114 protein-coding genes, 2 tRNA genes and 5 pseudogenes (2 of these 121 only partly in view) are annotated in these 112864 nt (G+C 72.5%); 69 read left to right on the top strand and 52 right to left on the bottom strand.

The window, feature by feature from the left end:
• Together BUE41_RS16795 and BUE41_RS16790 are read left to right on the top strand one after the other, a co-directional pair.
• Positions 1–220, top strand: the final stretch of a protein-coding gene (locus BUE41_RS16795) for an adenylosuccinate synthase (protein WP_073458043.1). The gene continues 1061 nt to the left of window position 1, outside the view; the window shows 220 of its 1281 coding nt (coding positions 1062–1281); the start codon falls outside the window, past its left edge; the stop codon is at positions 218–220.
• A gap of 91 nt (positions 221–311) precedes the next feature.
• Entirely contained in the window at positions 312–731 is a 420-nt protein-coding gene (locus BUE41_RS16790; RefSeq protein ID WP_073458042.1) for a hypothetical protein, read from the top strand.
• Between the two features lie 323 nt (positions 732–1054).
• Here BUE41_RS16790 and BUE41_RS16785 read toward each other — a convergent pair whose 3' ends face one another.
• Positions 1055–2572, bottom strand: a complete 1518-nt coding sequence (locus tag BUE41_RS16785; RefSeq protein ID WP_073458041.1) for an MFS transporter — start codon at positions 2570–2572, stop codon at positions 1055–1057.
• Between the two features lie 99 nt (positions 2573–2671).
• Between BUE41_RS16785 and BUE41_RS32450 the strand changes: the two genes are divergently transcribed.
• A complete protein-coding gene (locus BUE41_RS32450) occupies positions 2672–3208 on the top strand; it encodes a TetR/AcrR family transcriptional regulator (protein ID WP_073458040.1) in 537 nt (178 codons plus the stop codon).
• A gap of 1 nt (position 3209) precedes the next feature.
• On the opposite strand, the gene BUE41_RS16775 is transcribed toward BUE41_RS32450, so the two are convergent.
• Positions 3210–3503: a hypothetical protein gene (locus tag BUE41_RS16775; RefSeq protein ID WP_073458039.1), complete on the bottom strand. Its 294-nt coding sequence runs from the start codon at positions 3501–3503 to the stop codon at positions 3210–3212.
• 253 nt (positions 3504–3756) lie between these two features.
• Here BUE41_RS16775 and BUE41_RS30825 point away from each other — a divergent pair, with 253 nt between their 5' ends.
• Both BUE41_RS30825 and BUE41_RS16765 read left to right on the top strand, forming a co-directional pair.
• Positions 3757–4185: a hypothetical protein gene (locus tag BUE41_RS30825; protein ID WP_073458038.1), complete on the top strand. Its 429-nt coding sequence runs from the start codon at positions 3757–3759 to the stop codon at positions 4183–4185.
• A 35-nt stretch (positions 4186–4220) separates the two neighbouring features.
• Positions 4221–4730, top strand: a complete 510-nt coding sequence (locus BUE41_RS16765; RefSeq protein WP_159444926.1) for a DUF3558 domain-containing protein — start codon at positions 4221–4223, stop codon at positions 4728–4730.
• Here BUE41_RS16765 and BUE41_RS16760 read toward each other — a convergent pair.
• Genes BUE41_RS16760 through BUE41_RS16740 form a run of 5 tightly spaced genes read right to left on the bottom strand, consistent with a single transcriptional unit; the run spans position 4717 to position 9256 of the window.
• Entirely contained in the window at positions 4717–5265 is a 549-nt protein-coding gene (locus tag BUE41_RS16760; protein WP_234997327.1) for a DinB family protein, read from the bottom strand. The genes BUE41_RS16765 and BUE41_RS16760 overlap by 14 nt on opposite strands.
• Before the next feature lie 2 nt (positions 5266–5267).
• On the bottom strand, positions 5268–6644 hold the full coding sequence (locus BUE41_RS16755; RefSeq protein ID WP_200803963.1) for a metallopeptidase TldD-related protein: 1377 nt from the start codon (positions 6642–6644) through the stop codon (positions 5268–5270).
• Between the two features lie 59 nt (positions 6645–6703).
• Entirely contained in the window at positions 6704–8209 is a 1506-nt protein-coding gene (locus tag BUE41_RS16750; protein WP_073458036.1) for a TldD/PmbA family protein, read from the bottom strand.
• 11 nt (positions 8210–8220) lie between these two features.
• Complete coding sequence (locus BUE41_RS16745) at positions 8221–8493, bottom strand: DUF6802 family protein (protein ID WP_073458035.1); 273 nt, start codon at positions 8491–8493, stop codon at positions 8221–8223.
• Complete coding sequence (locus BUE41_RS16740) at positions 8486–9256, bottom strand: hypothetical protein (protein ID WP_073458034.1); 771 nt, start codon at positions 9254–9256, stop codon at positions 8486–8488. The genes BUE41_RS16745 and BUE41_RS16740 overlap by 8 nt, the downstream gene beginning before the upstream one ends.
• Positions 9257–9348: 92 nt before the next feature.
• Here BUE41_RS16740 and trmB point away from each other — a divergent pair, with 92 nt between their 5' ends.
• Positions 9349–10056, top strand: coding sequence for a tRNA (guanosine(46)-N7)-methyltransferase TrmB (gene trmB, locus BUE41_RS16735; RefSeq protein ID WP_073458033.1), 708 nt, complete (start codon positions 9349–9351; stop codon positions 10054–10056).
• Between the two features lie 377 nt (positions 10057–10433).
• Positions 10434–11612, top strand: a complete 1179-nt coding sequence (locus BUE41_RS16730; protein ID WP_268794491.1) for a nitric oxide synthase oxygenase — start codon at positions 10434–10436, stop codon at positions 11610–11612.
• 4 nt (positions 11613–11616) lie between these two features.
• On the opposite strand, the gene paaI is transcribed toward BUE41_RS16730, so the two are convergent.
• Positions 11617–12048 (bottom strand): hydroxyphenylacetyl-CoA thioesterase PaaI, encoded by a 432-nt coding sequence (gene paaI / locus BUE41_RS16725; protein WP_073458032.1) that lies wholly within the window; start codon positions 12046–12048, stop codon positions 11617–11619.
• Between the two features lie 32 nt (positions 12049–12080).
• Here paaI and BUE41_RS16720 point away from each other — a divergent pair, with 32 nt between their 5' ends.
• On the top strand, positions 12081–12695 hold the full coding sequence (locus tag BUE41_RS16720) for an NYN domain-containing protein (protein WP_073458031.1): 615 nt from the start codon (positions 12081–12083) through the stop codon (positions 12693–12695).
• Positions 12692–13996 carry an amidohydrolase family protein gene (locus tag BUE41_RS16715; RefSeq protein ID WP_234997325.1) on the top strand — a complete coding sequence of 435 codons (1305 nt, stop codon included), beginning with the start codon at positions 12692–12694 and terminating at the stop codon, positions 13994–13996. Before BUE41_RS16720 ends, BUE41_RS16715 begins: the two co-directional genes overlap by 4 nt.
• A gap of 150 nt (positions 13997–14146) precedes the next feature.
• Here the strand turns inward: BUE41_RS16715 and BUE41_RS16710 are convergent, their stop codons facing one another.
• Positions 14147–14503 (bottom strand): hypothetical protein, encoded by a 357-nt coding sequence (locus BUE41_RS16710; protein ID WP_073458030.1) that lies wholly within the window; start codon positions 14501–14503, stop codon positions 14147–14149.
• Positions 14504–15120: 617 nt separating this feature from the next.
• On the opposite strand from BUE41_RS16710, the gene BUE41_RS16705 reads away from it, so the two are divergent.
• The 5 genes from BUE41_RS16705 to BUE41_RS16685 all read left to right on the top strand — a co-directional run bounded on the left by BUE41_RS16705 (position 15121) and on the right by BUE41_RS16685 (position 19335).
• Positions 15121–16383: an AI-2E family transporter gene (locus tag BUE41_RS16705; protein WP_234997323.1), complete on the top strand. Its 1263-nt coding sequence runs from the start codon at positions 15121–15123 to the stop codon at positions 16381–16383.
• A gap of 46 nt (positions 16384–16429) precedes the next feature.
• On the top strand, positions 16430–17239 hold the full coding sequence (locus BUE41_RS16700; RefSeq protein ID WP_073458094.1) for a CoA transferase subunit A: 810 nt from the start codon (positions 16430–16432) through the stop codon (positions 17237–17239).
• A gap of 17 nt (positions 17240–17256) precedes the next feature.
• On the top strand, positions 17257–17994 hold the full coding sequence (locus BUE41_RS16695; RefSeq protein WP_073458093.1) for a CoA-transferase subunit beta: 738 nt from the start codon (positions 17257–17259) through the stop codon (positions 17992–17994).
• A 224-nt stretch (positions 17995–18218) separates the two neighbouring features.
• Positions 18219–18983: a 3-oxoadipate enol-lactonase gene (gene pcaD / locus BUE41_RS16690; RefSeq protein ID WP_073458029.1), complete on the top strand. Its 765-nt coding sequence runs from the start codon at positions 18219–18221 to the stop codon at positions 18981–18983.
• 91 nt (positions 18984–19074) lie between these two features.
• On the top strand, positions 19075–19335 hold the full coding sequence (locus tag BUE41_RS16685) for a DUF3040 domain-containing protein (RefSeq protein WP_073458028.1): 261 nt from the start codon (positions 19075–19077) through the stop codon (positions 19333–19335).
• 13 nt (positions 19336–19348) lie between these two features.
• Here BUE41_RS16685 and dnaB read toward each other — a convergent pair whose 3' ends face one another.
• The 5 genes from dnaB to rpsF all read right to left on the bottom strand — a co-directional run bounded on the left by dnaB (position 19349) and on the right by rpsF (position 22861).
• Positions 19349–20758 (bottom strand): replicative DNA helicase, encoded by a 1410-nt coding sequence (dnaB, locus tag BUE41_RS16680; RefSeq protein WP_073458092.1) that lies wholly within the window; start codon positions 20756–20758, stop codon positions 19349–19351.
• Between the two features lie 538 nt (positions 20759–21296).
• Positions 21297–21746: a 50S ribosomal protein L9 gene (gene rplI / locus BUE41_RS16675; protein WP_073458027.1), complete on the bottom strand. Its 450-nt coding sequence runs from the start codon at positions 21744–21746 to the stop codon at positions 21297–21299.
• A gap of 24 nt (positions 21747–21770) precedes the next feature.
• Entirely contained in the window at positions 21771–22010 is a 240-nt protein-coding gene (rpsR, locus tag BUE41_RS16670) for a 30S ribosomal protein S18 (protein ID WP_073458026.1), read from the bottom strand.
• 13 nt (positions 22011–22023) lie between these two features.
• Positions 22024–22533 (bottom strand): single-stranded DNA-binding protein, encoded by a 510-nt coding sequence (locus BUE41_RS16665; RefSeq protein WP_073458025.1) that lies wholly within the window; start codon positions 22531–22533, stop codon positions 22024–22026.
• Between the two features lie 7 nt (positions 22534–22540).
• Positions 22541–22861 carry a 30S ribosomal protein S6 gene (gene rpsF / locus BUE41_RS16660; protein WP_073458024.1) on the bottom strand — a complete coding sequence of 107 codons (321 nt, stop codon included), beginning with the start codon at positions 22859–22861 and terminating at the stop codon, positions 22541–22543.
• Between the two features lie 218 nt (positions 22862–23079).
• Between rpsF and BUE41_RS16655 the strand changes: the two genes are divergently transcribed.
• Both BUE41_RS16655 and BUE41_RS16650 read left to right on the top strand, forming a co-directional pair.
• On the top strand, positions 23080–23850 hold the full coding sequence (locus tag BUE41_RS16655) for a deoxyribonuclease IV (RefSeq protein WP_073458023.1): 771 nt from the start codon (positions 23080–23082) through the stop codon (positions 23848–23850).
• Between the two features lie 104 nt (positions 23851–23954).
• The gene (locus BUE41_RS16650) at positions 23955–25298 is read left to right on the top strand and encodes a hypothetical protein (RefSeq protein ID WP_327194772.1); all 1344 of its coding nucleotides are present in this window, start codon (positions 23955–23957) and stop codon (positions 25296–25298) included.
• On the opposite strand, the gene BUE41_RS16645 is transcribed toward BUE41_RS16650, so the two are convergent.
• From BUE41_RS16645 to BUE41_RS16625, 4 genes are all read right to left on the bottom strand, one after another.
• A complete protein-coding gene (locus BUE41_RS16645; RefSeq protein ID WP_073458022.1) occupies positions 25268–25861 on the bottom strand; it encodes an NUDIX hydrolase in 594 nt (197 codons plus the stop codon). The two genes, BUE41_RS16650 and BUE41_RS16645, sit on opposite strands and share 31 nt — an antisense overlap.
• 14 nt (positions 25862–25875) lie before the next feature.
• Positions 25876–27402 carry a glycosyltransferase family 87 protein gene (locus BUE41_RS16640; RefSeq protein WP_073458021.1) on the bottom strand — a complete coding sequence of 509 codons (1527 nt, stop codon included), beginning with the start codon at positions 27400–27402 and terminating at the stop codon, positions 25876–25878.
• A complete protein-coding gene (locus tag BUE41_RS16635) occupies positions 27399–29777 on the bottom strand; it encodes a transglycosylase domain-containing protein (protein ID WP_234997319.1) in 2379 nt (792 codons plus the stop codon). Before BUE41_RS16635 ends, BUE41_RS16640 begins: the two co-directional genes overlap by 4 nt.
• A gap of 206 nt (positions 29778–29983) precedes the next feature.
• Positions 29984–30397, bottom strand: a complete 414-nt coding sequence (locus BUE41_RS16625) for a DUF5318 domain-containing protein (RefSeq protein ID WP_073458018.1) — start codon at positions 30395–30397, stop codon at positions 29984–29986.
• Positions 30398–30583: 186 nt separating this feature from the next.
• Here BUE41_RS16625 and BUE41_RS16620 point away from each other — a divergent pair, with 186 nt between their 5' ends.
• From BUE41_RS16620 to BUE41_RS16610, 3 genes are all read left to right on the top strand, one after another.
• Entirely contained in the window at positions 30584–31681 is a 1098-nt protein-coding gene (locus BUE41_RS16620; RefSeq protein WP_073458017.1) for an inositol-3-phosphate synthase, read from the top strand.
• A gap of 443 nt (positions 31682–32124) precedes the next feature.
• Positions 32125–32679, top strand: a complete 555-nt coding sequence (locus BUE41_RS32695) for a C40 family peptidase (RefSeq protein ID WP_073458016.1) — start codon at positions 32125–32127, stop codon at positions 32677–32679.
• A gap of 79 nt (positions 32680–32758) precedes the next feature.
• Positions 32759–33436, top strand: coding sequence for an SDR family oxidoreductase (locus BUE41_RS16610; RefSeq protein ID WP_073458090.1), 678 nt, complete (start codon positions 32759–32761; stop codon positions 33434–33436).
• Here BUE41_RS16610 and BUE41_RS16605 read toward each other — a convergent pair.
• Together BUE41_RS16605 and BUE41_RS16600 are read right to left on the bottom strand one after the other, a co-directional pair.
• The gene (locus BUE41_RS16605) at positions 33417–35369 is read right to left on the bottom strand and encodes an RNA polymerase sigma factor (RefSeq protein WP_073458015.1); all 1953 of its coding nucleotides are present in this window, start codon (positions 35367–35369) and stop codon (positions 33417–33419) included. The two genes, BUE41_RS16610 and BUE41_RS16605, sit on opposite strands and share 20 nt — an antisense overlap.
• A complete protein-coding gene (locus BUE41_RS16600) occupies positions 35366–35701 on the bottom strand; it encodes a YciI family protein (protein ID WP_073458014.1) in 336 nt (111 codons plus the stop codon). Before BUE41_RS16600 ends, BUE41_RS16605 begins: the two co-directional genes overlap by 4 nt.
• On the opposite strand from BUE41_RS16600, the pseudogene BUE41_RS32945 reads away from it, so the two are divergent.
• The 4 genes and pseudogenes from BUE41_RS32945 (at position 35682) to BUE41_RS32940 (ending at position 38192) form a co-directional block, all read left to right on the top strand.
• Positions 35682–36532: pseudogene (locus tag BUE41_RS32945) on the top strand (DUF998 domain-containing protein). The gene BUE41_RS16600 and the pseudogene BUE41_RS32945 overlap by 20 nt on opposite strands.
• A 28-nt stretch (positions 36533–36560) precedes the next feature.
• Complete coding sequence (locus BUE41_RS16590; protein WP_073458013.1) at positions 36561–37328, top strand: UPF0158 family protein; 768 nt, start codon at positions 36561–36563, stop codon at positions 37326–37328.
• Entirely contained in the window at positions 37328–37735 is a 408-nt protein-coding gene (locus tag BUE41_RS31975; protein WP_073458012.1) for a hypothetical protein, read from the top strand. Before BUE41_RS16590 ends, BUE41_RS31975 begins: the two co-directional genes overlap by 1 nt.
• On the top strand, positions 37665–38192 hold the full coding sequence (locus BUE41_RS32940) for a putative quinol monooxygenase (RefSeq protein WP_407691672.1): 528 nt from the start codon (positions 37665–37667) through the stop codon (positions 38190–38192). The genes BUE41_RS31975 and BUE41_RS32940 overlap by 71 nt, the downstream gene beginning before the upstream one ends.
• Positions 38193–38259: 67 nt before the next feature.
• On the opposite strand, the gene leuS is transcribed toward BUE41_RS32940, so the two are convergent.
• Positions 38260–41127 (bottom strand): leucine--tRNA ligase, encoded by a 2868-nt coding sequence (leuS, locus tag BUE41_RS16575; RefSeq protein ID WP_084755213.1) that lies wholly within the window; start codon positions 41125–41127, stop codon positions 38260–38262.
• A 200-nt stretch (positions 41128–41327) separates the two neighbouring features.
• On the opposite strand from leuS, the gene BUE41_RS16570 reads away from it, so the two are divergent.
• Entirely contained in the window at positions 41328–41789 is a 462-nt protein-coding gene (locus BUE41_RS16570) for an SdpI family protein (protein ID WP_073458011.1), read from the top strand.
• A 15-nt stretch (positions 41790–41804) separates the two neighbouring features.
• On the opposite strand, the gene BUE41_RS16565 is transcribed toward BUE41_RS16570, so the two are convergent.
• From BUE41_RS16565 to BUE41_RS16555, 4 genes and pseudogenes are all read right to left on the bottom strand, one after another.
• On the bottom strand, positions 41805–42053 hold the full coding sequence (locus tag BUE41_RS16565) for a hypothetical protein (protein WP_073458010.1): 249 nt from the start codon (positions 42051–42053) through the stop codon (positions 41805–41807).
• A gap of 234 nt (positions 42054–42287) precedes the next feature.
• On the bottom strand, positions 42288–42425 hold the full coding sequence (locus BUE41_RS31965) for a hypothetical protein (protein ID WP_234997314.1): 138 nt from the start codon (positions 42423–42425) through the stop codon (positions 42288–42290).
• Positions 42426–42607: 182 nt separating this feature from the next.
• Positions 42608–42907, bottom strand: a pseudogene (locus tag BUE41_RS32935) (DUF998 domain-containing protein); the annotation flags it as partial.
• Between the two features lie 108 nt (positions 42908–43015).
• Positions 43016–43570, bottom strand: coding sequence for a YqgE/AlgH family protein (locus tag BUE41_RS16555; RefSeq protein WP_234997312.1), 555 nt, complete (start codon positions 43568–43570; stop codon positions 43016–43018).
• A 76-nt stretch (positions 43571–43646) separates the two neighbouring features.
• On the opposite strand from BUE41_RS16555, the gene BUE41_RS16550 reads away from it, so the two are divergent.
• On the top strand, positions 43647–44984 hold the full coding sequence (locus BUE41_RS16550; RefSeq protein WP_234997310.1) for an MFS transporter: 1338 nt from the start codon (positions 43647–43649) through the stop codon (positions 44982–44984).
• Between the two features lie 120 nt (positions 44985–45104).
• Here the strand turns inward: BUE41_RS16550 and BUE41_RS16545 are convergent, their stop codons facing one another.
• The gene (locus tag BUE41_RS16545) at positions 45105–46565 is read right to left on the bottom strand and encodes a CCA tRNA nucleotidyltransferase (protein ID WP_073458087.1); all 1461 of its coding nucleotides are present in this window, start codon (positions 46563–46565) and stop codon (positions 45105–45107) included.
• A gap of 370 nt (positions 46566–46935) precedes the next feature.
• Between BUE41_RS16545 and BUE41_RS16540 the strand changes: the two genes are divergently transcribed.
• The 15 genes from BUE41_RS16540 to BUE41_RS31960 all read left to right on the top strand — a co-directional run bounded on the left by BUE41_RS16540 (position 46936) and on the right by BUE41_RS31960 (position 63855).
• Positions 46936–47739 (top strand): IclR family transcriptional regulator, encoded by an 804-nt coding sequence (locus BUE41_RS16540; protein ID WP_200803946.1) that lies wholly within the window; start codon positions 46936–46938, stop codon positions 47737–47739.
• A 41-nt stretch (positions 47740–47780) separates the two neighbouring features.
• Positions 47781–48866, top strand: coding sequence for a substrate-binding domain-containing protein (locus tag BUE41_RS16535; protein WP_073458007.1), 1086 nt, complete (start codon positions 47781–47783; stop codon positions 48864–48866).
• A gap of 32 nt (positions 48867–48898) precedes the next feature.
• Complete coding sequence (locus BUE41_RS16530; RefSeq protein ID WP_073458006.1) at positions 48899–49915, top strand: ABC transporter permease; 1017 nt, start codon at positions 48899–48901, stop codon at positions 49913–49915.
• A complete protein-coding gene (locus BUE41_RS16525; protein WP_084755203.1) occupies positions 49912–51429 on the top strand; it encodes a sugar ABC transporter ATP-binding protein in 1518 nt (505 codons plus the stop codon). The genes BUE41_RS16530 and BUE41_RS16525 overlap by 4 nt, the downstream gene beginning before the upstream one ends.
• A 2-nt stretch (positions 51430–51431) precedes the next feature.
• Positions 51432–52217 (top strand): SDR family NAD(P)-dependent oxidoreductase, encoded by a 786-nt coding sequence (locus BUE41_RS16520; RefSeq protein ID WP_143172195.1) that lies wholly within the window; start codon positions 51432–51434, stop codon positions 52215–52217.
• Entirely contained in the window at positions 52214–53776 is a 1563-nt protein-coding gene (locus tag BUE41_RS16515; protein ID WP_073458004.1) for an acyl CoA:acetate/3-ketoacid CoA transferase, read from the top strand. Before BUE41_RS16520 ends, BUE41_RS16515 begins: the two co-directional genes overlap by 4 nt.
• Positions 53773–54957, top strand: a complete 1185-nt coding sequence (locus BUE41_RS16510) for an acyl-CoA dehydrogenase family protein (protein ID WP_234997308.1) — start codon at positions 53773–53775, stop codon at positions 54955–54957. Before BUE41_RS16515 ends, BUE41_RS16510 begins: the two co-directional genes overlap by 4 nt.
• Complete coding sequence (locus BUE41_RS16505) at positions 54954–56309, top strand: aldehyde dehydrogenase family protein (protein WP_073458003.1); 1356 nt, start codon at positions 54954–54956, stop codon at positions 56307–56309. The genes BUE41_RS16510 and BUE41_RS16505 overlap by 4 nt, the downstream gene beginning before the upstream one ends.
• The gene (locus BUE41_RS16500) at positions 56309–57421 is read left to right on the top strand and encodes an NDMA-dependent alcohol dehydrogenase (RefSeq protein WP_143172194.1); all 1113 of its coding nucleotides are present in this window, start codon (positions 56309–56311) and stop codon (positions 57419–57421) included. Before BUE41_RS16505 ends, BUE41_RS16500 begins: the two co-directional genes overlap by 1 nt.
• A gap of 2 nt (positions 57422–57423) precedes the next feature.
• The gene (locus tag BUE41_RS16495) at positions 57424–58596 is read left to right on the top strand and encodes a DUF993 family protein (protein WP_073458001.1); all 1173 of its coding nucleotides are present in this window, start codon (positions 57424–57426) and stop codon (positions 58594–58596) included.
• On the top strand, positions 58593–59330 hold the full coding sequence (locus BUE41_RS16490) for an enoyl-CoA hydratase/isomerase family protein (RefSeq protein WP_073458000.1): 738 nt from the start codon (positions 58593–58595) through the stop codon (positions 59328–59330). Before BUE41_RS16495 ends, BUE41_RS16490 begins: the two co-directional genes overlap by 4 nt.
• Complete coding sequence (locus BUE41_RS16485; protein ID WP_073457999.1) at positions 59327–59746, top strand: MaoC family dehydratase; 420 nt, start codon at positions 59327–59329, stop codon at positions 59744–59746. Before BUE41_RS16490 ends, BUE41_RS16485 begins: the two co-directional genes overlap by 4 nt.
• Positions 59747–59775: 29 nt before the next feature.
• Complete coding sequence (locus BUE41_RS16480) at positions 59776–60525, top strand: SDR family NAD(P)-dependent oxidoreductase (protein WP_073457998.1); 750 nt, start codon at positions 59776–59778, stop codon at positions 60523–60525.
• Positions 60526–60919: 394 nt separating this feature from the next.
• A complete protein-coding gene (locus tag BUE41_RS16475) occupies positions 60920–61414 on the top strand; it encodes an NUDIX domain-containing protein (RefSeq protein WP_073457997.1) in 495 nt (164 codons plus the stop codon).
• Positions 61411–63855 (top strand): DUF6049 family protein, encoded by a 2445-nt coding sequence (locus BUE41_RS31960; RefSeq protein WP_234997307.1) that lies wholly within the window; start codon positions 61411–61413, stop codon positions 63853–63855. The genes BUE41_RS16475 and BUE41_RS31960 overlap by 4 nt, the downstream gene beginning before the upstream one ends.
• Positions 63856–63874: 19 nt before the next feature.
• Here the strand turns inward: BUE41_RS31960 and BUE41_RS32445 are convergent, their stop codons facing one another.
• Complete coding sequence (locus BUE41_RS32445; protein WP_268794490.1) at positions 63875–64003, bottom strand: hypothetical protein; 129 nt, start codon at positions 64001–64003, stop codon at positions 63875–63877.
• On the opposite strand from BUE41_RS32445, the gene murJ reads away from it, so the two are divergent.
• The 7 genes from murJ (at position 63993) to BUE41_RS16440 (ending at position 71460) form a co-directional block, all read left to right on the top strand.
• Positions 63993–65564: a murein biosynthesis integral membrane protein MurJ gene (gene murJ, locus BUE41_RS16470; RefSeq protein ID WP_234997305.1), complete on the top strand. Its 1572-nt coding sequence runs from the start codon at positions 63993–63995 to the stop codon at positions 65562–65564. The genes BUE41_RS32445 and murJ overlap by 11 nt on opposite strands.
• 41 nt (positions 65565–65605) lie before the next feature.
• On the top strand, positions 65606–67327 hold the full coding sequence (locus BUE41_RS16465) for a protein kinase family protein (protein WP_084755198.1): 1722 nt from the start codon (positions 65606–65608) through the stop codon (positions 67325–67327).
• A gap of 60 nt (positions 67328–67387) precedes the next feature.
• Positions 67388–67942: an RNA polymerase sigma factor SigM gene (gene sigM / locus BUE41_RS16460; protein WP_073457996.1), complete on the top strand. Its 555-nt coding sequence runs from the start codon at positions 67388–67390 to the stop codon at positions 67940–67942.
• Positions 67939–68601 (top strand): hypothetical protein, encoded by a 663-nt coding sequence (locus tag BUE41_RS16455; protein WP_073457995.1) that lies wholly within the window; start codon positions 67939–67941, stop codon positions 68599–68601. The genes sigM and BUE41_RS16455 overlap by 4 nt, the downstream gene beginning before the upstream one ends.
• Before the next feature lie 100 nt (positions 68602–68701).
• Positions 68702–69700, top strand: a complete 999-nt coding sequence (gene trxB / locus BUE41_RS16450; protein ID WP_073457994.1) for a thioredoxin-disulfide reductase — start codon at positions 68702–68704, stop codon at positions 69698–69700.
• Between the two features lie 29 nt (positions 69701–69729).
• Positions 69730–70059 (top strand): thioredoxin, encoded by a 330-nt coding sequence (trxA, locus tag BUE41_RS16445; RefSeq protein WP_073457993.1) that lies wholly within the window; start codon positions 69730–69732, stop codon positions 70057–70059.
• Between the two features lie 249 nt (positions 70060–70308).
• The gene (locus BUE41_RS16440; protein WP_073457992.1) at positions 70309–71460 is read left to right on the top strand and encodes an N-acetylmuramoyl-L-alanine amidase; all 1152 of its coding nucleotides are present in this window, start codon (positions 70309–70311) and stop codon (positions 71458–71460) included.
• A gap of 98 nt (positions 71461–71558) precedes the next feature.
• Here the strand turns inward: BUE41_RS16440 and BUE41_RS16435 are convergent.
• Positions 71559–72152 (bottom strand): annotated as a pseudogene (locus tag BUE41_RS16435) (GNAT family N-acetyltransferase); the annotation flags it as partial.
• A gap of 207 nt (positions 72153–72359) precedes the next feature.
• Between BUE41_RS16435 and BUE41_RS16430 the strand changes: the two are divergent.
• Together BUE41_RS16430 and BUE41_RS16425 are read left to right on the top strand one after the other, a co-directional pair.
• Positions 72360–73679 (top strand): aminotransferase-like domain-containing protein, encoded by a 1320-nt coding sequence (locus BUE41_RS16430; protein WP_073457991.1) that lies wholly within the window; start codon positions 72360–72362, stop codon positions 73677–73679.
• A 151-nt stretch (positions 73680–73830) separates the two neighbouring features.
• Positions 73831–74793: a D-alanine--D-alanine ligase family protein gene (locus BUE41_RS16425; protein ID WP_073457990.1), complete on the top strand. Its 963-nt coding sequence runs from the start codon at positions 73831–73833 to the stop codon at positions 74791–74793.
• Positions 74794–74887: 94 nt separating this feature from the next.
• On the opposite strand, the gene BUE41_RS16420 is transcribed toward BUE41_RS16425, so the two are convergent.
• From BUE41_RS16420 to rpmH, 8 genes are all read right to left on the bottom strand, one after another.
• Positions 74888–75901: a ParB/RepB/Spo0J family partition protein gene (locus tag BUE41_RS16420; RefSeq protein WP_073457989.1), complete on the bottom strand. Its 1014-nt coding sequence runs from the start codon at positions 75899–75901 to the stop codon at positions 74888–74890.
• A complete protein-coding gene (locus BUE41_RS16415; protein WP_407691670.1) occupies positions 75898–76830 on the bottom strand; it encodes a ParA family protein in 933 nt (310 codons plus the stop codon). Before BUE41_RS16415 ends, BUE41_RS16420 begins: the two co-directional genes overlap by 4 nt.
• Entirely contained in the window at positions 76827–77474 is a 648-nt protein-coding gene (rsmG, locus tag BUE41_RS16410; RefSeq protein ID WP_143172192.1) for a 16S rRNA (guanine(527)-N(7))-methyltransferase RsmG, read from the bottom strand. The genes BUE41_RS16415 and rsmG overlap by 4 nt, the downstream gene beginning before the upstream one ends.
• Positions 77467–77979, bottom strand: a complete 513-nt coding sequence (locus tag BUE41_RS16405; protein WP_073457987.1) for a Jag family protein — start codon at positions 77977–77979, stop codon at positions 77467–77469. Before BUE41_RS16405 ends, rsmG begins: the two co-directional genes overlap by 8 nt.
• A 91-nt stretch (positions 77980–78070) precedes the next feature.
• The gene (gene yidC, locus BUE41_RS16400; protein ID WP_073457986.1) at positions 78071–79189 is read right to left on the bottom strand and encodes a membrane protein insertase YidC; all 1119 of its coding nucleotides are present in this window, start codon (positions 79187–79189) and stop codon (positions 78071–78073) included.
• The gene (gene yidD, locus BUE41_RS16395; RefSeq protein WP_073457985.1) at positions 79183–79509 is read right to left on the bottom strand and encodes a membrane protein insertion efficiency factor YidD; all 327 of its coding nucleotides are present in this window, start codon (positions 79507–79509) and stop codon (positions 79183–79185) included. The genes yidC and yidD overlap by 7 nt, the downstream gene beginning before the upstream one ends.
• Positions 79506–79859 carry a ribonuclease P protein component gene (gene rnpA, locus BUE41_RS16390; RefSeq protein WP_073457984.1) on the bottom strand — a complete coding sequence of 118 codons (354 nt, stop codon included), beginning with the start codon at positions 79857–79859 and terminating at the stop codon, positions 79506–79508. The genes yidD and rnpA overlap by 4 nt, the downstream gene beginning before the upstream one ends.
• 11 nt (positions 79860–79870) lie before the next feature.
• On the bottom strand, positions 79871–80014 hold the full coding sequence (gene rpmH / locus BUE41_RS16385) for a 50S ribosomal protein L34 (RefSeq protein ID WP_073458082.1): 144 nt from the start codon (positions 80012–80014) through the stop codon (positions 79871–79873).
• Between the two features lie 443 nt (positions 80015–80457).
• Here rpmH and dnaA point away from each other — a divergent pair, with 443 nt between their 5' ends.
• The 11 genes from dnaA to BUE41_RS16335 all read left to right on the top strand — a co-directional run bounded on the left by dnaA (position 80458) and on the right by BUE41_RS16335 (position 94141).
• Positions 80458–82053, top strand: coding sequence for a chromosomal replication initiator protein DnaA (dnaA, locus tag BUE41_RS16380; RefSeq protein WP_073457983.1), 1596 nt, complete (start codon positions 80458–80460; stop codon positions 82051–82053).
• Positions 82054–83398: 1345 nt separating this feature from the next.
• Positions 83399–84559 (top strand): DNA polymerase III subunit beta, encoded by a 1161-nt coding sequence (gene dnaN, locus BUE41_RS16375; RefSeq protein ID WP_073457982.1) that lies wholly within the window; start codon positions 83399–83401, stop codon positions 84557–84559.
• A 66-nt stretch (positions 84560–84625) separates the two neighbouring features.
• On the top strand, positions 84626–85561 hold the full coding sequence (gene gnd / locus BUE41_RS16370) for a phosphogluconate dehydrogenase (NAD(+)-dependent, decarboxylating) (RefSeq protein ID WP_073457981.1): 936 nt from the start codon (positions 84626–84628) through the stop codon (positions 85559–85561).
• 3 nt (positions 85562–85564) lie between these two features.
• A complete protein-coding gene (recF, locus tag BUE41_RS16365) occupies positions 85565–86674 on the top strand; it encodes a DNA replication/repair protein RecF (protein ID WP_073457980.1) in 1110 nt (369 codons plus the stop codon).
• Positions 86675–86943: 269 nt separating this feature from the next.
• Positions 86944–87351: a DciA family protein gene (locus tag BUE41_RS16360; protein WP_234997303.1), complete on the top strand. Its 408-nt coding sequence runs from the start codon at positions 86944–86946 to the stop codon at positions 87349–87351.
• 358 nt (positions 87352–87709) lie between these two features.
• Positions 87710–89689, top strand: a complete 1980-nt coding sequence (gyrB, locus tag BUE41_RS16355; RefSeq protein ID WP_073457979.1) for a DNA topoisomerase (ATP-hydrolyzing) subunit B — start codon at positions 87710–87712, stop codon at positions 89687–89689.
• Positions 89690–89736: 47 nt separating this feature from the next.
• Complete coding sequence (gyrA, locus tag BUE41_RS16350; RefSeq protein WP_073457978.1) at positions 89737–92280, top strand: DNA gyrase subunit A; 2544 nt, start codon at positions 89737–89739, stop codon at positions 92278–92280.
• 72 nt (positions 92281–92352) lie between these two features.
• The gene (locus BUE41_RS32685; RefSeq protein WP_327194771.1) at positions 92353–93723 is read left to right on the top strand and encodes a DUF3566 domain-containing protein; all 1371 of its coding nucleotides are present in this window, start codon (positions 92353–92355) and stop codon (positions 93721–93723) included.
• Between the two features lie 73 nt (positions 93724–93796).
• Positions 93797–93870 (top strand) — tRNA-Ile (locus BUE41_RS16340).
• A gap of 34 nt (positions 93871–93904) precedes the next feature.
• Complete coding sequence (locus BUE41_RS31955) at positions 93905–94018, top strand: DLW-39 family protein (RefSeq protein ID WP_234997302.1); 114 nt, start codon at positions 93905–93907, stop codon at positions 94016–94018.
• A 47-nt stretch (positions 94019–94065) separates the two neighbouring features.
• Positions 94066–94141 (top strand) — tRNA-Ala (locus tag BUE41_RS16335).
• 135 nt (positions 94142–94276) lie between these two features.
• Here the strand turns inward: BUE41_RS16335 and BUE41_RS16330 are convergent.
• The 4 genes from BUE41_RS16330 to BUE41_RS16315 are packed head-to-tail and all read right to left on the bottom strand — an operon-like array spanning position 94277 to position 98077.
• Positions 94277–94825, bottom strand: coding sequence for a DUF7676 family protein (locus BUE41_RS16330; RefSeq protein ID WP_073457977.1), 549 nt, complete (start codon positions 94823–94825; stop codon positions 94277–94279).
• Positions 94822–95865, bottom strand: coding sequence for an ABC transporter ATP-binding protein (locus BUE41_RS16325; protein WP_073457976.1), 1044 nt, complete (start codon positions 95863–95865; stop codon positions 94822–94824). The genes BUE41_RS16330 and BUE41_RS16325 overlap by 4 nt, the downstream gene beginning before the upstream one ends.
• Entirely contained in the window at positions 95862–96905 is a 1044-nt protein-coding gene (locus BUE41_RS16320; protein WP_084755196.1) for a FecCD family ABC transporter permease, read from the bottom strand. The genes BUE41_RS16325 and BUE41_RS16320 overlap by 4 nt, the downstream gene beginning before the upstream one ends.
• A complete protein-coding gene (locus tag BUE41_RS16315) occupies positions 96902–98077 on the bottom strand; it encodes an ABC transporter substrate-binding protein (RefSeq protein WP_159444924.1) in 1176 nt (391 codons plus the stop codon). Before BUE41_RS16315 ends, BUE41_RS16320 begins: the two co-directional genes overlap by 4 nt.
• A gap of 20 nt (positions 98078–98097) precedes the next feature.
• Here BUE41_RS16315 and BUE41_RS32930 point away from each other — a divergent pair.
• Both BUE41_RS32930 and BUE41_RS32925 read left to right on the top strand, forming a co-directional pair.
• A pseudogene (locus BUE41_RS32930) lies at positions 98098–98469 on the top strand (hypothetical protein); the annotation flags it as partial.
• Positions 98470–98557: 88 nt separating this feature from the next.
• A pseudogene (locus BUE41_RS32925) lies at positions 98558–98704 on the top strand (serine/threonine-protein kinase); the annotation flags it as partial.
• Between the two features lie 44 nt (positions 98705–98748).
• Here the strand turns inward: BUE41_RS32925 and BUE41_RS31950 are convergent.
• A complete protein-coding gene (locus BUE41_RS31950; protein WP_234997300.1) occupies positions 98749–98889 on the bottom strand; it encodes a hypothetical protein in 141 nt (46 codons plus the stop codon).
• On the opposite strand from BUE41_RS31950, the gene BUE41_RS31945 reads away from it, so the two are divergent.
• Positions 98878–99480: a serine/threonine-protein kinase gene (locus BUE41_RS31945; protein ID WP_234997298.1), complete on the top strand. Its 603-nt coding sequence runs from the start codon at positions 98878–98880 to the stop codon at positions 99478–99480. The two genes, BUE41_RS31950 and BUE41_RS31945, sit on opposite strands and share 12 nt — an antisense overlap.
• A gap of 35 nt (positions 99481–99515) precedes the next feature.
• Here the strand turns inward: BUE41_RS31945 and BUE41_RS16305 are convergent, their stop codons facing one another.
• The 3 genes from BUE41_RS16305 to BUE41_RS32680 all read right to left on the bottom strand — a co-directional run bounded on the left by BUE41_RS16305 (position 99516) and on the right by BUE41_RS32680 (position 101258).
• A complete protein-coding gene (locus tag BUE41_RS16305) occupies positions 99516–100223 on the bottom strand; it encodes a GAF and ANTAR domain-containing protein (RefSeq protein WP_234997297.1) in 708 nt (235 codons plus the stop codon).
• Positions 100224–100296: 73 nt separating this feature from the next.
• Complete coding sequence (locus BUE41_RS16300) at positions 100297–100812, bottom strand: DUF488 domain-containing protein (RefSeq protein WP_073457973.1); 516 nt, start codon at positions 100810–100812, stop codon at positions 100297–100299.
• Between the two features lie 260 nt (positions 100813–101072).
• Positions 101073–101258: a hypothetical protein gene (locus BUE41_RS32680; RefSeq protein ID WP_073457972.1), complete on the bottom strand. Its 186-nt coding sequence runs from the start codon at positions 101256–101258 to the stop codon at positions 101073–101075.
• Positions 101259–101439: 181 nt separating this feature from the next.
• On the opposite strand from BUE41_RS32680, the gene BUE41_RS16290 reads away from it, so the two are divergent.
• The 3 genes from BUE41_RS16290 to BUE41_RS31355 all read left to right on the top strand — a co-directional run bounded on the left by BUE41_RS16290 (position 101440) and on the right by BUE41_RS31355 (position 103685).
• Complete coding sequence (locus tag BUE41_RS16290; protein ID WP_073457971.1) at positions 101440–102387, top strand: AraC family transcriptional regulator; 948 nt, start codon at positions 101440–101442, stop codon at positions 102385–102387.
• Positions 102388–102456: 69 nt separating this feature from the next.
• A complete protein-coding gene (locus BUE41_RS31360; protein ID WP_200803944.1) occupies positions 102457–102942 on the top strand; it encodes an acyl-CoA dehydrogenase family protein in 486 nt (161 codons plus the stop codon).
• On the top strand, positions 102918–103685 hold the full coding sequence (locus BUE41_RS31355) for an acyl-CoA dehydrogenase family protein (protein ID WP_200803942.1): 768 nt from the start codon (positions 102918–102920) through the stop codon (positions 103683–103685). The genes BUE41_RS31360 and BUE41_RS31355 overlap by 25 nt, the downstream gene beginning before the upstream one ends.
• Position 103686: 1 nt before the next feature.
• Here the strand turns inward: BUE41_RS31355 and BUE41_RS16280 are convergent, their stop codons facing one another.
• From BUE41_RS16280 to BUE41_RS16265, 4 genes are all read right to left on the bottom strand, one after another.
• Positions 103687–104835 (bottom strand): cysteine--tRNA ligase, encoded by a 1149-nt coding sequence (locus BUE41_RS16280; protein ID WP_073457970.1) that lies wholly within the window; start codon positions 104833–104835, stop codon positions 103687–103689.
• 64 nt (positions 104836–104899) lie between these two features.
• Complete coding sequence (locus tag BUE41_RS16275) at positions 104900–106069, bottom strand: GNAT family N-acetyltransferase (protein WP_159444923.1); 1170 nt, start codon at positions 106067–106069, stop codon at positions 104900–104902.
• A gap of 215 nt (positions 106070–106284) precedes the next feature.
• Positions 106285–106704: a hypothetical protein gene (locus BUE41_RS16270; protein WP_073457968.1), complete on the bottom strand. Its 420-nt coding sequence runs from the start codon at positions 106702–106704 to the stop codon at positions 106285–106287.
• 224 nt (positions 106705–106928) lie between these two features.
• Positions 106929–107402, bottom strand: coding sequence for a hypothetical protein (locus BUE41_RS16265; RefSeq protein ID WP_073457967.1), 474 nt, complete (start codon positions 107400–107402; stop codon positions 106929–106931).
• A gap of 195 nt (positions 107403–107597) precedes the next feature.
• Here BUE41_RS16265 and BUE41_RS16260 point away from each other — a divergent pair, with 195 nt between their 5' ends.
• From BUE41_RS16260 to BUE41_RS16250, 3 genes are read left to right on the top strand one after another with little or no spacing between them, the layout of a single operon-like run.
• Positions 107598–108782 carry an alpha/beta hydrolase family protein gene (locus BUE41_RS16260; RefSeq protein WP_234997296.1) on the top strand — a complete coding sequence of 395 codons (1185 nt, stop codon included), beginning with the start codon at positions 107598–107600 and terminating at the stop codon, positions 108780–108782.
• Positions 108779–109303 carry a peptidylprolyl isomerase gene (locus tag BUE41_RS16255; protein ID WP_073457965.1) on the top strand — a complete coding sequence of 175 codons (525 nt, stop codon included), beginning with the start codon at positions 108779–108781 and terminating at the stop codon, positions 109301–109303. The genes BUE41_RS16260 and BUE41_RS16255 overlap by 4 nt, the downstream gene beginning before the upstream one ends.
• A gap of 49 nt (positions 109304–109352) precedes the next feature.
• On the top strand, positions 109353–110210 hold the full coding sequence (locus BUE41_RS16250) for a rhomboid family intramembrane serine protease (protein WP_073457964.1): 858 nt from the start codon (positions 109353–109355) through the stop codon (positions 110208–110210).
• A gap of 13 nt (positions 110211–110223) precedes the next feature.
• Here the strand turns inward: BUE41_RS16250 and BUE41_RS16245 are convergent, their stop codons facing one another.
• The 4 genes from BUE41_RS16245 to pknB form a co-directional block, all read right to left on the bottom strand.
• Positions 110224–110592: a PH domain-containing protein gene (locus tag BUE41_RS16245; protein WP_159444922.1), complete on the bottom strand. Its 369-nt coding sequence runs from the start codon at positions 110590–110592 to the stop codon at positions 110224–110226.
• A 144-nt stretch (positions 110593–110736) separates the two neighbouring features.
• On the bottom strand, positions 110737–111003 hold the full coding sequence (crgA, locus tag BUE41_RS16240; RefSeq protein ID WP_073458078.1) for a cell division protein CrgA: 267 nt from the start codon (positions 111001–111003) through the stop codon (positions 110737–110739).
• 132 nt (positions 111004–111135) lie between these two features.
• Positions 111136–111771, bottom strand: coding sequence for an aminodeoxychorismate/anthranilate synthase component II (locus BUE41_RS16235; RefSeq protein ID WP_073457962.1), 636 nt, complete (start codon positions 111769–111771; stop codon positions 111136–111138).
• A gap of 57 nt (positions 111772–111828) precedes the next feature.
• Positions 111829–112864, bottom strand: the 3' portion of a protein-coding gene (gene pknB, locus BUE41_RS16230) for a Stk1 family PASTA domain-containing Ser/Thr kinase (protein ID WP_456107113.1). It continues 908 nt past the right edge of the window; 1036 of the gene's 1944 nt are visible here — the last part of the coding sequence; the start codon falls outside the window, past its right edge — the gene reads right to left on this strand; its stop codon occupies positions 111829–111831.

The following is a 112864-nucleotide window of genomic DNA, read 5'->3' as shown; positions in this document are numbered from 1 at the left end:
CGACGACATGCCGATGACGCAGACCGACGTGCACCACGCAGTGCCGGTGTACGAGGAGATGCCGGGCTGGTTCGAGGACATCTCCCGCTGCCGCGACTTCGCCGAGCTGCCGCCGGCCGCGCGGGCGTACGTCGAGCGGATCGAGGAGCTGACGGGTGCCCCGGTGAGTGCGATCGGGGTCGGCCCCGGCCGGGACGAGACGATCACCCGGGACATCTGAGGCTCGGAATCTCCACGCCCACGGCTCACGGTTCGCTCGAACGGGTCACGCCACGTACGCTCGGTGCACCGGTCCGGCGGCGGGAGACTCGATGACCGACACCGCGCAGTACCTCACGCTCGTGTTCATCTCCGTCGTGCTGACGGTGGCCGTCGGCATCGTGCTGATGCGGGCCGGTGAGCCGTTCCTGCTGGAGGTGTTCCACGACCGGAAGGTCACCCGGTCGCTGAACCTCCTGCTGTTCGTGCTCTTCCTACTGATCACGCTGGGCGTGCTGGCGATCATCTCGGCGATGCGCGTCGACACCGGCAACAGCGTGCAGACGTTCATCGTCAAGCTCGGGGTGGTGCTGCTGACCCTCGGCGTCGCGTACGGCATCTCGATGCTCGTGCTGCTGCGGGTCCGCGCTGCCCGGCGCGCCGCCGAGATCCACGAGAACGTCACCGAGCGGCTGGCCGAGCGCGAGTACGACCGCATCCACCGGGACAAGGGCCGCTCGAGCGGGGTCTAGTCGAGGCCCGCGACGATCTTCGCGATCCGCCGCTCACGGTGGCGGCCGTCTTGGCGTCCTCGATCGCCATGACGAGCCGGCGCTCGTTCGAGTACGCCAGGAGCTCGAACTCCGCACCGCTACCGGCGCGGCCCCCATCCGCGCGATCGAGCTGCGCCACCGGTAGCCGTTCGCGGTGGCCGTCACCGGCGGCCTGCGGCTCCCGCCGAGCGGACCTCGTCGGTACCTCGATGCCCGCGGTGTTGCGGCCCGTGGCCCGCAGCGTCAGTCGGATCAGGCGGGCCGGTGAAGTCGTCCCGCGTGAGCCGGGATCCTGGCACGGATCAGTGCTCGCGCAGCCCCACCGCGACGAGCGCCGCGACCGCGACCAGCACGGCGGCGCCCACCGCCGCCGCGGCCGACGTGCCGGCGAGGAACGCGGCGCGAGCCGAGTCGAGCAGGGCCGAACCCGCCTGCGCGGACATCCGCGCGGCCTCCGCGACGGCGCCGCCGAGGGTCTCGTGGGCGGGTCCGTCCGACGCGGCGACCGACGAGGTGTAGACGGCTGAGAGCACGCTGCCCAGCACCGCCGTCCCCAGCACCGCGCCGATCTCGTACGCGGTCTCGGACACGGCCGACGCCGAACCGGCCCGAGCAGGCGGGGCGGCGGCGAGGATGGCGTCGTTGGTGATCGTCTCCGACAGCCCGATACCCGCGCCGAGCAGCACCGACGAGATGACCATCAGGCCGATCGAATCGCCGCTCAGCAGCGTGGCGACGGCCAGCCCGGTGGCCGCGGTGAGGATCCCGGCCGGCACGAGCACGCCGATGCGGTAGCGGCGGCCGAGCGCGCTCGCCACGATCCCGGCGACCATCGTCACGACGAACCCGGGCAGCAGCACCACACCCGTCTCCACCGGCGAGAGCCCGACGACCAGCGTGAGGTACTGCGCGGAGAAGAACAGCAGCCCGGTGTAGCCGAACATCGTGGTCGCGTTCGCGAGGGCGGACAGCCGCAGCACCGGGGAGCGGAACAGCGTCACGTCGAGCAGCGGCTCCTCCCCCGCGGCGAGCCGGGTCCGCGCCCGGTGCACGAAGGCGACCGCCGCGGTCGAACCGACGGCGAGCGCAGCACCCGCTGCGGGCGTCGGACCGTCGTGCGCCACCATCTTGATCGCGAGCACGATCGGGGTCATCGCCAGCAGCGACAGCGCCACGCCGGGCAGGTCCAGCCGGCCGGCGGCGGGATTGCGGGACTCAGGCACCACCAGCGGCAGCGCCACCAGCAGGCCGACCATCACCGGCGCGTTCACCAGGAACACCGAGCCCCACCAGAAGTGCTCCAGCAGCGCACCGCCCAGCAGCGGCCCGGCCGCCGCGCCCGCCGCGAACCCGGACGCCCAGATCGCCACGGCGAGGCGGCGCTTGACCGGGTCGACGAACAGACCGCGCAGGAGCGCGAGGGTCGCCGGCATGAGCATCGAGCCGAAGAAGCCGAGGAGTACCCGCGCGGCCAGCAACTGCCAGCCGGACGCGGCGAACGCGGCCAGCGCCGAGACGGCGCCGAACCCGGCCGAGCCGATCATGAGCAGCCGGCGGCGACCGATCCGGTCGCCGAGCGTGCCCATCGTCACCAGCAACCCGGCCAGCACCAGAGGGTAGACGTCGACGATCCACAGCAGCTCGGTCGCCGACGGCGCCAGCGCCGCGCCGATCGCGGGCAGCGCGATCGACAGCACCGTGGAGTCGATGGCGACCAGCAGCGTGGGCAGCACCAGGACCGCGAGCCCGGTCCACGCGCGCAGCCCGGCGGTGACGGCCGGGCCGGTGACGGGGCGGACTGCGGGCAGCGTGGCGGACATCGTGGACGTTCCTCGGTCGGTAGCGCGTTCCTGATCGACTGTACCGTCCAGACGGTATAGACCACTGGGTTATTCCCATCACCGACCTAGACTGCGCGGGTGACCGGTGCCCGGGACCGTGTGCTCGACGCGTACGAGACGCTGCTGATCGAGAAGGGCGTCGGGGCCGTCACGCTCGACGCGGTGGCGGCCGCCGCGAACGTGTCGAAGGGCGGACTGCTCTACCACTTCGCGTCGAAGGACGCGCTGACCGAGGGGGTGCTGCAGCGCCTGCGGGAGCGCAGCAAGGCCGACGCCGACGCGATCCGCTCGGCGCCTGAGGGATCGGTTCAGTACTACGTGCGCACGTCGGCGCCCGGTTTCGCCTCGCGCAGCCTCGCCCGCAGCTACCTGGCGGCGCTGCGGCTGGCCGACGACTCACCCACGGGCCGAGCGGCCCGGGCCGCGCTCGCGGAGGTGGACGCCGACGGCTACGCGGCGCTGTGCGACGACCTCGGAGACCCCGTGCTGGCCCTGCTCGCCCAGCTCATCGGCGACGGGCTCTACCTGCGCACGCTGGCGGGCACCCCGCTACCGCCCGGCATCACGGTCGAGCAGCTGCTTCAGCGGATGCGCGAGATCGCCGACCAGGATTGAGTCAGGACGCCTTGTTGTACGGGACGCGGGCGATCTCCGGCAGCGGGATCGGCAGCCGGTGCGCGGTGACGTTCCAGTAACGGGTCTCGGGATCGCCTGCCCGCCACGCGTTGGCCAGCCGCGTGACGGCCTCGGGATCGGTGCGCCGGCGCGGCCGCGGCCGCATCCAGCAGCGCGCGCGGACCTCGCGGTCGAGGGTCCGCCAGGCGTCCTCCGCCGTCTGGTGGACCGACACGACCGGCCCGTCGGCGTCGCCGATGAGCAGGGTGTAGGCCGTGACCACCTCGTAGGACACGCGATGCCCCTCTCTTCCCGCCCGACCTCCCGGGCTTCTGAACAGTGAACGGCATCCTGCGGGCGAAGGGGCGGATCGCCACGCCGCGCTGCGCCGGGTGGCCGATCCGATCACGGCGAGTGGCCGTCCCCGTGCGCAGTGCACGTGCCCACTCGATCGGGGACCGCTCACCGATCCGCCGGTGACCCACGGCGTCCGATCCGTTCCCCCGATCTGCCCACCCTGGACCGTTCCGCCCCCTACGCTGCCCCGCATGGGCCTGTACGAGGGGGACGACCGGGGCATCGTCGACGCCAGCGCGGCCCGGGCGCACGCCGATGCGGCCGGGATCACAGTGGACCGGAACAACGTTCTCTACGTACGCAGGGCCGTGCTGGAGGAGTACCAAGAGCTGACGACGGTGCTCGAACGTGAACGCATGGACTGGAGGCAGCAGTCAGAGCCCTACGGGCGGGACCCGGTGTCGTTCGACGCCGCCGTGGCCTTCCCGCAGCGCGCCGCTCTGCTCCTCGAGGCCTGCCAGAAGTACGCGGACGAGCTGCTCGTGATCGCCGACAACCTGGCGAAGGCGGCGGAGGCCTACGGCTACACGGAGGACTCGATCGTCGAGATGACGCCGACGGCGACCCGGGCCGCGGTCGCGCGCATGAGCGCGACCCTGCGCGACCTGCTGCCGTGGTGAGGTGGCTCGCTGTCCTGTTCGCGACGCTGACCTGCGTGACCGGGGTCGCGGCGTGCGCAGAAGCCGGACGAGCCGCAGAGCCCACAGGCGCAACGCCCGTCGAGCCGCAACCGGTCCTCGCTGCGGAACTCGACATGGATGAGTTCGATCCGTGCAGTGCCCTGACGCAGGCCCAGGCAGGACAGCTCGGCGTCGGGAGCCCTCGTCCAGGCACGTCGTCCGAAGGAACGCGCTCCTGCATCTGGGCTCACTACGAATTCGAGCCGCGGGAGACCTTCTACGTTGACGCGACCGATCTCATCGGCATCGAGTCGATCGACACCGTAGGCGAGCCGTTCAGGGTGGGACCGTTCACCGCGGTGAACGCCCGCGGACGCCTGCAGAACTTCGAGCGGAGCTGCTCCATCGTCCTGAGCGTGAGGCCCGGCCAGATCCTGCAGGTCAACTACGGCTACCACGGCGCCCGCCCCATGACCCACGACCAGGCCTGCCGGCGCGCCCTGGAAGCCGCCCAGATGGTGGTCGAGAACCTCACTCGCCGGTGAGCCCGTCCACGCTCTCCCGGATCAGGTCCGCGTGCCCGTTGTGCCGCGCGTACTCCTCGATCATGTGGACGAGGATCCAGCGCAGGCTCGGCGGCTGCGCCTCGTCGGGCCACGGCCGCTTCGCCAGCACGTCGAGCCCGCCCTCGGCCATGGCCCCGACGACCGCGGCGCGAGACCGCTCGACCGCCCGTTCCCACAGCGCCCACAGCCGCTCGGGTGGATCGTCGGCGGCGGAGTTCCACTCCCAGTCCGGATCGTCCTCCCAGTCGACCTGAGGCCATGGGTCCGGCCAGGGGCGGTCGAGCAGGTCCCGGGTGAACCAGTCGTCCTCGACCAGGGCCATGTGCTTGAGCAGCCCGCCGAGGGTGATCGTCGACGTGCCGACCGTGGCCTGCAGCCCGGCCCGGTCGAGGCCACGGCACTTCCAGGCGAGGGTGGCGCGCTGGTAGTCGAGGAACCCGAGCAGCGTGGTGGCCTCGTCCGCGGCGGGATGCGGCACGGGCCTGCCGCGCTCGTCGAGCTCCTCGGCCACCACGGCTACCTCCCCAGCGAGACGGACGACATGTTGAACTCCGGCACCCGCACCGGCGGCATCGCAGCCCGGGTGAACCAGTCCTTCCACTCACGCGGGAGGGTGCGCTGGGTCGCACCGACCTCGGTGGTGCGGCGCAGCACGTCCAGCGGCGAGTAGTTGAACCGGAAGTTGTGCTCGACCTCCGCAGTGACCTCGCCGTTCTCGACGAGGTAGACGCCGTCGCGGGTGAGGCCGGTCAGCAGCAGCGTGGTCGGGTCGACGGGGCGGATGTACCACAGGCAGGTCAGCAGCAGGCCGCGTTCGGTGCGCGCGACCATGTCCTCGATCGACGCCGACGAGCCGCCGACGAACAGCAGGTTCTCCCCGCCCGGGGTGAACTCGGTGCCGAACTTCGCCGCCTCGGCCCGCGAGTACTGCAGCGCCGCGATCGTGCCCCCGGAGATCCAGTCGACGCGGCGGGTGGGGCAGCCGTTGTCGAACACCGACACACCCTCGCCGGAGCGGCCGACCGTCAGGAACGGCTCGTACTCCATGCCCGGTGCGGCGGGATCGCTGTAGAGGGTCAGCGGGAGCTCGGTGAGCCGCTCCCCGACCCGCGGCCCGTTCGGCCCGGCCAGCGCGCTGTGCCCCTCCTGCGCCGACCGGCCGCCCATGGACCAGGCCAGGTAGACCATCAGGTCGGCCACCGACGACGGCGGCAGCAGCGTCTCGTAGCGCCCAGCGGGCAGCTGCACCTTCCGCGCACCCCACTCGAGCCGCCGCGCGGCGTCAGCGGCGAGCGCGGTGACGTCGACATCGCTGAAGTCGGCCGTCGACGCGCCCGTCCACGCCGACGACGACAGGTCGGCCTTCTTCACGTTCAGCTCGATCGAGCCGGTCGGCTGCACCCAGCGCCGCCGCACACCCGCCGACGTGCCCAGCCACACCGTCATCAGCTCGTGCGTGGCGAACCCGTAGTGGCGGTGCGGCCCGGCGAACGCGTCGGGCAGCCCGGCCGCGAGCTTCTCGAACACCCCGATCGTCGTGGCCGCACCCGGCTCGTCCCACGTCGGGTCGTCGCACTCCGGCTCGACCAGCGGCATCGCGTCCTCAGCGGGCCCGGCGCCGCGGGCGGCCTGCTCGGCGGCCGCGACGAGCTCCTGCAGCTGCGCTGGATCGGTGATCGCCGCGCTGGTGCTGACGGTGCCGGCCGCCGTGCCGCCCTCGACGTCCACCAGCGCCACGACCGTGACGCTCGCGGAGGTGGCCAGCCCGTTGGTGGTCATCGTGGAGTTGGCCCAGCGCAGGTTCGCCTCGCTGGACTCGCGCACCAGCACGACGCACCCGGCCAGCTTCGCTGCCGCGGCGAGGGTGCGCTCGACGATCTCCTGCGGGCGCATCACGCTCACTGTGTCTTCTCCTCGCTCCGCTCGGAACGCTCGCGGGCCCCCCACGCCGATCACTGCCCCTCCTCCTGGGTGTTCAGCACGTTGATCCCGCGGAACCGCGCGGACGGGCACCCGTGGCTCACCGCGGCGATCTGCCCCGGCTGCGCCTTCCCGCAGTTCATCGCGCCCCCGAGCCGCCAGGTGGACGGACCACCGACGGCGTCCATCGCGCCCCAGAAGTCGGTGGTGGTGGCCTGGTAGGCGACGTCGCGCAGCTGCCCGGCCAGCTTCCCGTTCTCGATCTTGTAGAAGCGCTGCCCGGTGAACTGGAAGTTGTACCGCTGCATGTCGATCGACCACGACTTGTCGCCGACGATGTAGATGCCGTCCTCGACACCGGCGATCAGCTCCTCGGTGCTCGTGTCGCGGTCGGGATCCGGTTGCAGCGACACGTTCGCCATCCGCTGGATCGGTACGTGGTGCGGGGAGTCCGCGAACGCGCAGCCGTTGGAGCGCTCCAGGCCCAGCCGCGGCGCGAACGTGCGGTCGAGCTGGTAGCCGACCAGCACCCCGTCCTTGATCAGGTCCCAGCGGGTGGTCTGCACCCCGTCGTCGTCGTAGCCGATGGTGGCCAACCCGTGCGGTTCCGTGCGGTCGCCGGTGACGTGCATGAACGGCGCCCCGTACTGCAGCGTGCCGAGCTTGTCCGGGGTGGCGAAGCTGGTGCCCGCGTACGCGGCCTCGTACCCGATGGCGCGGTCGTACTCGGTGGCGTGCCCGATCGACTCGTGGATGGTCAGCCACAGGTTGGTGGGGTCGATGACCAGGTCCGTCGGACCCGCGGTGACGCTGGGCGCCTTCAGCTTCTCCCGCAGCAGGTCGGGGATCTCGGCGAGCTCGGCGTCCCAGTCCCAGCCGGTACCGGTCAGGTACTCCCAGCCGCGCCCGGTCGGCGGGGCGAGCGTGCGCATCGTCTCGAAGCCGCCTGCCGCGCGGTCGACGGCCGTCGCGGTCAGCCCGGGCGCGATCCGCACGCGCTGCTGGGTGATGGAGGAGCCGGCCAGGTCGGCGTAGAACTTGTTCTCCTTCACCTGCGCGAGATCGGCGCTGACGTGGTCGACGCCGTCCGCGGCCAAAAGCCGCTGGGACCACTCGGCGAGCAGCGCGACCTTGTCCCCGGCGGGCACGGTGAACGGGTCGACGTCGTAGTCCGACACCCACCGCACGCCGGCGTGCACGGGCTCGTCGGCTCGCTCCACCCGCTCGCCGGCCATCGGCGCGAGCGTGCGGGCCACCGACACCGCCTGCTCCGCCACGGCGGCCGCCCGCTGCGGCGTCAGCTCGACGTGCGAGGCGAACCCCCACACCCCGTCGACGATCACCCGCACCGCCAGGCCCAGCGTGATCGAGTCGGAGACACCCGTGACGGCGCCGTCGCGCAGGTTGATCGACTGCCCGACCAGGCGCTCCACGCGGAGATCGGCGTGCTGGGCGCCGAGCCGGCGCGCCCGGTCCAGTGCCGCGTCGGCCAGCGCGGAGAGGGGGAGTGCCGTGAACTCGGCGTCGATGTCGCGCATGTCCGTCGACCCTAGTCAAGGTCGAGCGCCGGACCAGTCGTTTCCGGCCGGGTGTCGAGCAGTTCGATCATGCGGACCTCACCGGTGCCGGTCAGCCGCAGCACCTGGTCGGCGACGCCGTCCGCGTCGAGATCGGTGATGATCAGCAGATCGGCGCCGTCGTCGCGCACGACCGTGTCGGCCACGCCGTCGCCGTCGGTGTCGAGGCCGGTCTCGGGGATCCGCACGGGCTCGTCGGGCACGTCCCACGGGCGGCGCGGCGGATCCGGGCGCAGCTCAGGCATCGGCCACCACCGGGGCCAGCTCTCGCAGCTCGGCCTCCACCCCGACGCGCCGGCGGGCCACGGCCTCGTCCAGCTCAGCGCCGACGGAGCGCTCCAACTCCAGCAGCCGACGACTGACGTCGGCGTCGAGCAGCGCGCGGGCTGCGGCCACGGCCTCCTCGGCGGCGCGCAGCAGCGCGGCCCGCTCGGCCAGCACTCGCCGGTGCCGCACCGCGAGGACGAGCGCGGTCACCGCGGTCCCGATCGCCAGCGGGGCCAGGGCCGGACCGCCCAGCACCGGCAGCCCCAGCAGCGGCAGCGCGGCGAGCGGCAGGAGCGCGGTGCGCCACGCCGTGAGGCCCTCCAGCGCGCCGACCAGCAGCGGGGTCCGCGCTGGCGCGATCGGGTCGACGACGGGCGGGCGGCCGGGCGGGACGGCGGGCCACTCCGGCGGCAGCGTGAGCCCGCGGCTCCCGGCGACGCGGCACAGGGCGGGAGCGAGCTCCCCGGTCAGGTGGTCGTCGACGGCGGCGGCGATGGCGTGCACCGCCCGCTCGACGTCGGCGGGCAGTCGGGCCCGGCCCGTGCGGTCGGCCGCGGCGACGCGCTCGCGGACCTCCCGGACCAGCTGCCGGGCCGCGACGGCGACCAGCTCGGCGACCGCGAGCCGGGCCAGGGCCAGCTCGGTCCGCAGCTCGGCGCGGTGCGCACCGCCGAGCGCGGCGCGCTCGGCCCGCAGCTCGGCCCGCCGTGCGCGCACGGCGTCGGCGTACCGGTCGGTCATCGCAGCAGGGTCGCACGCTGCCCCCGGTCCGCGGGGCCGAACGCGCAAACCCGCCGACCAGCACACCGAGCGCGCTGTGGCAGGCTGCCGACGTGCCCGAGTCGGCCTCCCCGCACCGCGAGATCACCAGCTTCGTCCACCACCGGGCCAGGTTCACCGAGGGGCAGCTGAACGCCTGGAACCGCTGGTGGTCGACCTACGGCCACGAGATCTCCGCGCTGCTCGACGGGTCGGAGCCCTACGACCCGCCCGCCTGGTTCGGCCGCACCGCCCCGCTGATCATGGAGATCGGCTCCGGCATGGGCGAGGCCAGCGCGGCGATGGCGGCGGCCGAGCCGGACATCGACCACCTCGCCGTCGAGGTGTTCGAACCAGGGCTGGGTCAGCTGCTCAAGCGGATCGTCGAGGCCGACCTGCGAAACCTCGTCCTGCTGCGCGGCGACGCCGTCGCGCTGCTGCGGGAACGGGTGCCGCCCGCCTCGCTGGCCGGGCTGCGCATCTTCTTCCCCGATCCCTGGCCGAAGCGCCGCCACCGCAAGCGCCGGCTCATCCAGCCCGCCTTCGTCGCGCTCGCCGCGTCCCGCCTCGCGCCGGGCGGCACCCTGCACATGGCCACCGACTGGGACGACTACGCCCGGCAGATGCTCACCGTGGCCGAAGCCGCGGAGGGCCTGGAGAACACCGCAGGTCCGGGGCAGTGGACCCCCCGACCGGAGTGGCGGCCCGTGACCAAGTTCGAGCGAAGGGCCCTCCGGGAGGGCCGAACGGTCCACGACTTGATCTTCCGACGCGTCGCTTGACGCTCGTCGCATCCAGACGACCCTCCGGCGCACCGACGGGCCAGCCGGACGATCACGGCACTGCGCCGAACGGCGGCGTCCTCACCCTTCTGCCACCACCGATCTACTCCGAGTGACCAGCCTCCGACCTGCGACGTCACGGTGAGTACCGATTTCGGAGAGGCGAGCGGCCGATGTGTCCGCCCCCTATCCGGTGCGTCACCGTTGCGTAACGGGATGGATAGCGCCGCCCGATGGGGGCCGTGTAGGAAGGATGAACGGCCCCTAACGGGTAACGAGCGATCTTCGTGGAGGTGATGAGTGACCGGGACGCTCCCCACGTCCGTCCATCGGGTCACCGCCTCCGCACCGCAGATCCCCATGGCTGGAGGCATTGCGTGACGTCGACCGTCGCCCCGTCGACCGAGCTCCCCGCCCAGCGTTGCCCTGTCGACCACTCGGTCGCGGGTGCTCCGCCTGCGACGACGAAGCCCGTCGACAAGGAGGAGGCGCTGGACTTCCTGGAGCTGTTCTACTCCGAGTCCGGCGCGGAGAAGCCGTTCGAGCAGCGGCTGCGCGAGGTCTACGCGGAGATCGACGAGACCGGTAGCTACACGCAGACCCTCGAGGAGCTCACCTTCGGCGCCCGCGTGGCGTGGCGCAACGCCGACCGGTGCATCGGCCGGCTCTACTGGAAGAGCCTGCACGTGCGCGACTTCCGGCACGTCCGCCGGCCCGCCGAGGTCGCCGAGGGCTGCATCAGCCATCTGCGCGAGTGCACCCGAGGCGGCCGCATCCGCTCCACGATCACGATCTTCGCGCCGGACCGGCCCGGTGAGCCCGGCCCGCGCATCCACAACGACCAGCTGATCCGGTACGCCGGCCACCGCACCCCGACCGGTGAGATCCGCGGCGACGGCCGCTACGCCGACTTCACCGACCGGGTCGTCGCGATGGGCTGGAAGCGGCCCGACCCGCCCGGCCGCTTCGACATCCTCCCGCTGCTGATCTCCGTCGGGTACGGCGAGCCGGAGCTGTTCACCATCCCCAAGGAGGTCGTGCTCGAGGTCCCGCTGGAGCACCCCGAGCACCCGTGGTTCGCCGAGCTGAAGCTGCGCTGGCACGCGGTGCCGGCGATCTCGAACATGCCGCTCGTCATCGGCGGCATCACCTACCCGTGCGCGCCGTTCAACGGCTGGTACATGGGCACCGAGATCGGCGCCCGCAACCTCATCGACAGGGACCGCTACGACCTGCTGCCGGTCATCGGCAAGCGGCTGGGGCTCGACATGAGCTCCGACCGCACCCTGTGGCGCGACCGCGCGATGGTGGAGGTCGTGCGCGCCGTGCAGCACTCGTTCGACAAGGCCGGCGTCACCATGACCGACCACCACACCGAGTCGCAGCGCTTCCTCACGCACGTGGCGAAGGAGGAGAAGGCGGGCCGGCGTTGCCCGGCGAACTGGAGCTGGATCGTGCCGCCGGTGTCCGGCGGGCTCACCCCGGTCTACCACCGGTACTACGACGAGCCCGACCCCGACCAGCGACCGGCGTTCCTGCAGCCCGGCCAGGCCTGACGCGTCAGCGCGGGCCGGCCAGGCCCGGCACCTGGCGGGACCGCCCGCGGAACTCCGCGACCACCGGCGCGTCGGGCTCGGTGCCGGCCCGCACCGTGACGTCGTAGAGGCCGCTGCGCCCGGTGAGCGCCCGCTCCACGGCGTACGCGACCAGCTCGGTCCCCGCGGACACCGGCCGCAGGAACGCGATGTCGGCGCCCGCGGCCACCGCGGGGATCCCGTGGCTGTTGCAGGCGTACGCGAACGCCGTGTCGGCGAGCAGGAACACGTAACCGCCGTGGCAGATGCCGTGGCCGTTCAGATGGCGCGACTCGACGGTCAGGGCGGTCGTTGCGCTACCGTCACCGACTGAGAGCACTCGGACGCCCGCCTCGCGGGAGGCGACGTCGTTCGCCTCCATCGCGGCGGTGACGTCGGGTGCCGGTTCCTCGATCATCGATCCAGACGGTAGTCCAGTAGGGTCGCCCCATGCTCCCGACCGGTCCGCAGCCCCGCGTCCTGCTGGTCTGGGACGCGCCCAACATGGACATGAGCCTCGGCTCACTGCTGGGAGCGCGGCCGACGTCGGCCTACCGCCCGCGGTTCGACGCGGTCGGCCGCTGGTTGCTCGAGCTCGCCGGGGACGACGCGATCGCCGAGGCCACCGTGTTCACCAACGTCGTGCCCGGCACGACCGAGGTGGTCCGGCCCTGGGTCGAGGCGCTGCGCAACGTCGGGTTCGCCGTCTTCGCCAAGCCCAAGCTCACCGAGGACTCCGACGTCGACGAGGACATGCTCCGCCACATCGAGCTGCGGGCGGACGAGGGTGCGCTGCGGCACGTGGTCGTGGCCTCCGGCGACGGGCGGGCGTTCCGCGAGCCACTGGAGGCGCTGCACGCCAAGGGCGTGGCGATCACGGTGATCGGGTTCCGCGAGTACGCCACGTTCGCGCTGAACTCCGAGGTCCTCGAGTTCGTCGACCTCGAAGACATCGAGGGCGTCTTCCGCGAGCCGCTGCCGCGGATCACACTGGATTCGCTGCCCGAAGGCGGCGCCTGGCTGCCCCCGTTCCGTTCCCTCAGATCGCTGTTGGACCGCAGGTGAGGTTCACCGCACCCGTCGTACTGCCCTGCGACGAGCGCTGCACCGTGCTGCGCGACGCCGCCGTCGACGTCGATCCGGCCGGCCGGATCACCCGGGTCGGCCCGCTGGCCGGCGCCCCGCCCGCCGACGAGGTGGTGGCGCTGCCCGGCCTGCTCATGCCCGGGCTGGTCAACACCCACGCGCACACCCCGATGGCGCTGCTGCGCGGGCTGGGCGGCGACCTGCCGCTGATGCGCTGGCTGCACGAGGTGATGTGGCCCGCCGAGGGCAGGCTCGACGCCGCCGACGTGCGGGCCGGCATGGTCGGCGGTTGCGTGGAGATGCTGCGCAACGGCATCACCACCAGCGTCGAGATGTACTTCTTCACCGACGCGGTGCTCGACGCCGTGCTCGACGTCGGATCGCGCGTCGTGCTCACCCCGGGGATCATCGCCGCGTCCGGCTGGGACCGGCTGGGCACGTGGGAGCAGATGCGCGACGACATCTCCGCCCGCATCGACGAGCGCGGCGTCCGGTACGGGCCGGGCGACCGGATCGAGCTGGGATACGGGCCGCACGCGGCGTACACACTGCCCGTGGAGGCACTGGCGTCGGTGGCCGAGCACGCGCGGGCCCGGAACGCGCTGGTGCACATCCACGTCGCCGAGTCGGCGCAGGAGGACCAGCAGCTGCGCGCCGAGCACGGCTCCGTCCCGGCGTTGCTCGACAAGGTCGGGCTGCTGGGCGGACGGCTGCTGGCCGCGCACGCGGTGCAGCTGTCCGACGAGGACGTGGCGCTGCTCGCCGCCCGCGGCGCCGCAGTCGCGCACTGCCCCGGGTCGAACGCGAAGCTGGCCGCGGGGATCGCCCGCACGACGGCCCTGCGCCGAGCGGGGGTGCGGGTCGGGCTGGGTACCGACGGACCGGCGTCGGGCGACGACCTGGACCTGTGGGCCGAGGCCCGGCTCGCGGGGCTCCTGGCGCGGGTCAGCGCCGGCGACGCGGCGGCACTCACCGCGGCCGAGCTGGTGCTGATGGCCACCCGCGACGGCGCGGCCGCGATCGGGCGCGGCGACATCGGGGTGTTGGAGCCGGGGCGCTGGGCCGATCTCGTGCACATCGACCTGACCGACTCGGCGTTCGTCGATCCGGGCGACGATGCGCAACTGCTGTCGAACCTCGTCTGGGCGGCGGGGTCGCGCGCCGTGCGCGACGTGTGGGTGGCCGGGGAGCAGGTGATCGCCGACGGCGAGCCCACGCGGGTGGACCGGGCCGTCGTCACGGCCGACCTGCGGGCGGCTGCCGCGCGGGTACGAGGCTGAGGAGGCGAAGGGCCGGGGGCAGGCGCCCCCGGCCCTTCGTGACTCCCGATCCTCGATCCGCTCCCCAGCGATCCGGTCGGGTCCCGCTTCCGGCTCAGAAGATCTGCACCGAGATCTGCACCGAGATCTGTGCTGAGTTGGTGCCGCCGGCTAGTGCCAGCCGTCCACCCGGTGGTGCCGGCCCGTCGAGCTGACCGACCTTCCGGTGCGCAGGTGCGCCGGGCGGCGGTAGGACTGCTCCGGCACGACGGAGAACGCCTGCTCCGGGATGGGGGCGGTCAACGGGTCGCGGCGGAACTCGTCGAGCGGGTCCCGGCGCTCCCGGCCGCGTCGCCGCTGCTCGGCGGTGGGCTCGTGCTGCCGCTCCCGCCAGCCGCCCCGCTTGAGAGCGTGGAAGATCGGCGTCAGCAGGGCGTCTTCGTCGAGAGCGTGACGCCCTTCCTGGCGCTGGTCCCAGTCGAGCAGGGAACCCGTCCAGCGGTCCTGACCCATCGCGAGGTCGGTCACGTGTCACCTCCGTCGTCAGAAAGTGCGCCCTGCCGGAATGGTCTGCTCGGCTCTGTCGCCGCTGCTCCGTTCGCCGCACTCACCACCCACAACGGGGTCACACGAGGTAGGGAAACGGGTCGAGCAGCCTCGTTACGCAGAATCCGGCAGGGTCCATTCGTTCGAGTGGACACCGGCCACGGTCTCGTGATCGCGGTGTGTGCACAGCGCATCCGGATCGCCGCATGATCACCCGCCGGGGACCGTAACCTCCTGGACGCCGAAGCGTTCGGCCGCAGCCCGTGACGGCGCATGGGCACAGGGCACATCGAACGGCGGCATCCGGCGACACACCCGGCGGTACGGCTGCGACCAGCACGTCTTCACCGCAGCGCTGCTCCATCCGGGCAGTGCTCGACCGGTCGCCACCCGCTGATCATGACGATCCGTAGCAGGTGACCACCCGTTAAGAGCTGTCGATCAACGATCGATGGTCAACTACACGGGTGTTGTTCGCGCTTGGGTGATCAGATCGAGGAGGGCTGCGCGCACCGATGGCCGCTCATAACCAACACGAATACGACGGTGCTTGCAGTGCTCACCACACGGTTGCCGAGCGATCCGGTTACCGTCGCGGCGTGAGCGACGAACCTCCGCCGGCACCCGTCCCGCCGCCGACGACCCCACCGGCCGGCCCGCCGCGGACCGCGGCCGATCGGATCCCGGCGTCGCTGCGCCTGGCATCGGACGTGTCGTGGCGCTTCCTCGTCATCGTCGCGGCGGCCGGCCTGCTGCTCTGGCTGCTCGTCCTGCTGCGGGTGGTGGCCATCCCGGTCGCGATCTCGGTGCTGCTGGCCGCCCTGCTCGGCCCGGCCGTCGTGTGGTTGGTCAAGCAGCGGGTGCCGCGGATCATCGCCACGGTGCTCGTGCTGATCGGCGGGCTCGCGGTGCTGGTCGGACTGCTGGCGTTCGTGATCAACACGTTCATCGCGGGGCTCCCCGAGCTGCAGGACCAGCTCGCCGCGAGCTTCCGGTCGCTGCAGGAGCTGCTGCAGGGGCCGCCGTTCTTCCTGCCCGCCGACTGGCTGCAGAGCATCCCCGACCAGCTCAACCAGGCGATCACCGAGAACCGGGGCGCGCTCACCTCCGGTGCGCTCAGCACCGCCGCGACCGTCGGCGAGATCGCCGCCGGCATGGCGCTCGTGCTGTTCTCCCTGATCTTCTTCCTCTACGACGGGCCCGCGATCTGGAACTTCCTGCTGCGCGCCGCGCCGGCGCAGCGCCGTCACCGGGTGGACGTCGCAGGCCGGCGGGCGTTCGCCGCGCTGGTCGGCTACGTGCGGGCGACCGTGCTCGTCGCCGTCGTGGACGCCGTCGGCATCGGCATCGGGCTGGCGATCGTCGGTGTCCCGTTGGTGATCCCGCTCGCGGCGCTGGTGTTCCTCGGTGCGTTCATCCCCACCGTCGGCGCGGTGCTCACCGGCGCGATCGCGGTGCTCGTCGCGCTCGTCGCGAACGGGCCGATCGCGGCGATCGTCGTGCTCGCCGTCGTGATCGGGGTGCAGCAGCTGGAAGGACACGTGCTCCAGCCGCTGCTCCTGGGCCGCGCGGTGAGCCTGCACCCGCTGGCCGTCGTTCTCGCCGTCGCAGCGGGCGTCGTGGTGGCCGGGATCGTCGGCGCGCTGCTCGCCGTGCCGCTGCTCGCCGTCGTCAACACCGCGATCCGGTCGCTGACCTCCCCGGTCGAGCAGTTGCCCGCGGAGGTCGATCCCCTCCGGCCGCGGCACGCGAACCCGGTGGAACCCGGGCCGGACGCCGAGGAGCCCCCGGGATGGATCGTCCGGTTGTGGCGGCGGTTCACCTCCCCACCGGCCGGACCGGACCCGGAGGGCAGCGACTGACCCTGCCGTTGCCGGGCGACCGGCCGCGGCACTAGCGTCGATGGACGTGGCCACGATCATGTCCCTGCCGGAGGCGGTGGCCGAGCTGGTGCACGACGGCGACGCGGTCGCGCTGGAGGGGTTCACCCACCTCATCCCGTTCGCCGCTGGCCACGAGATCATCCGGCAGGAGCGCCGTGACCTGACGCTCGTGCGGATGACCCCCGACCTCGTCTACGACCAGATGATCGGCGCAGGGTGCGCCGCGAAGCTGGTGTTCTCCTGGGGCGGCAACCCGGGCGTCGGCTCGCTCCACCGGATGCGCGACGCGCTGGCGAACGGCTGGCCCCGGCCGCTGGAGATCGAGGAGCACTCGCACGCCGGCATGGCCAACCGGTACGTCGCGGGGGCGTCCGGGCTGCCGTTCGCGGTCCTGCGCGGCTACCTCGGCACCGACCTCCCGCTGCACACGTCCACCGTGGCCACCGTGACCTGCCCGTTCACCGGGGAGGAGCTGGCGGCGGTCGCCGCGCTCAACCCGGACGTGACGATCGTGCACGCCCAACGCGCCGACCGAGCGGGCAACGTGCAGCTGTGGGGCATCACCGGCGTCCAGAAGGAGGCGGTGCTCGCCGCGAAGCGCTCGCTCGTCACCGTCGAGGAGATCGTCGACGAGCTCGAGCCGACGCCGGGCGCGATCGTGCTGCCGGCCTGGGTGATCGACGCCGTCGCGGTCGCGCCGCGGGGTGCCGCCCCGTCGTACGCGCAGGGCTACTACGACCGCGACAACGCCGCCTACCGGGCGTGGGACGCCATCAGCCGCGACCGCGACCGCTTCACGGCGTGGCTGGAGGAGCTGAAGGGGCGCGCGTCGTGAACTGGACGAGCGAGGAGATGATGACCGTCGCCGCCGCGCGGACCCTGCGCGACGGCCAGGTCTGCTTCGTCGGCATCGGCCTGCCCTCGCGCGCGGCCAACCTGGCCCGTCGGCTGCACGCGCCGGAGCTGGTGCTGATCTACGAATCCGGCACGATCGGCTCCCGGCCGGAGGAGCTGCCGCTGTCCATCGGCGACGGCATCCTCGCCGAGTCGGCGCGGACCGTCGTGTCGGTACCGGAGATCTTCAACTACTGGCTGCAGCCCGGCCGGATCGACGTCGGGTTCCTGTCGGGTGCGCAGCTCGACCGCTTCGGCAACATCAACACCACGGTCATCGGCGAGTACGACGAACCGACCGTCCGCCTGCCCGGCGCCGGCGGCGCGCCGGAGATCGCAGCGCACTGCCGCGAGGTGGTGATCGTGATGCGGCACGCACGGCGGGCGTTCGTCGAGGGCGTGGACTTCGTGACCACCATGGGGCACGGGAGCGGGCCCGGTGACCGCTGCGCGCTCGGCCTGCGCGGCGCCGGCCCGACCACGGTCATCACCGACCTCGGGCTCCTCGAACCCGATCCCGAGACCGCCGAGCTCGTCCTCACCGCGGTGCACGAGGGCGTGACGGTCGAGCAGGTGCGCGCGGAGACCGGATGGGAGCTCGTGATCGCCGACGATCTCGCCGTCACCGCTCCGCCGAGCGAGGAGGAGCTGTCGACCCTGCGCAGCATGCGCACGGTCGGGGAGAACGGACCCTGACCGCGAGTCGCGGCTTCGCGACAGCGAATCCGGATCCCGTGACATCCAGATGTGGATTCCGAGACGTTCCGCATCCCCGTCGGCGAACTCGCCGGCCCGGTCGGGACAACTCGCCGTCAGCAGATCCACGACTCGCCGCCGCGAAAGCCCCGACTCGCCGTCGGGTGATCCACGACTCGCGCGCTCGTGCGAGGCTTCAACCGGACGAAACGCATGGAGGTGCTGTGAGCGTCGAGCTGTTCTACGTCGACGAGGGCCCGCGCGACGCGCCGGTGCTGATGCTGGCCGGGTCGCTGGGTTCGACGCTGGAGATGTGGCGGCCGCAGGTCGAGGCGCTGGGCGACCGCTTCCGCATCGTGCGCATCGACCACCGCGGGCATGGCCGCTCGCCCGTTCCGCCCGGGCCGTACGCGGTGGCCGACCTGGCCGGGGACGTGCTGGCGCTGCTGGACAAGCTGGGGCTGGAGCGGGTCGCGTGGTGCGGGCTGTCACTGGGCGGCATGGTCGGCATGCACCTGGGCTCGCATGCCCCGCAGCGGCTCTCCAGCCTCACCCTCTGCTGCACCAGCGCGTACTTCCCGGACAAGACGCCGTGGGCCGACCGCATCGCCGCCGTGACCGAGAAGGGGACGGCGGCGATCGCCGAGGCGGTGGTCGATCGCTGGTTCACACCGGCGTGGGCGGCCGAGCACCCCGAGTGGGTGGCGGAGTGCCGGGCGATGGTCGCCGGCACCGACGACGCCGGCTACGCGGCCTCGGCCGCAGCGGTCCGGGACTGGGACCACCGCGACCGGCTCGCCGCCATCACCGTGCCGACGCTGGTCATCGCCGGTGCCGACGACCTGGCTACGCCGGTCGAGCCGCACGCGCGGACGATCGCAGACGGCGTCCCCGGGGCTCGGCTGGAGATCGTGCCGGGTGCCCACCTGGCCACGATCGAGTCGGCCGAGCGGGCCTCCCAGCTGATCGCCGCCCACGCGGCACCCTGACCAGGCGCCGTGATGTTCTCGTGATCGGAATGTGATGTTCCCCTGATCCGCTGGCCTCGGGTCAGGGTGCGCTGCCTACTCTCATCCGGTGATGAGCGAGCGTGAGCGCCGCACCCTGGCCCGCATCGAGCGCCACATCGCCGAGACCGATCCCCGGCTCGCGCGCATGCTGGCCCGTCACCGGGTCCCGGGGCGCCCGAGGCCGGTTCTGCTGCTCGCGATCGGGCTGGCCGCCATCCTGGTCGGCAGCCTGACCGTGCTGGTGCCGCTCGTGCTCGGCGGAGCGCTCGTCTCGCTCGCCGCGCTCGTGGTGGCCGCGGTGCGCGGCCTGCGGGCCACCAGCACGGCCTGAGCCGCGCCGCCCGTCAGGTGTGGGCGAGGTCCGCGAAGCGGCTGTAGTGCAGCTGATGCGCCACCGTGATGGTGGCCTGCGGCCCGTTGCGGTGCTTGGCCAGGATCAGGTCGGCCTCGCCGGCCCGGGGATCGTCGCGCTCGAACGCGTCCGGCCGGTGCAGCAGGATGACCATGTCGGCGTCCTGCTCGATCGAACCGGACTCCCGCAGGTCGGACAGCTGCGGCCGCTTGTCGGTGCGCTGCTCGGGGCCGCGGTTGAGCTGGCTCATCGCCACGATCGGCACGTTCAGCTCCTTGGCCAGCAGCTTGATCTGCCGCGAGAACTCCGAGACCTCCTGCTGGCGTGACTCGACCTTGCGGCCGGACGTCATCAGCTGCAGGTAGTCGAGGACGATCAGCCGCAGGTCGTGGCGTTGCTTGAGCCGGCGCGCCTTGGCCCGGATCTCCATCAGCGTGAGGTTCGGCGAGTCGTCGATGAACAGCGGCGCCTCGCTGATCTCGCTCATCCGCCGGGCCATGCGCGTCCAGTCGTCGTCGCTCATCCGCCCGGCGCGCATGTCGGTCAGCCGGATCCGCGCCTCGGCCGACAGCAGGCGCATGACGATCTCGGACTTGCTCATCTCGAGCGAGAAGATGACGCTCGTCATCCCGTGCTTGATGGAGCACGAGCGGGCGAAGTCGAGGCCCAGCGTCGACTTGCCCAGACCCGGCCGGGCCGCGACCACGATCATCTGCCCGGGGTGCAGGCCGTTGGTGATCGCGTCGAGATCGGCGAACCCGGTGGGCACGCCCTGGGCGAGTCCGCCGCTGTTCTGGATGGCGTCGATCTCGTCCATCGTGGGCTGCAGGAGCTCCTCCAGCACCACGAAGTCCTCGCTCGTCGAGCGCTCGGTGACGTCGTAGATGGCCGCCTGCGCGCGGTCGACGACGTCGTTGACGTCGGCGCCCTCTGCACCGTGGTAACCCAGCTGCACGATGCGGGTACCGGCCTCGACCAGCCGGCGCAGGATCGCCTTCTCGGCGACGATCTCGGCGTAGTACGCGGCGTTGGCCGCGGTGGGCACCGTGGCGATCAGCGTGTGCAGGTACGGCAGCCCGCCGAGCCGGATCAGCTCGCCGCGCCGCTGCAGCTCCGCGCCGACGGTGACCGCGTCCGCAGGCTCACCGCGGCTGTAGAGGTCGAGGATGCACTCGTAGACCGTCTGGTGCGTGGGCTTGTAGAAGTCCTCGGGCCGCAGGATCTCGACGACGTCGGCGATCGCGTCCTTGGACAGCAGCATCCCGCCCAGCACCGACTGCTCGGCAGTGACGTCCTGCGGCGGCTGCCGGTCGAACGGACCCGCCGGTTCGCCCCCCTCACCCGAGGAGCGAACCGGATACGGCCGCGCCGGCGCCGTCGCCCGGTCGTCTGCCAGAGCCATACGCAGCGTCACCCCCTGCCCACAGTCTATCGAACCGATGTTCGATCGTCACGCGCGGGTTCCGGCGCTCGTGCGCCGAGCGGCAGGGCCCGCCGGACCGCGCACGAGCACCCCGCGCGGGGAGGTTAGGGCGCCCTCGAACCCGTGTCGAACAGCCTTGTGCACAACCCTGTGCACGGGTTGGGGATGATCGCGGTCAGCAGGGGGACCCGTCCGGGACCGGCCTGGGGATCGTATGTGGAAAACTCAGAATCTGAGCGAGTTTTTGCTGGTCAAAGCGATTCCACAGACTGTGGACAACTTTCCGTCTGCGACACGCCGACAGGCGCCTCATCGGCGTGTCGCACCGTGGACGGCACCGGTCACCCGGCGCATCCCTGGGGTCGCTCACCGACACCGGCACAACTTTTCCGGCGCGCCTCCGTGCGCCGAGCGGCGTGTCTGGTACGGGGAACTGCGATCACCGGATGGAGACGCGAGAAGCGGGGCCGGCCTCACGGCCGACCCCGCTTCTGTGCACGCAGAGTGACGGAGATCGTCAGGCTGCGACGACCTCCACGTTCGTCTCGACGGTGACCTCCGGGTGCAGCTGGATGCTGACCGGGTGGCTGCCCACCGTCTTGATCTGGCCGGGGAGGGTGACCGCGTGGCGGTCGACCGCCGGGCCGCCGGCGGCCCGCACAGCCGCCACGACGTCGGCCGCGGTGACCGAGCCGAACAGCCGGCCCGAATCGCCCGCCGCCTTCGCCTTGACGGTGAGGGTGAGGCCGCCGATCTGCGCGGCGAGCTCCTTGGCGGTCTCGAGGTTGCGGGCCTCACGGGCCCGCTGGGCGCGCTTGAGCGCGGCGACCTGCTTCTCCGCCCCGCGGGTGGCCAGGATGGCCAGGTTGCGCGGCAGGAGGTAGTTGCGGCCGTAGCCGTCCTTGACCTCCACGATGTCGCCGGGCACGCCCAGGTTGGGCACTTCGGCGGTGAGGATGAGCTTCATCGTCGGTTCCTTGTCTGACCTTCGCTAGCGTGCCGGCGAGGTGAGCGGCAGCAGCGCGACCTCGCGGGAGTTCTTCACCGCGATCGCGACGTCGCGCTGGTGCTGCCGGCAGGTGCCGGTGACGCGGCTTGCGCGGATCTTGCCGCGGTCGGAGATGTACTTCCGCAGCAGGCCGGTGTCCTTGTAGTCGATCGACTGCGCCGAATCCGCGCAGAACGCGCACACCTTCTTCCGGACCGGCTTGCGCAGGACGGGGGTGGGCATGGGGCGGCGCACCTCAGAACGGGGGTTCGTCGTCGAGCGGACCGCTGCCCGCGGGCGGTGCCGAACCCCACGGGTCGTCGGCCGGACCGCCGCCGTAGCCACCTCCGCCACCGCCGTAGCCGCCGCCACCGCCGCCGAAGCCACCGCTCCCGCTGCCGCGGGTGGTCTTGCTGACCTTGGCCGTGGCGTAGCGCAGCGACGGGCCGACCTCGTCGACGTCGAGCTCGACGACAGTGCGCTTCTCACCCTCGCGGGTCTCGAAGGACCGCTGCCGCAGCCGGCCGGTGACCACCACGCGCATGCCGCGGGTGAGGGACTCGGCGACGTTCTCGGCGGCCTGCCGCCAGATGTTGCAGCGCAGGAACAGCGCCTCGCCGTCCTTCCACTCCCCGGTCTGACGGTCCAGCGTGCGCGGGGTGGAGGCCACCGTGAAGTTCGCGACCGCGGCACCGGACGGAGTGAACCGCAGCTCGGGGTCGGCCGTCAGGTTCCCGACCACCGTGATGACGGTTTCGCCGGCCATGTCCGCCTCAGCTCGCCATCGCAGCGGACGCAGCGGCCCGCTTCGGCTCGCGGCGGAGGACCTTGGTGCGCAGCACCGACTCGTTCAGGTTCAGCTGGCGGTCGAGCTCGGTGACCGCGGCCGGCTCCGCCTCCACCTCGAGCACCGCGTAGATGCCCTCGGAGTGCTTCGCGATCTCGTACGCGAGGCGGCGCTTCCCCCAGATGTCGACCTTCTCGACCTTGCCGCCGGAGTTCTTGATGACGTTGAGGAACGCCTCAAGCGACGGCATCACGGTGCGCTCGTCGAGGCCCGGGTCGAGGATGACCATCAGCTCGTAATGACGCATGAGAACCACTCACCTCCTATGGACTGTTCGGCCGCGGCCTTCTACCGCGACAGGAGGTTCTCACTGCACCCCGACAGGAATCGGGCCGACGGCCCTGCCGGCGGAGTGCGACCAACAACGGTACCAATGCGCCCAGGTCGGACCGCATGCAGGTCGCCGGGCGCGGCCGGGCGTGCACACCTGACGGACGGAGTCACCGCGGTCACTACCCTGGGCCCATGCTCATCGGGGCCCACGTACGGGAGGCCGACCCGGTCGCCTCTGCTTCCGACCGCGGCGCCGACATCGTCCAGATCTTCCTGTCCGACCCGCAGGGCTGGAAGAAGCCGCCCACGCACCCGCAGGCCGATGAGCTGCGCAACGGCGATCTCGCGGTCGTGGTGCACGCGCCGTACGTGGTGAACCTGGCCAGCACGAACAACCGGGTGCGCATCCCGTCCCGCAAGCTCGTGGTGCAGCACGCCGAAGGTGCCGCGGAGGTCGGCGCGATCGGCCTGGTCGTGCACGGCGGGCACGTCACCGCCAAGGACGACCCGGCGGTGGGCGTCGACAACTGGCGCAAGTTCATCTCCCGCCAGCAGGACGAGGGCGGGTTCCCGGTGCCGATCTTCCTGGAGAACACCGCGGGCGGCGACTACGCGATGGCCCGCCACCTCGACGCGCTGGACCGGCTGTGGAGCGCGATCGGCGAGTACGGGGTGGGATTCTGCCTCGACACCTGCCACGCGTTCGCGGCCGGGCACGACCTGGCCGACGTCGTCGACAAGGTCAAGGCGATCACCGGCCGGATCGACCTGGTGCACCTCAACAACTCCCGCGACGAGTTCGGCTCCGGCCAGGACCGGCACGCCAACATCGCCGACGGCACGATCCCGCCGGAGCAGCTGGTGGCCGTGTGCGCCGCGGCGGGCGCCCCGGTCGTGGTCGAGACCCCGGCCGAGGGCCAGGCCGACGACGTCGCGTACCTGCGCGAGCGGCTGGGGCAGTGACCCGAGTGGACGCCGGGCCGGGCCTGGCGGGAACCGGTGGTGAACCGGGGATCCGCACGTCGCCGGTCGCGTCCGTCCGCCGATCGGTGAGGCGTGGTCGGCTGGTGCTGGCGATCGTCGTGCTGCTCACCGGTTGCACCTTGCTGCTCGGCTACGCGAACAAGGCGCGCTGCACCGGCCCCGAGTTCGACGAGGCGGGCCGCAGCCAGCCGGACTACGACCTGCGCATCGACCGGGACGTCTGCTACTCCGACATCCAGCACCTGTGGCTGGGTCGCGACATCGACAAGCACGTCTTCCCGTACGTCCACGGCTCGATCACGCCCGAGGGCCAGCTGAAGGGCGGCACCGTCGAGTACCCGGTGCTCACCGGCCTGGTGATCTGGGCGGGCGCGGTCTTCGCGGACAACGACGCCGGGTACCTGCTCGGCTCGGCGTTGCTGATGGCGCCGTTCGGCCTCCTCACCGGGTTCCTGCTGGCCCGGCTGACCCGTTGGTGGGCGCTGCTGTGGGCGCTCGGGCCACCCCTGGTGCTCTACGCCTTCCACAACTGGGACCTGCCGGTGGTGGCGTGCGCCGTCGCCGCGGTCTACGCGGTGCACGGCTGGCGCACCACTCGGCCGCTGGCCGACCGGGCGACGGTCGCCGCGGTGCTGCTCGGGCTCGGGTTCGCGTTCAAGCTCTACCCGGGCGCGTTCCTGCTGCCGCTCGCGCTGTACGTGCTGCTCATGGCCGAGCCGGGCCGGCTGGCGTGGGGCAAGGCGCTGCGCGTGCCGCTGGCCGGCGCGCTCACCGTCGTGCTGGTGAACCTGCCGTTCGCGCTCGCCGGCTACGAGGGCTGGCGGGCGTCGTTCACGTTCCAGCAGCTGCGCAAGGTCGACATCACCACGAACTCGATCTGGTACTGGGGCCTGCGACCGAAGTCCGGTCCGGACAACGCCGAGTTCCAGGAGCTGATGGACGTCCTGTCGCCCACGCTGGTGCTGACCTCGTTCGCCGTCGCGGCCGCTGTGGGCCTGTGGCGCTGGCACCGCACGGGCGAGTACCCGTGGCTCGGGGTGAGCGGCGCGATGCTGTGCGGCTTCCTGCTGCTGCACAAGGTGCACTCGCCCCAGTACACGCTGTGGCTCCTGCCGTTCTTCGTACTGCTCGCGCTGCCGTGGCGGTGGATCGTCGCCTACCTGGCCGTCGACCTGGTGATGGGCATCGGGATCTTCCGCTGGTACTACACGCTGAAGACCGGCGGCATCGGCATCGACGACGGCCTGGCGGCCCAGGCCGTCGCGGTCGGGGTGTGGGGCCGGGCGGCGCTGCTCGTCGTGCTCTTCGTGGTGTTCCTCACGGTGGGTACCCGGCTGCGCCCGGACACGGCGTACCTGCCCGCGCCCGCCGGCGGGCCCGACGGCTCGGACGCGGCTCAGCGCCAGGCGAACACCGGCTGCTCGTAGTGCGCCACCCTGGTGTCGCGGCCGTGCAGCACGACCTCCCGGAACTGGTGCAGGATCGCCCCGGTCGGGGCGTGCACGAACCGGCCGAACAGCGGCAGCTGGATCACCGGCCGGTCGCTCTCCGGGATCGAGATGAACCGCGGCTCGACGTCGATCAGCTTCAGCGGCACGCGGTGCACCTCGCCGACCTCGCCCGGATCGGGCGTGAGCTCACCCGGCGACCCGGCCCAGAACACCACCGGAGTGATCAGGAAGCCGGAGCGGCTGGCGTAGTCGTCGAGGGCACCGAGCTCGGCCTCGGCGGGCAGGTGCAGGCCCAGCTCCTCGGCGAGCTCGCGCCGGGCGGCCTCGCTCGCCGTCTCGCCCGGCTCGATCCGCCCACCCGGCAGCGCCCACTGGCCGGCGTGCCGGCGCAGAGTGGCGGCGCGGCGGGTCAGCAGGAACGCCGGGCCCTCCGCCTCCTCGACGACGGCGATGGCGACGGCGGAGTGCCGGAGATCGGGCCGGTCGAGGGCGCGCCGCTCGAACCGGTCGATCGCGGCGGCGATCGATCGGGAGTCCACCCCTCGATCGTGCCTCAGCCGGACCCCGCGCGGGCCCGCCGAGCGGATGTGAGCAGGGCTGCAGCTCCGGAAGGTGGTGGCGGCCACTCCGGGTCGTCGCCGGACACCCCGTCGGTGCGCACCGGGTCGGTCTCCGGCCGCAGCACCGAGCGCACGACCAGCGCGCACAGCAGCACCACGACCGCGTCCCGCAGGACGACCGCGCCGAAGAACCACTCCGGCGGCAGGCCCTTGTTCGCCGGGGTCAGGTAGTAGTACATCCGCGGCACCCAGACGAGCGCGTCGACGAACATCCAGATCAGCAGCAACCGCCAGCGCGGCAGCGCGAGCACCGCCAGCGGCACCAGCCACAGCGAGTACTGCGGGCTCCACACCTTGTTGACCAGCAGGAACGCCGCGACGACGAGGAACGCCAGCGACGCGACGCGCGGCGGCCGCGGCGCGCGCAGCGCCAGCACGGCGATCCCGGCGCAGCACAGCACGAACAGCACAGCCGTCACCGTGTTCAGCACGGCCGGCGACTGGCCCTCCGCGAGCGGTCCGTCGAAGCCCGGCCACCCGGTGAGGCCGCTGACCACGAAGTAGAGCGAGTCCGGGTCGGCGGGGCGGGTCTGATTGAGCCGGAAGAACTCCCACCAGCCGGCCGGCCAGGCCAGCGCCACCGGCAGGTTGATCGCCACGAACGCACCCACGGCGACCGCGACCGTGCGCACCCCGAGCGCGAGCTCCCGCCGCCGCAGCGCCACCAACAGCACCGGCAGCAGCAGGAGGAGCGGGAACGCCTTGAACGCACCCCCGATCCCCAGCAGCGCGCCGGCGAGCACGGCCCGCCGCCTCGCCAGCGCGAGCAGCCCGGCGGTGGCGCACGCGACGGCGGGCGCGTCGAAGTTGGTGAACACGTGCACCAGAACCAGCGGGGACACGGCCACCAGTGCCGCGTCCCACGGCCGGCCGCGGCGCAGCGACTGCACCGCCCACACCACGACCAGCCAGGCCAGCGCCAGCCACAGCGCGGTGATGTCGAAGTACACGACCACCGGCAGCGCGACGGGCAGGAACGGCAGCAGCTCGGCCAGGCCGAGCCAGGCGTCGGTCAGCCGCGCGTTGACGTACTGGAAGAACCCGGTGAGTACGGGGTACTCCATGTACCGGGGACCCTCCTCGGCCGACGGCCACGGGTCCCGGTAAGGCACGAGCCCCCGGTCGACGCCCTCCACGTGGTAGAGCGGGACCGTGTCCGAGTAGCACATCGCCACGTACTGGCGGTGGTCGCGCCAGTCGAGCGCGAGCTGGCCGTCCTCGGTGACGTACTGCTGCAGGCACGGCGACTTGCCCAGCCACGCCAGCACGAGCGCGATCACCCCGAACAGCAGCAGGACCCGCAGCGGCGTCCAGAACACGCTGCGGCCCACGAGGGCGTGCCGGCCGAGCGGACCGCCGACGACCTGGCTCGCGGCCGCGGCGAGCGGCTCGGTCCACGACGCGACGACGCGTCCAGGTGCGTCCCCCGACGTTCCACCCGGCCCGGCCGGGCGGGTCACCGGCCGGCCGGGGTCGGCGGTGCGCTGGAGACCGGACTCACCCGTCGCGGCTGGGGGGTCGGCGTGGCCTGTGCAGGCACGGTCGCGTAGCCGCCCGGACCGTTGGCGGCGGGGACGGCCACGGCCGTGCTGTCGCCGAAGTAGCGCAGGCCGTAGTCCTCGTCGTCGCCGTCGTCGCCCCGGCCACCGCGCTCGCCGCGGTCGCCCCGGCCCCGGCGGTCCTCGCCGTCCTCGTAGTCGTCCTCGTCCTCGTCGTCGTCATCGTCGTCGTCGCCGTAGTAGGGCGGGGTGCCCATCGGCTCGAACGGGGAGAACTGCTCGATCGGCTTGCCGGCCAGCGCCTGGTTCATGAACCGCTGCCAGATCGAGCCGGGCAGCATGCGCCCGTAGATGGGCCGGCCCGCCGAGTTCTTGATCGGGTCGGACTTGTCGCTGCCCACCCACACCGCGGTCGACAGCTGCGGGGTGTACCCGACGTACCACGCGTCGCGGTTCTGGCCCTTGTACTGCTCGTTCTGGGCCGTACCGGACTTCGACGCCGCCGGGCGCCCGCCGGAGAGCGGCACCCCGGACGTGCTGGCCACCTGCATCATCGACTCGGTGACGTTGCGCGCCACCTGCTGCGGGAAGGCCTGCTCGCCCGCCGGCGACTCCGGCGCCTCGTAGAGGACCCGCCCGTCGGCGGTGGTGACCTTCTGGACCAGGAACGGCTGGTGGCGCACCCCGTCGGCGGCGAACGTCGCGTACGCCACGGCCATGTCGAGTGGGTGCACGTCCTGGTCGCCGAGCGCCAGGCCGAGCCGCCGCTCGTTGACCAGGTTCTCCGGGATCCCGGCGGCGTGCGCGGCGTCGATCACCTTCTGGATGCCGATCTGGTCGGCCATGTGGATGAACACGGTGTTGACCGACTGGGTCATGGCCTGCAGCACCGTGCAGTTCGGGCAGCTGGCGCTCTCGGAGTTGTTGAACACCGTGCCCTTGATCGTCTGCGGCGACGTGCCGTCGTAGACCGTGCCCAGCCCGATGCCCTTCCCGGCCTGCAGCGCGGCGGCGAACACGAACGGCTTGAACGACGATCCGGGCTGACGCAGCGCGTTGCCCGCGTAGTCGAACGAGATGTTGTCGCCGCCGTAGTAGGCCATGATCGCGCCGGTCCGGGGATCGACCGCGGTCAGCGCGTAGCGGAGGTTCTCCGGCTGGCCGCGCTTGACCGCCTTGACCGCCTCGACCGCCTTCTGCTGGGTCTTCTGGTCGATCGTGGTGACGACCGTGAGGCCCTCGGTCTCGATCTGGTCCTCGGTGATGCCCATGGCCAGCAGCTCGGCCTTGGCCCGGTTGTAGATGTGGAACCGGTCGTCACCGGGGACCCCGCCGCCGAGCGGCTCGGGCTCCTTCGTCTCCGGGAACTGCAGCGCGGCCCGTTCCTCGGGCGAGAGCCACTTGTTCTGCACCATCTGGTCGAGGACGAAGTTCCAGCGCCGCTCGGCGTCGGGCCGGCTCTTGGCCGGGTCCCACCGCGAGGGCGACTGGATCACGCCGGCCAGCAGCGCGCCCTCGCTCACCGTGAGCTGGTCGACGTCCTTGCCGAAGTAGGCGAGCGACGCGGTCTGGATGCCGGACGCACCGCGGCCCAGGTAGATGGTGTTGAGGTAGTTCTCGAGGATCTCGTCCTTGGTGTACTCGCGGGAGATCTTCACCGCGAGGACGATCTCCTTGTACTTGCGCCAGAGCCCGGCGAACCCGGAGGACTGGTCCTGCCCGGTGGTGACCTTGATGTACTGCTGGGTGATCGTCGAACCGCCGCCGACGCCGCCGGTGACCTGGTTGTAGATCGCCCGCAGGATGCCGGACAGGTCGAAGCCCGGGTTGGAGTAGAAGGTGGCGTCCTCAGCGGCGAGCACCGCCTGGCGCACCTGCACCGGCACCCGGTCGAGGGGCACCTTGATGCGGTTGCCGCCGCCCTCCGGGCGCACCGTGGCCACCGGCGTGGTGGCGTCGGCGAAGGTGAAGACAGCCTGCTGCGTGGTGCGGACCTCGTCGGCGGAGGGGACCTTGAAGATGACCCACCCGATGACGAACGCGAGGAACGGGAGCAGGATCATGGTCCCGAGCGCGCCCAGCGTCCAGCGCAGCCAGCGGCGGCGCGGGTCGCGCGGCGCGGCTGCGGTCCTGCGGCCGCCGCGCGGAGGCCCACCCGGAGCGCCGCCGGAGCGGGCGACGACGGCGGTGGCCGCGTCGGGCCACACGGACCCGCGGACGGACCCGGCATGCTGGGTGGGCGCCTGTTGAGCCGGCGCGTGTCGATTCAGCGCCTGCTGAGTCAGGGCCTGCTGGGTCAGTGCGGCCGGGGTGTCGTCGTGGGTGAGGAGCGGCACCTCGCGCCGGTGGGGGACCTCGGGTCCGGGCCGGGCGGCCGCAGGGGGAGCGCCGGGCCGGAACCGCTGGGGCGGCGGTCGCATCCCCGGCGGGGGCGGGCCCACGGGCGGACGCACGCCCGGCGGCGGGACCTGCGGACGGCCGGGCGGACGGGGGCCGTTCCGTGGCTCGCGTTGATCACTCACCGCTAGTCCTCGTCAGATCGTCATTCGGCGGCGGTCCGTCGGGGGTCGGATCGCCGGGGCTTGCCGGGGGGAGCTCCGGAGCCCGTCACGTACGACAGCACCAGGTGGTTCCAGCTGCAGGTGCGGCACACCTCGACCTGGTACACGGAGAACTCGCCGTAGAGGTTCGCCAGCTGGTCGATCTCGGCGGGCTTGCGGGCCGATCCGGCCACGTGCTTGAGCTCCTCGCCGAAGACCCACGAGACCAGCGAGAGCCTCTCCCTGCCGCAGACCGGGCAGAGCTCGTCGCTCTCCTCGCCGTGGAAGCGCGCCGCGCGGAGCAGGTACGGACTGGCGTCGCAGACCTCGTCCGTCCCGACCTTCCCGGAGCGGAGGTCGGCGAGCAGCGCACGGCGCTGCAACGCGTAGTCGACGACCTGTCGCTGGGTGCGCACCTGGTCAGGGTACGCGGCAGACCCACCCGTTCGGCCGCACCGTCCCTCGCGCAGGTGGTGCGCGGTGCCTCGCGAGGGGCGAGCGGTTAGCGACTCAGAGGCGTGATGCGGATCTCGACCCGCTGCGCCGACCGCGCGCGAAGCTACTGTTACCCAGGGTTGTGTGTTCGAACGACAGGAGGCGACATGAGTCCCGCATCTGGCAAGAAGACGGTGCGCGTGGCGATCGTCGGTGTCGGCAACTGCGCGGCGTCCTTGGTCCAGGGTGTGCACTACTACGCCGACGCGGACCCGGCGACGCGTGTCCCCGGTCTCATGCACGTCGACTTCGGTGGCTACCACGTGGGTGACATCGAGTTCGTGGCCGCCTTCGACGTGGACGCCAAGAAGGTCGGCACCGACTTGTCCGAGGCGATCGTCGCCAGTGAGAACAACACCATCCGGATCGCCGACGTCCCGCCGCTGGACGTGACGGTCCAGCGCGGCCCGACGCTCGACGGCCTCGGCCGCTTCTACCGGGAGACGATCGAGGAGTCGGACGCCGAGCCGGTCGACGTGGTGCAGGCGCTGCGCGACGCCGAGGTGGACGTCCTGGTGTCGTACCTGCCGGTCGGCAGCGAGGAGGCCGACCGCTTCTACGCCCAGTGCGCGATCGACGCCGGCGTGGCGTTCGTCAACGCGCTGCCGGTGTTCATCGCCTCCGACCCCGTGTGGGCGGAGAAGTTCCGCGCGGCCGGCGTGCCGATCGTCGGCGACGACATCAAGAGTCAGGTCGGCGCCACCATCACCCACCGGGTGCTGGCCAAGCTGTTCGAGGACCGCGGCGTGCACCTCGACCGCACCATGCAGCTCAACGTGGGCGGGAACATGGACTTCCTGAACATGAAGGAGCTGGAGCGGCTCGAGTCGAAGAAGATCTCGAAGACGCAGTCGGTCACCAGCCAGGTCGCCCGGGACCTGGGGGCCAAGAACGTGCACATCGGCCCGTCGGACTACGTGGCCTGGCTCGACGACCGCAAGTGGGCCTACGTCCGGCTGGAGGGCCGCGCGTTCGGTGACGTGCCGCTCAACCTCGAGTACAAGCTCGAGGTGTGGGACTCGCCGAACTCGGCGGGCATCATCATCGACGCCATCCGCGCGGCCAAGCTCGCGAAGGACCGCGGCATCGGCGGCCCGGTCCTGTCGGCGTCGAGCTACTTCATGAAGTCGCCGCCGGAGCAGTACAGCGACGACGAGGCCCGCGAGGCCGTCGAGGCGTTCATCCGAGGCGAGCGCGAGCGCTGAAGTACTTCCACTTCAGCAACCTTTTCAAAAAAAGTCCTCGGGGCGCGGCACGAGTGAAGTTCACTCGGTCGTCGCAATAACGGGCGGGTAACGGCCGAATGCTTGACGCAGGTCACGGTAGATGCGCGTGATCTTGACCCAGATCCCGCGCAAATTAGTACGAACGGAGCAACGAGGTCCGGTGATAGCCCTCACCGAAACTCGTTGCGCGGATGTTAGATACGTCATACCCATTCCGTTTATCCGTTCGTAACGTTCCCGCCCGGCCTCACGGGCCGGCGCTCATCCGGAGCGTCGGACGTTGGGGTCACCGCCGGACAGGCACGCAGGGGTGCGGGCCGGCCACCGCGCCGGCCCGCACGCCGTCCCCGCGCGTCGTCGACGTCCACCCCCCCATGGACGCGCATCGACCGTCCGGCGGTGCGACACCCGAGGAACGACCCGTGCCCCAGCACACCCCCGACCCGACCTTCCGTCGGACCTTCGGCCGCGCCGTCGTCACCACGTCGGTGGCTGCCCTCGCTGCGCTGCTGCCGGCGACCCCGGCGTTCGCCGCCCCCGCCGACGGCTCCGCAGCCGTCGTCACCCCCGTCGCGCTGACGACCACCACCATCGACCCCACCGGCGCGGTCCTGGCCGACCACGTGCAGGCGCAGCGCGCCTCGAGCGCGCTGCAGCTGGCCCTCTCCAAGATCGGCAAGCCCTACAAGTGGGGTGCCGCCGGTCCCAACGCCTTCGACTGCTCCGGCCTGGTCAGCTGGGCCTACAAGCAGGTCGGCGTATCGCTGCCGCGCACGAGCGCGGCACAGGCCCGCGTGGGCAAGCCGGTCGCGAAGTCCGACCTGCGCCCCGGCGACCTGGTCTTCTTCTACAAGCCGATCAGCCACGTCGCGATCTACATCGGCAACGGCAAGGTCGTGCACGCGAGCACGAGCGGGCAGCCGGTGAAGATCTCCGACCTCAACCGCATGCCGTTCACCACGGCCCGGCGCGTCTGACCGGTCCGGATCTCGTGAACGGTCCGTCACGGAGGGCGCCCAGGTAGGGTCGCCCTCCGTGACCGGACCTGCGCCTCACCTGCGTCCACTCGCCCTCGTGACCGGAGCGTCGCGAGGGATCGGTGCAGCCGTGGCCCGCGTACTGGCTCCCGGCTACGACGTCCTGCTCGGCGGCCGCGACACGGCCAGGCTCGAGGCGCTGGCCGCCGAGCTGCCCGGGGCCCGCGCGTGGCCCGTCGACCTGACCGACCACGACGAGGTCGCCGAGGCCGTCGGTGGCATCGACAGCCTCGACGTGCTCGTCCACTCCGCGGGCATCGGCGAGATCGGGACCGTGGCCGACACGCCCGCCGAGGTGTGGCGGCGCGAGTACGAGATCAACGTCGTCGCCGTCGCCGAGCTGACCCGGCTGCTGCTGCCGGCCCTGCGCCGGGCGGGTGGCCGGGTGGTGCTGCTCAACTCGGGCTCCGGGCTGGTCGCCCGGCCCGGGTGGGGCCCGTACGCGGCGAGCAAGTTCGCGCTGCGGGCCTTCGCCGACGCTCTGCGCGCCGAGGAGGCCCCCAACGGCGTGCGGGTCACGTCGCTGCACGTGGGCCGGACCGCCACCGACATGCAGCGGCACGTCGTCGAGCAGGAGGGCGGCACGTACGACGCCGACCAGTACCTGCGGCCGGAATCGGTCGCAGGGGCCGTGATGGTGGCGGTGACCGCTCCGGACGACGCGGCGCTGACCGAGCTCAGCCTGCGGCCCTTCTAGGCCCCTCCACGGTCCCGCGCAGGCTGCGCAGGGTCGCGCCGCCGGACGCCTGCTTGAACAGGTACTCCGCGCGCGGGTAGGACAGCCGTCCGCGGCCGGTCTCCGGGCAGAGATCGGCCGGCGCGCGCGGCCGGCCCGGACCGGGCCGGCGCGCGGCGAGGAACACCGGACCGCGCCTGCGTCCGCCCACCAGCTCGGCGAGCAGGGCCGACGTCGCCGCGTCCCAGCGGATGCCGCCCGCACGGTGGGCGGTGAGATCGAGGTCCTCGACGTCGAGCGCGAGCACGGCGGAGACCGGGGCCCCGCTGACCCGCAGCAGCTGCCACAGCGCCCGCTCGCGCAGCGGCGCGTTCTCGACGGCGAGCGCGAGGCGGTCGACCGGCAGCGGCCGGGTGCGCCGCCGCGGCGCGGCCCGACGGGGCAGCAGCGCGTCGAGTCCGGGGACACCGGCCCACGCGGCGAACGCCCGCACCGCGGCCCGGTGCCGGTTCCACGTGGCCGCGGCGGCGTCCGCCCAGGCCGTGGTGACGACGCGGGCGACCGCCTGCGCGGTCAGGTCCGCGACCGGCAGGTCCGGGCCGAGATCGCGGCGCAGCCGGTGCAGCGTCTGGGCGTAGGAGCGCGCGGTCGACGGTGAGCAGCCGGCGAGGAACTCCGTCACGGCCGGGCCGAGGGCTGGGCCAGCAGGCCGCTGCGGCCCCAGCGCCGCGGCCCGGCGCTCCCACACCGTGCGCTCGGGGCCGCTGGCGGTGAGCTCCGCGGCCCGGCGGAACTCCGCCCGTGCATCGGCCACCCGACCCGCCCTGGCCAGCAGCTCGCCGCGGGTGCCGGGCAGCAGCGCGTAGCGGGCGAGGGCGGGCTCGGCCAGCAGCGGTTCGACGAGCCGCAGCCCAGCGTCGGGGCCCTCGACCATGCTGACCGCGACCGCCCGGTTCAGCGCGATGACGGGCGATGGCTGCACCCGGACCAGCAGCTCGTAGATCCCGGCGATCTGGCGCCAGTCGGTCTCCGCCGCCGTGCGCGCCCGTGCGTGGCAGGCCGCGATCGCCGCCTGCAGCACGTACGCGCCGGGCGGGCCACCGGCCCCCCGGGCACGCAGCAGCGCCGTGAACCCGGCCCGGATCCGGTCGGCGTCCCAGAGGGAGCGGTCCTGGTCCTGCAGCAGGATCGGCACCCCGTCGGCGTCGACCCGGGCGGCGCGGCGGCTGTGCTGCAACTCCATCAGCGCGAGCAGGCCGTGCACCTCCGCGGAGTCGGGCGCGAGATCGGCGAGCATGCGGGCCAGCCGGATCGCCTCGTCGCACAGCGCGGGCCGCAGCCAGTCGGCCCCCCCGGTGGCCGCGTAGCCCTCGTTGAAGACGAGGTAGAGCACGTCGCTGACGGACGCGAGCCGGGCGGCCCGCTCCGGCCCCTCCGGGACCTCGAACGGCACCTGGGCCACGGCCAGCGCCCGCTTGGCCCGGCTGATCCGCCGCACGATCACCGGCTCGGGCAGCAGGAACGCACGCGCGATCTCGGCGGTGGTGAACCCGGCGACCACGCGGAGGGTCAGCGCGACCCGGGCCTGCGGGTCGAGCACCGGGTGGCAGGCGACCACCATGAGCCGCAGGACGTCGTCGGTGAGCTCGCCGCCCGGATCGGGAAGCACCTCCTGCGGCTCCTCCTGGAGCCTGCGGGCCAGCTCGGCGCGGCCGCGATCGGTGCGCGCCCGGCGGCGCAGCGCGTCGACCGCGCGGCGGCGGGCGACCGTGGTCAGCCATGCGGCGGGGTTCTCCGGAACTCCGGTCGCCGGCCACTGCTCCAGCGCCGCGACCAGGGCGTCCTGCGCCAGTTCCTCGGCCAGGCCGACGTCGCCGGCGAGCAGGCGGGCCAGTCCGGCGACGATGCGCGCGGACTCGGCCCGCCAGACCTCACCGACGACGTCGGGTGTCACGCGGTGTCCGGACCGAAGACCTGGTACATCGTCGACTCGCCGTCGCCGAGCACCTCGTGGAACCGCTTGGTCAGCTCGAGCGCCTCCTCCCGCGAGGGCACCTCGAGCAGCGCGAAGCTGACGATCGCCTCCTTGGTCTCGGCGAACGGGCCGTCGGTGACGGTCAGCTCGCCGTTCTCGCTGCGCAGCCGCGTACCGGCGTCCAGGCCGCCGGTGGCGACGAGCACGCCCGCCTTGCTGAGCTCGGCGATGAACTCGCCCATGCGGGTGTAGAGATCGGGATCGACCTCGCCGCTGTGGCCGCTGTCCTTCATGGTGAACAGGAACTGCACCCCGTCCTCCTCGTGGTCGTTGTGCTCTCGGACGCAGGTGCGTCGCCCGGGATTATGTGACAGGGAACGCCTGATGCGACAGGGAACGCACATCTTCCCTGTTCAGACGCCGTGTCCGGACTGCGACGAGAACGGTGCCGACGAACGAGCGCACCTGTTCCCGTCAGCTCCGAGAGGACCGACCATGACCGTGACCGCCGCCCGCACCCGCACCCACGACGTCCGCACCCGGCGCCTGCTCGCCGGGCTCGTCGCCGCACCCGTCGTCTTCGGCGTCGTCTCGCTCGCGCAGGCGTTCACCCGCGAGGGCTTCGACCTCGTCCGCTTCCCGATCAGCATGCTGTCCAACGGCGACCTCGGCTGGTTGCAGATCACGAACTTCGTGGCAGCGGGCTGCTCACGCTCGCGGGCGCGCTCGGCCTGCGGCAGGCGCTCCGCGGCAGCCCCGACGGGGTGTGGGCGCCGCGGCTGGTCGCCGTCACCGGGATCGGGCTGGTGCTGGCCGGCCCGTTCGTCCTGCAGGGCGGGGGCGGCTTCCCGGTCGGCGACCCGGGCGTGCCCGGCATGACCGCGAGCACGATCGGCCACCTCGTCGTCGGCACGATCGCGTTCGCGGCGCTGATCGCGGCGAACTTCGTCGCCGGGCACCACTACTCCCGCACCGGTCAGGCGCGGCTCGCCCGGGGCTCGCGCCTCGCCGGTGCGGTGTTCCTCGCCGGGGACCTCTACTCGACGGCGGGCGGGTACGCCGGTCCGCTCGTGCTCGCGGTGACCGTGCTCGTGGCGATGGGCTGGCTGGGGGTCGTGGCCGCCGTCGAACGACGGCGCTGATCGGCCCGGCGGACACTAGTCTCGCCGCATGCTGGAGCCGGCCGCCGTCGATCTCGGGGCGCTCGCGCAGGCCCTCGACGACCGCACGAACGGCCGCTCGTGGTGGATCGACCGGCACAGCGGCGCGATCCGCAGCCTGACCCGCGGCGGCGATCCCGAGGCGCCGGAGGAGCTGGCCGCGGTGGGGTGGGTGCGGATCCGGCGCACGGAGAGCCGCGAGAGCTACCGCGACATGGCCGACTTCGTCGCCTCCGTGCACCGCCGCCGCGCCGCCGACCTGCTCGACCGGGCCATCAACGGGCCGGGGGCGTTCCGCCGGTTCAAGGACACACTCGTCGAGTTCCCCGACCTGCGCGACGCCTGGTTCCGCTTCCGCGACGCCCGCGGCCGCCGGCGCGCGCTCGCGTGGCTGGTGAACGAGGGGTTGATGGACCCGCTGGTCGCCGACCGGGCCGCCGCCGAGCACCCCGACCCGACCGGGGACGACGCCGACCTCGCCGCGGCCGTCGCCGTGGACCTGTCGATCCTCTACGGCGACCGGCTCGACCGGGTGCTCGTCGTCGGCCCGTGGGCGCAGTCGGACCTGCCGGAGATCCCCGCGCTGGACCTCGTCGTGGTGCTCTGCGCCATGCAGTCGCCGTGGGCCGAGCTGGACCGCATGGATGAGCTGCTGTGGCGGCACAGCGTGCGGTCGGGCATCGCCCTCACCGCCCTGCCGGTGCGGGTGGGGGAGCTGGAGCAGGCGCAGACGGCTCGGCTGCGCCGCGCCGCTGCCGAGGCGGTGAGGATCGTCTAGTGAGCGTTCCCGCCCCGATCGGCCGAGCTCGCGACGAGCTGACAGCCGGGCACGTGCTCGCCGTCGCCGGGCTCACCGCCCAGTCGGTGGCCGTCGCGCTGCGCGGAGCGCTGCAGGTAGCCGAGGCGGCGCTGCTGCTGCTCGATCGGGTGCCGCCCGCCGGGGAGTCCGCCGTCGTCGCCGCGTTCCTGCGCCACGTGGTGCGCGAGCGCGGGCTCGACCCCGAGGCCGGGCGGCGGCTGCGGCTGCTGCTCAACCGCCAGCAGCTCGCCGAGATCGGTGCCCCGCCGCTGGACGTGGCCCAGGCGGCGCTGGACGACGCTCGGTGCGTCATCGATCTGGTCGGGGAGTGGATCTGCGTGTCGGAGGAGGTGGCCCGGGAGCGGGAGCAGAACCGGGAGCGATGATCTGCCGTCGCGGGCCGAGCGCACGCCGCTGCCTCCGGCGGCCGCGCACGCAGGGTCCGGATCCTCGTCAGCTGAACGGATCGGCCGGCACAGGAGCGCCGGTGGTGCGCGGAGGTCGGAGCGACCGACCGGAGGCACCCATGATCTTCATCGTCATCCGCATCGACGTGCGCCCCGACCAGCGCGAGGCCTTCTTCGACGGCATCGTCCGCTACTCGGCCCAGGTGCGCGAGAACCCGGCAACCTGCGCTTCACCTGCTACGAGAGCGTGGAGGGCGGCGACGAGTACGTCGTGCTCGCCGACTACGCCGACCAGGCGGCTGGCGAGGCGCACGTGCGCTCCGAGCACGCGCAGTGGTTCTTCGGCCGGCTGCCGGCGGTCGTCGCCCGCGCGCCGCGGATCGTCCACCAGGAGCTGCCACCGGGCTGGACCGGGTGGAGATGGCCGAGGTCGTGATGGCCGAGCAGACGTGACGCGGCCGGGTGAGCAAGCATCACCCGGCCGCGTCGTGCTCTGATCGGACCTACCCGACGACGTTCACCAGCCGCCCGGGCACCACGATGACCTTCTTCGGGGTGCGCCCGGCCAGCAGCTCCACGACCTTCGGGTCGGCCAGCGCCGCGGCCTCCAGTGCGGCGTTGTCGGCGTCGGCCGGGACGGTCATGCGCGAGCGCACCTTGCCGTTGACCTGGATCGGGTACTCGACCGTGTCGACGGTCAGCCAGCGCTCGTCCGCCTCCGGGAACGGCCCGTACGCCAGCGACTCCTCGTGACCCAACCGCTGCCACAGCTCCTCGGCGATGTGCGGCGTCAGCGGCGCCATCATCAGCACCAGCGGCTCCGCGGCCGCGCGCGGCACCCCGACCTTGCCGTAGGTCTTGGTCAGGTGGTTGTTGTACTCGATCAGCTTCGCCGCGGCCGTGTTGTAGCGCAGCGCCTCGAAGTCCTCACGGACCCCGGCGATGGTGCGGTGCAGCAGGCGCATCGTGTCGTCGTCCGGGGCCTCGTCGGTGACCCGCAGCTCGCCGGTGCGCTCGTCGATGATGTTGCGCCACACGCGCTGCAGGAACCGCTGCGAGCCCACGACGTCCTGCGTCGACCACGGCCGCGACGCCTCCAGCGGGCCCGTGGACATCTCGTACAGCCGGAACGTGTCGGCGCCGTAGCGCTCGCACATCTCGTCGGGCGTCACCACGTTGTTCAGCGACTTGCCCATCTTGCCGTACTCGCGGTTCACGGGCTTGCCGTTCCACGTGAAACCACCGTCGGGGTTCTGGACGACCTCCTCGGCGGGCACGTAGACACCGCGCTCATCGGTGTAGGCGTAGGCCTGGATGTAGCCCTGGTTGAACAGCTTGCGGAACGGCTCCTCGGCGCTGACCTCCCCCAGGTCGTACAGCACCTTCTGCCACATCCGCGCGTACAGCAGGTGCAGCACGGCGTGCTCGACGCCGCCGACGTACAGGTCGACCCCGCCCGGGTCGCCGGGCTTGTTCGGGTCCGGGCCCATCCAGTAGCGCTCGACCTCGGGGTCGACGAAGCGCTCGTCGTTCTCCGGGTCCAGGTAGCGCAGGTAGTACCAGCAGGAGCCGGCCCACTGCGGCATCGTGTTGGTCTCGCGCCAGTGCTTGTCGTCGACGCGCACCCAGTCCTTGGCGCGCGACAGCGGCGGCTCCGGCTCGGAGTCGGCGTCCTCCGGGTCGAACGTCTTCGGCGAGTAGTCGGCGATCTCGGGCAGCTCGACCGGCAGCTGGTCCTCGGGGACCGGCAGCGGGCCGTCCTCGTCCCAGATGATCGGGAACGGCTCGCCCCAGTAGCGCTGCCGGGAGAACAGCCAGTCGCGCAGCTTGTACTGCACGACCGACTTGCCGTAGCCCTTCTCCTCCAGCCAGTCGATGATCGTGCGCTTGGCGTCGGCGACGTTCAGACCGTTCAGGCTGATCTCGTCGTTCGCGGAGTTGATCGCCGGCCCGTCGCCGGTGAACGCCTCGCCGTCCCAGTCCTCGCCCGGGTCGACGGTGCGGACCACCGGCAGGCCGAACACGGCGGCGAAGTCCCAGTCGCGCTGGTCCTGGGCGGGCACGGCCATGATCGCGCCGGTGCCGTAGCCCATCAGGACGTAGTCGGCGATGAACACCGGGATCTTCTTGCCGTTGACCGGGTTGGTCGCGTACGCACCGGTGAAGACACCGGTCTTCTCGCGGTTCTCCTGGCGGTCCAGCTCGGACTTGCGCGAGGTGGCCCGCTGGTAGGCCGTCACGGCCTCGGCCGGCGTCGCCGCGCCGCCCGTCCAGCGCTCGTCGGTGCCCTCGGGCCACTCGGCGGGCGGCAGCTGAGAGGCCAGCGGGTGCTCGGGTGCCAGTACCATGTAGGTCGCGCCGAACAGCGTGTCCGGCCGCGTCGTGAACACCTCGATGTCGACCCGCTCACCCGTGTTCGTGGTGGTGGGGAAGCGCACCTGAGCGCCCTCGGAGCGGCCGATCCAGTTCCGCTGCATCGCCTTGACCGACTCCGGCCAGTCGACGCGGTCCAGGTCGTCGATCAGCCGGTCGGCGTAGGCGGTGATGCGGATCATCCACTGCTTCAGGTTGCGGCGGAAGACGGGGAAGTTGCCCCGCTCACTGCGCCCGTCGGCGGTGACCTCCTCGTTGGCCAGCACCGTGCCCAGGCCGGGGCACCAGTTCACCGGCGCCTCGGACACGTACGCCAGCCGGTAGGAGTCGATCACCTTCCGCTGCTCGGCGGTGGTCAGCTCGCACCAGCCGCGCCCGTCGGGGGTGCGGCGCTTGCCCTGGGCGAACTCCTCGACCAGCTCGGAGATCGGGCGGGCCTTCTGCTGCTCCTCGTCGTACCAGGACTCGAAGATCTTCAGGAAGATCCACTGGGTCCAGCGGTAGAACTCGACGTCCGTGGTGGCGACGGAGCGGCGCGGGTCGTGCGCCAGACCCAGCTGCCGCAGCTGCGCCTTGTAGCGGCGGATGTTGTCCTCTGTGGTCTTGCGCGGGTGCGCGCCGGTCTGCACGGCGAACTGCTCGGCCGGCAGGCCGAACGCGTCGAAGCCCATCGCGTGCAGCACGTTGTGGCCGGTCATCCGCAGGTAGCGGCCCAGGACGTCGGTGCCGATGAAGCCCAGCGGGTGCCCGACGTGCAGCCCCTTCCCCGACGGGTAGGGGAACATGTCCAGCAGGTAGACCTTCTCGCCCTTGATGGCCTCCGGTGTGGCCCACGGCCCGGCCGGGTTCGGGGTGTGGAAGGTGCCGCGTTCCTCCCAGAGGTCCTGCCAGCGCCGCTCGATCTCCGCCGCCAGCGCGGCGTTGTAGCGGTACGGCAGGGCATCGGGATCGCCCGACGGCTCCGCCGGGGCACCGGTCGTGGTCGTGTCCGTGGTCATGTCCCGCTCCAGGGAAGGTCGTTGTCGGCCCGAAAACCAGAAGACCCCTCGTGCCCGTGAGCATGAGGGGTCGGCCGCGCCGGCGTGGATGTCTGTCTTCGCTACCTCGGCGCGGCCGGCACGAGAAGTCGGCGGGCCACGTCTTTCAGGGTAACGCCGCTGGCCGCGGGCCTGCGATCGGGTTCGCCTACCCTGGACCGGTGCCCGCGTACCTCGGTTCCGTCCTCGGCGGCCTGCTCCTGCTCGCCGGCCTGCTGCTCCTGGCCACCGCGGCCCTCGGCGCGCGCGGGCGGCTGCCGCGCAACCGGTTCGCCGGGGTGAAGACCCGCGCGACGCTCGCCTCCGACGCCGCGTTCCAGGTCGCCAACAAGGCAGCGGCAGTGCCCTTCGCCGCAGCGGGCGCGGTCGGCGCGCTGACCGGCGGCGTGCTGCTCACCGGGCCCGGCGCGGGCCTGGCCTGGGCGCTCGTCGTGATCGGGGTGATCGGGGTGCTGGTGTTCACCGGCATCGCCGGCACCGTGGGCGACCGCGCCGCGGCGGCAGTCCGGCCCGCGCCCATGCCGGTCTGCGGAGGCTCGTGCCCGGGCTGCGATCGGGTGGCCGGCTGCAGCACCGGCAGCGGCGAGGACAGCACCGAGAACACCGCCGAGCGGACGAGCTGACCGACGAGAGCTGGATCACGTCAGCGCCGAGGCACGGCCGGCCAGGTAGCGCTGCTGCATCGGGTTGACCGCCAGGCCCGCTGCAGCCAGGAACGTCGCACGGGCACCCGCGCGATCGCCGGAGCGCTCCACCAGGTGCGCCCGCACCGCCGGCACCCGGTGATCGCGTGCGAGCCGCGGGTCGGCCGCCACCTCGTCCAGCAGTGTCAGCCCGGCCGCCGGGCCGTCCACCACCGCGACGGCGAGCAGGTGGTCCAGGCGCACGATCAGGTTGTCGTCGATCCGCAGCAGGAGCTCGGACAGCGCGACGATCTGCGGCCGATCAGTGGACTGCGCGTCCGGGGCCTCGTCGTGGCCGGCCGCGATGGCCGCCTGCAGTTGGTACGCCCCGACCGGCCCCGGGGCAGCGCCTCCATGACCAGCGCTGTCCCTTCGCGATCACGCCCGCGTCCCGCAGCAACGGTCCTGCTCGGCCATCGGGATCGGCAGCCCGTCGCGTCAGAGCGGGCGGCCCTGCGCGCTCCGCAGGCGCAGCGCCAGCGCGGTCGTCCAGATGCACAGCGCGAGCGCCGCCAGCGCGAGCCGGATCGTGATGCCGTCGACCCCGGGCTGCCCCAGCAGCCCGACGACCACCACGGCCGTGGTCCCGTCGAGCAGCGCGGCGGCCGATCACGAGGCACGCCGCGACGAGCGCCAGGATCCCGATCACCGACACCGCGTAGTGGAGCTGGAAGTACCAGCTCATCGCGCCGAGGCAGTCGGGAGGCGTCCCGACCGGGAATCCGCCGCACGGATCCGCGGTGGACGCTCCCGACCAGCCCGGCGCCGTCGACGCCGACGAGCACGCCCGCGGCGCGGCCCCGCGTCCGCCGCACGGCGACCGCGAGCGCGATCGCCAGCAGACCCGCGCCGACGAACCCGGCGATCTGCACCCAGCCCGTGGAGCCGCGGCTCAGCCCGCTCAGCGCGTGCCGGGACAGGTCGAACCCCCACGCGTCAGGACCCCCGGTGCCGGACACGGCCACGAAGCGCGGCCCGGCGAACGCACCGGCCGTCAGGAGCGCGCGAGTGGTCCCGGCTCGAGCAGGGGCAACAGGAGCATCAACCGTGGTGGCCATGACGGCCGCGGAACGGACACACCCGCGCGGAGATTCGTCCGGCGGTCCTCCGCACGATCCGGACGCGCCAGGCGCGACCGCCCTCGCCGGGCGCGTCGGCGCACCCAGCTAGTTGCGCCGCACGTCCACCGGGTACGTGGCCAGCAGCGCCAGGGGCATGCCCTGACGGCGCAGCACGTGCTCCCAGAGCCCTCTGTCGTGCCCCGACAGGACGTCGTCCGGAAGGGCGGGCACGACGATCCAGTCCCCACGGGCGATCTCGCCCTCCAGCTGGCCGGCGTCCCACCCGGCGTACCCGGCGAACACCCGCAGCCCGCGCAATCGTTGCTCGAGCGCGCGCGGATCGGACTCGAGATCGACCAGCGCGACCGGTCCGCGTACGGGTACCAGGCCGCGTACGGCCCTCGGGTCCTGCCCCGCGCGGAGCGTGGCGAGGCACAGCGCCGTCTCGTTCTCGACTGGTCCTCCGACGAACACTGCGTGCGGTCTCGACGCGAGCGGTGCCCACGAGGGGAGCACGTCACGCACCTGCACCTCGCTCGGCCGGTTGAGCACGACGCCGAGGCTGCCGCGCGCACGGTGCTCGATCATGTACACGACCGTGCGGCGGAAGTTCGGGTCGGTCAGACCGGGTGCAGCGATGAGCAGACTGCCCGGTTCCACATCGAGACCTTCACCGGATCGGGCGTCCACCACGGTCTCATCGTCGCACCTGCCCGAGCGCGTAGCCTTGCCCACCGTGCCCACGCCTTCCGCCACGCCCCGTGAACAGGGCGTGACCGGGGATTCCCGCCCCACGACCGACCGGCTCGGCGTGGTGCGCCTGCTGCGCACCCGGGGCTACCGCAGGCTGCTCGCGGTCCGGTTCGCCACCCAGTGGGGCGACGGGCTGTTCCAAGCCGCGCTGGGCGCGTCCGTGCTGTTCAACCCGCAGCGGCAGGCCGATCCGCTGGCCGTCGCCGCCGGGCTGGCCGTGCTGCTGCTGCCGTACTCGCTGGTCAGCCCGTTCGCCGGGGCCCTGCTCGACCGGTGGGACCGACGGCTGGTGCTCACGGTCGCCAACCTCGCGAAGGCGGCGATCATCCCGCTCGTCGCGCTGCTGGTGCTCGCCGGCAACCAGGGCCCGCTGTTCTACGTCGGGGCGCTGGTGGTGGCCGGGATCGGCCGGTTCGCGCTGGCCGGGCTGTCGGCGTCGCTGCCGCACGTGGTGCCCAAGCACAACGTGGTGGAGGCGAACACGCTCGCCGTGACGATCGGCACGGGCATGTCCGCGCTCGGGGCGGGCAGCGCGGTCGGGCTGCGGCACGTGTTCGGCGGGGACGACGCCGGATCGGCCGCCACGATGTCGGTGTCGATCCTCGGAGCGGTGGTCGCGGCGCTGATCGCGGTGCGGTTCTCCCGCGAACGGCTGGGCCCCGACCAGTTCGACGAGCACCCGCAGGCCCTCATCGCGGTCGCCCGCGGCCTGCTCGACGGGGCGAAGGCCTCGCTCGCCACCCCGACGGTGACGTCGTCGTTCTTCGCGCTGGGCTGCCACCGGCTGGCGTTCGGCATCAGCACGCTGCTGACGCTGCTGCTCTACCGGTACGCGTTCGTCGACGAGGGCGTGTTCCGAGCCGGGCTGGAGGGCATCGGGGAGGCGCTCGCCTGCACCGCCGCCGGCCTGGTGCTGGCCGCGGTGGTGACCCCGGCGCTGGTGCGGTGGATCGGGCGCACGTGGACCGTGCGGGCGGCGCTGATCGCGGCCGTGCTCAGCCAGGTCGTCGTGGCCGCGCTGCTGTCGATGCCCGCAGTGCTCGCCGGCGCGTTCGTGATCGGGATGACCGGCCAGATCGTGAAGCTGTGCACCGACGCCGCGGTCCAGAGCGAGGTGCGCGACGCCGCGCTGGGCCGGGTGTTCGCGCTCTACGACGTGGTGTTCAACGTCGGGTACGTGATCGCCGTCACGGTCACGGCACTGCTGTCCCCGCCCGACGGCCGCGCGCCGCTGCTGCTCGGGGCGGCCGCGCTGCTCTACGTCGTGGGCTACTTGGGGCACGACCTGTTGCTGCTGCTCCGGCGCCGCAAGGCTTCCTGAACCCGGCTCGAGCCGCGCACCGGCCGCGCCGTCCTGAACACCGTCCCCAGAGCAACCAACGGCCCTCTTCGTGAGCACCGTTCCTCACGAAAGCGCCGTTCGCAGCGACCCGGGGCCGGATCAGAGGCCGTGATCAGCCGCCCAGCGCTTGAGCTCGGCCACAGCCTCGTCGTGCCCCAGCGGGCCGCGCTCCATCCGCAGCGCCAGCAGGTGCTTGTACGCCTTGCCGACCAGCGGGCCCGGCGAGATGCCGAGGATCTCCATGATCTGGTTGCCGTCGAGATCGGGCCGGATCGCATCGAGCTCCTCCTTGGCCCGCAGCGCGGCGATCCGCTCCTCCAGCGAGTCGTAGCTGCGCTGCAGCGCGGCGGCCCGCCGCTTGTTGCGCGTGGTGCAGTCGGAGCGCACGAGCTTGTGGAGGCGGTCCAGCAGCGACCCGGCGTCGGTGACGTAGCGGCGCACGGCGGAGTCGGTCCACTCGCCCTTGCCGTAGCCGTGGAAGCGCAGGTGCAGGAACACCAGCTGCGCCACGTCGTCCACGATCTGCTTCGGGTAGCGCAGCTCCCGCAGCCGCTTGCGCACCATCTTCGCGCCGACGACCTCGTGGTGGTGGAAGCTCACCCGACCGTCGGGCTCCTTGCGCCGGGTCGCCGGCTTGCCGATGTCGTGCAGCAGCGCGGCCAGCCGCAGCACCAGGTCGGGCCCGTCGGTCTCCCGCTCGATCGCCTGCTCCATGACGACGAGCGAGTGCGTGTAGACGTCCTTGTGCTGCATGTGCTCGTCGATGGCCAGGCGCATCGCGGGCACCTCGGGCAGCACGTCCTCGGCGAGGCCGGTGTCGACCATCAGCTCGATCGCGCGGCGCGGGTGCTGGCCGAGGATCAGCTTGGTCAGCTCGGCCTGCACGCGCTCGCGGGTGATCCGGCTGAGCTGCCCCGCCATCTCCGTCATCGCGGTGACCACGCGCGGGGCGGGGGTGAGCCCGAGCTGGGAGACGAACCGCGCGGCGCGCAGCATCCGCAGCGGATCGTCGGCGAACGACTCCTCGGGCGTGGCCGGCGTGTCGAGGGTGCCGGCGGCGAGCGCGGCCAGGCCGCCGAACGGGTCGACGAACCGGTGCTGGCCGTCCGGGACCAGCTCCAGCGCCATCGCGTTCACGGTGAAGTCACGCCGGCGCAGGTCGTCCTCGATGGAGTCACCGAACGCGACGACCGGGTTGCGCGAGACGCGGTCGTAGGCGTCGGAGCGGAACGTCGTGATCTCGATCGAGTAGTCGCCGCGCTTCGTGCCGACGGTGCCGAACTCGATGCCGGTGTCCCAGATCGGCCCCCGCCGCGCCTTCAGCAGCGCCACGACCTGCTCGGGCCGCGCGTCGGTGGTGAAGTCGAGGTCGCTCACCGGCCGCTGCAGCAGTGCGTCACGCACGCTGCCGCCCACCAGGTACAGCCGATGTCCGGCCGCGGCGAACTCGGCCGCGAGCTCCTCGGCGACCGGCGGTACCGCGATCAGCTGCACAACCGCATTCTCCTGCGCGCGCTGCAGCTCGGGGTCGACGGCGGGTGCGGAAACTGCAGGAGACACGGCGAACCACTTTACCGGCCGCCGGACGGCGCCCCCGCCGGAGGCGATCGTGTTCCCGGGCACCCGCAACCGGGGCCGAACACGCGACTCGGCGAGTGAGGCAGCGGGTGAGAGGGCGGGTGAGGCGCAGCAGCACTCACCCGACCGGACGTGCGACTCGCCGCGTCGGCCGACCCGGGTCCCGTCACTGACCGCACACCGACCTCGCGAGACTGTCACATCGTGGAATATCGCCACATCGTGGCGCACATGTTCCACGGCGATCCAGCATCTGAAATCCCGAGTTTTCTGGGAGATTTCGACGGACATCTTGACAGATCGCCTGCCGAATCCGCACTCTTTCGCCCGCAACACGACGAGGAGTTGCCACATGGTGGAAGTACAAGGGGCGCAGGCGGCCTACCGGTTGCTCGACGTCCTCAGCGAGCTGGGCATCCAGGCCGGAGGCGCGAACCTCACGAGCCTGTCCCAGGCACTGGACCTCCCGCTCAGCACGACGCGACGGCTGCTGCGCGTGCTGTGCGACCGCGGCTTCGCGGTGCAGGACGAGGTCACCAAGCTCTACGAGCTCGGGCCGCAGGCCCGCCTGCTCGGGACGCTGCGCATCGATCGGCGCTCGCTCGGCGAGCTGGCGCTGCCGGTGCTCGAGGAGCTGCGGGAGACCAGCGGGGAGACGGTCTTCCTGTCGGTGCGCGAGGGCCTGGAGGTCACCTACGTCCAGTGCCTGCGCTCGCCGCACCCGGTCCAGATGTACGGCGAGGTCGGGCAACGGGTTCCGCTGCACGCCACCTCGCAGGGCAAGGCGATCCTCGCGTTCCTGCCCGCGGTGCTCGTGGAGCGGCTGCTCCCCCGGCTCGACTACATCCGGTACACGCCGAACACCGTCACGAGCATGGCGGAGCTCGCCGCCGATCTCGAGCAGGTGCGCAAGCGCCGCTACGCCCTGAACTTCGAGGAGCGCGAGCCCGACGTCCGGTCGGTCGCCACCGCGATCCTCGACCCGCTCGGCAACGCGGTCGCCGCCGTCTGCATCGGCGCGCCGAAGTTCCGGCTCGACGACCACCGGGCGGTCGACGAGTTCGCCCCGTTGCTGATCAAGGCCGCCGAGAAGATCTCGAGCCTGCTCTTCCCGCCGGTCGCGATGGCCCCGGCCCGGCGCTCCCGTCGCACCTGACCCCTCGGCTCTTCCCCCGTCAACGGAAGGAGATCGCACCGATGCGATCGATCACCCTCGGCGCCGCCGTCGTGGCGGCGACCCTGCTGCTGGCCGGATGCGGCGGCTCGACGGCCTCGACCGTCGACGCCCAGGCGATCAGCCCGAACTGCCCGGAGAACGCCCAGCGGATCGCCGAGCTCGAGGAGACCCTGTCGAAGAACCTCTACGGGATCGCCGCGGCCGATGCCGGAAAGACCCTGAACACCAACCCCAAGCCGCTCCCGCCGGACGCGCCGATCAAGATCACCTTCTCGATCGAGGGGCTCTCCCACCCGTTCCTGGTCACCCAGCAGCAGCTGGCCCAGGCGAAGGCCGCCGAGCTCGGGGTGCAGCTGGACGTCGTGAGCGCCAACGACGACGTCAACAAGCAGTTCAACGACATCCAGAACGCGATCGCGAGCGGCTCGAACGCGATCGTGATGATGCCGGCCAACACCCAGGGTCTCAACGCGGTCCTGCAGGAGGCCCAGCAGCGCGACATCGCCTACAGCTTCACGCAGAAGGGCATGCTCGGCGTGAAGCCCGCCTCGCAGGCGCTGGCGCCGTACGCGTCGGAGGGCAAGACGATCGGCGAGTGGATCGTCAAGCACTACGAAGGCCAGCCGGGCGTCAAGGTCGCGATCATCTCCGGCATCACCGGCGACCAGTCCAGTGTGGCCCGCACCAGCGCCTTCGAGCTGGAGCTGCGCAAGGCCTGCAACTTCGAGATCGTCGCCGAACAGCCCGGCCAGTACCGCCGCGACGCGTCGGCCAAGGCGGCCGAGTCGATCCTCGCCGCCCACCCCGACGTCCAGCTGATCTTCGGCGCCAACGACGAGGCCGCGCTCGGCGCGATCTCCGCGATCGAGGCGAGCGGCCGCAGCGGCATCGACGTCATCGGGCTCGACGGCCAGAAGGAGATGTTCGACGCGATCGCCGCCGGCAAGGCGCTGGCCACTGTCCGGCACCTGCCCACGGCGGCCACGGCCGTGGAGTCGACCGTCAAGTACCTGCGCGGCGAGCCCGTCCCCGCCTACTCGGTCCAGCTCGGCGAGCTGGTGACCGCGGAGGAAGTGCGCGCGGGCACCCTCCAGCCGGCCTTCTGACCGTTGCCCGGCCACGACCCGAGGAGCTGCCGATGAGCACGCAGCTGATCGAGAGCGCCCCCGTGACCACCCGGCCCGCGTCCCGGATCCGGTCCCGGGCCGGCGGCCTCGCCGAGCTCGGCCCGATCGCGGCGTTCGCCGTCCTGCTGGTGCTGTTCGCGATCATCGCGCCGAACTTCTTCACGGTGTTCAACCTGACGAACGTCGTGCGCCAGGTGAGCATCACCGCGATCGCCGGGGTCGGGATGACACTGATCATCCTGGTCCGCGGGATCGACCTGTCGGTCGGCTCGCTGGCCGCCCTGACCGGCAGCCTCGCGGCGCTGAGCCTGGCCGCCGACCCGGCAGGGCACTCGCTCGGCGGCGCGGTGCTCGCCGTCCTGCTCGCCCTGGCGGTCGGCGCGGTCGTCGGCGCCCTCAACGGGCTGCTGGTCACGGTCGCGGTGGTGCCGGCCTTCATCGCCACGCTGGCCACGATGACCGCAGTCCGCGGCGTCGCGCTGCTGGTCACCGACTCCAGCCCGGTGTCGATCCCGGACGGCCCCTACCTGCGCATCGGCCTCGGCGACGTGTTCGGCGTCCCGATCCCGGTGATCATCATGGCGGTGGTGTTCGGGCTGGGCTACCTGGTCCTGCACCGGATGAAGATCGGCAGGCGCATCTACGCCGTCGGCGGGAACCCCGAGGCCGCCCGGCTCGCCGGGATCCGGGTCAACCGGGTACTGATGTTCGTCTACGTCTTCGGCGGCATCTGCGTCGCGATCTCGGCGCTCATCCTGTCGTCGCGGCTGTCGTCGGGGCAGCCCGCGGGCAGCGTCGGCCTGGAGCTCGACGTGATCGCCGCGGTCGTGGTCGGCGGCACGAGCCTCTTCGGCGGCCGGGGCCGGCTCGCCGGCACGTTCTTCGGCGCGCTGCTGATCGGATCGCTGGTGAACGGGCTGCAGCTGCTGAACGTGCCCGACTACTGGCAGCGGATCGTCACCGGCGCCGTGATCGTGGCCGCCGTCGTACTCGACCGGCTCGTCCGACGGGACCGCACGACGTCATGACCGGCACGATCTCCGCACCGGCCGACACCGCCTTCGTGCGGATGACCGGCATCACCAAGAGCTTCTCCGGGGTGCACGCGCTCCGCGACGTCACCCTCGACGTGCACCTCGGAGAGATCCACGCACTGGTCGGTGAGAACGGCGCCGGCAAGTCCACCCTGTCGAAGGTGCTGTTCGGGGTGTACGCCCCGGACGCGGGCGAGGTCCTGGTCGACGGGCGGCCCCGGCACGGCGGAGCCGCTGCGTCGGCCGCCCAGGGCATCGCGATGGTGCACCAGGAGCTGACCGTCATCCCGTCGCTGTCCGTCGGCGAGAACGTGCTGATGGGCATCGAGCCGGCGCACGGCTGGTTCATCGACCGCAGGCGGCTGACCGCGCTCGCCCGCACCTACCTCGAGCGGGTCGGCCTGGACGTCGATCCGCGCCGGCCCGCGGCCACCCTGTCGGTCTCCGGGCAGCAGCTCGTGGAGATCGCCCGAGCGCTCGCCCAGGACGCTCGGATCATCATCCTCGACGAGCCGACGTCCTCGCTCGGCCCGGAGGACGCCCGCCGCCTGGTCGGGCTGATGCGGGAGCTGCGCGACGGCGGGCACGGCATCGTGCTCATCAGCCACGACCTCACCGAGGTGCTGGAGGTCGCCGACCGGGTCACGGTCCTGCGCGACGGCCGGCTCGTGGCCTCCGACCGCGCTTCGGCGTTCGACGAGGACGCGCTGATCCGCAACATGATCGGCTCCGACGTCTCGGCGGTGTACGAGCGCGGGGACCGGTCCGCGCAGCGCATCGCCCCGAACGGCCCGGCCCTGCGGGTCGACGGGCTCGCCGCGCCGGGGGTGGTGTCGGCGTCGCTGCAGGTCGCGCCGGGTGAGGTGCTCGGCGTCGCCGGTCTGGTCGGCAGCGGTCGCAGCGAGCTGCTCGCCGCGATCTTCGGCGCCACCCGCGCGACCGCGGGCGCCATGGAGCTGTTCGGCGAGCCGTACCGGCCGCGGCGGCCCGGTGACGCCATCCGCGCCGGGATCGGCCTGGTCCCGGAGAACCGCAAGGAGCAGGGGCTGAGCCTGGACCACAGCATCCAGCACAACTTCGAGCTGGCAGCCCTGGACGCGCTGTCGCGGGGACCGTGGGTCTCGCGAGCCCGCGGCGCCGAGCTCTACGCCGCCTACGCGAAGCGCCTGCGGATCAAGGCGCCCGATCCCGGCGCCCCGGTCGCGACGCTGAGCGGCGGCAACCAGCAGAAGGTCGTGCTCGGCCGCGTCCTGGCGACCGGGCCCCGGGTGCTGCTGCTCGACGAGCCGACCCGCGGCATCGACGTCGGCGCGAAGGCAGAGGTCCACCGGTTGATCCGGGAGCTGGCCGAGTCCGGCCTGGCCATCGTGATGGTCTCGTCCGTGCTCCAGGAACTGCTGCTCACCTGCGACCGCATCGTCGTCATGCGCGGCGGGCGCACCGTCGGCGAGCTCGACGCCGCGAGCGCCGACGAAGAGTCCGTCCTCTCCTACGCATTCAAGGGATGATCGTGAGCGATACCCATTCGTCCGGGCCGGATCCCTTCGCCCGGCTCGACGGCCGCACCGTGGTGATCACGGGCGCGTCCGGCGGCATCGGCTCGGCCACCGCCGAACTGGCCGTGCGGGCCGGTGCCTCGGTGGTGCTGGGCCACGGACCCGCCCCCGACGACGAGCAGAGCGCGAAAGAGCTCGCCCACCGGCTGGGTGAGGACCGCGCCCACCCCGTCCCGGTCGACGTCCTCGACGACGGGTCCGTCGCGGCGCTGTTCGCCGCCGCGGCCGACCGGTTCGGCGGGGTGGACGGCCTGGTCACCGCCGCAGGCGTGATGGAGCAGGTGCCGTTCGCCGAGCTGGAGCCCGCGATCTGGCACCGCACCGTCGAGACGAACCTGACCGGCACCTACCGCTGCGCCCGCGCGGCCCTGCCGTTCCTGCAGCGGGCCACCGGCGCGGCGATCGTCACCGTCGCGTCCCAGCTGGCCTACACCGGCGCCCGGGACGTCGCCGCCTACACCGCCTCGAAGGCGGGCACGCTCGGGCTCACCCGGGCGCTCGCGCACGAACTCGGGCCGCGGATCCGGGTCAACTCGGTCGCCCCCGGCCCGGTCGACACCCCGATGACCCGGCCGCACGCCACGCCGGAGTGGGTGGAGCGCAAGACCTCGAAGATGGTGCTCGGCCGCTTCGGCACCGCCGACGAGATCGCGGCCGTCATCCGCTTCCTGCTCTCCGACGCGGCCTCCTTCCTCACCGGGCAGACGATCTCGGCCAACGGCGGCGGGGTGATGCCGTGAGGTACACGAAGGACGTCAAGGCACGGTTCGTCAGCGCCGAGGAGGCCGTCGCACTCGTTCCCGACGGCGCCAGCCTGCTCATCGAGGCCTCCGGCGGCGGGGTCGTCGAGCCCGACCTGCTGCTGTCCGCCCTCGGCGAGCGCTTCGCCCGCACCGGCCACCCGCAGGGGATCTCCGCGCTGGCGTGCAGCGGTGTCGGCAACCGCGCCGGCTCGGGCATCGACCACTTCGCCCAGCCCGGGCTGCTGGCCCGGATGGTCGCCGGGCACTGGGCGATGTCGCCGAAGCTCGCCGCGATGGCCCAGGACGGCGAGTTCGAGGCCTACAACCTGCCGCAGGGCGTGCTGGCGCAGCTGCTGCGCGAGACCGCCGCGGGCCGGCCGGGCCTGTTCACCCGCACCGGGCTGGGCACGTTCTGCGATCCGCGCATCGACGGCGGACGGCTCAACGACCGCACCACCGAACAGCTGGTCCGGGTCGTCGAGATCGACGGCGAGGAGTACCTGCACTACCGGACCCCGCGGTTCGACGTCGGCTTCATCCGTGGCACCACGGCCGACGAGAAGGGCAACCTCACCCTCGAGCAGGAGGCTGCCAAGATCGGCGTGCTGGCCGCCGCGACCGCCGTGCGCAACAGCGGCGGCATCGTGATCGCCCAGGTCAAGCGGGTCGCCGCGGCCGGGAGCCTCAAGGCGCGGGACGTGGTCGTGCCGGCGCACCTCGTCGACTACGTCGTGGTCCATCCCGAGCAGCGCCAGACCGCGCAGACCGACTACGAGCCGGCGTTCTCCGGCGAGCTGTCCGTCCCGCTGGGGCTGGCCGAGCCCCTGCCGCTCACCGAACGCGCGGTCGTCGCCCGCCGGGCCGCGGCCATGATCCCCCGGGGTGCCGTGGTGAACCTCGGGGTCGGCATGGCCGACGGGGTCGCCGCGGTGGTCGCCGAAGAGGGCCGGCTCGACGAGCTGACCCTGACCGTGGAGCAGGGCCTGGTCGGCGGGGTGCCCGCCCGCGGGGTCATCTTCGGCGTGGCGTGGAACCCCGAGGCCGTCGTCGAGCACGCCGCCCAGTTCGACTTCTACGACGGCGGCGGCCTCGACGTCACCTGCCTCGGGTTCGCCGAGGTCGACGCGGAGGGCAACGTCAACTCGTCGCTGGTCGACGGGCGGGTGTTCGGCGCCGGCGGCTTCATCAACATCTCGCAGTCCGCCCGGCGGGTGGTGTTCTGCGGAACGCTCACAGCTGGCGGGCTGCGCACCGAGATCGCCGACGGGCGGCTGACCGTCCTCTCCGAGGGCCGGGTGCGCAAGTTCGTGCCGCGCGTGCAGCACATGACCTTCAACGCGGCCCGTGCCCGAGCCCGCGGCCAGGAGGTCTTCTACGTCACCGAACGCGCCGTGTTCGAGCTGACCGACCGGGGCGTCGCCCTGCGGGAGATCGCACCCGGCCAGACCGTCGAGGGGATCACCGCGCTCATGGGCTTCGAACCGGTCGTCGATCGCGAGGTGGTGCCGATGCCGGCCGGGCTGTTCACCGCGGCCGAAGGGCGGGTGGCGTCGTGACCGGGCTGTTCGAGACCACCGCGGAGACCCGCGAGCTGCTGGCCGTGGTGCAGGAGTTCTGCGAGAAGGAGGTGCTGCCCCAGGTCCGCGCGATCGAGGACGGCACCGCGATCTACGACACCGACCTCATGCGCACCGCCGCCGAGATCGGCCTGCAGGGCCTGATCGTCGACGAACGCGGGGCGATCGACCCGGCCGGGTTCGCCCTCGCCCACGAGAGCAACGAGATCGTCGCGTCGTACTCGGGCTCGTTCGCGCTCGCGCTGTCGATCGCCCGGCTGCACGCCTACATGCTGTGCAAGTACGCGAACCCGCAGGTGCGCGACCGCTGGCTGCCCGGTCTGCTCGCCGGGACCGGGTTCGGCGCGTTCGCGATCTCCGAGCCGCACGCCGGCACCGACGTCCGCGCGATCACCACCGTCGCCCGCCGGGACGGCGACCACTACGTCCTCGACGGGGAGAAGGCCTGGATCACCCAGGGCCCGCGGGCCCGGTTCGCCGTTGTGCTCGCCAAGCTCGACCACCGCGGCCGGGACGCGGACACGGCGGCGTTCGTCGTCGACCTCGCCACCGAAGGCGCCGAAGCCGGCCCGCCGGAGCCGCTCATCGGGTTCCGCGGTGTGCCGCTGGGGACGCTCACGTTCTCCGGATGCCGGGTACCGGCCGAGGCGCGGATGAACGTCGAGGGTTTCTCCGGGATGCTCGAGGGCGTCAACCTGGCGCGCCTGGACTGCGCCTCGTACGCGCTCGGGTTCATCCGCGGCGCGCTCCGTGAGTGCACCACCTACCTGGGCGAACGGGAGGCCTTCGGCGGGCCGCTCGCCCGCAACCCGCTCCTGCAGGCCCAGCTCGGGTCGATGCTCGCGGCGTACCTGTCCGGGCGGCACCTCGTGCACGCCGCGCTGGCGAGCTTCGCCGCCGGGGGCGGCGGCGACAACACGCTGATCTCCGCCGCGAAGCTCGCCACGACCGAGGCGGCGATGACCCAGTCCACCGTCGCCGTCCAGCTGCTGGGTGGGGCCGGCGTGCACGCCGACTACCTCGTCCAGAGCTACTTCCGCAACTCCAAGATCATCCAGATCATCGACGGGACCAGCCAGATCCACCAGCTGATGCTCGGCCGAGCCGCGAGCTCGCTGGACTGGACGGCCCCGGTCCCCGCACCGCTGAGGACCCCATGACCACTCTCACCACCACCCCGCCCCCGGTCCGGGAGGCGACCCGCGACGACGTCGACTCGGCGATCGCCCGGGCCCGGGAGGCGCAACCGCGCTGGGCCGCCACGCCCGGACCTGAGCGCAGGCTGGTCCTGCGCCGCGCCGCCGCCGCGCTCGACGCCCGCCGCCCGGAGCTCGTCGACCTGGTGATCACCGAGACCGGCGGGACGCGCCGCAAAGCCGAGGGCGAGGTCGGCGACAGCATCGAGGAGCTGCACCTCGCGGGCGCGCTGGCGCTCACCCCGACGGCCGAGATCGTGCCGTCCGTCCGGCCCGGCCGCGAGAACGTCGTCGAACGGGTCCCGGTCGGGGTGATCGGCCTGATCACCGGCTGGAACTTCCCCATGCACCTGGCGCTGCGGATCGCCGCGCCCGCGCTCGCGCTCGGCAACGCGGTGCTGCTCAAACCGGCCCCGGAGACCCCGCACTCCGGAGGGCTCGCCTGGGCACGGGTGCTGGTGGACGCCGGCCTGCCGGACGGCGTGCTGGCGGTGCTGCCCGGGCACGACGCCGGGCCCGCCCTCGTCGAGCACCCGGGCGTCGACATGATCCACTTCACCGGGTCGAGCGCCGTCGGCCGCCGGGTCGCCGAGGTCGCGGCCCGCACCCTGAAGAAGGTCGCGCTCGAGCTCGGCGGCAACAACGCCGCCGTCGTGCTCTCCGACGCCGACCTGGATCTCGCGGTCTCCTGCGCGGCCGCCGGGACGTTCGTCCACCAGGGCCAGGTGTGCATCGCCACCGGCCGGCACATCGTGGTCCGCGAGCACGCCGACGCCTACACCGCCGCGCTCACCGACCACGCCGCCCGGCTCACCGTCGGCGACCCCGCGACCGGTGACGTCGACCTCGGCCCGCTGATCAGCGAACGGCAGGCCGCCCGCGCCGCCGCCATGGTCGCCGAGTCCGTGGCCCGCGGAGCCACCCTGCACATCGGCGGCGGGCACGACGGCCGGTACGTGCCGGCGACCGTGGTCAGCGGGGTCCGGCCCGGGATGCCGCTGTTCGACGAGGAAACGTTCGCCCCCGTCGCAGCGATCACCGTGGCCGAGGACGACGAGGACGCGATCGCGCTGGCCAACCGGACCGAGTACGGGCTGTCAGCGGCCCTGTTCACCCGGGACGTCGAGCGCGGCCGGGTGCTCGCCCGGCGGCTGCGGGCCGGGATGGTGCACGTCAACGATACGACGGCGATGCACGAGCCGCAGGTCCCGTTCGGCGGGATCGGCGCGTCGGGCTGCGGGGAGCGGTTCGGCGGGTCGGCCAACGTGGACCTGCTGACGGAACGTCGATGGATCAGTGTGCAAGGGAGCATGTGATGCAGGTTCGTGGAGCAGTCGTGCGGGCGGTCGGCGACAAGTGGACGGCCGAGACCCTCGAACTGGCCGATCCGGGCCCGGGTGAAGTCCGGATCAAGGTCATGGCCTCCGGCCTGTGCCACTCCGACGACCACATCGTCACCGGTGACTCCGTGGTCGACCTGCCGTTCGTCGGCGGGCACGAGGGCGCCGGCATCATCGACGCCGTCGGCCCCGGCGTCACCCGGGTGCAGGTCGGTGACCACGTCGCCACCGCCTACCTGCCGATGTGCGGCACGTGCACCTGGTGCGCTCAGGGCATGCAGTACATCTGCGACAACGGCCGGGACGTGCAGACCGGGTTCATGCTCGACGGCACGCCGCGGTTCTTCTTCTCCGACGGCACCCCGTGCGGTGCCATGCAGCGCCTCGGGACGTTCGCCAACTACCTGGTGACCAGCCAGGAGCAGTGCGTCAAGATCGACGACGACATCCCGTTCGAGATCGCCTGCCTGGTCGCCTGCGGAGTCACCACGGGCTGGGGCGCCGCGGTCAACGGCGCGGCCGTGCGGCCCCGCGAGACCGTGATCGTGATGGGCGTCGGCGGCGTCGGGATCAACGCGGTGCAGGGCGCCAGGCACGCCGGCGCGATGCACATCGTCGCCGTCGACCCGGTGGAGTTCAAGCGGGAGTCGGCGCTGCGGTTCGGCGCCACCCACGCGTTCAGCTCGATCGCCGAGGCGATGCCGTTCGTGCACTCGGTCACCAACGGCCAGGGCGCCGACGCGGCGATCGTCACCGTGGGCCGGGTCGACGGCGCGATCATCGGCGAAGCCTTCTCCGCGATCCGCAAGGAAGGCCGCTGCGCCGTCGTGTCGATCGGGTCGCACGAGCCGGGCATCGAGGTCAACCCGCTGGAGCTGGTGGTGTACGCCAAGACGCTGCGCGGGGTGCTCTTCGGCAACTCCAACCCGAGCCACGACATCCCGAAGCTGCTGTCGTACTACAAGTCGGGGCACCTCAACCTCGCCGACCTGGTCACCCGCACCTACACGGTGGAGCAGGTCAACGAGGCCTACGAGGACATGCACGCGGGCCGCAACCTGCGCGGCGTCCTGGTGCACGAGCACTGACGATGACCGTCGCGCAGCCGACGCGCGGTGCCGTCCGGTTACCCCGACCGGACGGCACCGCCGCCACCGTCCCGCTCGGTGAACCCGCCGGGCACCCGCACACCGCCGAGCCCGTCTCGTGCCGGAAGGTCTACGCGGCCGTCCACGTCGTCGCCGATCCCTGGCGGGCGTCGACCGCGGAGGCGGCGATCGACTGGGAGGCCACGCTCGCCGTGCGGCGGCGGATGTGGCGACTCGGGCTCGGCGTCGCCGAGGCCATGGACACCGCCCAGCGCGGCAGCGGGCTGGGCTGGACCGAGGCCAGGACCCTGATCGACCGCACCCTCGCCGAGGCGGGTGGGGAGACGGTGGTCGGGATCGCCACCGACCAGCTCCCGCCCGGCCCGGCGGCGCTCCCCGCCGTCACCGAGGCGTACCTGGAGCAGCTCGCGTTCGTCGAGGACCGCGGCGGCACCGCCGTCGTCATGGCGAGCCGGCAGCTCGCGGCCTCCGCCACCCGGCCGGAGGACTACCTCGCCGTCTACGACGCGGTGCTCGCAGCCGCGCGACGGCCGGTGGTGCTGCACTGGCTGGGGGAGGTGTTCGACCCGGCGCTGCGCGGCTACTGGGGCAGCACCGATCCCGGCCGCGCTGCGGAGACCGTGCTGGACCTGATCGGCCGGCACGCGCCGGTCGTCGCGGGGATCAAGCTGAGCCTGCTCGACGCGGCCGCCGAGCGGGCGCTGCGGGCTCGGCTGCCCGCCGGCGTCCGCATGTTCACCGGGGACGACTTCAACTACGTCGACCTGATGGTCGACGACGAGGCGGGGCGGCACAGCGACGCGCTGCTCGGCGCGTTCGCCGCCGTCCCCCGCTACGCCGCCGCGGCACTGCACCGGTTGGAGCGCGGGGACACCGCGGGCTTCCGCGAGGTCCTCGGCCCGACCCAGCAGCTGGCGCGGCTGCTGTTCACCGCGCCGACCCAGCACTACAAGACGGGCATCGTCTGGCTGGCGTACCTGGCCGGGCAGCAGCCGCACTTCCGCATGATCGGCGGGCGGGAGTCGGCACGCAGCCTCGATCACTTGCTCCGGGTCTACGAAGCGGCGAACGCGATCGGGTACTTCGACGATCCCGAGCTGGCCGCGCACCGGGTCCGCGGCGTACTCGCCCTGCACGGGCTGGAGGCGTCGTGACCGTGCGGCTGGAGCGCCTCGGCCCGGTCGCCGAGCTGGTGCTGGCTCGGCCGGCCCGGCGCAACGCCCTCACCACGCAGATGCTGGCGCAGCTCGGCCGGTGCGCCGATCGGCTCGCCGAGGACCCGGACGTGCGGGCCGTCGTTCTGCGCGGAGAGGGCCCGTCGTTCTGCGCGGGGGCCGACCTGGCCGAGTTCGCGCAGGTCGATCCGCGGGCGGCCGTTGAGGAGTGGACGCCGGCGGGCCAGCGCGCTTTCGCCCGGCTCGCCGCCCTGCCCGTCCCGACGGTGGCGGCCGTCGCCGGGCACGCCCTGGGCGGCGGGCTGGAGCTGGCGGCGACGACGACCTTCCGGGTCGCCGCCCCCGACGCCGTCCTCGGCATGCCGGAGATCGAGATCGGCACGCTGCCGGGCTGGTCCGGGCTGAGCCGGCTGCCCGCCCTCGTCGGTACCCAGCGGGCGCGGCGGCTGCTGGTGCTCGGCGAACGGGTCACCGGCGCGACGGCGCTGGACTGGGGGCTCGTCGACCGGGTCGCCCCGGACCCGGTCGCGGCCGCCAGGGCGATCGCCGACGAGCTGGCGGGCAGGCCACCGGTCGCCGTCCGGCTCGCGCTGGCCGCCCTCGCCGACCCGGTGCGACCCGCCGTCGATCTCGTCGAACGGCTCGCCGCCGCCGCGACCGTGGAGTCCGTCGAGGTCCGCGCCGTCACCGCCGCCCGCGGAGGCACGCGATGAGCCTCGGCGTCTCGGTCGGCGAGACCGTCCGGTTCCGCAAGACCGTCACCGAGTCCGACGTCGGCCTGTTCGCCGGGATCACCGGCGACTTCGCGCCGAACCACGTCGACGAGGAGTACATGCGGACCACCCCGTACGGCACCCGGATCGCGCACGGTGTGCTCGTCCTGGGGCTCGCGTCCACCGCATCGACGATCCTGGCCGGCCGCATCCCCGGCACCACCGTCTCCGCCGGGTACGACCGGGTCCGCTTCACCGGCCCGGTCCGCATCGGCGACACCGTCACGATCGACTACACCGTCGAGTCGATCGACGAGGAGCGCCGCCGAGTCCGCGCGGCGGTGCGCGGTGCCACCCAGGACGGAACGACGTGCCTGGTCGCGACGCACATCCTCGCCGTGGTCGCGGACTCCTGACCCCCTCCCGATCCGAAAGGTGCGCACTGATGACCGATCTGCTCGGCCTGTCCGGCAAGACCCTGCTCATCGCCGGTTCCTCCCGCGGCATCGGTGCCGCGACCGCCCGCCTCGCCGTCGACGCGGGCGCGAAGGTCGTCCTGCACGGCAGCCGGCCCGGCCCGCGCCTCGACGAGCTCGCGCAGGAGCTGTCGGCCCGCACGATCACCTGCGACGGACGCGACGAGGCGGCTGTGACCGCCGCCGTCGAGGGCCTGCTCGCCGACGGGATCGTCCCGGACGGCCTCGTCTGCGCACTGGGGGCGGTCGCGGCCACCCCGGCCTGCGGGGGCGACACCGGCGGTTGGCTCGACCAGTTCGCCGCGAACGTCCTCGGCCCGGCCCACTTCATCCGCGCGGTCGCCCCCGCGATGCAGCGCCGCGGCCACGGCCGGATCGTGACCGTGTCCTCGATCCGCGGGCAGGACCCGCTCTCCTCACCGGAGGTCGCGGCGTACAGCGCGGCCAAGGCCGCGGTGGAGAACCTCACCACCACCTACGCCCGCGAGCTGGCGCCGGCGATCACGGTGAACTGCGTCGCTCCCGGCTTCGTCCTCACCGACATGGCCGATACCTGGTCGGAGACCGTCCGCGCCGAGGTGGACCGCTGCCTGCTCGGCCGCGCCGCGCAGCCGGAGGAGATCGCGAAGATCCTGCTGTTCCTGGTCAGCGACGCCGCGAGCTTCATCACCGGGCAGACCCTGCTCGCCGACGGCGGCCTGCTCGCCCGGATGACCTGACGACCGCTCCCCGGGTGGTGGTCATGGCAGCTCGAGGGTGGCTGGACCGCAGGTGACCTCTTCTACCTGATGGCCCTCGCTCGCGGTCGGCACCGACGCCGGAGCTGTGACCACGGCCGCCGACCGACGAACCCCCGAGCGAGCGGAGCCCCGGCAGGGTGCCGGGGCTCCGCTTCGTGTGCCGCACGCTCCAGACCGAACGCAGGACTCGCCGTGCCAGCTGCGCGACTCGCCGCACCGAACGCACGGCTCGCGCCCCCGGCACCGAACCCTCCAGCCAGCCGAAGGCCGGATCCCGCGCTCTGACCGCACCTGACCGAGACCTCCGCGAGGCGACCACCCAGCTCCTGCGACGAAGGAGCAGGAGGCAATCAAACACAGCTACCATCTAGTCATGTCGACCTCGCGCAGTCGCTCGGGTGGGCGTCGCGCGGGCCGATCCCACGACCGCCGGAGACGGCTACGCACCGTGGACGAGACGTCCGCGGGGGGACTCGTCGTCGATCACAGCTCTGGCGCCGCCGCTGTGATCGGCCGGCTCGATCGTCGTGGGCGCCTTCTGTGGTCGTTGCCCAAGGGCCACATCGAGGCCGGTGAGACGGCCGAGGAGGCGGCGGTGCGCGAGGTCGAGGAGGAGACGGGCATCATCGGCGCCGTGGTCGCGCCGCTGGGCACCATCGATTTCTGGTTCGTCGCCGAGGACCGCCGGGTGCACAAGACCGTGCACCACTTCCTGCTGCGCGCGTTGGGCGGGGAGCTGTGCGACGACGACGTCGAGGTGGCCGAGGTGGCGTGGGTGCCACTGGACCAGCTGGAGAGCCGGCTGGCGTACGCCGACGAGCGGCGGCTGATCCGCCGCGCCACCGAACTTCTGGAGGACTCCGCGTGAAACCGGTCGCGGCCCTGGTCGCGACCGCGGTGCTGCTGCTTGCGGGCTTGATCGGCCCGCTCGGGGGAACCGGTGCCGCGGCTGCCGCCGAACCTGCGGTCGACCGGGTTTCGGGCGTGTCGTTGCGCCTGGACCTGACGGACATGTCGCCGCGGATCGTGACGGCGACCGGCCCGGACACGCTCACGATCATCGGCACGCTGACGAACACCGGTGACCAGCCGGTGGAGCAGCTGCGGGCGCGGGTGCAGCGCGGCAACCCGATCACCACGGAGGGGGCGCTGCGCGACGCGCTGGAGGGCAACGCCGCGGCGGACGCGGTGACGCCGCAGTTCCAGCCGATCGCGGACGAGCTGGCGCCGGGGGAGTCGATCCCGTTCCGGTTGTCGGTGCCGCTGCGCGGTTCGCCTGCGGAGGGGCTGGCGCTCGGTCAGACCGGGGTGCACGAGATCCTCGTGAACGTCAACGGCGTCCCGACGCGCGGCCAGCTGGCCCGAGTGGCGGCGGTGCGGATGCTGCTCCCCGTGCATTCGCTGCCGCCGGACGGCCGCAGCGCGGGCGTGAGCCCCCGCTCGACGGGATCGGCGGTGCCGTTCTCGATGCTCTACCCGATCAGCGATCGGCCGCACCGGCTGGCGACGGTGCCGGGTCAGAAGACGCTGCTCGCCGACGACGCGCTGGCGGCGTCGTTCGCGTCGGGCGGGCGGCTGCACGGGCTGGTCACCGCGGTCGCCCAGGAGGCGCCGGCGGGTTCGCCGGTGCGGGCGGCGACGTGCCTGGCGATCGATCCGGCGCTGGTCGAGACGGCGGCCGCGATGCGCGACGGCTACGAGGTGCTGCAACCGGACGGCTCGGCAGCGGCTGGGACCGGCGCGGACGCCGCCGGGAAGTGGCTGGACATGCTGGCGTCGGTCGCCAAGGCCGGCTGCACGGTGGCGCTGCCCTACGCTGACGCCGACCTGGTCGCGCTGACCCGCGGCGGGCTGGGGGCGGTGGCCACCCAGACGATCCGGGACGCGCGTGACCTGCTGACCGATCAGGAGCTGCTCGGTCTCTCAGCGCTGCCCCCGGTCACCTGGCCGGCCGACGGCGCGGTGGACGAGCCGACGCTGGCCCCGATCGTCGAGGCGGGCGATCAGGCGTTGATCCTCTCGGCGGACGCGGTCGAGCAGGGCCGGCTCCGGCGGAGCCGGGGCATGGTCACGATCGCCGGCTCGCCGCTCTACGCGCTGCTGTCCGATCCCCTGCTGACGGCGGCCGGGCAGGCGTCGACGCGTCAGGTCTCGGGAGTGGCGATCGGCGGAGCGGCGGCGACGACGACGCCGAGCGGCACGAGCACACCGCTGTCGACCCAGGACACGATCGGCGCGCTGGCCTTCCGCGCAGCCGAGGCGGACCGCGCTGCCGCGTCCGGCGATCCGATGGTGCTGGCGCCGCCCCGCGAGTGGGGGGTGGAGGGGACCGGCGCCCGGGCGCTGCTGTCGGCCGTGTCCGAGCTGATCTCGCGGGGCGAGCTGACCCCGCGCAACCCGGTGGACGTGCTGCGTTCGGGACCGGACCAGGACGCGCCGCAGCGCGCGCTCGTGTACCCGACCCCGGTCGGTGCCCGGGAGATCCCGGGCGCGGTCGTCGAGCAGGTCCGCCGGACGGGTGCTGCGCTGGCCGATCTCGTCACGGCGGCGGAGGAGCCGGATCCCGGCACCGTCGGCGTCGGCCCCGAGCAGGCGTTCACGCCGGTCCGGCGCGGCCTGGTGCGCCCGCTGTCGGCGGCGCTGCGCGGCTCGCCGGGTGCCGCGGAGACCTTCGCCGGGCTGCAGGACGACCGGGTGGAAGCGCTGCGCGGCCTGGTCGCCGTCGTGGAGCCGACCATCCCGTTCTCGCTCGGCACCTCCGACGCGCCGCTGCCGATCACGATCGTCAACGGGCTGCCGGTGCCGGTGCGGGTGCGGATCGAGGTGTCCCCCACACCGGGTCTGCAGGTGGCCCCGATCGCCGAGCAGAGCATCCCGCCGCTGGGCCGGCGGCAGCTCTCGGTGAACGCCAAGGTCACCCGATCCGGGCAGTTCACGGTGGTGACGCGGGTCATCACACCGGGGGGTGGACAGCTGGGTGCGGCGAGTCGGCTCAAGGTGGTCTCGACCGCCTACGGCACCATCACTGTATGGCTGACGGCGACGGCGGGCGCGCTCCTGGTGCTCCTGGTGGCCCGTCGCGTCCTCCGGCGCCGCCGTGGCGGCCCGGACCACCCGCCCGGCCCGGGCCTCCCCCCGGACCTCCCGCCGGGCCCGCCCCCGGACCCGGTCCAGGACCGCGACCCGGACCCCGGCCCCCCGCCGGACCAGTCCCCGGACCGCCTGCCGGGCCCCCTCGGCAGTGGCGGCCCGGCCCGGGGCCGAGACGTCCGCCCCGACCCGTCCCGGACGCCGATCCCCGGGCGGTAACGGCGCCGATCCGCCGGTTCTACACCGAGCCGGTCACGGAGATCTTCCCGACGCTGCAGATCGCGCCGACGGTCCCGCGCAAGGACAGCGACGCCGCTATCGGTCGCTCCAGCGGGATGATGGCGATCGCGAACCTGGTGAGCCGCATCACCGGGTTCCTGCGGCAGATCGCGCTGTTCGCGGTGCTCGGCGCGACCGTGCTCAACGATGCGTACACGGTCTCGAACACGCTGCCGAACATCGTCTACGAGTTCCTGATCGGCGGCGTGCTCTCCAGCGTGATGATCCCGCTGCTGGTGCGGGCGCAGACCGAGGACCCGGACGGCGGCGAGCGATACACCAGGCGGCTGTTCACGCTCGCGGGCGCCGCGCTGCTGGTGGCGACCGCGCTGTCGATGGCGGCCGCACCCCTGCTGACCAGCCTGTACATCTCGTCCGACGGCAACAGGGAGCTGGCGACCGCGTTCGCCTACCTGCTGCTGCCGCAGATCGTGTTCTACGGGCTGGGCGCGCTCATGGGGGCGCTGCTGAACACGAAGGGCTCGTTCGGCGCGTTCGCCTGGGCACCGGTGCTGAACAACATCGTGGTGCTGGTCGTCCTGGCGGTGTACGTGGCGGTGCCGGGGGAGATCAGCCTCGACCCGGTCCGCATGGGCGACGCGAAGCTGCTCGTGCTCGGCATCGGCACGACGCTGGGCATCGTCGCCCAGACGCTGGTGCTGCTGCCGGCGATGCGCAGGATCGGGTTCCGGTACCGCCCGGTGTGGGGCTGGGACTCGCGCATGACCGCGACCGGCGGACTGGCGCTCTGGGCGATCGCGTACGTGCTGATCGGCGCGATCGGGCTGAACGTCACCACCCAGGTGGCGACGGCGGCGGACGGCGGTGCGTACGTCGTGTACGCGAACTCGTGGCTGCTGCTGCAGGTCCCGTACGGGGTGCTCGGCGTGTCACTGCTGACGGCGCTGATGCCGCGGATGAGCCGGGCCGCCGCCGAGGGCCGCACCGGGGACGTCGTCGACGACCTCAGCCTGGGCAGCCGGCTGTCGACGGTGTTCCTGCTGCCGCTCGCGGCGTTTTTCACCGCGTTCGGCCCCGCCATCGGGGTGGCCCTGTTCGGGTGGCGCTCCTCCGGCGTCGAGGGAGCCGCGCAGATCGGGCTCGCGCTGGCGTGCTCAGCGTTCGGGCTCGTGCCCTACGCGATCACGCTGCTGCAGCTGCGCGTGTTCTACGCGCTCACCGACGGTCGCATCCCGGCGCTGATCCAGCTGGTCACCGTGCTGGTGAAGGTACCGCTGCTGCTGATCTGCCCGCTGCTGCTCCCGCCGAAGGACGTCGTGCTGGGCCTGGTCGCGGCGAACGCGGTGTCGTTCATCGCCGGCGCCCTGGTGGGCCAGGTGCTGCTGCGCAGGCGGCTGGGCAGCGTGCGCGCCCGCGAGGTGCTCAACACGCTGTGGCGCACCCTCGTCGCCGCGGCGCTGGCTGCACTCGCGGCGCGCGGCGTCGTGGCTCTGCTCGGCCCCATGTCGGGCCTCGCCCCGCTGGCCAGGGCGTGGATCCAGGTGGTGGTCGGCGCGCTCCTCTGGCTGCCGTTGACGGTGGTCGGGCTGCGGTTGCTGCGAGTGGCCGAGCTGGATCCCGTCGTGCGGCGGCTCGCGGGGCTCGCCGCCCGCTTCGATCCTCGACGAGGCGGCGACCGGGGACGGTAGGCTCGTTCAGGCGGTGGGGCCGAGTCGGGGGAGGCGGAGCGGTGAGTGAGCTGGTGAGCCCACCGTCCGGCGCCGCCCACTCCGAGGATCCGGGCCCCGACACGCAGCCGGGCACCCAGCCGGCGACCGTTCCGGCGCAGGCCGAGGCCGAGCACGACCGCACGCCCGCCGACAAGACTGCCGGCAAGACCACCGGCCAGGGCGCTGACGAGGCCGCTGACGAGACCGCCGAGAAGAGCGCGTCGGACGGCACCGCTCCGGGCTCCGTCTTCGCCGGGCGCTACCGCCTCACCACCCGGGTTGGCACCGATCCGGCGGCGGGTGCGGAGTTCTGGCAGGCCGTCGACACCGTGCTGCAGCGCGACGTCGCGCTGACCGTCCTGCGCCGCCTCGGCGTCGACTCCGCCGGTGCCGACCCGGGCTGGAGCGACCGCGCCGAGGAGATGGTCAGCCGCGCGCTGCGGTCCGGCTCGTTCGAGCACCGCGGCTGCGCCCGCCTGCTCGACGTGCTCACCCCCGGCGCGCCCGGTCTGCCGCGCGACGTGCTCGGGGTCGCGGTCACCGAGTGGGTGCCGGGCCGCAGCCTCGCCGAGGCGGTCTCCGGCGGGCTGCTGCGCCCGCTCACCGCCGCCCGCGCCGTGCTGCCGCTCGCCGGGGCGGCCGAGGCGGCGCACCTGCACGGACTGGTGCTGGGGTGCGACCATCCTCAGCGGGTCCGCGTCACCCCGGACGGCCGGGCGCAGATCGGGTTCGCCATGCCGCGGCCGGAGACCACCCCCGCCGACGACGTCCGCGGCCTCGGCGCTGTCCTCTACACGCTGCTCACCGCGCAGTGGCCGCTCAGCCGCGCCGACGCCGCCCGGGCCGGCCTGGAGGCGGCTCTCCGCGACGCGGACGACGTCCCCGTCCCGCCGTCCACGCAGCGCCCGGGGGTGCCCGTCGAGCTCGACACGCTCACGGTCGGCACCCTCGGCCCGGAGGGCAGCCCCGGCCACGTGCACACCGCCGCGTCCGTGCGCGCCCTCCTCGACCAGGTCGTCGAGGAAGACGAGCGGGTCGCGCTGTTCCCGCCCGAGCGCGACGGCGTCCCGGCCGAGCCGGGCGACGTCTGGCAGGAGAAGGACGCCACCCCACCCGATCCGCGGCGGCGGCGGAAGCTGCTGCTGGGGCTGTCCGCGCTCGGGGTGGCGGTGCTGGCGACGTTCGGCTTCGTCGGCTCGCAGGTGCTGTCGGTGTTCACCCCGAGCGAGCCCGCGATCGTCGTGCCCGGGAGCCTGGCCGCGCCGGGGGCGAACGCGCCGGCCGCCGCCGTGCCGCGCACCGGTACGGTGCTCGCGCTCGACGCCGACGTCTACGACAAGTTCGGCGACGGCGACAACGGCTCGCGCGTGGGCCGAGTGATCGACGGCGACCCGAACAGCTCATGGCGCACGTCCTCCTACAAGCAGCAGTTCCCCGCGTTCAAGCCGGGCATCGGTGTGGTGGTGACGTTCGAATCGGCAGTTCAGCTGGCCGACCTCACGATCGAGTCGCCCAGCGTCGGCACGGTGGTGGAGATCCGCTCGACGCCGTCGGTCGACGCCGCGCTCGAGGAGACCGCGGTGATGGCCACGGCCACCTTGAACGCCGGCAGCACCACGATCCCGCTGGCCAACAGCCAGCCGGTCAAGCACGTGCTGGTGTGGATCACGAAGCTGTCCACCGTGAACGGGGACATCGCCACGCAGATCGACGAGATCAAGTTCCGGCGGGCGACGGGCTGATCCTCGGCGAGTTCTCCGGAACGCCCACGGCGGACGATCTCGCGCACCTACGCTCGGCGGGTGACCCCACCGTCGCCGAGCGACGCGGAGCTGTTGGCCGCGCACCGGGCGGGCGACCGGACGGCGTTCGGCCGGCTGGTGAGCCGGCACGAGCGGCGGCTGTGGAGCGTGGCGGTCCGCGCCCTGGGCAACCCGGTGGACGCCGAGGACGCGGTGCAGGAGGCGCTCATCGCGGCGTTCCGCGGGGCCCGCACGTTCCGCGGCGACGCGGCGGTCAGCACGTGGCTGCACCGCATCGTGGTCAACGCCTGCATCGACCGGATGCGCCACGACCGGTCGCGGCGCACGGTGCCGATGCCCGACACCGAGCCGGCCGCGCCGCGGCGCAGCGATCCGGCGGCCGAGCTGACCACCCGGATGGCGATCGACGAGGCGCTGGCGGCGCTGTCGGTCGAGCACCGGCTCGCGGTGGTGCTCGTCGACATGGAGGGCTGGTCGGTCGCCGACGCCGCGCAGATCCTGGACGTGCGTCCGGGGACGGTGAAGAGTCGGTGCGCGCGGGGCCGGGCGAAGCTCGCCGTGCTGCTGGGGCACCTGCGGGAGGAGGCCGGATGAGCGACCGGGAGCTGCCGGCCGACCGGCTGCTGGAGCAGGTGGCCGAAGTGCAGGAGGGCCTCGTGGCCGGCCGGGAGGCCGATGCCGCGACGCTCATGGTCCGCCGCGCGGAGCTGGCCGCCGAGCCGGGCTACGGGGCCGCCGTGGACGCGCTGGCGGCGACGCGGGCGGAGCTGGCGGTCGCCTCGGAGGTGCCGCTGCCGGAGGGCGCCCCACAGCGCTGGGCGGCGCTCGTGGAGGAGCTGACGACCGCCACCGAGCCCGTGCGCGCAGCCCGCAGACGGCGGTTCGGCCTCTTCGGTGGCCTGGCCGCCGCGGTCACCGGTGCGGCGATCGTGGTCGGCGGGGCAGTCGGTGGCGTGTTCACAGCACCGGCGCGCCCGGAGGTGTCGGGCGTGCAGCTCGCAGGTGAGGCCCTGGCCACCCGCGGCGTCGCCGACGCCGGGGAGCTGGCCGACCCGGACCGGCGGGCCCGGTGCCTGGCCGCGGTCGCCCCGGACGTACCGGCAGACGCCCCGCTCGTCGGGGGCCGCGAGGTGCTGTTCGACGGCCGCCCGGGCACCCTCCTGCTGCTGGGCACGGGCCGACTCGGCCAGTTCACCGCGGTGGTCGTCGACGAGCGGTGCACGGCGGTGCTGACCCGGCGGGAGGTCCCCTGAGAGACACCTCACGCTCAGGGCTCGACCCCCGCAGCCACCGGAATGCCGGCGCCTGTCATCGTGTTGATCCGGGCGTACGCGACGAGAGGACGGCAGGCCAGTGACCACCGACGACCTGCGCAAGGTCATCATCATCGGCTCGGGCCCTGCGGGCTACACCGCCGCGATCTACGCGGCGCGGGCGCAGCTGCAGCCGCTGGTCTTCGAGGGCACCCAGTTCGGGGGTGCGCTCATGACCACGACCGAGGTCGAGAACTTCCCGGGCTTCCCCGAGGGCATCATGGGCCCCCAGCTCATGGAGCAGATGCGTGCCCAGGCCGAGCGCTTCGGCGCCGAGCTGCGCGCCGAGGACGTCGAGGAGGTCTCGCTCCAGGGCCCCGTCAAGACCGTCGTCGCGAACGGCGTCACCTACCGCGCGCAGGCGGTCATCCTCGCGATGGGGGCCGCGGCCCGCTACCTGGGCGTGCCGGGTGAGCAGGAGCTGCTCGGCCGTGGGGTGAGCGCCTGCGCCACCTGCGACGGGTTCTTCTTCCGCGGCAAGGACATCGCCGTCGTCGGTGGTGGTGACTCCGCGATGGAGGAGGCAACGTTCCTCACCCGCTTCGCCGACTCGGTCACGATCATCCACCGGCGCGACGAGTTCCGTGCCTCGCGGATCATGCTGGAGCGCGCGAAGAACGACCCGAAGATCAAGTGGATCACGAACGCCCAGGTCGCCGAGGTGATCGGCGACGGCGCGGTCAGCGGGCTGCGCCTGCGTGACACGCGCACGGGCGAGGAGCGCGACCTCGAGGTCAGCGGGATGTTCGTCGCGATCGGCCACGACCCGCGCAGCGAGCTCGTCCGCGGCCAGGTCGACCTCGACGACGACGGCTACGTGAAGGTCAAGTCGCCCACCACGCACACCAACGTCGAGGGCGTGTTCGCCTGCGGCGACCTGGTCGACCGCACGTACCGGCAGGCCATCACCGCGGCCGGCTCCGGTTGCGCCGCAGCGATCGACGCCGAGCGCTGGCTCGCCGAGGCCGAGATCCCCACCGAGCTCGTCGGCGGCGGGTACGGGACCGCGTCCGACGCCGTCGCCACCACCACCGCCTGAACCCGACCCACGAGAAACGGAGACCCCTGATGGGCGCCAACACCGTCGACGTCACCGACGCCACCTTCGAGTCGGACGTCATCAACAGCGACAAGACCGTCCTGGTCGACTTCTGGGCGACCTGGTGCGGCCCGTGCAAGATGGTCGCGCCGGTGCTCGACGAGATCGCGGGCGAGCACAAGGACAAGATCAAGGTGGCGAAGCTCGACATCGACGCCAACCCGCAGTCCGCCGCCCAGTACCAGGTCATGTCGATCCCGACGATGATCGTGTTCAAGGACGGCAAGCCGGTGAAGCAGATCGTGGGCGCACGGCCGAAGGCCGCCCTGCTCAACGAGCTCGCCGACTTCCTGTCCTGAGGCCGCTCCGCCCGGCGGTACCCCGTTCCGGGGGTGCCCGCGGCGGTTCGGGCGGTGCTCGGCACTCAGCGCCACGATGCCCCGGATCGGCTCCCGATCCGGGGCATCGGAGTTCCCGGGGAGAGTGACTCGACCTGCGCTATCACGTGCCGAACACGCCCGAACACGGCCCGCTGCCGCTCGGTAGAGGGACGGCAGTGCACAATACGAGCAGCCGAGCACGACGACCGGACGACGAGCGAGGGGTGCATGCAGCTGCGCTACGGTGACAGCGGTCCCGCAGTCCTCGACATCCGTTCGAGACTGCGCGATCTGGGACTCCTCGACCCTGCCCCGGCACCCGACGAGTCGTTCTTCGACGAGGAGCTGGAGCGTGCGGTCCGGGCGTTCCAGCAGCAGCGCGGCCTCATCTGCGACGGCATCGTCGGGCCCGCCACGTACCGCGCGCTGCGCGACGCCGGGTGGAAGCTCGGCGACCGCATGCTCGGCCTGATGATCTCCTCGCCGATGACCGGCGACGACGTCGTCGCGCTTCAGGAGCGGCTGCTGGAGCTCGGCTACGACCCGGGCCGCCCCGCCGGAGTGTTCGACGAGCAGACCGAGCGCGCACTGCGCCGGTTCCAGCGCGAGTACGGCCTCGTGCCCGACGGCCTGTGCGGACCGGCCACCCTCCGGTCGCTGCGCCAGCTCGGCCGCAAGGTGACCGGCGGCCGGCCGCGGCTGCTGCGCGAGGAGGAGCAGCTGCGCCAGTCCGGGCCGCGGCTGCGCGGTAAGCGCATCGTCGTCGACCCGGGCCACGGCGGTCCCGACCGCGGGGTCGTGGTCGCCGGGGTCGCCGAGGCAGACCTCATGTGGGACCTGGCGCGGCGGCTGGTCGGGCGGATGGCCGCCACCGGCATGGACGCGATGCTCTCCCGGCAGGAGCACACCTGCCCGTCGGAGCCGGAGCGGGCCGCGCTGGCCAACAACGCCAACGCCGACCTCGTCCTGTCGCTGCACACGGACGCCAACCCGTCGCTGCACGCGCAGGGGCTGGCCACGTTCCACTTCGGCAACGGCTCCGGCGCCACGTCGACGGTCGGGGAGGCGCTCGCCGGGCTGATCCACCGCGAGCTGCTCGCCCGCACCGGCATGCTCGACTGCCGCGTGCAGGGCCGCACGTGGGACCTGCTGCGGCTGACGCGCATGCCGACCGTGCGGGTCGAGATCGGCTACCTGACCCACATCGGCGACCGGCGCAAGCTGCTCGACCCGGCGTTCCGCGACGTCGTGGCCGAGGGCATCCTCGTCGCTGTGAAGCGGCTGTACCTGCTCGGCCAGAACGACCAGCCGACGGGCACCTTCACCTACGCCGACGTGCTCGCCTACGAGATGGAGCGCGACCGCGCACAGGCCGTCTGAGCCGCTTCCCGCGCCGATCCCTGAGCCGTCCCGCAGCGGCTCGCAGAGCGCACCCCTGCCCGGCTCGGGACGCCGGTGACCGGCGAGGACTGCATGGGGATCGTGATGGTGCCCAGCAGCTGCTCCAGCGCGGCCTCCACGTCCTCCTTCCACGTGAGGCCGGAGCGCAGCTCCATGCGCAGCCGCGGCCAGCGCGGGTGAGGGCGGATCGTCTTGAACCCGACCCGCCGGAGGAACTCGGCCGGCACGAGGCAGCCCGGCTCTGTGGGCTGCTGCTCGCCGAACACCTCGATCGCCCTCACACCGCGGCGGGTGAGGTCCTTCACCACCGCCTGCGCCAGCAGCCGTCCCAGGCCCTCACCGGCGAACTCGGGCATCACCTGCATCGTGGTGAGCAGTACGGCGTCGGCGCTCACCGGGCCGGTCGGCATCTCAGCAGCGCGCGGCACCGCGGACGGCGGCGCGTAGATCACGTATCCGGCCGGTGCGCCGTCCATGTAGACGACCCGGCCGCAGGAGCCCCACTCGAGCAGGACCTCGGAGACCCACGCCTCCTTCTCGAGCTCGGTGGAACCGAAGTCGGCCGCGTGCGCGCCGAGGTTCTCCGAGAGCTCCCAGAAGACGCAGCGGCGACACCTTTTGGGCAGATCATCCAGATTGTCCAGCGTGAGTGCAGCCATGTGCCAGGACAACATCAACCTCCGGCGGCGAACCCCACGCAGAACCCCGAACCAGCGCGGCACTCTCCGCACCAGGACCTTCGACGATAGATCGAAGAAGGCCGGATTGACACCCCATCTGCTGCGACCGGTGTCTCAGCGACGACGAAGGGTAGGAGGTTCGCCCGTCCCGGTTACACTCGGGGTTGATCGTCCGCCCCCAGTCAACCGGGAGACAGCGTGTCCGAACCGCGCCCGCCGGCCGTCCAGCACGATCACAAGACCGACGTCCCGGCAGCAGAGCGGTTCGCAGCACGCACGGCGGGGATGACCGCGTCGGAGATCCGGGCGCTGTTCGCGGTGGCGAGCCGACCCGAGGTGGTGTCGCTGGCCGGCGGCATGCCGAACCTGGCCGCGCTGCCGCTCGATGCCCTCTCCGCCGAGGTCGCCGACCTCGTCGCGCGTGAGGGGCAGACCGCGCTGCAGTACGGTTCGGCGCAGGGCATCCCGCTGCTGCGCGAGCAGATCTGCGAGGTGATGGCGGAGGAGGGGATCCGCGCGGATCCGGACGACGTCGTCGTCACCGTCGGGTCGCAGATGGCCCTCGATCTGGTCACGCGGATCATGTGCGACCCCGGCGACGTCGTGCTCGCCGAGGGACCGTCCTATGTGGGCGCCCTCGGGAGCTTCGCCGCGTACCAGGCCCGCGTCGTGCACGTGGCGATGGACGAGCACGGGCTGATCCCGGACGTCCTGCGCCACACGCTGCGCACGCTCGCTGCCGAAGACATCGTGCCGAAGTTCCTCTACACGATCCCGAACTTCCACAATCCCGCCGGCGTCACGCTGTCCGTCGAGCGCCGAGCGGAGGTGCTCGAGATCTGCGCGTCGCACGGCGTCGCCGTCGTCGAGGACAACCCCTACGGTCTGCTCGGCTTCAGCGGTGTCCGCTACCCGGCGCTGCGGTCGATGGACCGCGACGTGATCTACCTCGGCTCGTTCTCGAAGACGTTCGCCTCCGGGCTGCGCGTCGGCTGGGCGCTCGTCCCCCCCGCGGTGCGCGACCGGCTGGTGCTCGCCGCTGAGTCCGCCACGCTCTGCCCGCCGTCGTTCAACCAGATGCTCGTCTCGCGCTACCTCGCCGGGCACGACTGGCGCGCGCAGATCAAGACCTTCACCGAGGCCTACCGCGAGCGCCGCGACGCGATGCTCGCGGCACTGGAGACCTACCTCCCGGAGGGCTGCAGCTGGAACGTGCCCGACGGCGGCTTCTACGTCTGGCTCACCGTGCCGGAGGGCGTCGACACGAAGGCGATGCTCCCGCGCGCCGTCACCGCCCGCGTCGCCTACGCGTCGGGCACCGGCTTCTACGCGGACGGGCTCGGCAGCCGGCAGCTGCGTCTCTCGTACTGCTACCCACCACCGGAGCGCATCACCGAGGGCGTCCGCCGGCTCGCCCGCGTGCTGGAGGCGGAGCTGGACGTGGTGCGCACGTTCGGCTCGTCGGCACGGCCCGCCCTGCGCCCAGGCCCGCAGGCGCCGTCGCCGCACACCCCGTAGAGCGGCACCGTAGATCACGGTTTCACGTGGAACACCGCCTGCGACGAACCGCAGGCGGTGTTCCGTTCTGCGCCGTGGACGTGGCCGTGTTTCACGTGAAACCGCCGACCCCGACCCGGCTGGGCACGGCCGCAGCGGGGAGAATGCGGCAGTGATCGACAGGACGGTAGCGGTGCTGGCCGGCGGACTCTCGCACGAGCGGGAGGTGTCCATGCGCTCCGGGCGGCGGCTCGCTCAGGCGCTGCGCAGCGTCGGGATCGACGTGGTCGAGTGGGACGTCGACGCGAGCCTCGTCGCCCGACTGCGGACGGAGAAGCCCGATGCCGCGATCGTGGCGCTGCACGGGGGAGAAGGGGAGAACGGGTCGATCCAGGCCGTCCTCGAACTCCTCGACGTCCCGTTCGTCGGCACGCCCGCGCACGCCTGCCGCCGCGTGTGGGACAAGCCGACGGCGAAGGCGGCGATGGCCGAAGCGGGCATCCTGACGCCGGACTGGGTCGCGCTCCCGCACACGACGTTCCGCGCACTCGGGGCGCAGGCCGTCCTGGAGGCGATGGTGAACAAGCTCAGCCTGCCCATGATGATCAAACCCGATCAGGGCGGCTCGGCGCTCGGTGCGCAGGTCGTCACCGACATCGCGGAACTTCCGTCGGCCATGGTCAGCTGCCTCGCCTACTCCGACACGGTCCTCGCCGAGCGGTTCGTCGAGGGCACGGAGGTGGCCGTGTCGGTCGTCGAGGAGAACGGGACACCGGTCGCGCTGCCGCCCGTCGAGATCCGCCCGACGGGCGGCATCTACGACTACACCGCCCGCTACACCCCGGGCGCCACGACGTTCCACTGCCCAGCGCGGCTCGACGCCGACGTGCTCGATCGCCTCGCTGAGACGGCGGTCGCCGCTCACCGGCTGCTCGGGCTGCGCGACGTCTCGCGCATGGATGCGGTCGTCGACGAGTACGGAGCGGTCCAGGTGCTGGAGGTGAACGTGTCACCCGGCCTCACTGACACGTCGCTGCTGCCGCTCGCCGCCCGCGCCGCGGGGCGGGAGCTCGGCGCGGTCTACGCGGGGTTGGTCGAGTGGACCATCGCCCGTGTTTCACGTGAAACAGCGTGAGCGACGAAACCAGGTGGGGCTGCCGGCGAACGGACCGACCCCGCTGTGATCGGTTTCCGGGTGCTGTCGATAACTGTCGGCTAGTCCGGCGTGCTCACTCGTCCGCGCCGCGGCTCATGATGTCCACGATGCGCTGGAGATCGTCGACGGAACCGAACTCGACGACGATGCGTCCCTTGCGCTGACCGAGCTCGACCTTCACACGGGTGTCGAAGCGATCGGACAGCTTCTCCGCGAGGTCCTGCAGCCCGGGCGCGAGCATCTGCTTCCGCCGGGGCGCCTTCTGCTTCTTCGGCGACTGGTTGCGGAGGAGGACGACCGCCTCCTCGGTGGCCCGGACCGACATGCCCTCGGCGACGATCCGAGCGGCGAGCTCCTCCTGCTGCGCCGGGTCGTCGATGCCGAGCAGCGCTCGGGCGTGGCCCGCGGACAGCACACCGGCCGCGACCCGGCGCTGCACCGCGAGCGGGAGCTTCAGCAGGCGGATCGTGTTGGTGACGACGGGGCGGCTACGGCCGAGCCGGTCGGCGAGCTCGGTGTGCGTGACGCCGAACTCCTCGAGCAACTGCTCGTACGCCGCGGCCTCGTCGAGCGGGTTCAGCTGGACCCGGTGGATGTTCTCCAGCAGCGCGTCGCGCAGCATCTCGTCGTCGGCGGTGTGCCGGACGATCGCGGGCAGCGTGGCGAGCCCGGCGCGGCGCGCGGCCCGCAGCCGCCGCTCGCCCATCACGAGTTGGTAAGAGCCGGGAGCGACCTCGCGGACGACGATCGGCTGCAGTAACCCGAACTCGCGGATGGAGTGCTCGAGCTCGGCGAGCGCCTCCTCGTCGAAGTTCGTGCGCGGCTGCTTCGGGTTGGGCTGGACGGCCGAGATGGGGATCTCCCGGAACTCGGCAGCCATCTCGCCGTTGGTCGATGCCGGCGCCGTCGAGGCCGGGGCAGGTGCTGGGGGAACGGCGCCACCCGAGGACAGCTGCGGGCCGGCGGGTGGGCGTCCGGCGTCCGCCGGGGCGGAGAACGCGCCCGCGGCAGTGCCGGTCGGGATCAGCGCGGCGAGCCCGCGGCCCAGCCCGCCCTTGCGCTGCGGCGAGGCCGGACGGTCGCTCACGGCGCCTCCACCCGGCCCGCGCCGCGCTCCGCGATCTCGCGCGCGGCGTCCACGTAGCTCATCGCGCCGCGGGATCCGGGGTCGTACGCGAGCACCGTCTGGCTGTACCCGGGCGCCTCTGACACCTTCACGCTCCGCGGGATAACTGTCCGCAGAACCGTGTCGCCGAAGTGTCCGCGGACCTCCTGGGTGACCTGGTCGGCGAGCTTGGTGCGCCCGTCGTACATCGTCAGCAGGATCGTCGAGACGTGCAGCGACGTGTTGAGGTGCGAGCGCACCAGATCGATGTTGCTCAGCAGCTGGCCGAGCCCCTCGAGGGCGTAGTACTCGCACTGGATCGGGATCAGCACCTCGGACGCCGCCACGAGCGCGTTGACCGTGAGCAGACCGAGCGACGGCGGACAGTCGATGAAGACGTAGTCGACGTCGAGCTCCGTGAGCGCCTCGGGGGAGAGGGCCTGCTTCAGCCGGTTCTCCCGGGCCACCATGCTGACGAGCTCGATCTCGGCGCCAGCCAGGTCGATCGTCGCCGGGACGCAGAGCAGCTGCGGCGAGGCGGTGCTCGGTACCGCGGCCTCGCGCAGGTCCATCTCACCCAGCAGCAGCTCGTACACCGACGGGGTGCCGATGCGGTGCTCCACGCCGAGTGCAGTGCTCGCGTTGCCCTGGGGATCGAGATCGATGACGAGCGTGCGCACGCCGTGCATGGCCAGCGCGGCGGCGATGTTGACGGTGCTGGTGGTCTTGCCGACTCCGCCCTTCTGGTTGGCGACCGTCAGGACTCGCCGGTGCAGCGGGCGCGGCATGCGGTAGCGCTCCGGGTGCAGCACCCGGGCCGCGCGCGCGGCCTCCTCCGCGATGGGCGTCCATTCCGGTGCGGACGCGGGTGTTTCACGTGGAACGTCGGACACGTTGAACGACACGCTCACCCTTTCCTCCGCCGAGGTACACGCTCGACGACGATCACCGTGCTGGGCGGATCGACGATGTCGCCGCCACACCGCTGCACGCGGGGTGTGCCGCCGCCCAGGCGCGCGACGGCCGCGGCGTCGCGCCGAGCCTCCTCCGGTGCGGACTCACCCTTGACGGCGACCATGACGCCTCCGGGACGCAGGAGCGGGAGACACCATCGGGCCAGCCGGTGCAGGGGCGCCACAGCCCGGGCGGTCACCACGTCGGCTCCCTCCCATCGCCGGCGCACTGCCGGTTCCTCAGCCCGGCCTCGCTCCACCTCGACGGGCAGGCCCAGGTCGTCGATCACCTCGCGCAGCCACTCGACCCGACGGGACAGGGGCTCCACGAGGACGATGCCGAGGTCCGGCCGCGCCAGTGCCAAGGGTAGTCCGGGCAGGCCCGCACCCGAACCCACATCCACCAGCCGAGCGGCGTCAGGTATCAGCTCCGCGACGACCGCGCAGTTGAGGATGTGGCGCTCCCAGATGCGCGGGGCTTCCCGCGGGCCGATGAGGCCGCGTTCGACCCCGGTGGTGACCAGGTGCTCCGCGTACCGCTCGGCGAGCGGGAGCCGCTCGCCGAAGACCTTCGCTGCGCTCGCGGGGGCCGGTTCAGGCACTGCGGAAGACAACCACCTGGCGCCGCGGCTCCTCGCCCTCGCTCTCGCTGGCGACGCCCTTGATCTTCGCCACCGCGTCGTGGACGACCTTCCGCTCGAACGGAGTCATCGGCTTGAGCCGCACCGACTTCCCCGTGGCGAGCACCTCCTTGGCGGTCCGGGTACCGAGCTCGGTCAGCTCCGCGCGGCGGTGGGCTCGCCAGCCCGCGATGTCGAGCATCAGCCGGCTGCGGCTGCCCAGCGTCTGCTGCACGGCCAGCCGGGTCAGCTCCTGCAGGGCCTCCAGCACCGCGCCCCGCTCGCCCACGAGCTTGTCCAGATCGTCTCCGCCGTCGATGCTGACGACTGCCCGGCCGGCCTCCACGTCGAGGTCGATGTCGCCGTCGTAGTCGAGGAGGTCGAGCAGGCGCTCGAGGTAGTCGCCCGCGACGTCCCCCTCGCGGACCAGCAGATCCTCGTTGGTCGAGGCAGCAGACCCTCCACCCTGCTGTGCGGTCTTCGCCACGTACGTCTCCTCTCGCCTAGCCTGCGCGCCGCCGCCGGGGAGCCGGACGTCGGCGCGGCGGCCGTCCGCGGACGGCCGAGTGGTTCGTGGGTCAGCGACGTCTGCGCTGTTTGCGGTTCCCGCTGCGGGCGGGGGCGTTCCGGTTCGCCGACGTCGTGGCGGAGCCGTTCGGGCTCGACGCGCCCGACGCCTGACCGGTGCTGCCTGCCTTGCCGTTCGGAGAACCTCCCGCGGGGCCCTTCGGAGTGGCCGGCTTGCGGGTGACGGGCTTCGCACCGGGCTTCTTGTCCCGGTTCTCGGAGCGCTGCTGATCGGGGCGGACGGGCTTCTGGCCGGGCTTCGGAGCGAGCGCCTTCTGGGTCGCCTCGATGGCGTTGCGCTTCTCCGCCTCCTCGCGGTCGATCTTGCGGTAGACGACCCACTGCTGGCCGAGCGTCCACAGGTTGTTCGCGACCCAGTAGATGAGGATTGCCAACGGCAGGAACGGGGCACCGACGACGACGCCGATCGGGAAGACGTACAACATCAGCTTGTTCATGATCGCCGTCTGCGGGTTCTCGGCCTGCGCCGCGGTCTGGCGGGCGACCGAGTGCCGCGCGGTGATGTGCGTGAACACACCCGCCGCGATCATCAACGGGATCATGACGACCAGCATCTGGCCGACCGAGGTACCGGCCGCGTTGAGCGCAGCCTCGCCCTTGGTGACCCACTCGCCGAGCTTCGCACCGAAGAGGCTGGCGCGGTTGAAGGACTCGACGCCCTCCTGGTCGAAGAAGTAGTTCTCGGTGCGGATCGAGCCGTCGTCGTTGACCGGGACGCCGTCGGCGTTGACCGGGCCGAACGTGCGCAGCACGTGGAACAGGCCGATGAAGACCGGGACCTGCACCAGCACCGGAAGGCAGCCCATGAGCGGGTTGACGCCGTGCTCGGCCTGCAGGCGCTGCATCTCCTGCGCCTGCTTCTGCCGGTCGTTGGCGTACTTCTTCCGGATGCGCTGCATCTCCGGCTGGAACTCCTGCATCTTGCGCATCGATCGCACCTGGGCGACGAACGGCTTGAACAGGAGTGCGCGCAGGGTGAAGACGAGGAAGACGACCGACAGCGACCAGGCGATGCCGCCGCCGAGGCCCTCGTCACCGAAGACCTTGCTGAAGACCCAGTGCCAGCACCAGAGGATGAAGGACACCGGGTAGTAGATGAAGTTCAGCACGGAGCTTGCTCCTCGTGATGGTCCTCGGCGTCGACGCAGGTGAGGGCGGCGACGGGAGACGTCCGGTCACCGCGGCGCGGCGGCACCGGATCGGCCCCTCCAGGGTGCCACGGGTGGCAGCGCAGGAGGCGCCAGGTGGTCAGTCCGACACCGCGGAGGACGCCGTGGATCTGCAGCGCCTCCACCGCGTACTGGCTGCAGCTCGGGTAGAACCGGCACGTCGGCGGGAACGCCGGCGAGACGTGCACCTGGTAGATCCGCAGCAGGAACACCAGCGCCGTGACGACGGCACCGCTGGTCCGGTGGACGAGGCTCCTCATCGGGACGCACCAGCCTTGCGGAGCGCGCTGCGCAGCGCGGCGTCCAGGTCGGCGCCGAGCTCGGCCGAGCTCGCCTGCGCCGCCGGGGGAAGCGCCCGCACCACCAGCATCGTGTCGGCGGGGAGCTCGGGCAGCCGGTCCGCCACCAGGTGGCGGAGCCTGCGGGTGACCCGGTGCCGGACCACGGCGTTCCCCACGGCCTTGCTCACGACGAAGCCGGCCCGGGGGCGTTCCCCCTGGCCGGCTCGGAGCAGATGGACCACGAGTCGTGAGCGGCCACTGCTGCGACCGCGCTTCATGACCGCGGTGAAGTCGTCCCGGTGCGTGAGCCGGGATGCGGCCGGCAGCACCGGGCCCCGGATCAGGCCGAGAGCCGCACGCGGCCCTTGCTGCGCCGGTTGGCGATGATCGCCCGGCCCGCGCGGGTCCGCATGCGCAGCCGGAACCCGTGCTTGCGCGCGCGGCGGCGGTTGTTCGGCTGGAAGGTGCGCTTACCCTTGCTCACTTCTCGGCTCTCCTGGTCGGCGGCGGGCACGGGCCGTCGCCGTCATCGTCGTGCGTCGGCTCGGACGGTCCTGCTCATCCGGTGTCGGGGGTGGGCGGTCAGCCCGGACACGGCTTCGCACAAGGGTAACGCAGCACCTCGGACCGGCGACGACCCGGTCCCCGGCCGCGGCCCGAACCGCCGTAACCCGGGCCCGCCCCGCACCGTTGTCACGGGCGTACCCCTCCGGCTTGTGGCGGAGGCCCTCCGTTGTTAGCGTGCGCCACTCCATCGCGGTTACAGGGGGGACCGACAACCTAGCTCGTTCACACAGGGCCGCACGACGCCTCGTCGAGCGGGCCGCGTACGGTCTTGCTTGCGCACAGCTGTGGACAAAACTGGGGATCGATCGGCGCACTGCGGCGGCCGGTCCACAGGTGACGACCGGGAGGGGGTGCCGGCCGGTGGCGGATCAACCGGGAGATCTCGGTGAGGTCTGGAACCAGGTCATCGCCGACCTCTCGGGCTCGTCGTCCCTCTCGGGCCAACAGCGGGCCTTCCTCCGGCTGACCCGTCCGCTCGGCCTCATCGACGGCACCGCGCTGCTCGCAGCCCCGAGCGACTTCGCCAAGGACGCGATCGAGCGCATCCTGCGCCGCCCGATCAGCGAGGCCCTCGGCCGCCACCTCGGCGTGCCGGTGAACCTCGCCGTCGTCGTCGACGCCTCCGCGGCCTCCGGCGGCACCGAGCTCCCCGATCCGCCCGCGCCGCCGGCAGTGGAGCGCCCCGCCGCGGGGCCCGCAGCCGGTCAGCCGGCCACCGACACCGCCCTCTTGGCCTCCCCCCACGCCGCCCCGGCCACGGCGCCGGACCTGCCGCCGCCGGGTGGTCCGCTGCCCGGCGGGGACCCGATCGCCCCGGCCGCCGGCGTCGGGCGTCCGGTCGACCCCGCCCCCGGACGGGTGCACCGCGAGGTGTGGCCGCCCGCCGGCCCGACCCCCGCCGACGCGCCGCGGTCGCAGAGCCGGCTCAACGAGAAGTACACGTTCGACACCTTCGTCATCGGGGCGTCGAACCGGTTCAGCCACGCCGCCGCCGTCGCGGTCGCCGAGGCACCGGCGCGCGCGTACAACCCGCTGTTCATCTGGGGTGACTCCGGGCTGGGCAAGACCCACCTGCTGCACGCCGTCGGCCACTACACGCAGCGGCTGTTCCCCGGTATGCGGGTCCGGTACGTGTCCACCGAGGAGTTCACCAACGACTTCATCAACTCGCTGCGCGACGACCGCAAGGTGGCCTTCCAGCGCCGCTACCGCGACGTCGACGTGCTGCTGGTGGACGACATCCAGTTCCTGGAGGGCAAGGAAGGGACCCAGGAGGAGTTCTTCCACACCTTCAACACCCTCCACAACGCGAACAAGCAGATCGTCGTCTCGTCCGACCGGCCGCCGAAGCGCCTGGAGACCCTCGAGGACCGGATGCGCACCCGGTTCGAGTGGGGCCTCATCACCGACATCCAGCCGCCCGAGCTGGAGACCCGCATCGCGATCCTGCGCAAGAAGGCCGCGCAGGACCGGCTCGCCGTCTCCGACGAGGTGCTGGAGTTCATCGCGACGCGCATCGAGCGCAACATCCGCGAGCTCGAGGGCGCGCTGATCCGGGTCACGGCGTTCGCGTCGCTGAACCGGCAGCCGGTCGACACGCAGCTCGCCGAGATCGTGCTGCGCGACCTCATCCCCGACTCGGCCAACTCGGAGATCACCGCGCCGACGATCATGGCGGTCACCGCCGACTTCTTCGGCATCACCATCGAGGAGATGTGCGGCCCGGGGAAGACGAAGGCGCTCGCCCAGGCGCGGCAGATCGCCATGTACCTGTGCCGCGAGCTGACGGACCTGTCGCTGCCGCGGATCGGGCAGACGTTCGGTGGTCGTGACCACACGACGGTCATGCACGCGGACAAGAAGATCCGCAACGAGATCGCGCAGCGGCGCAAGACGTTCGAGCAGGTGCAGGAGCTGACCACGCGGATCCGGCAGCGGGCGCGGGGTGGGGGCTGAGTAGTCAGTGCTGCCGAGTGCTGCTGAGTAGTCGATAAGGAGAGGACGGCCCGCTCCGGTCCTCCCGCACTCACCGCACACGAGTCCGCCTCCCGGTTCCTTCCTCGTTGATCGCGCCCGGCTCCTTCGTCACCGGATCGCGACTCGCGCGAGTCGACGACGCGCGCGAGCGCTGTGGTCACCTTCCGGTAGTCCTCGGTCAGTGGCGGTGGGGCAGTCCGTACGAGGTCCGGGCACCGTGGATCACGTCACGTCTGCAGGAACGCTCTCTGCTGCCACGGCGTGGCGGTAGGGCCGCCTTCCGCCATCCTCGCCAGCACCTCCTGCACCGTTCGGACATCTCGACGGGGGCGTTCGCGAGATTCACTGCACCACGTGCGCGACTCGGCTCGAACGCGCCTTCTCGGCGGGCCGGACGCGCGACTCGCGGCCGGAGCGACCCGCGGCGCTCCCCGCCGTCCGGCGCTCTCTGCACCGCGCCGGTCGATCCACAACCTCGGACCCGGCGACTCCGCACCCCGGGCTCGGCGGTCCTCAGCTCCGTCCTCGGCCGCTCGTCGATTCACCACCCACCCGTCCGGCCGCACCCCAACGATCGGCCCGCCGGTCGGTTACGACGGCTCAGCGCGCCCAGCCGACGGTTCACGAACCGTTCGGCGTCCAACCGAGACCGTTCGTCGCATCGCCGGCGAGCGTTCGGCGCGGCGCGTTGATCAGCCGATCACAGAGCGTCGCGAAACCCGTGACGAATGGTGCGGATGTGGGTTGTCCCCCGACGGCGCGACCGCCACTCCGGTGCGATCTGGGCAACACCACGTGTCCCCACGAGGCCGCCGTTTCACCCACATCTGGGGACAACTCTGTGGACAGTCGCGTCGAGCCCCGTGGACGGATCGCCGCGATTCCGTGGACAACCGGTGTCCAGCCGGGGGACAGCTGTGGTGGATCGCCGTCCATCCACGGCTGCGACGATCCACCCACGGCGGTGTCCGCGGCGGAGTCCACACGCCGCCACACCGTCCGACCTGCGCCGACGGCCTCCGTCCACACCATGCACAGGGGCTGGTACGACTGCTGGAGATCTTTTCCACAGCGAAACAGAGAAGAAACCGCGGTGGGGAAGACGCGTCCGGGCGGCGGTGTCCGCCTGCGTGTCCGGACGACCACGCAGCGATTACCCGCTCCTGGCCGAAGTGACACCCGAACCCGGCAGCCTCTACGGTGGTGCTCCGGTCTCGCCCCGGCCGTCCGCTGCGACAGCCGGGCGGAGCCGCGGCACGCCGGGGGCAGCTGTCCTTCGGCCCACCATGAGCAGAAACCGCCGGCGCGAGAGGTGCTCCCCGCCATGAAGTTCCGGGTCGAACGCGATGTCTTGGCCGACGCCGCTGCGTGGGTGGCGCGCAGCCTGCCCGCCCGGCCCCCGGTCCCGGTCCTCGGTGGTGTGCTGGTCGAGGCGACCACCGGAGCGGCCGGTGATCGGCTGATGGTGTCCGGGTTCGACTACGAGACGTCGGCACGGGTCGAGCTCGACGGGACGGTCGGCGACCCCGGCCGGGTGCTCGTCTCGGGGCGGCTGCTCGCCGACATCACGCGGGCACTGCCCTCGAAGCCGGTCGATCTCGTCGTGGACGGTGCCCGCGCGACGATCAGCTGCGGATCGAGCCGGTTCAGCCTGCCGACGATGCCGGTCGAGGACTACCCGCAGCTGCCGGCCATGCCGCAGATCGCCGGCACGGCGCACGCCGACCTGCTCGCCGAGGCGGTCGGTCAGGTGGTGGTCGCGGCCGGCCGCGACGACACGCTGCCGATGCTGACCGGCATCCGCATGGAGATCGAGGGCGCGAAGCTGACCCTCGCCGCCACCGACCGGTTCCGGCTCGCCGTGCGCGAGCTCGAGTGGACGCCGGAGGATCCGGCGCTGGAGAGCGCCGTGCTGATCCCGGCACGCACCCTGTCCGAGGTGACCAAGACGCTCTCCGGCGCGGGCACGGTCGAGATCGCCCTGTCGGCGGGCGACGGCATGCTCGGCATCACCGGCGGCGGACGGCGGGCGACCACGCGGCTGCTCGACGCGGAGTTCCCCGCGTTCCGCCGGCTGATCCCGACCGAGCACACGACCGCCGCGGTCGTCGAGGTCGCTGCGCTCGTCGAGGCGGTCAAGCGCGTCGCGCTGGTGACCGACCGGGTGGCGCAGGTCCGCATGGAGTTCAGCGAGGACGGGCTGCGGCTCGCGGCGGGCGGTGACGACGTCGGCAGCGCAGAGGAGGAGCTGCCCTGCGAGCTGGAGGGCGAGCAGCTGACGATCGCGTTCAACCCCGGCTACCTCCTCGACGCGTTCGGCGCGCTGCACACCGAGCGGGCGCAGATGACCTTCACGACGCCCAACCGGCCGGCGCTGGTCCGGCCGGTGCCGGCGGCGCCCGCCGAGGACGGGGAGGGGTCCGGTGCGGCCGAGCCCGTGCCGGGTTACCTTCACCTCCTGATGCCCGTCCGGCTGCCCGGCTGAGCGAGCCGACGCCGCCCGGCGGCCCCTCGCACGTTCCCGACACACGACTGACTCCAGGAGTGCACCGTGCAACTCGGCCTGATCGGTCTGGGCAAGATGGGCGGCAACATGCGGGACCGGATCCGTGCCGCCGGGCACGAGGTCATCGGTTACGACCCGCGGCCGGAGGTCACCGACGTCGACTCGCTGGAGGCGCTGGCCGCCGCCCTCACCCCGCCCCGCACGGTGTGGGTGATGGTGCCGTCCGGGGAGATCACCCGGAACACGATCAAGGCGCTGGCGGAGGTGCTGGAGCCCGGTGACCTGGTCATCGACGGCGGCAACTCCCGCTACACCGACGACGGTCCGCACGCTGCCCTGCTCGGCGAGCGCGGGATCCACTTCGTCGACTGCGGGGTGTCCGGCGGCGTCTGGGGCAAGGAGAACGGCTACGGCCTGATGGCCGGCGGCGCGCCCGAGGACATCGAGCGCGCGATGCCGATCTTCGACGCGCTGCGCCCTGAGGGTCCGCGCGAGGAAGGCTTCGCCCACGCCGGCCCGGTCGGCGCCGGCCACTTCGCGAAGATGGTCCACAACGGCGTCGAGTACGGGCTGATGCAGGCCTACGCGGAGGGCTACGAGCTGCTGCAGGCCGCCGAGCTCGTGGAGAACGTGCCGGCGGTGCTGCGGGCGTGGTCGCGCGGCACGGTCGTGCGTTCGTGGTTGCTCGACCTGCTGGTCCGGGCGCTGGCCGAGGACCCGGAGCTGGCCAAGCTCGAGGCCTACGTCGAGGACTCCGGTGAGGGCCGCTGGACGATCGAGGAGGCGATCACGCACGCCGTGCCGCTCCCGGTCATCTCGGCGGCGCTGTTCGCCCGGTTCGCCTCCCGCCAGGAGTCCTCGCCCGCGATGCGCGCGGTGGCCGCGCTGCGCCACCAGTTCGGCGGGCACGCCGTCCGGTTCGCCGCCGGCCCGTCCGGCGCGCCCGGCCAGACCGCGGGTCCCTCGGGGCCCACCCCGTAACCGGTGCACCTGCGTCGCCTCGCCGTCGCCGACTTCCGGTCGTGGGAGAAGGCGGAGCTCGACCTCGCGCCCGGGGTGACGGTGCTGATCGGCTCCAACGGGGTGGGCAAGACCAACCTCGTCGAGGCGGCCGGGTACCTGGCCACGCTGTCGTCGCACCGGGTGGCGACCGACGCGCCGCTGATCCGCCGCGGCGCCGAGCACGCGGTGGTCCGCGGCATCGTCGTGCACCGCGGCCGCGAACTGGCGATCGAGGTGGAGATCGCGGCCGGACGGGCCAACCGGGCCCGGCTCAACCGGGCACCCGCCAGACCGCGGGACGTGGCCGGGATCCTGCGCACGGTGCTGTTCGCGCCGGAGGACCTGGCGCTGGTGCGCGGCGATCCGGGGGAGCGCCGCCGATTCCTCGACGACCTGCTGGTGGCGCGCGTACCGCGGTTCACGACGGTCCGCTCCGACTACGAGCGGGTGCTGCGCCAGCGCTCGGCGTTGCTGAAGACCGCGAAGGCCGGCCGATCGGATCTGTCCACGCTGGATGTGTGGGACGGCCACCTCGCCGCGCACGGCGCGGCGCTGCTGGCGGCGCGGATGGACTTGGTGGACGAGATCGCGCCGCGGGCAGCGGCGGCGTTCGCCGAGGTGGCGCCGTCGTCGGAGGCGATCTCCGTGGCCTACCGGTGCAGCATCGGCCCGGACGTGCCGCGCACGGTGCCCGAACTGGAGCAAGCCCTGCTGGAGGCGATGGCCCGGGTGCGCCGCCAGGAGATCGAGCGCGGGGTGTGCCTCGTCGGGCCGCACCGCGACGAGCTGGAGCTGCGCCTGGGCGAGGGGCCGGCCAAGGGCTACGCCAGCCACGGCGAGTCGTGGGCGCTCGCGCTCGCGCTGCGGCTGGCGTCGTACCGGCTGCTGCAGGACGACGACGTGGAGCCGGTGCTCGTGCTCGACGACGTGTTCGCCGAGCTCGACACGCGCCGGCGCCGGGCGTTGGCGGAGGTCGCCGCGGCGGCCGAGCAGGTGATCGTCACCGCCGCGGTCGAGGAGGACGTGCCGGCTGGGCTGAGCGGAGTACGGTTCGCGGTCTCGCACGACGGCATCGAGCCGTTGGTCACATGACGACGCAAGCAGCTGGGGATAAGTCTGTGGATACTGTGGACAACTCGTCGGGGAACGGTGATAGCGGCGGTCTTCGACCGCCCGGCGCGGCGGATCGACCGTCCGGCATCCCCCGCACGGCCCCAGTTGTCCACAGCCCTGGGGAAGAACCGCTCGGCGATGATCCGGTTCCCCCTCGGGGTGTCGACATCGCCCGCGAGGCGCTGCGGGCTGCCCGGGAGGCCTCGGCCGCGCGCGCCGCGCAGCGGGAGAAGGAGCGCCTGGGGATCGTGCGCGGGGATCGCGGGCAGCGGCGCCGCTGGTCGGGCGCCGGCCCGGACGAGCGCGATCCGCAGCGGTTCGGCGCGTTGGTGGCCCGGGTGGCACGCGACCGGGGCTGGTCGTCGCGGTTGACCGACGCCACCGTGCTGGGCCGCTGGCCCCAGCTCGTCGGTCCGGACATCGCCGACCACTGCACGCCGGTCTCGCTGCGGGAGGGGGAGCTGGTCCTGCAGGCCGAGTCGACGGCGTGGGCGACTCAGCTGCGCCAGCTGCAGCGCCAGCTGCTGCGCCGGCTCGCCGACGCGGTCGGTCCCGACGTGGTCAAGCGGATCCGGGTCTTGGGGCCCGCCGGTCCGAGCTGGCGGTACGGGCCACGCTCCGTGCGCGGCCGCGGCCCGCGTGACACGTACGGGTAATGAGCGGGGCGCGTTCCGCCCACGAGCCGCTACGTTCGGTCGCAAGGCGGTGCAGGTGCCGGTTGCGTGGGGAGACCCTGCCCCAGGCCTCGACCGGCCGTGCAGGCCGTTTCAGCGGGCGCTCAGATGCGGCAGATCCGCGTGAGACCGGTTCCCGGCCGCCAGGACTCGACCGAGACCGAGTTCGTCGTTCTGTGAGCCACACAGGGGTGTCCTAGCCGCCGTTCTGCCCGTTCGCACCGGTATGATGGAGGTGTGTTTCCCGGGCCGTCCCCGAAGGCCCGGTTCGACCGACCCCGCCTCGGCGACCCCGGTTGCCCGTGCCCGGGGTCATCACCTCGAGGAGACAAGGCAGCACGTGGCGGACAAGAAGAACGGCTACAACGCTTCGTCGATCACCGTTCTCGAGGGCCTGGAAGCGGTTCGCAAGCGGCCCGGCATGTACATCGGCTCCACCGGTGAGCGCGGTCTCCACCACCTGATCTGGGAGGTGGTGGACAACGCGGTCGACGAGGCGATGGCCGGGTTCGCCGATCGCGTCGAGGTCGTCCTGCGCAACGACGGCGGTGTCCAGGTCATCGACAACGGTCGGGGCATCCCGGTCGGCATCCACCCGGTGGAGAAGAAGCCCGCCGTCGAGATGGTGCTGACGATGCTGCACGCCGGCGGCAAGTTCGACAGCGACTCCTACGCGGTGTCGGGCGGTCTGCACGGCGTCGGCGTGTCGGTCGTGAACGCGCTGTCCACCCGGCTCGAGGTCGAGATCGACACCGACGGCTACCACTGGGAGCAGACGTACGTGCGCGCGGTGCCCGGCGAGCTCAAGCGCGGCGAGCCGACCACCCGCACGGGCACGTCGATCACGTTCTGGGCCGACCCGGAGATCTTCGAGACCACCACGTACAACGTCGAGACGGTGCGGCGCCGGCTGCAGGAGATGGCGTTCCTGAACAAGGGGCTGACCATGATCCTGCGCGACGAGCGCAACGGCGACGACGGCGAGGCGGAGGAGCCGGACGCCGAGGGCTACGTGGCGAAGGTCAAGGAGTACAAGTTCCACTACCCGAACGGGCTCGAGGACTTCGTCGCGCACCTGAACAAGTCGAAGGAGCCGATCCACAAGAAGCTGATCGCCTACTCCGCCGAGGAGCCGGGCCACAGCCTCGAGGTGGCGATGCAGTGGAACTCCGGCTACACGGAGTCGGTCTACACCTTCGCCAACACGATCAACACGCACGAGGGCGGCACCCACGAGGAGGGCTTCCGCGCGGCGCTGACCAGCACGGTCAACCGCTACGCGCGGGAGAAGAAGCTGCTCAAGGACAAGGACCCGGCGCTGTCGGGCGACGACATCCGTGAGGGCCTCGCGGCGATCGTCTCGGTGAAGCTCAAGGAGCCCCAGTTCGAAGGCCAGACGAAGACCAAGCTGGGCAACACCGAGGTCAAGTCGTTCGTCCAGCGGGTGTCGAACGAGTGGCTGGCCGACTGGCTCGAGCGCAACCCGACCGAGGCGAAGATCATCGTCAACAAGGCGATCCAGTCGGCGCAGGCGCGGATCGCCGCCCGCAAGGCGCGCGAACTGGTGCGCCGCAAGGCGCCCGGCGACATCGGTGGCCTGCCCGGCAAGCTGGCCGACTGCCGCTCCACCGACCCGTCGAAGTGCGAGCTCTACATCGTCGAGGGTGACTCGGCGGGCGGCTCGGCGAAGTCCGGCCGTGACTCGATGTTCCAGGCGATCCTGCCCATCCGCGGCAAGATCATCAACGTCGAGAAGGCCCGGATCGACCGCGTGCTGCGCAACGCCGAGGTTCAGTCGATCATCACGGCGCTCGGCACGGGTATCCACGACGAGTTCGACATCACCAAGCTCAAGTACCACAAGGTCGTGCTGATGGCCGACGCCGACGTCGACGGCCAGCACATCCGCACGCTGCTGCTCACGCTGCTGTTCCGGTTCATGCGCCCGCTGATCGAGCACGGGCACGTGTACCTCGCGCAGCCACCGCTCTACAAGATCAAGTGGGCCGGCCGGGGCGTCGAGCCGGAGTTCGCCTACTCCGACCGCGAGCGCGACGGGCTGATCGAGGCCGGCAAGGCCGCCGGCAAGAAGCTGCCCAAGGAAGAGGGCGTGCAGCGGTACAAGGGCCTCGGCGAGATGAACGCCAAGGAGCTGTGGGAGACCACGATGGACCCGGCCAACCGGGTGCTCCTGCAGGTCACGCTGGACGACGCCGCCACCGCCGACGAGCTGTTCTCGATCCTCATGGGCGAGGACGTGGACTCGCGCCGCTCGTTCATCACCCGCAACGCCAAGGACGTCAGGTTCCTCGACGTCTGAGTGCCCCATCGGACTCGGACCTCGGGTGACCTCGTGGAAGGACTGACGTGACAGACATCCTCGACCCTGCGGCTCCCGCCGGGGGCAGCGGCGGCGGTGGCGACCGGACGGAGCCGGTCGACATCCAGCAGGAGATGCAGCGCTCCTACATCGACTACGCGATGAGCGTCATCGTCGGTCGGGCGCTGCCCCTGGTGGAGGACGGGCTCAAGCCCGTGCACCGCCGGATCCTGTACTCGATGGGCGAGAACGGGTTCCGCCCGGACCGCAGCTACGTGAAGTGCGCCCGCGTCGTCGGCGAGGTGATGGGCAACTACCACCCGCACGGCGACTCCGCGATCTACGACGCGCTCGTCCGGCTCGCCCAGCCGTGGTCGATGCGCTACCCGCTGATCGACGGCCAGGGCAACTTCGGCTCGCGGGGCAACGACCCGGCAGCGGCCATGCGCTACACGGAGTGCCGGCTCACTCCGCTCGCCATGGCGATGCTGCAGGACATCGAAGAAGACACCGTCGACTTCACCCCGAACTACGACGGCAAGACCCAAGAGCCCGACGTCCTGCCCTCCCGCATCCCGAACCTGCTCATCAACGGCAGCGCGGGCATCGCCGTCGGCATGGCCACCAACATCCCGCCGCACAACCTCCGCGAGGTCGGCGAGGGGATCGTCTGGGCGCTGGACAACTGGGAAGCCACCGACGAGGAGCTGCTCACCGCGCTCATGGAGCGCATCAAGGGCCCGGACTTCCCCACCGCCGGGCTCATCGTCGGTCGCGACGGCATCGAGCAGGCCTACCGCACCGGGCGCGGATCGGTGAAGATGCGCGCGGTCGTCGAGGTCGAGGAGGACGCCAAGGGGCGCACCACCCTCGTCATCACCGAGCTGCCCTACCAGGTCAACCCGGACAACCTGATCGAGTCCATCGCGACCCAGCACCGCGAGGGGAAGCTCTCCGGCATCGCCGAGATCGCCGACGAGTCGTCGGACCGCGTCGGCATGCGGATCGTGATCACGCTCAAGCGCGACGCGGTGGCCAAGGTCGTCCTGAACAACCTGTACAAGCACAGCCAGCTGCAGACCGCGTTCGGCGTGAACATGCTGGCGCTGGTCGACGGCGTGCCGCGCACGCTGCGCCTCGACCAGATGGTGCGCCACTACATCCGCCACCAGATCGAGGTCATCGTCCGGCGCACCCGCTACCGGCTGCGCAAGGCCGAGGAGCGGGCCCACATCCTGCGCGGCTACGTCAAGGCGCTCGACGCGCTCGACGAGGTCATCGCGCTGATCCGGGCGTCGGAGACGGTCGAGGTCGCGCGCGCCGGCCTGATGGAGCTGCTCGACGTCGACGAGATCCAGGCGCAGGCTATCCTCGATATGCAGCTGCGGCGCCTCGCCGCGCTGGAGCGCCAGAAGATCATCGACGAGCTGGCCGAGATCGAGCGCGAGATCGCCGACCTGGAGGACATCCTCGCCCGCCCCGAGCGGCAGCGGCAGATCGTCCGCGACGAGCTCACCGAGATCGTCGAGAAGCACGGCGACGACCGGCGCACCCACATCGTGGCCGACGACGGCGACGTCACCGCTGAGGACCTGATCGCGGTCGAGGACGTCGTCGTCACGATCACCCAGACCGGGTACGCCAAGCGCACGAAGACCGACGCCTACCGGGCGCAGAAGCGCGGCGGCAAGGGCGTGCAGGGTGCACAGCTGAAGCAGGACGACATCGTCGCCCACTTCTTCGTGTGCTCCACGCACGACTGGATCCTGTTCTTCACGAACAAGGGCCGCGTCTACCGGCTCAAGGCCTACGAGCTGCCCGAGGCCAACCGGTCCGCGCGTGGCCAGCACGTGGCGAACCTGCTCGCCCTGCAACCGGACGAGCACATCGCCCAGGTCATGCAGATCAAGAACTACGAGGTGGCGCCGTACCTCGTCCTCGCGACGAAGAGTGGTCTGGTGAAGAAGTCGCGCCTGTCCGACTTCGACTCGCCGCGCACCGGTGGTCTGATCGGCATCAACCTGCGCGAGGGCGACGAGCTGGTCGGCGCCGTGCTCTGCTCGGCCGAGGACGACCTGATCCTCGTCTCCGCCGAGGGCCAGTCGATCCGCTTCACCGCGAGCGACGAGACGCTGCGCCCGATGGGCCGCGCCACCTCCGGCGTGCTGGGGATGCGGTTCAACGAGGGCGACCGCCTGCTGTCGATCGACGTCGTGCGGCCCGACACGTACGTCCTGGTCGCCACCGACGGCGGGTACGCCAAGCGCACCCCGATCGAGGACTACCCGGTCCAGGGCCGCGGCGGCAAGGGCGTGCTCACCATCCAGTACGACCGCCGGCGTGGCACGCTGGTCGGTGCGCTCGTGGTCGGCATCGACGACGAGCTGTACGCGATCACGTCGACCGGTGGGGTGATCCGCACGACCGTCCGCGAGGTCCGCAAGGCCGGCCGGCAGACGAAGGGGGTGCGCCTGATGAACCTGGGCGACTCCGCCACCCTCGTCGCCATCGCCCGCAACGCCGAGGACGAGGACGACGTCAACGGCAGCGGGAACGGCAACGGCGACAACGGCAGCGCCGACAAGGCCTGACACCGACGGCCGTCCCGACACGCGGCCGCCCCGGTCGACCGCAGCACCGAGCACAGAGGAGACTCTCGGTACGTGAGTGACAACACGAGCACGCCGGAGGAGCCCGAGGGCCGGGGGACGGTGGCCACCGGCGGCGCCGCAGGTGGCGAGGGCAACGGGGCGGCCGCCGGCAACGGGGCGGGCACGGGCGCGAAGGCGGCCGGGTCGACGAAGACCGCGTCCGCCGACGAGGCGGCCGTCACGCCGAACGGCGCACCGGGCAGTGGGTCACCGACGGTGGGTGCTGACGAGCCCACCGTCACGGCGAAGCCGGCCACGGGCGAGACGTCCGCGGACTCGGCGAAGCCGGACGCGGAGTCGGGGGCCGCGGCCGCCGCCGGCGCGAAGGACGCCGAGGAGGCTGACGCAGGGAAGTCCGGCGCTGCGAAGGGCAGCGCGAAGGACGCTGCGGAGGACACGGCGGAGCCGACCACCGTGGTCACCACGCCCACGGGGTCGGCCTCCTCGTCGTCGGCGAAGACTCGGTCGGTGAAGAAGCCGGACGAGGAGACCACCGATCAGGTCCCTACGGAGGCTGCGGAGAAGCCGGCCGCCGCGTCGGGCTCGGCGGCCGAGAGCACGGGCGACGAGCCGACCCGAGTCGTCACCGCGGCGGGCGCGACCGTGTCGACGAGCAAGCCTGCGGCGGCGAGCAGACCCGGGGAGAAGCCGACGGGCCCGGCCGAGCCGCCGACGGTCGTCGCGCAGAAGCCGGCTGCGGTGAACGTGACCGCACCGCGTCCGGCGCCGGGTCCGCGTCCGGCTCCCGGACCGGTCCCCGGCCCCGGCCCGGAGGCGGCCGCTCCGCCGCCGTGGCACCGGGTCCCCGGCCAGGAGCACGACGGCCAGCAGCCGCACCCCCAGCAGCAGCAGCCCTCCGCGGTCGGGGCGCTGTTCGGCGACGGCCCCACGGTCGTCATGGAGGCGCCGCAGCCTGCGCAGCCGAGCGGTTCCGAGGAGCCGACCCGCCCGACCTCCTCGTCCTCGTCGCCGGCCTCGGCGACGGGCGGCTGGCAGGCCGTGCGGGCCACCCGCGCCCGGGCGCCGCGCCAGGCCGCGTTGCAGCTCAAGCGGCTCGATCCGTGGTCGGTGCTCAAGCTCGCGCTGGTGCTCGCCGTCGTGCTGTTCTTCATCTGGCTGGTCGCCGTCGGCGTGCTCTACGGCGTGCTGGACGGCATGGGCGTGTGGGACCAGCTGAACGGCACCTACGCGAACCTCGTCACCGACAACGCACCCACGGGCAACCAGCTGATCAGCGCGGGCCGGGTCTTCGGGTTCGCGGCGGTGGTCGGCGCGATCAACAGCCTGCTGTTCGCGGTCGCGATGACGATCAGCGCGTTCGTCTACAACGTGTCCGCCGACCTGGTCGGCGGCATCGAGGTCACGCTGTCCGAGCGCGACTGACCAGGTCGACGGCGTAGGGGGAGCCCGGTGCACAGGCCTCCAGAGGCCTGCGGTACTCTCGACGTCGTCGCAGGGGCCTATAGCTCAGTCGGTTAGAGCGCATCACTGATAATGATGAGGTCGCTGGTTCAAGTCCAGCTAGGCCCACTCCCAGACCCGTTGACGACAGGACAGTGACGTCATGAAGAAGGTCCTCATCGCACTCGTCGCGCTGGCCGTCGGCGCGGTCGTGTTCAACAAGGTTCGCTCCGGGCGCAACGAGGCTGACCTCTGGCAGGAGGCCACGAACAGCTGACCCGGTTGGCTCCCGCCGAGCGGGTCCCCGGATCCGCAGCGGGGAACGGGGACGTAGCTCAATTGGCAGAGCACCGCCTTTGCAAGGCGGGGGTCAGGGGTTCGATTCCCCTCGTCTCCACCACTCACAGGGCCTCGGCCGAGCGATCGAGAAGCGGGTAGGGGCCCAGGTCTGCGCAACGAACGGCACTTTCGTCCACTCCGAGTGGACGAAAGTGCCGTTCGTTGCGTTCGGCCCCCCCTGCACCAGCTCGCGCGCTCAACCGTGCCGGAAGCCCTTCCCCGCTCTGTCCAGCGGGTCCGGATCGAGTCCGAGGTAGGTCTTGCGGAGGGAGTCCCAGGCGGCCAGGCGGCTGAAGTCGGGTTCGTCGAGGATGTTCTGGCGGTCGTCGAGGAACGGGTTGGGCAGCATGACGGTCATCTGCTGCTCGCCGGCGCCGTTGAACATGCGGATGCCCCAGGACGTGGGGACGCCGTCGGAGAGGCGGCGGTAGAACTCGGCGCGGCGGCAGCGGCGGATCGCGCCGAGCTCGGGGCCGCTCGCGGTGTGCTCGCCGATGCACAGGTGGAAGTGCCAGCGCCCGAAGTCGACGGTGACGTAGCCGTCGTGCACCGAGATCCGCTCGGGGGCGTTGGGCGCGGCCACCTCCCACGCGGCGCCCTGCACGAGGGGGCCGAAGAAGATGTGGTGCCAGTGCTCGGTGAAGACGTCGCGGACGAGCGACAGGAGCGTGTCCTCGTCGGTCGGCAGCGGCCAGACGTGCAGGGTGCCGTTGCCGGGTTCCTCGACCAGGGTGGGTGCGGTCATCGTTCCTCCGTTCCGGCGGCCATCGCCGCTGCGGTGGGCTGCGGGGCGGGGACGCGCCGGGCCCAGGCGACCAGGGCGGCCCAGCTCTCGACGGTGGTGATGCGTCCGGCGTGCCGGACGACGAACCGGTCTCCGCCGATGTGCTCGATCTGGGCGTCGGCCGGGCTGGTCGGCACCACCCGCCATCCGGCTCTCGCCAGCGCCCGAGCGGCCAGGGCCCGGTGCGGCTGCTCCGCCACGACCAGGGCCGGGCGACCCGCGGAGCCGTCGGCGAGCGTGAACGTGCCGCTGACCGGATCGAACGCCAGCGCGGGGGTGTCGAACACCGCGGCCACTGCACCGTTGACCACCAGCTCCTCCGGGGAGCCGCAGCGCAGCCCGGTGCGGTCGAGCAGCCACACGTGGTCGGCCAGCCGCAGCGCCAGCTCGAGGTCGTGGGTGGAGACCACGACGCCCATGTGGCGCTCCCGGGCCAGGTCGCGCAGCATCCCGAGCAGCGCTACGCGGGCGGCGACGTCGAGGAACGCGCTCGGCTCGTCGAGAAGGAGCAGGCCGGGCTCCTGGGCGAGCGCTCGGGCGGTGAGCACCCGCTGGCGTTCCCCGTCGGAGAGCTCGGCGACCCGGCGGCCGACGAGGTGCCCGGCACCGACCGCGGCGATCGCGTCGTCGACGACCGCCAGGTCGCGGGGACCGAGCCGCCCGCTCGGTCCGGTGTGCGGATGCCGGCCGATCGCCACCAGCTCCCGGCCGCTGAGCAGCCCGACGTCGACGCGATCGGTGAGGACGACCGCGAGCCGCCGTGCCCGTTCCATCGGGGCGATGCCCGCCAGGTCGGTCCCGTCCAGGCGAACAGTGCCGGCGATCGGTGGCTGCAGGCACGCGAGGGTGCGCAGCAGCGTCGACTTGCCGGCCCCGTTCGGGCCGACGAGCACGGTCAGCTCGCCGCGACGGGCCCGCCCGGTCAGTCCGGTGTGCACGCTCGTGCGGCGGTAGCCGACGGCTAGGCCGGTGAACCGCAGCCCGTGCTCGTCTTCGATCACGTGACCACCTCCGATCGCCGGGCTCGCAGCAGCACCGCGATCACCACCGGTGCGCCGACGAGCGACGTCATGACGTTCAGCGGGATGACCGTCTCGGTGCCCGGTGGGTGGCTCGCGATCGCGCAGAGCAGCGCGGTGATCGCCCCGACGAGCGCGGTCGCGGGCAGCAGCAACCGGTGATCGGACGTGCCGACGAGCAGCCGCGCCAGGTGGGGGATCGCGATCCCGATGAACGCGACCGGCCCGCAGAACGCGGTCACCCCGCCGGCGAGCAGCCCGGCCGCGACCATGACGACCAGCCGCGTCCGCCGCACCTCGACGCCCATGCTGGTCGCGTAGCCCTGCCCGAGCAGCAGCGCGTTGAGCGGTTTGCCGAGTGCGCCCGCGACGAGCAGGCCGGCGAGCACGATCGGCGCGAAGATCTGCAGATCCCGGCCCGACGTGGCGTCGAAGCTGCCCAGCCCCCACACGACGTACTGCTGGGCGATCCGCGGATCGGTCCACACCAGCACGAGGCTCACCACCGCCGAGGTGACCGCGCCGACCATCACGCCGACGATCAGCAGCGTCACCGCGGAGCGGACCCACCGCGACAGCGCCAGCACGATCGCCAGCACCAGGAACGCCCCGGCTGCGGCGGCACCGACCGCGCCGACTCGGCCAAGCCCGACCAGGCCCGTCCCGAACGTGGCCCCGAACGCCGCGGCCGTCGTCGTCGCGAGGAAGAGCGCCACCCCGAGGCTCGCGCCCGAGCTGACGCCGAGGATGTACGGATCGGCGAGCGGGTTGCGGAACAGCGTCTGCATCGTCAGCCCGGCGACCCCGAGCGCGGCCCCGGCGAGCACGGCGGTGATCGCGCGGCTCAGCCGGACCGTGCCGATGAGGACCGTCCAGCGCGGGTCCGACGGCTCGCCGCCGACGAGGACCGCGATCGTGTCGCCGAACGGGATGCTGATCGGACCCAGCGCCACGGCCGGCACCAGCAGCAGCCCGGCGACCGCACCCAGCACGGGCAGGAGCCAGGCCCGGCGCGGGGTCACGTGCCGACCTGCCGGTAGTAGACGAACTCGTGGCCGGGCGCGGCTTCGGGGTGCAGCACCGCGACCAGGTCCGCGAGGATCTCCTCGGGGTGCAGGACCCCGCGCTCGTAGAAGACGTTGCCGCCGGTCGGCCCGATCCAGCGGTCCAGGACCCACACGCGGCCCGTCCCGACGGCCGCCAGCTCGCCGTAGCGGGCGTCCTCGGCGAGGACGTCGGCCATCGTGCGCACGCCGTGCCGGGTGAGGAGCCAGACCGGTGCCGCGCCGTCGCGCACGAAGACGCTCTCGAAGTCCTTGTCGACCCGTCCCGCCGACGGGTTCTCCGCCTCCGACCAGATCCCGCCCGCGTCCCGCACCAGCGTCCCCGTCGTGCTGTTGCCGGCCGGCACGCCCCAGCTGCCCTGGTGGAGCTGCCCGAGCAGGACGGGGGTCGGCGGGAGACCCGCGACCTCGGCTCGCTGCGCCTCGTAGCGCGCGACGATCTCGTCGAAGACGGCCGCGGCCTCGCGCTCGTGGCCCGTGAGCACGCCCATCGCCTTGATCCACTCGGCTTGCCCGAGCGGGCTGGAGTCGAGGTACTCCGCCCAGCCGATCACGGGCACGCCCGCGTTGCGCAGCACGGGGAACGTCGGGTCGTCAGTGCCCTGGCTGAGCAGGACGTCGGGCCGGTCAGCGATGATCTGCTCCGCCTCGATCTGACCGTTCACCGCGAAGCCGCGCACCTCGCCGGCGTCGATCTTCGCGCGGACCTCGGGCCCGGAGGCGAAGTCAGGCGTTCCCACGCCGGTCAGGACGTCGAGCGCGCCGATGTCGGCGATCAGCTGCAGCTGCGTCGTCGACTGCGCGTACAGGCTCGTCACCGGCACCGGGACGACCTGCGCGTCCGCCAGCTCGGCGGGCAGATCGGGTGCCGGCGCGCCGCAGCGCAGCAGCACGTACGACTCCGGCGCGCCGCCGGGGTACGGCTGCCGCACGGTCAGCACCGCGTAGCTGCGGTGATAGGTGAGCGAGAAGTTCGTGGCGTGCGTGGGCTCCACCTTCACCGGGAAGTAGTCGGTCGCTGCGTCGAACGCGGTGATGCACCCGTGGCCGGCGGGCGCAGCGGGCCCGGCCACCGAAGCCGAGCACGCTGTGGTGAGCAGCAGGAGCGCGGCGAGCAGCCCACGAGCCATATTTGAACATCTGCTCATATGTGCAGATTAGATCGCGGTCGGCTGATCCGCTACGGCTACGCCCCGGTGGATCACCGCGATGCTGTTCGGGCGCCGCGCCGCGGACCGGTCCAGCCCGGTCGACCCCACAGCACGAGCGAGGAGATCGACGCGTGGCGGACGAGCAGTTCGGCCTGTACGTGCTGGTGGAGCTGCTCGGCCGAGGGCGGCATGGCGAGGTGCACAGAGCGGTCGACACCGGGAAGAGCCGCACCGTCGCCGCGAAGCGGCTGCGCCTCGAGCTCGCCACCGACGAGCAGTTCCAGACCCGCTTCCGCCGCGAGACCGCGCTCGCCGCTCGCACCAGCGCACCCCACGTCGTGCCGATCCACGACTACGGCGAGATCGACGGCCGGCTGTTCATCGAGATGCCCCTGGTCCGCGGCTGCGACCTCGCGACCGTCCTCAAGCAGGGCCCGCTCCCGGTGCCGCGCCGTCGACATCGTCGGACAGGTCGCCGAGGCCCTCGACGCTGCGCACGCCGAAGGCCTCGTCCACCGCGACGTGGAGCCGTCCATCGTGGTGCTCACCGGTACGGACCGCGACTTCGCGTACCTCGTCGACTTCGGCATCGCCCGCTCCGCCGACGACACCGCGCTCACCCACACCGGCGCGACCGTCGGCACCACCGACTACATGGCGCCGAGCGCTTCCACGGCGACTCGCTCGATCACCGCGTCGACGTCGACGCCCTCGCGTGCCTGCTCTTCGAGGCGCTCACCGGCAGCAGACCGTTCCTCGCCGACGAGCCCCTCGCGAGGATGTACCTCCACCTGCACTCACCGCCGCCGTCCTGCTCCGAACGCCGCCCCGGCGTCCCGGCCGCGCTCGATGCGGTCGTCGCCCGCGGCATGGCCGAAGACCCCGAGCAGCGTCATCCGTCCGCCGGCGCGCTCGCCGCCGCGGCCCGCGCGGCCATCGGGGCCACCGGCCCCGTGCCCGAGCCCGGCCTACCATCCACCCGCACTCTTCCCGCGCCCACCGCCGAGGCCCCGCCCCCGACCGCGGTCGCCCCGTCACCGACCCTCGCCGATCCGGCCCCGCCGCGCCGCCGCACCCCGCTCGTCCCCGGCGGGGGCGTGGCCGCCGCCCTCGTCGTCGCCGCCGCGATCGCTGCGCCGGTGCTGCTCCCCGCCCGAACCGTCGAGGACACCCCGCCCGAAGGAACCCTCACGGCCCCGGTCGACTCCACGATCCCCGTCGGCCCGGGCCCGCGCGGCATCGACGTCTTCGGGGACGCCACCCTGCTCGCCGTCGCTACCGGTGCCGGTCTCGTCCTCGTCGACACGACGGTGAACGGGCGCCGACGTTCCGCCCCTGAACGGGGGAGAACCATCGCCTCCAGAGGCAGGAAGAACCGCTGATCAGGGAGACGTGCTTGCCGTACGGCAAGCACGCGTCAGTGCCGCTGCGGGATCTCCCCGGTGTGCGTGATCCGCTCCGCCAGCTCCCGCAGCTTGGTGTTCGTGTTCTGCGAGGTCTCCTTGAGCAGCGCCAGCGCGTCGTCGTTGGTCATCATCCGGCGGGAGCGGATGATGCCGATCGCCTCGCCGATGGTGCGGGCGCTGTCGAGGGCGGCGTGCAGGTTCTGGTCGTGCACCGCGCCGGCGAGGGCGACGGCCGCGTGGGAGGCGAACGCGAGCGCGACCCGCTCGGACTCCTCGGTGAACGCGCCCGGCCGGGAGGAGTACAGGGCCAGCGCGCCGAGGTTGTCCTTGTCGGTCGTGTAGAGCAGGACGCCCATGATCGAGCCGATGCCCAGTTCCCGGGCGCGCGCGGTGTAGCGGGGCCACGCCTCGTCGGGTTCGGTCAGATCGGCGAGGCGGAAGACGCGCTGCTTCTGCACCGTGGCGTCGAAGCAGGGACCTTCGCGCAGCTCGTCCTGCAGCCGGTCGGAGGCGCGCACCACGTTGTCGGTCCCGGCGACGGTCACCACCTGCTCGTCGCGCACGACGAGGATGCCGGCGGCCTCGCAGCCGTCGACCAGGTCGACGGCCCACTCGGTGATCCGGTCGAGGGTGTCCTGCACGCCGTCCTGTGCGGCCAGGTCGCGGGCCGCGTCGGCGAGCCGTGTGCCCATCGCCTCCCAGTCGACTCCCTGCCCCACCACGACCACCCCCGCTCCCGGGTCGCACCACGCGGCGGACACGGAGCACCCGCACGCGGACCGTTGCCGCCGGTCATTCTCGTCGAGGGGGCGAGGCACCGCACGATCGATCGGGCAGCAGGTGCTCGATCGTGACGCCGTGCTGCTCGGCGAGCCGCGCAGCGAGCAGACCGCGGTGGCAGGCCCGCGGATCGCGCTCGACGCACAGCAGCGCCGCGACCACCCCGTCCGCGAGTGCCGTCACGATCGGGGTGAGATCGGCGGGATCGAGCACCTCGGCGGTGTAGCGGCGGGCGAACTCGGGGGAGAGCTCCCGCCGGGACCGCTGGCCGAGCCTCTGCCGGTCGTCCTCGGCGTACTGGAGCCGCCGCATCTCCGTGGTGGGAGCGAGCTCGGGGTGGTGCGCGTAGGCGATCCCGGCATCGGTGAGCGCGGCCTGCAGCCGCCGTGCGTTCGCCCACGCGTACTCGCTGCCGCGCACCCCGCGCCGCTGCCGCACGTCCACCAGCAGCCCGACGCCCGCCTCGGCGAGCGCCCGCAGGAACGATCCCTCGTCGAACTCGTAGACCCCGATCGTCACGGCGTGCACACCGGCCCACCTCCCGTCCGGTCAGCGTGTGTGCAGGGTAGGCCGGTAGACCAGCTCCCTGCGTCCGCCCGTCGACGGTGCGCTGCTCCAGCAGCTCGAGGTCGAAGTCCTCCGTGCCGCCCAGGACGGGCTCGGTCCCCGTGCGGCCGCTGATCACCGGGAAGATCGTGATCTGGAGCCGGTCCACGAGGCCGGCGGCCCTCAGCCCCGGTTCACCGAGAGACTGCCGTGCGACCGCAGCGGCCCGTCCGACTCCTCCTTCAGCCGCGCGACGATGTCGACGGGGTCGCCGCGCACCACCGGTGGCGTCCGGCCAGTCGAGCGGCTCCTGCGAGCGTCGACGAGACCACGTAGGCGGGCATGCTCCGCATCGCCGTGAACCAGGCGTCGGGCACGTCGGTGACCATCCCGACGAGCTGGCGGAACGTGGCGGCGCCGACGACCATCCGGTGCGGCGCGGCGAACGCTGCCGCCCGGTGCGCCAGCAGCTGCCGGCCCTCATTCAGGCCGCGAGCGGGACGGACCGGGATTCGACATCGCGCGGTGGGAGTCCGGGGTGGAGATCCGGAGGTTGACCCGGCTCCCCGCCCGGGTCGAGGCTGGTCGGCACCTTCCCGGAGGTGCGGCATGGCGGTGTGGGACGTGGCGGCGCGCCCGGCCAACGAGCAGTTCGGGTACTGGCGCGAGGTCATCTGCGCGGCGTTCGTGCCGCTGACCCCGTTCCGGATGGAACCGGGCGAAGGGTTCCGCAGCCGTGTGGAGACCCGCCCGCTCTCCCGCGTCGTCCGCGCCCGGATCGCCTCGCAGCCGCAGCGGACCTCGCACGGCCCGGTAGAGGTCGCCCGGACGACCGGCGAGTACTTCTTCGTGAACCTGCAGACCGCCGGCACGTGCGCGGTCGAGCAGGACGGCCGCCGGTCCATCGTGCGACCCGGGCAGTTCACGCTGGTCGACACGGCCGCGCCGTACCACTTCGAGTTCGCGCAGCCGTGGGGGATGGTGTCCTACCGGATCCCGCACGAGCTGCTGGGCGGGCGTCTGGCCGAGGTGCGGGCCCAGACCGGCCGATGCTGGGACGCCACGGGCGCAGGCGGCGTCGTGACGGCGGTGCTCGCGGCGATGTGGGACCTCACCGCCGACGGCCCGGCCGCGATCGACGTCGAGCAGGCGCTCGCGGCCGCGGTCTCGGCGGCCGCGGCGGAACGCGCCGGGCCGCCCGCTGATCGGTACGCCGCCCTGCGGGCCGAGGTCGTGCGTCGGGTCGACGAGTGGCTGGGCGATCCCACGCTGTCCGTGACGAGCGTGAGCCGCCGGCTCGGGGTGTCCCCGCGGACCTTGCACACGGCCGTGAGCGCAGGCGGCGAGACGTTCGCCGCGCTGGTCCGCAGGCGGCGGATGGAGCGGGCGCACGAGCTGCTCACCACCCGCCGGGGCGCGACCGTCACCGAGATCGCCGCCGCCGTCGGCTACGACGGACCGGCCGCGTTCAGCCGGGCGTTCCGCCGCGAGTTCGGCTGCACCCCCACCGAGGTGCGCCGCGGCGCACGAACGGCACAGCAACTCCGCACGGACTGAACAGACACCGGCGTCCGCCGCGGCGATCCTTCGCCCTAGCCAGGGTCGACGCGGGAGGTAGCCGTGGCGGTGTCGTTCTCTCTGTCCGCCGAGCAGGAGCAGCTGAAGAAGGTGGCCCGGCAGTTCGCCGAGGCGCATCTGGTCGATCTCGCCGCTGCCGTGCGGGCCGAGCCGGACCCGGCCCGGCGGGCGGCGCTCGCCCGGCCGGTGTTCGAGAAGGCCGTGGCGGCCGGGTTCCTCAAGGGCTTCATCCCGGCACCGTTCGGCGGCGCCGCGGGCAACGGCGTGGACGCGGCGATCCTCATCGAGGAGTGGGCCGCGGCGAGTCCCGACTTCGTGATCTCGATGGCCGGCCCGATCATCGCGCTCGTGCCCGTCTACCAGGCCGGCACGCCTGAGCAGATCCAGCGGTTCGTCGCGCCGTTCCTCGCCGCCGGCGGCGCCCCGCTGGCTGCGATGGCCTACTCCGAGCCCGGCGGCAGCGCCAACTTCGACGCGTCCGCCCGGCCGAGGGCACCCGCACCACCGCCGTGCCCGACGGTGACCACTACGTGATCAACGGACGCAAGGCGTGGGCGTCGCACCTGCCCGGATGGGACGGCGACGGCCCGGACGTCATGAGCATCGTCTGCCGCGCACCCGGCGGGATCTCGGTGATCGTGGCCGAGCGCGAGCACCTGGCCGGGCACGTCGAGACCGAACACCTCTACGACCTGCCCGCTCTGCGCGGCTGCCTCACCGCGCGGGTGCGGCTGCACGACGTGCGGGTGCCGAAGGCGAACCTGATCGGGGCCGAGGGCCAGGGCGTGGAGCTGACCCGCAACGCGTTCGTCGGCAGCGGGGCGTCGATCGGCGCGTTCGCGGTGGCGGCGATGCGCCAGGCCTTCGCCGTCGCCCACCGGTTCGCGGCGACCGAGCACCGCGGCGGGCTCGTCCCGATCATCGAGCACCAGGCCGTGGCCGAAGTGCTGGCGAACGCCAAGGCGCGGATCGAGGCGGTGCGGCTGCTGTCGTGGCGCGCACTGGACGCTGCGCTCTCCGGCGACCCGCACGGGCTGGAGTGGGCGCTGCACGCCAAGGTGTTCGGCTCCGAGACCGCGGTCGCGGTGATCAACGACCTCGTGCAGGTCGTCGGGGTGTCGGCCTACGACAACGAGTTCCCGCTGGTCCGCCACCTGCTCGAGGCACTGGCCTACCCGGTGATCGAGGGATCCAACATCGGCGTGCGCCGCCGCCAGATGCAGGCGCTCCTCAAGGCACCCGGCTACGACCCGCTGGCGGCGTCCGGGATGGGGTGACTCACTGCAGCGCCAGCGTGCGCAGCACCTGCCGGGCCGCCGCGCCGCCGTCGGAGTCGGCGATCGCCAGCGCGGTCGCGACGTCGAGGTCGTCGAGCAGGGCGGCCTGCACGGCGGCCTCGGCGGCGGCCGAGCCCCGGGGCGCGCCGGCGGCCGAGTAGAGCCGCTCCAGCGCGTTCGCGGCCTCCGTGAGCAGCTCGGGCCGGTAATCCCAGTCGTCCGACCAGTGCCGCAGCAGCAGCATCAGCCGCACCACCGGGCCGGGGACCTCGCGCAGCAGGTCCGACACCAGCACGAGGTTGCCGGTGCTCTTGGCCATCTTCGCGCCGCCGAGCCCGACGGTGCCCACCCGGAACGCCGCCCGGGCGAACGGCGCCGCCCCGGTCGCGGCCTCGGCCATCGCGGTCACGTACGCGTGGTGCGGGAACGTGAGGTCCGCGCCGCCCGCGAGCACGTCCACGACGCCGCCGAGGGTGGCCAGCGCCATCGCCGCGCACTCCACGTGCCAGCCCGGCCGGCCGGGGCCCCACGGGCTGGGCCAGGCCGGCTCGCCCTCCCCGGACGCCTGCCACAGCACCACGTCGAACGGGTCCTCGCGGCGGGGATCGGCGGGATCGTCGCCGTACTCCGCGGCGAGGGTGAGCGCGGCGGTCCGGTCGAGGCCCGCCCGCTCGGGCACGTGGCCACCGCGGAAGTAGACCCGCCCGTCCCGCTCGTACGCCGCGCCGACGGCGAGCAGGGCGCCGGTCAGCCGGACGACGTGGCGCACGTGGTGGCGGGCGTGCGGCGCATGGTCCGGTGGCCGCACGTGCAGCGCGGCCATGTCCTGGTCGAAGAAGAACTCCTGGGAGAGCCCGAACTCGTCGAACGGCCGGCCCCGTTCGCGCGCGGTGCGGGTCAGCACGTCGTCGACGTCGGTGACGTTGCGGGCCACGACCGTGTCGGTGCCGGCCATCCGCAGCACGCGGGCGACCGTGTCGGCCCACACGAACGTCGAGGCGTGCCCCAGGTGCGTCACGTCGTACGGGGTGATGCCGCACAGGTACATGCGTGTGGGCACGGTCAGGGTCAGCTGCTGTCCGCCCAGCCGCAGCGCCGCGGTCACGCCGCGCCCGGACGCGGGGTGCAGGACGGTGTTCTCCGACGTCACCCCCGCATGGTGGCACGGATCGGCAGGCACGGGGACGACCGTGGCGCAGGCCGCACCCGGGCGGTCAGGAGCCGAGCAGCGGTTTGCCCACGCGCCGCACGATCCGGACCCAACGCGGCGGGTCGGCGTCGTCGGCGGTGGCGGTGCGCGCCCAGGCCCGCACCAGCAGTCCCAGGCGGGTCAGCATCGCGAGCAGCAGCCCGGACGCGGCGAACAAGTCCTCGGCGGGCCGGCTGGCGTTGCTGAGCGCCTGCTTGTACGGCTCGTTGCCCAGCATCCAGTCCACGCTGGTCAGCCCGGTGGCGATCGCGTGGTCGATGAGCGCGGCCCGGCAGATCTGGCCGATGCCGTACGCCGACCAAGCCGGGTCGAAGCGGCAGTTCCACACCCGCACGACGGTGCCGTCGACGAAGCAGAGCGCGTAACCGGCGAGCGCGTCGCCGATGCGGGCGGTGAGCAGGAGCATCCGTCCCTCGCGGGCGTGTGCCAGGACGGCGTCGCGGAACCGGGCGGCGCCCTCCGGGGTGGCCACCATCCCGGTGCGGCCCTTGGCGAGGTCGCGCATCCGGCAGATGTCGACGATCTCCGGGAGGGCCGCGGCGATCGCGTCGGGATCGCGGGTGATCTCCTCCACCACGGGGTGCCCGAGCTCGGCGATCTTCGCCAGCCGGCGCCTGCGGTTCTTCACGTAGTGCTTGCCGACGTAGGAGCGCAGGTCGCGGCCGGGGGTCAGGACGAGGCAGGGGGAGGTGCCGCCGGGGACGAGCCAGCCGTGCCGCAGCCGGGCTGCGATCCGGGCTGCCACGGGGTCGCCGCGGTCGATGTGGCGCACCCGCAGCGTCCACGAGCCGCGCCGCGCGACCAGCATCTCCACGACCGCGTCGGCGAGCGCCGCCGCGACGGCCGGGGTGCGGGCGGGGAACGCCGAGACGTCCGAGTGGCCGTGGCCGAGCGCGACGATCGACGCGCGGCGGCCGCGACGGCGTACGGCCAGCAGCGCCACGGCCTCGATGCTGTCGTCCGGGCCCGGGACGACGACGGCCAGCGGCTCGTAGCGGGTGTCGTGGTCGAGGCAGGTCTGCAGCCACGTGCGGCGGGCCATGATGTGTGTGCCGACGGCGTCGTGGAGGGCGTCGAGCGCGGCGCCCAGCTGCGCCAGCACGGTGCGGTCCTGCACGACTCGTGGGGTCCGGTCGGACCCGTCGGCGCACATCGGCACGTCGACCACGCTCATTCGTTCGCCGCCTACGACACAGGAGGTGGGCATGTGGGCGGGGTGAGGTTAATGACACGTGGCCGAAACTGGGCAAACTGAGGGCAAAATCTCATCCCCGGGGCCGGCCCGGAGGTGCGGCGAGGCCACCTCGCCGGGCGGGCGGGAACACAGCGGTGCCGGTGGCCGTCGCTGTGTGACGATCGAGGGGCGAGCGCGGTCCGTCCTCGGCCCGGTCACGCCGTGGCCCGCCGGATGCCCAGCCACTGCAGGTCGGCGAACAGGGCGACGCCGATCGCCTGCACCAGCACGAGCACGGTACCCAGCACGGTGAGCGGGGCGAGCAGCGCCACGGCGATGCTGCCCAGCACCCAGCAGACGTTCACCACGACGACGGCCCGCGAGCCCGCCACCGGCGGCGCTACGCGGGCGGCGAGCACGAGCAGCGCGATCGCGAACAGGACGAGGAAGCCGCCCACCCCGCGCAGGACCGGGGCGGGAGCACCGGTGAGCTCGGCGATGGCCGGGGCGGCCACCAGGCCGGCGAGGCCGAGCACACCGGAGGCGAGCGCGTCGACGCGCAGCGCCACGCGCAGCAGCCGGCCGCCGTCGGCGGTCGAGGCGATGCGGGTGAGGGACGCGGTGATGGCGGTCATGGGTGCCTCCGAGATGGGTGGTCCGGTTCGTCCGACGGCACCCACTCTCGGTCCGGCACCCGCTGCGGGTCGATGACCTGCGAGGTCATGAGCTGTGGAACCGCGCAGGCGCAACGACCCGCCACCGCGGACTCTCGGAGTCGCAGTGGCGGGTCGTCTGCGCGGAACCGCCGGGGAGGTCCGTCAGGGACGCCGCTGTCGCCGCGAAATCCCCGACACGGCCCTCACAGGCTGGGCAGCTGCGAGGTCAGGCCGGTGAGGGAGTCGAGGCTCGGCAGCGCCGGGTTGCTCACCTGGTAGTCGTTGACCGACCCGTTGAACGAAGCGACGTCCGCGCTCGGCAGGGAGGCGGCGGCGAGCTCGGTCGGGACGTCGAGCGACGGGAGCGCCGACGTCGGGTCGACGGACCCGGTCTCGAAGGCCCCGGTGTCGACGGTCGGGACCTCGAAGTGGAAGGCGTCCGGCAGGTCCGTCACCGAGGGCGTGGAGGACTGCACCGTGTCGACGACCTGCGTGAACGAGTCGAGCCCCGGGACGGAGTCGACCGAGGGGAGCGCGGCCGGGTCGACAGCCGGCAGCTCGGGGACCTCAGGGAGGCTCGGTGCGGCGAGCGCCTGGCCGGCGAACCCGACGCCGAGCGCCGCGATGCCGGCTGCTGCAGCGGTGACGCGGATGCTGCGGCGAGCGAAGCTGCTCATGTGTGGCAGTTCCCTTCAAGGCTGGGGAGCATGAAGATTCAGGTCCGAGAACGAACGGCGGGGGACGGGGGTTGTGCGAATCGGGAGAATCGGCGCATTCTTCACCCGAATCGGTGGCGACGTAACCGCAGGTCAGACCCGGTTTCACACGCTTGAGTGGCGTGGTGTTGCTTGACGTGAACGTGGACGGAATGGATGACTGAACAAATGTGGCGTCGATCACGTGGGGTCCTCCGGCGGATCGGCGGAGCTGCGCTCGCAGGATCGGCCGCACTGGGTGCCACGCTCGGCATCTCGTGGTGGTACTCGGTGCTGCTCACCGACGTGCGCAGGCGGAACCTGTTCCTCGACGAGGTGCTGCGGGCCGACGAGGACGAGGTGGTGCTGCGGGCGACCCGGCTGTCCGTGCAGCCCGGCACATGGGGGTTGCGCTACGCCGACGGTCTCTGCCGCGTCGGACCCGTGCTGAAGGCCGACGACCGCGAGGTGGTGCGACCGCTGCTGGGCGGTCCCGTGCCGCCTCCGGGACCCGCCGCTCTGGACGCCGGCGTGTTCGATCCGGACCCGTCAGCGCGCGGCCTCGAGTTCCGCGAGGTGGCCGTGTCCGGGCCGGTCGGGGACTGCCCGGCGTGGCTCGTACCGGGCACCGGGGACGCCGCCGACGACTGGGTGATCTTCGTGCACGGCCGCCACGGCTGGCGGCGTGAGGCGCTGCGGATCCTGCCCACCATCCACGACCTGGGCTGCACCGGCCTGGTGATCACCTACCGCAACGATGTCGACGAGGGCGCGCCGCCGAGCCCGGACGGGCTGATGCACCTCGGCGACACGGAGTGGCTCGACGTCGAGGCGGCGATGCGGTTCGCGATCGACCGCGGGGCGCGGCGCGTCGTGCTGTACGCGTGGTCGATGGGCGGCGCCATCACCGCGGCCCTGCTGAACCGTTCCTCGCTGGCATCCCGCGTCGCCGCGGTGGTCTGGGACGCGCCGCTGGTGGACTGGCTGGCGACGCTGCGGCTGCAGGCGCGCAACCGGTGGTTGCCCACTGGGCTGATCGTCTTCGTCGCCGGTTTCACCCGCCGCCGCGTCGGCATCGACTTCGCCCACTTCGACCTGGTGGCCCGCCCGCCCGCGGTCCGCCCGCCGACGCTGGTCGTGCACTCGAAACCGGACACGGTCGTGCCGGCGTCGGCGAGTCGTGCGCTCGCCGAGGCGGCTCCCGCGCTGGGCTGGGACGTGCGCTACCTCGAGGTGGACGGGGTGGAGCACACCGCGTCGTGGAACGCGGATCCGCAGGCCTACGAGCGGGTCGTCCGCGACTTCCTGGCCTCGGTGCTGGCCGACCGCCCGGTGTCCCGGCCTGGCACGATGGGCAGGTGACCGAACCAAGCAAGCACACCGCGACGCTGCGGACGAACAAGGGCGACATCCGGCTCACGCTCTTCCCCGACCACGCCCCGAAGACGGTGGCCAACTTCGTGGGGCTCGCGACCGGGACGAAGCCCTACAACCGTCCGAACGCGTCCGGTGGCACCTCCGGCCCGTTCTACGACGGGTCGATCTTCCACCGGGTGATCAGCGGGTTCATGATCCAGGGTGGCGACCCGACGGGGACCGGGCGCGGTGGTCCCGGCTACCAGTTCGCCGACGAGTTCGCGCCGGACCTCAAGTTCGACCGGCCGTACCTGCTGGCCATGGCGAACGCCGGCCCGAACACGAATGGCTCGCAGTTCTTCATCACGGTGGGCCCCACGCCGCACCTGAACCGGCGGCACACCATCTTCGGTGAGGTCGCCGACGCTGAGTCCCGTGCGGTCGTCGACGCGATCGCCACCACCCCGACCGACCGCAACGACCGGCCGCTGACCGACGTGGTCATCGAGAGCGTCGTCGTCGGCTGACGGCGGTTCGGACCGATCGGTCCGGCGCGCCTGTGACGAGGAGGAGCACGTGACCCATCCCGCGGGCCCGCCGGCCGCACCGGCGGTCTGCGTCCGCCACCCGGACCGGCCCACCGGGTTGTCGTGCACCCGGTGCGGCCGTCCGGCCTGCCCGGAGTGCCTGCGCGAGGCGGCGGTCGGCTACCAGTGCGTCGACTGCGTGGCCGAGGGCCGCCGGTCGGTCCGCACCGGCACGACGGTGGCGGGCGCTCGCCCGGCGCGCGGCCGCCCGCGGGTCACCGCCGCCCTCATCGGGCTCAACCTGTTGGTGTTCGCCGGCTGCATCGTGCAGGCCCGCAGCATCATGGGCGTCACCGGTTCGGAGCTCTTCTACCGGTTCGCGCTCGTCCCCGGGTTCGTCGCGGAGGGCGAGTGGTGGCGGGTGGTCACCAGTGGGTTCCTGCACTTCGGCCTGGTCCACATCGCGCTCAACATGCTCGCGCTGTGGATGCTCGGCGTGCAGCAGGAGCCCGTGCTCGGCCGCTGGCGCTTCCTCGCGATCTACCTGATCTCGCTCGTGGGCGCCTCGGCCGCCTGCATGCTGTTCTACCCGGCAGGTGGGGTGGTCGCCGGTGCCTCCGGCGCGGTCTTCGGCCTGCTCGGGGCGTTCCTCGTGGTGCTCATCCGGATGCGCCTGCCGGTGAGCGTCATCCTGCCCACGATCCTCATCAACATCGTGATCAGCGTCGTCGTGCCCGGCATCTCGCTGATCGCGCACCTCGGCGGGGCGCTGGCCGGCGCCGCTGCCACCGCGGCGGTCGTCTACACCCCGCGCAGCGGCCGCACCGCCCTGCAGGCCGCGCTGCTCGGCGGGCTCGGGGTGCTCGTCGTCGTGCTGTCGGTGCTGGGCGCCGCCCGCTTCTTCTGACCTCCGCGGGGATTCAGCCGCCCGGGCGGGCCGCCAGTAGCACCGGCAGCACGTCCTCCGGGTCGGCTCCCAGATCGAGGCGGCCGAACAGCATCAGCCGCTCCGTGCCGTCGGCGCGCACCGCGTCGATCTCCAGCAGCGAGCTCGTCAGGCCGAACCGGCGCGTGCGCACGATCCGCACGTTCTGCACCAGCGGCCACGGGTGGTGGTGCGGGGCGCCGAAGCCCCGCACCGTCACCCCGTCGGGATCGGCCAGCAACCGAGGGCGAGCTCGAGTCCCCCAGAAGGCCCACACCGCGAGTCCTGATGCGGTGACGATGCCGAGGAGCTGTCCGGGGGCGTCGGCTCCACTGAGCGCCAGCGCGGCCGTCCACGTCCCCACAGCCGCCGCCGCGATCCACAGCGTCGCGACCAGTGCGGGGGGCGGGCTCCACCGGCAAACGGAGCAACCTTGATCACTCACAGTGAAGTTATCCACAGGCCCTGTCCACACTGGGGACTACTTACAGGCATGTGTTTTCGCTGGTCAGCGCCATCTCATAGTCATGAGGAGGCCGATTACGATGAGTGAAAATCCGATGAGGAAGTTCCAGGGGCCGAGGTCGCGCATGAACGGGATCATCTCGGCCGCGAGGTACTGGACGACGAGCCACACCAGGCCGACCAGCATCAGGCCCAGCATCACCGCGATGTAGACCGGGTGCGTCGGACCCTTCACCTTCACCGGCGTCCGCAGATCGGAGCCCGGAGGCGGCGTGTAGACGGTCTTCTTGCGGACCTTGGACTTCGGCATCGTCGAACAACCCTCGTCGTGGCTGGCCGTGCCGATCGGCACGGGCTGTCGGTTCCCCCCACGGTAGCGTGTGAGCTGCGGTGATCGGCCCCGGACGCACCGGTCCGGCCGGGGCGGCGGCCGCTACGGCGCTCAGACGGCGGCGCGCAGCTGCGCCATCTCCGCGGCGAGCCGCTCCACGGTGGCCGGCTGCGGGGCGTGCCCGGCCAGGCTCATCCAGTTCGCCAGCATCCGGTGCCCGTCCTCGGTGAGCACCGACTCGGGATGGAACTGCACCCCGTGGATGGGCAGCGACCGGTGCTGCACGCCCATGATCACGCCGCTCTCGGTGCGGCCGGTCACCTCCAGCTCGGCCGGCAGCGTGTCCGGCCGGATGGTCAGCGAGTGGTACCGGGTAGCGACGAACGGGTTGCGCAGCCCGGCCAGCACACCCTTGTCGTCGTGGTGCACCAGCGAGGTCTTGCCGTGCAGCAGCTCCGGCGCGCGCTCGACCACCCCGCCGAACGCCACGCCGATCGCCTGGTGACCCAGGCACACCCCGAGCAGCGGGAGCTGCTTCGCCGCCGCCCGGTTGATCACCTCGATGCTGGCCCCGGCCCGCTCGGGGGTGCCCGGGCCAGGACTCACCAGCACGCCGTCGACGTCGTCGAGCTCGGCGAGATCGACCTCGTCGTTGCGGCGCACCGTCGGGGTCGCGCCGAGCTGGGCCAGGTACTGGACCAGGTTGAAGACGAAGCTGTCGTAGTTGTCGACGACGAGGACGCGCATGGGTCCAGTCTCCCCGGCCCGGCCCGCCGAGAGCCAGCGGGTTGTCCGGAACGGGTGTCAGCCGCCTCCGCCGCCGTTGCCGCCACCGCTTCCGCCGCTGCCGTTACCGCCGCCGTTGCCACCCCCGTTGCCACCGCCGTTGCCACCGCCTCCGATGACGGCGCGGCCGACGACGATCGTCACGGTGCTGCCCGGATCGGCGGTCTGCCCACCGTTCGGGCTCTGCTGGACGACGATGCCGTCCTGGTTGGCGGGGGCCACCCGCTGCTGCGCCTGCACGTTGCGGAACCCGGCCGAGGCCAGCTGGCTGCGGGCCTCGCTCTCGGTCAGGCCGCGGACGTCCGGCACCTGCCGGGTGCCTGAGTTGCCTCCGCTGCGGGTGAGGACCGTGACCGTGGCGCCCTCCGGAACGCGCTGGCCGGCCGCGGGCGAGGTGCCTGTGACGGTGTCGTCGTCATCGGCCCCGCTGGGTACCTGCACCCGGTAGCCGCGGTCCTCCAGGTCCTCCACGACGTCCTCGAGGCGGCGGCCGGAGTAGTCCGGCAGCGGCTCGCCCGTGGCCTGCCGGCCGATCAGGACGTCCACCTTGCTGCCGGTGGGCACGTCGGCCCCGGCCTCCGGGTTGGAGCCCACGACCTTCCCGACCAGGCTCGGGTCGTCGGTGTCGGTCGGGATCTGGTTCCCGATCTCCAGGCCGCGCTCCTTCAGCGCGGTCGTGGCCTCGGCCAGCGACTTCCCGCTGAGCGGCGGCACGGCCGTGGTGGCCGGGCCCTTGCCGATGAACAGCGTGACCGTGGACCGGACCGGCACCTGCACACCCACGGCCGGGTCGGTGCGCACGACGTTGCCGCGCTCCGACAGCTGCGACTCCACCTCCTGGATCGCCACCCGCAGGTTCGCGGCGATCACCGCGTTGGTGGCCTCCTGCTGCGAGCGGCCGACCACGTCCGGCACCGCCACCTGCTCGGGCGCGGGCGGGCCGGAGAACAGCTGGTAGGCGACGAACCCGATGATGCCGAGCGCGAGCACGACCGCTGCCGCGATCCCGACGATCTTGCCGGTGCTGCGGCGCGGCTCGTCCTCGTAGTCGTCG

The organism is Pseudonocardia thermophila (assembly GCF_900142365.1).
Classification (GTDB): Bacteria; Actinomycetota; Actinomycetes; order Mycobacteriales; family Pseudonocardiaceae; genus Pseudonocardia; species Pseudonocardia thermophila.
The sequence above is the reverse complement of the archived record's forward strand: the minus strand, read 5'-3'. Positions and strand labels throughout refer to the sequence as shown.

What these genes read in the sequence shown, in the direction of transcription:
- BUE41_RS16790 (WP_073458042.1), top strand. Translation starts at nt 312, where the DNA reads ATGACCGACACCGCGCAGTACCTCACGCTCGTGTTCATCTCCGTCGTG.
- BUE41_RS16785 (WP_073458041.1), bottom strand. Translation starts at nt 2,572, where the DNA reads ATGTCCGCCACGCTGCCCGCAGTCCGCCCCGTCACCGGCCCGGCCGTC.
- BUE41_RS30825 (WP_073458038.1), top strand. Translation starts at nt 3,757, where the DNA reads ATGGGCCTGTACGAGGGGGACGACCGGGGCATCGTCGACGCCAGCGCG.
- BUE41_RS16755 (WP_200803963.1), bottom strand. Translation starts at nt 6,644, where the DNA reads ATGCGCCCGCAGGAGATCGTCGAGCGCACCCTCGCCGCGGCAGCGAAG.
- BUE41_RS16750 (WP_073458036.1), bottom strand. Translation starts at nt 8,209, where the DNA reads ATGCGCGACATCGACGCCGAGTTCACGGCACTCCCCCTCTCCGCGCTG.
- BUE41_RS16745 (WP_073458035.1), bottom strand. Translation starts at nt 8,493, where the DNA reads ATGCCTGAGCTGCGCCCGGATCCGCCGCGCCGCCCGTGGGACGTGCCC.
- BUE41_RS16740 (WP_073458034.1), bottom strand. Translation starts at nt 9,256, where the DNA reads ATGACCGACCGGTACGCCGACGCCGTGCGCGCACGGCGGGCCGAGCTG.
- paaI (WP_073458032.1), bottom strand. Translation starts at nt 12,048, where the DNA reads ATGATCGAGGAACCGGCACCCGACGTCACCGCCGCGATGGAGGCGAAC.
- BUE41_RS16720 (WP_073458031.1), top strand. Translation starts at nt 12,081, where the DNA reads ATGCTCCCGACCGGTCCGCAGCCCCGCGTCCTGCTGGTCTGGGACGCG.
- BUE41_RS16695 (WP_073458093.1), top strand. Translation starts at nt 17,257, where the DNA reads ATGATGACCGTCGCCGCCGCGCGGACCCTGCGCGACGGCCAGGTCTGC.
- BUE41_RS16685 (WP_073458028.1), top strand. Translation starts at nt 19,075, where the DNA reads ATGAGCGAGCGTGAGCGCCGCACCCTGGCCCGCATCGAGCGCCACATC.
- dnaB (WP_073458092.1), bottom strand. Translation starts at nt 20,758, where the DNA reads ATGGCTCTGGCAGACGACCGGGCGACGGCGCCGGCGCGGCCGTATCCG.
- rplI (WP_073458027.1), bottom strand. Translation starts at nt 21,746, where the DNA reads ATGAAGCTCATCCTCACCGCCGAAGTGCCCAACCTGGGCGTGCCCGGC.
- rpsR (WP_073458026.1), bottom strand. Translation starts at nt 22,010, where the DNA reads ATGCCCACCCCCGTCCTGCGCAAGCCGGTCCGGAAGAAGGTGTGCGCG.
- BUE41_RS16665 (WP_073458025.1), bottom strand. Translation starts at nt 22,533, where the DNA reads ATGGCCGGCGAAACCGTCATCACGGTGGTCGGGAACCTGACGGCCGAC.
- rpsF (WP_073458024.1), bottom strand. Translation starts at nt 22,861, where the DNA reads ATGCGTCATTACGAGCTGATGGTCATCCTCGACCCGGGCCTCGACGAG.
- BUE41_RS16655 (WP_073458023.1), top strand. Translation starts at nt 23,080, where the DNA reads ATGCTCATCGGGGCCCACGTACGGGAGGCCGACCCGGTCGCCTCTGCT.
- BUE41_RS16620 (WP_073458017.1), top strand. Translation starts at nt 30,584, where the DNA reads ATGAGTCCCGCATCTGGCAAGAAGACGGTGCGCGTGGCGATCGTCGGT.
- BUE41_RS16590 (WP_073458013.1), top strand. Translation starts at nt 36,561, where the DNA reads ATGCTGGAGCCGGCCGCCGTCGATCTCGGGGCGCTCGCGCAGGCCCTC.
- leuS (WP_084755213.1), bottom strand. Translation starts at nt 41,127, where the DNA reads ATGACCACGGACACGACCACGACCGGTGCCCCGGCGGAGCCGTCGGGC.
- BUE41_RS16540 (WP_200803946.1), top strand. Translation starts at nt 46,936, where the DNA reads ATGGTGGAAGTACAAGGGGCGCAGGCGGCCTACCGGTTGCTCGACGTC.
- BUE41_RS16535 (WP_073458007.1), top strand. Translation starts at nt 47,781, where the DNA reads ATGCGATCGATCACCCTCGGCGCCGCCGTCGTGGCGGCGACCCTGCTG.
- BUE41_RS16530 (WP_073458006.1), top strand. Translation starts at nt 48,899, where the DNA reads ATGAGCACGCAGCTGATCGAGAGCGCCCCCGTGACCACCCGGCCCGCG.
- BUE41_RS16525 (WP_084755203.1), top strand. Translation starts at nt 49,912, where the DNA reads ATGACCGGCACGATCTCCGCACCGGCCGACACCGCCTTCGTGCGGATG.
- BUE41_RS16505 (WP_073458003.1), top strand. Translation starts at nt 54,954, where the DNA reads ATGACCACTCTCACCACCACCCCGCCCCCGGTCCGGGAGGCGACCCGC.
- BUE41_RS16500 (WP_143172194.1), top strand. Translation starts at nt 56,309, where the DNA reads ATGCAGGTTCGTGGAGCAGTCGTGCGGGCGGTCGGCGACAAGTGGACG.
- BUE41_RS16495 (WP_073458001.1), top strand. Translation starts at nt 57,424, where the DNA reads ATGACCGTCGCGCAGCCGACGCGCGGTGCCGTCCGGTTACCCCGACCG.
- BUE41_RS16485 (WP_073457999.1), top strand. Translation starts at nt 59,327, where the DNA reads ATGAGCCTCGGCGTCTCGGTCGGCGAGACCGTCCGGTTCCGCAAGACC.
- BUE41_RS16480 (WP_073457998.1), top strand. Translation starts at nt 59,776, where the DNA reads ATGACCGATCTGCTCGGCCTGTCCGGCAAGACCCTGCTCATCGCCGGT.
- BUE41_RS16475 (WP_073457997.1), top strand. Translation starts at nt 60,920, where the DNA reads ATGTCGACCTCGCGCAGTCGCTCGGGTGGGCGTCGCGCGGGCCGATCC.
- BUE41_RS32445 (WP_268794490.1), bottom strand. Translation starts at nt 64,003, where the DNA reads ATGCGGCTCACCAGGTTCGCGATCGCCATCATCCCGCTGGAGCGACCG.
- BUE41_RS16455 (WP_073457995.1), top strand. Translation starts at nt 67,939, where the DNA reads ATGAGCGACCGGGAGCTGCCGGCCGACCGGCTGCTGGAGCAGGTGGCC.
- trxA (WP_073457993.1), top strand. Translation starts at nt 69,730, where the DNA reads ATGGGCGCCAACACCGTCGACGTCACCGACGCCACCTTCGAGTCGGAC.
- BUE41_RS16440 (WP_073457992.1), top strand. Translation starts at nt 70,309, where the DNA reads ATGCAGCTGCGCTACGGTGACAGCGGTCCCGCAGTCCTCGACATCCGT.
- yidD (WP_073457985.1), bottom strand. Translation starts at nt 79,509, where the DNA reads ATGAGGAGCCTCGTCCACCGGACCAGCGGTGCCGTCGTCACGGCGCTG.
- dnaN (WP_073457982.1), top strand. Translation starts at nt 83,399, where the DNA reads ATGAAGTTCCGGGTCGAACGCGATGTCTTGGCCGACGCCGCTGCGTGG.
- BUE41_RS31955 (WP_234997302.1), top strand. Translation starts at nt 93,905, where the DNA reads ATGAAGAAGGTCCTCATCGCACTCGTCGCGCTGGCCGTCGGCGCGGTC.
- BUE41_RS16330 (WP_073457977.1), bottom strand. Translation starts at nt 94,825, where the DNA reads ATGACCGCACCCACCCTGGTCGAGGAACCCGGCAACGGCACCCTGCAC.
- BUE41_RS16315 (WP_159444924.1), bottom strand. Translation starts at nt 98,077, where the DNA reads ATGGCTCGTGGGCTGCTCGCCGCGCTCCTGCTGCTCACCACAGCGTGC.
- BUE41_RS31945 (WP_234997298.1), top strand. Translation starts at nt 98,878, where the DNA reads ATGTACCTCCACCTGCACTCACCGCCGCCGTCCTGCTCCGAACGCCGC.
- BUE41_RS32680 (WP_073457972.1), bottom strand. Translation starts at nt 101,258, where the DNA reads ATGGTCGTCGGCGCCGCCACGTTCCGCCAGCTCGTCGGGATGGTCACC.
- BUE41_RS16290 (WP_073457971.1), top strand. Translation starts at nt 101,440, where the DNA reads ATGGCGGTGTGGGACGTGGCGGCGCGCCCGGCCAACGAGCAGTTCGGG.
- BUE41_RS16275 (WP_159444923.1), bottom strand. Translation starts at nt 106,069, where the DNA reads ATGAGCGTGGTCGACGTGCCGATGTGCGCCGACGGGTCCGACCGGACC.
- BUE41_RS16270 (WP_073457968.1), bottom strand. Translation starts at nt 106,704, where the DNA reads ATGACCGCCATCACCGCGTCCCTCACCCGCATCGCCTCGACCGCCGAC.
- BUE41_RS16265 (WP_073457967.1), bottom strand. Translation starts at nt 107,402, where the DNA reads ATGAGCAGCTTCGCTCGCCGCAGCATCCGCGTCACCGCTGCAGCAGCC.
- BUE41_RS16260 (WP_234997296.1), top strand. Translation starts at nt 107,598, where the DNA reads ATGACTGAACAAATGTGGCGTCGATCACGTGGGGTCCTCCGGCGGATC.
- crgA (WP_073458078.1), bottom strand. Translation starts at nt 111,003, where the DNA reads ATGCCGAAGTCCAAGGTCCGCAAGAAGACCGTCTACACGCCGCCTCCG.
- BUE41_RS16235 (WP_073457962.1), bottom strand. Translation starts at nt 111,771, where the DNA reads ATGCGCGTCCTCGTCGTCGACAACTACGACAGCTTCGTCTTCAACCTG.